This is a genomic window from Xanthomonas sp. NCPPB 3218 (assembly GCF_056725185.1).
The window spans coordinates 1,487,341-1,602,683 of record NZ_CM161516.1 but is presented as its reverse complement, the minus strand read 5'-3'; the positions used below and the strand labels follow the sequence as shown (position 1 = coordinate 1,602,683).

General features: G+C 66.7%; 101 protein-coding genes and 2 other RNA genes (1 of these 103 running past the window's edge). 48 read left to right on the top strand and 55 right to left on the bottom strand.

Going from position 1 to position 115,343, the window contains the following annotated elements; all coding sequences use genetic code 11:
* The 10 genes from AC1PLS_RS06970 to AC1PLS_RS06925 form a co-directional block, all read left to right on the top strand.
* Positions 1-297: the 3' portion of a DUF4345 family protein gene (locus AC1PLS_RS06970; protein WP_024940530.1), read on the top strand. Its footprint begins 72 nt before the window's first position; the window shows 297 of its 369 coding nt (coding positions 73-369); its start codon lies beyond the left edge, outside the window; its stop codon occupies positions 295-297.
* Positions 298-355: 58 nt separating this feature from the next.
* Positions 356-919, top strand: coding sequence for a sigma-70 family RNA polymerase sigma factor (locus AC1PLS_RS06965; RefSeq protein WP_024940529.1), 564 nt, complete (start codon positions 356-358; stop codon positions 917-919).
* Positions 916-1,758, top strand: a complete 843-nt coding sequence (locus tag AC1PLS_RS06960) for an anti-sigma factor (protein ID WP_184433995.1) — start codon at positions 916-918, stop codon at positions 1,756-1,758. Before AC1PLS_RS06965 ends, AC1PLS_RS06960 begins: the two co-directional genes overlap by 4 nt.
* Before the next feature lie 226 nt (positions 1,759-1,984).
* On the top strand, positions 1,985-2,983 hold the full coding sequence (locus AC1PLS_RS06955) for an acyl-CoA desaturase (RefSeq protein WP_024940527.1): 999 nt from the start codon (positions 1,985-1,987) through the stop codon (positions 2,981-2,983).
* On the top strand, positions 2,980-4,230 hold the full coding sequence (locus AC1PLS_RS06950) for an NAD(P)/FAD-dependent oxidoreductase (protein ID WP_184433993.1): 1,251 nt from the start codon (positions 2,980-2,982) through the stop codon (positions 4,228-4,230). The genes AC1PLS_RS06955 and AC1PLS_RS06950 overlap by 4 nt, the downstream gene beginning before the upstream one ends.
* Positions 4,230-5,135, top strand: a complete 906-nt coding sequence (locus AC1PLS_RS06945) for a DUF1365 domain-containing protein (protein ID WP_184434403.1) — start codon at positions 4,230-4,232, stop codon at positions 5,133-5,135. Before AC1PLS_RS06950 ends, AC1PLS_RS06945 begins: the two co-directional genes overlap by 1 nt.
* Positions 5,132-6,427 (top strand): SAM-dependent methyltransferase, encoded by a 1,296-nt coding sequence (locus tag AC1PLS_RS06940; RefSeq protein WP_184433991.1) that lies wholly within the window; start codon positions 5,132-5,134, stop codon positions 6,425-6,427. The genes AC1PLS_RS06945 and AC1PLS_RS06940 overlap by 4 nt, the downstream gene beginning before the upstream one ends.
* Entirely contained in the window at positions 6,424-6,969 is a 546-nt protein-coding gene (locus AC1PLS_RS06935; RefSeq protein ID WP_184433989.1) for a DUF2878 domain-containing protein, read from the top strand. Before AC1PLS_RS06940 ends, AC1PLS_RS06935 begins: the two co-directional genes overlap by 4 nt.
* On the top strand, positions 6,966-7,748 hold the full coding sequence (locus AC1PLS_RS06930; protein ID WP_024940522.1) for a DUF1295 domain-containing protein: 783 nt from the start codon (positions 6,966-6,968) through the stop codon (positions 7,746-7,748). The genes AC1PLS_RS06935 and AC1PLS_RS06930 overlap by 4 nt, the downstream gene beginning before the upstream one ends.
* Positions 7,749-7,765: 17 nt before the next feature.
* Entirely contained in the window at positions 7,766-8,836 is a 1,071-nt protein-coding gene (locus AC1PLS_RS06925; protein WP_039511565.1) for an SAM-dependent methyltransferase, read from the top strand.
* A gap of 228 nt (positions 8,837-9,064) precedes the next feature.
* Here the strand turns inward: AC1PLS_RS06925 and AC1PLS_RS06920 are convergent, their stop codons facing one another.
* Both AC1PLS_RS06920 and AC1PLS_RS06915 read right to left on the bottom strand, forming a co-directional pair.
* Positions 9,065-9,412 carry a RidA family protein gene (locus AC1PLS_RS06920; RefSeq protein WP_016903508.1) on the bottom strand — a complete coding sequence of 116 codons (348 nt, stop codon included), beginning with the start codon at positions 9,410-9,412 and terminating at the stop codon, positions 9,065-9,067.
* A gap of 11 nt (positions 9,413-9,423) precedes the next feature.
* On the bottom strand, positions 9,424-10,131 hold the full coding sequence (locus AC1PLS_RS06915) for a DUF998 domain-containing protein (RefSeq protein WP_481104298.1): 708 nt from the start codon (positions 10,129-10,131) through the stop codon (positions 9,424-9,426).
* A gap of 261 nt (positions 10,132-10,392) precedes the next feature.
* On the opposite strand from AC1PLS_RS06915, the gene mprF reads away from it, so the two are divergent.
* Positions 10,393-12,957 (top strand): bifunctional lysylphosphatidylglycerol flippase/synthetase MprF, encoded by a 2,565-nt coding sequence (gene mprF, locus AC1PLS_RS06910; protein WP_065031816.1) that lies wholly within the window; start codon positions 10,393-10,395, stop codon positions 12,955-12,957.
* A gap of 1,018 nt (positions 12,958-13,975) precedes the next feature.
* Here the strand turns inward: mprF and AC1PLS_RS06905 are convergent.
* From AC1PLS_RS06905 to AC1PLS_RS06875, 7 genes are all read right to left on the bottom strand, one after another.
* Complete coding sequence (locus AC1PLS_RS06905; protein ID WP_065032044.1) at positions 13,976-15,349, bottom strand: virulence factor; 1,374 nt, start codon at positions 15,347-15,349, stop codon at positions 13,976-13,978.
* 69 nt (positions 15,350-15,418) lie between these two features.
* Entirely contained in the window at positions 15,419-15,601 is a 183-nt protein-coding gene (locus AC1PLS_RS06900) for an oxidoreductase-like domain-containing protein (protein WP_024937992.1), read from the bottom strand.
* Between the two features lie 62 nt (positions 15,602-15,663).
* Entirely contained in the window at positions 15,664-16,272 is a 609-nt protein-coding gene (locus AC1PLS_RS06895; RefSeq protein WP_024937993.1) for an HD domain-containing protein, read from the bottom strand.
* 36 nt (positions 16,273-16,308) lie between these two features.
* The gene (locus tag AC1PLS_RS06890; RefSeq protein WP_104552946.1) at positions 16,309-16,911 is read right to left on the bottom strand and encodes a 2'-5' RNA ligase family protein; all 603 of its coding nucleotides are present in this window, start codon (positions 16,909-16,911) and stop codon (positions 16,309-16,311) included.
* A 256-nt stretch (positions 16,912-17,167) separates the two neighbouring features.
* Entirely contained in the window at positions 17,168-17,623 is a 456-nt protein-coding gene (locus AC1PLS_RS06885; protein WP_024937995.1) for a PA2169 family four-helix-bundle protein, read from the bottom strand.
* Positions 17,624-17,848: 225 nt separating this feature from the next.
* Complete coding sequence (locus AC1PLS_RS06880; protein WP_179464150.1) at positions 17,849-18,148, bottom strand: hypothetical protein; 300 nt, start codon at positions 18,146-18,148, stop codon at positions 17,849-17,851.
* A 42-nt stretch (positions 18,149-18,190) separates the two neighbouring features.
* On the bottom strand, positions 18,191-19,399 hold the full coding sequence (locus AC1PLS_RS06875; RefSeq protein WP_161961407.1) for an MFS transporter: 1,209 nt from the start codon (positions 19,397-19,399) through the stop codon (positions 18,191-18,193).
* Between the two features lie 246 nt (positions 19,400-19,645).
* Here AC1PLS_RS06875 and AC1PLS_RS06870 point away from each other — a divergent pair, with 246 nt between their 5' ends.
* From AC1PLS_RS06870 to AC1PLS_RS06855, 4 genes are all read left to right on the top strand, one after another.
* Positions 19,646-20,740: an alkene reductase gene (locus AC1PLS_RS06870; RefSeq protein ID WP_184431752.1), complete on the top strand. Its 1,095-nt coding sequence runs from the start codon at positions 19,646-19,648 to the stop codon at positions 20,738-20,740.
* Positions 20,741-20,801: 61 nt separating this feature from the next.
* Positions 20,802-20,877, top strand: a non-coding RNA gene (locus AC1PLS_RS06865) — sX9 sRNA.
* 378 nt (positions 20,878-21,255) lie between these two features.
* Complete coding sequence (locus AC1PLS_RS06860; RefSeq protein WP_104573824.1) at positions 21,256-22,311, top strand: L,D-transpeptidase; 1,056 nt, start codon at positions 21,256-21,258, stop codon at positions 22,309-22,311.
* A 224-nt stretch (positions 22,312-22,535) separates the two neighbouring features.
* Complete coding sequence (locus tag AC1PLS_RS06855; protein WP_184431756.1) at positions 22,536-23,333, top strand: hypothetical protein; 798 nt, start codon at positions 22,536-22,538, stop codon at positions 23,331-23,333.
* A gap of 117 nt (positions 23,334-23,450) precedes the next feature.
* Here the strand turns inward: AC1PLS_RS06855 and AC1PLS_RS06850 are convergent, their stop codons facing one another.
* Positions 23,451-23,786 (bottom strand): zinc ribbon domain-containing protein YjdM, encoded by a 336-nt coding sequence (locus tag AC1PLS_RS06850; RefSeq protein WP_065032046.1) that lies wholly within the window; start codon positions 23,784-23,786, stop codon positions 23,451-23,453.
* A gap of 97 nt (positions 23,787-23,883) precedes the next feature.
* Here AC1PLS_RS06850 and AC1PLS_RS06845 point away from each other — a divergent pair, with 97 nt between their 5' ends.
* The 4 genes from AC1PLS_RS06845 to AC1PLS_RS06830 all read left to right on the top strand — a co-directional run bounded on the left by AC1PLS_RS06845 (position 23,884) and on the right by AC1PLS_RS06830 (position 27,559).
* Positions 23,884-24,936, top strand: coding sequence for a cation diffusion facilitator family transporter (locus AC1PLS_RS06845; protein WP_184431758.1), 1,053 nt, complete (start codon positions 23,884-23,886; stop codon positions 24,934-24,936).
* Between the two features lie 273 nt (positions 24,937-25,209).
* A complete protein-coding gene (locus AC1PLS_RS06840; protein ID WP_039511537.1) occupies positions 25,210-25,683 on the top strand; it encodes an FKBP-type peptidyl-prolyl cis-trans isomerase in 474 nt (157 codons plus the stop codon).
* A 124-nt stretch (positions 25,684-25,807) separates the two neighbouring features.
* Positions 25,808-27,184, top strand: a complete 1,377-nt coding sequence (locus AC1PLS_RS06835) for an Hsp70 family protein (RefSeq protein WP_481104297.1) — start codon at positions 25,808-25,810, stop codon at positions 27,182-27,184.
* A gap of 189 nt (positions 27,185-27,373) precedes the next feature.
* Entirely contained in the window at positions 27,374-27,559 is a 186-nt protein-coding gene (locus tag AC1PLS_RS06830; protein WP_010366034.1) for a hypothetical protein, read from the top strand.
* A gap of 86 nt (positions 27,560-27,645) precedes the next feature.
* Here AC1PLS_RS06830 and AC1PLS_RS06825 read toward each other — a convergent pair whose 3' ends face one another.
* The 3 genes from AC1PLS_RS06825 to AC1PLS_RS06815 are packed head-to-tail and all read right to left on the bottom strand — an operon-like array spanning position 27,646 to position 29,659.
* Complete coding sequence (locus AC1PLS_RS06825) at positions 27,646-28,530, bottom strand: DUF4097 family beta strand repeat-containing protein (RefSeq protein WP_184431760.1); 885 nt, start codon at positions 28,528-28,530, stop codon at positions 27,646-27,648.
* A gap of 11 nt (positions 28,531-28,541) precedes the next feature.
* Entirely contained in the window at positions 28,542-29,075 is a 534-nt protein-coding gene (locus tag AC1PLS_RS06820) for a hypothetical protein (protein ID WP_102596388.1), read from the bottom strand.
* Positions 29,072-29,659 (bottom strand): RNA polymerase sigma factor, encoded by a 588-nt coding sequence (locus tag AC1PLS_RS06815; protein ID WP_065032051.1) that lies wholly within the window; start codon positions 29,657-29,659, stop codon positions 29,072-29,074. Before AC1PLS_RS06815 ends, AC1PLS_RS06820 begins: the two co-directional genes overlap by 4 nt.
* 131 nt (positions 29,660-29,790) lie before the next feature.
* Here AC1PLS_RS06815 and AC1PLS_RS06810 point away from each other — a divergent pair.
* The 3 genes from AC1PLS_RS06810 to AC1PLS_RS06800 all read left to right on the top strand — a co-directional run bounded on the left by AC1PLS_RS06810 (position 29,791) and on the right by AC1PLS_RS06800 (position 31,065).
* Positions 29,791-29,866: non-coding RNA, sX9 sRNA (locus AC1PLS_RS06810), on the top strand.
* A gap of 123 nt (positions 29,867-29,989) precedes the next feature.
* Positions 29,990-30,238, top strand: coding sequence for a hypothetical protein (locus AC1PLS_RS06805; RefSeq protein ID WP_102581103.1), 249 nt, complete (start codon positions 29,990-29,992; stop codon positions 30,236-30,238).
* A 233-nt stretch (positions 30,239-30,471) separates the two neighbouring features.
* On the top strand, positions 30,472-31,065 hold the full coding sequence (locus AC1PLS_RS06800) for a mechanosensitive ion channel family protein (RefSeq protein ID WP_024938006.1): 594 nt from the start codon (positions 30,472-30,474) through the stop codon (positions 31,063-31,065).
* 157 nt (positions 31,066-31,222) lie between these two features.
* Here the strand turns inward: AC1PLS_RS06800 and AC1PLS_RS06795 are convergent, their stop codons facing one another.
* Complete coding sequence (locus tag AC1PLS_RS06795) at positions 31,223-31,489, bottom strand: DksA/TraR family C4-type zinc finger protein (protein ID WP_024938007.1); 267 nt, start codon at positions 31,487-31,489, stop codon at positions 31,223-31,225.
* 131 nt (positions 31,490-31,620) lie between these two features.
* Here AC1PLS_RS06795 and AC1PLS_RS06790 point away from each other — a divergent pair, with 131 nt between their 5' ends.
* Positions 31,621-31,875 (top strand): DUF2789 domain-containing protein, encoded by a 255-nt coding sequence (locus AC1PLS_RS06790; protein ID WP_024938008.1) that lies wholly within the window; start codon positions 31,621-31,623, stop codon positions 31,873-31,875.
* Between the two features lie 173 nt (positions 31,876-32,048).
* On the opposite strand, the gene AC1PLS_RS06785 is transcribed toward AC1PLS_RS06790, so the two are convergent.
* On the bottom strand, positions 32,049-32,222 hold the full coding sequence (locus AC1PLS_RS06785) for a DUF1328 domain-containing protein (protein WP_003489471.1): 174 nt from the start codon (positions 32,220-32,222) through the stop codon (positions 32,049-32,051).
* 175 nt (positions 32,223-32,397) lie between these two features.
* Between AC1PLS_RS06785 and AC1PLS_RS06780 the strand changes: the two genes are divergently transcribed.
* The 3 genes from AC1PLS_RS06780 to AC1PLS_RS06770 all read left to right on the top strand — a co-directional run bounded on the left by AC1PLS_RS06780 (position 32,398) and on the right by AC1PLS_RS06770 (position 35,615).
* On the top strand, positions 32,398-32,925 hold the full coding sequence (locus AC1PLS_RS06780; RefSeq protein ID WP_039520180.1) for a M48 family metallopeptidase: 528 nt from the start codon (positions 32,398-32,400) through the stop codon (positions 32,923-32,925).
* A gap of 183 nt (positions 32,926-33,108) precedes the next feature.
* On the top strand, positions 33,109-34,359 hold the full coding sequence (locus tag AC1PLS_RS06775) for a 2OG-Fe(II) oxygenase (RefSeq protein WP_184431762.1): 1,251 nt from the start codon (positions 33,109-33,111) through the stop codon (positions 34,357-34,359).
* Between the two features lie 155 nt (positions 34,360-34,514).
* Positions 34,515-35,615 (top strand): Glu/Leu/Phe/Val dehydrogenase dimerization domain-containing protein, encoded by a 1,101-nt coding sequence (locus AC1PLS_RS06770; protein WP_102581102.1) that lies wholly within the window; start codon positions 34,515-34,517, stop codon positions 35,613-35,615.
* Between the two features lie 55 nt (positions 35,616-35,670).
* On the opposite strand, the gene AC1PLS_RS06765 is transcribed toward AC1PLS_RS06770, so the two are convergent.
* Complete coding sequence (locus tag AC1PLS_RS06765) at positions 35,671-38,526, bottom strand: S8 family serine peptidase (RefSeq protein ID WP_481104296.1); 2,856 nt, start codon at positions 38,524-38,526, stop codon at positions 35,671-35,673.
* A gap of 185 nt (positions 38,527-38,711) precedes the next feature.
* On the opposite strand from AC1PLS_RS06765, the gene AC1PLS_RS06760 reads away from it, so the two are divergent.
* The 11 genes from AC1PLS_RS06760 (at position 38,712) to pdeM (ending at position 50,029) form a co-directional block, all read left to right on the top strand.
* Entirely contained in the window at positions 38,712-39,887 is a 1,176-nt protein-coding gene (locus AC1PLS_RS06760; RefSeq protein WP_024938012.1) for a thiolase family protein, read from the top strand.
* Positions 39,888-40,009: 122 nt separating this feature from the next.
* On the top strand, positions 40,010-40,351 hold the full coding sequence (locus AC1PLS_RS06755) for a hypothetical protein (RefSeq protein WP_016904096.1): 342 nt from the start codon (positions 40,010-40,012) through the stop codon (positions 40,349-40,351).
* Positions 40,352-40,590: 239 nt separating this feature from the next.
* Positions 40,591-40,917: an XAC1346 family secretion chaperone gene (locus AC1PLS_RS06750; RefSeq protein ID WP_016904095.1), complete on the top strand. Its 327-nt coding sequence runs from the start codon at positions 40,591-40,593 to the stop codon at positions 40,915-40,917.
* A 116-nt stretch (positions 40,918-41,033) separates the two neighbouring features.
* On the top strand, positions 41,034-42,743 hold the full coding sequence (locus tag AC1PLS_RS06745; RefSeq protein ID WP_046342119.1) for a diguanylate cyclase: 1,710 nt from the start codon (positions 41,034-41,036) through the stop codon (positions 42,741-42,743).
* A 96-nt stretch (positions 42,744-42,839) separates the two neighbouring features.
* A complete protein-coding gene (locus tag AC1PLS_RS06740) occupies positions 42,840-43,397 on the top strand; it encodes a bactofilin family protein (RefSeq protein ID WP_481104295.1) in 558 nt (185 codons plus the stop codon).
* Positions 43,394-43,759 carry a hypothetical protein gene (locus tag AC1PLS_RS06735; RefSeq protein WP_016903723.1) on the top strand — a complete coding sequence of 122 codons (366 nt, stop codon included), beginning with the start codon at positions 43,394-43,396 and terminating at the stop codon, positions 43,757-43,759. The genes AC1PLS_RS06740 and AC1PLS_RS06735 overlap by 4 nt, the downstream gene beginning before the upstream one ends.
* Positions 43,760-44,064: 305 nt before the next feature.
* Positions 44,065-45,075, top strand: a complete 1,011-nt coding sequence (locus AC1PLS_RS06730; protein WP_046342116.1) for a ligase-associated DNA damage response exonuclease — start codon at positions 44,065-44,067, stop codon at positions 45,073-45,075.
* Complete coding sequence (locus AC1PLS_RS06725; RefSeq protein ID WP_039528398.1) at positions 45,072-45,305, top strand: hypothetical protein; 234 nt, start codon at positions 45,072-45,074, stop codon at positions 45,303-45,305. Before AC1PLS_RS06730 ends, AC1PLS_RS06725 begins: the two co-directional genes overlap by 4 nt.
* Positions 45,302-46,906, top strand: coding sequence for an ATP-dependent DNA ligase (locus tag AC1PLS_RS06720; RefSeq protein WP_481104294.1), 1,605 nt, complete (start codon positions 45,302-45,304; stop codon positions 46,904-46,906). Before AC1PLS_RS06725 ends, AC1PLS_RS06720 begins: the two co-directional genes overlap by 4 nt.
* Positions 46,903-49,395, top strand: a complete 2,493-nt coding sequence (locus AC1PLS_RS06715) for a ligase-associated DNA damage response DEXH box helicase (RefSeq protein ID WP_481104293.1) — start codon at positions 46,903-46,905, stop codon at positions 49,393-49,395. The genes AC1PLS_RS06720 and AC1PLS_RS06715 overlap by 4 nt, the downstream gene beginning before the upstream one ends.
* Complete coding sequence (pdeM, locus tag AC1PLS_RS06710; protein ID WP_039528406.1) at positions 49,385-50,029, top strand: ligase-associated DNA damage response endonuclease PdeM; 645 nt, start codon at positions 49,385-49,387, stop codon at positions 50,027-50,029. The genes AC1PLS_RS06715 and pdeM overlap by 11 nt, the downstream gene beginning before the upstream one ends.
* Positions 50,030-50,062: 33 nt before the next feature.
* Here the strand turns inward: pdeM and AC1PLS_RS06705 are convergent, their stop codons facing one another.
* From AC1PLS_RS06705 to rlmD, 10 genes are all read right to left on the bottom strand, one after another.
* The gene (locus AC1PLS_RS06705) at positions 50,063-51,328 is read right to left on the bottom strand and encodes an FAD-dependent oxidoreductase (RefSeq protein ID WP_184431772.1); all 1,266 of its coding nucleotides are present in this window, start codon (positions 51,326-51,328) and stop codon (positions 50,063-50,065) included.
* A gap of 94 nt (positions 51,329-51,422) precedes the next feature.
* A complete protein-coding gene (cspE, locus tag AC1PLS_RS06700; RefSeq protein ID WP_003488188.1) occupies positions 51,423-51,629 on the bottom strand; it encodes a transcription antiterminator/RNA stability regulator CspE in 207 nt (68 codons plus the stop codon).
* A gap of 87 nt (positions 51,630-51,716) precedes the next feature.
* Positions 51,717-52,469, bottom strand: a complete 753-nt coding sequence (locus AC1PLS_RS06695; protein ID WP_184431774.1) for an S-methyl-5'-thioinosine phosphorylase — start codon at positions 52,467-52,469, stop codon at positions 51,717-51,719.
* 86 nt (positions 52,470-52,555) lie between these two features.
* Positions 52,556-53,110 (bottom strand): hypoxanthine-guanine phosphoribosyltransferase, encoded by a 555-nt coding sequence (locus AC1PLS_RS06690; protein ID WP_016903731.1) that lies wholly within the window; start codon positions 53,108-53,110, stop codon positions 52,556-52,558.
* Positions 53,110-54,114, bottom strand: a complete 1,005-nt coding sequence (nagZ, locus tag AC1PLS_RS06685; protein ID WP_024938024.1) for a beta-N-acetylhexosaminidase — start codon at positions 54,112-54,114, stop codon at positions 53,110-53,112. The genes AC1PLS_RS06690 and nagZ overlap by 1 nt, the downstream gene beginning before the upstream one ends.
* 139 nt (positions 54,115-54,253) lie before the next feature.
* Complete coding sequence (locus AC1PLS_RS06680; protein WP_184379874.1) at positions 54,254-55,831, bottom strand: cryptochrome/photolyase family protein; 1,578 nt, start codon at positions 55,829-55,831, stop codon at positions 54,254-54,256.
* Positions 55,832-56,014: 183 nt separating this feature from the next.
* The gene (locus AC1PLS_RS06675) at positions 56,015-57,031 is read right to left on the bottom strand and encodes an NAD(P)/FAD-dependent oxidoreductase (RefSeq protein ID WP_184379872.1); all 1,017 of its coding nucleotides are present in this window, start codon (positions 57,029-57,031) and stop codon (positions 56,015-56,017) included.
* Positions 57,032-57,070: 39 nt separating this feature from the next.
* Positions 57,071-57,754, bottom strand: a complete 684-nt coding sequence (locus AC1PLS_RS06670) for a DsbA family oxidoreductase (protein WP_184379870.1) — start codon at positions 57,752-57,754, stop codon at positions 57,071-57,073.
* Positions 57,755-57,904: 150 nt separating this feature from the next.
* A complete protein-coding gene (locus tag AC1PLS_RS06665) occupies positions 57,905-58,402 on the bottom strand; it encodes a CYTH domain-containing protein (protein WP_102581090.1) in 498 nt (165 codons plus the stop codon).
* Between the two features lie 110 nt (positions 58,403-58,512).
* Positions 58,513-59,847: a 23S rRNA (uracil(1939)-C(5))-methyltransferase RlmD gene (gene rlmD / locus AC1PLS_RS06660; protein WP_184379868.1), complete on the bottom strand. Its 1,335-nt coding sequence runs from the start codon at positions 59,845-59,847 to the stop codon at positions 58,513-58,515.
* Positions 59,848-60,004: 157 nt separating this feature from the next.
* Between rlmD and AC1PLS_RS06655 the strand changes: the two genes are divergently transcribed.
* A complete protein-coding gene (locus AC1PLS_RS06655) occupies positions 60,005-60,727 on the top strand; it encodes a response regulator (protein WP_046342105.1) in 723 nt (240 codons plus the stop codon).
* A 149-nt stretch (positions 60,728-60,876) separates the two neighbouring features.
* Here the strand turns inward: AC1PLS_RS06655 and recO are convergent, their stop codons facing one another.
* The 9 genes from recO to rpoE all read right to left on the bottom strand — a co-directional run bounded on the left by recO (position 60,877) and on the right by rpoE (position 69,891).
* Positions 60,877-61,599 (bottom strand): DNA repair protein RecO, encoded by a 723-nt coding sequence (gene recO, locus AC1PLS_RS06650; protein WP_024938031.1) that lies wholly within the window; start codon positions 61,597-61,599, stop codon positions 60,877-60,879.
* A 251-nt stretch (positions 61,600-61,850) separates the two neighbouring features.
* Positions 61,851-62,750: a GTPase Era gene (era, locus tag AC1PLS_RS06645; protein WP_024938032.1), complete on the bottom strand. Its 900-nt coding sequence runs from the start codon at positions 62,748-62,750 to the stop codon at positions 61,851-61,853.
* On the bottom strand, positions 62,747-63,427 hold the full coding sequence (rnc, locus tag AC1PLS_RS06640; protein WP_039511552.1) for a ribonuclease III: 681 nt from the start codon (positions 63,425-63,427) through the stop codon (positions 62,747-62,749). Before rnc ends, era begins: the two co-directional genes overlap by 4 nt.
* Positions 63,417-63,824 (bottom strand): DUF4845 domain-containing protein, encoded by a 408-nt coding sequence (locus tag AC1PLS_RS06635; RefSeq protein ID WP_024938034.1) that lies wholly within the window; start codon positions 63,822-63,824, stop codon positions 63,417-63,419. The genes rnc and AC1PLS_RS06635 overlap by 11 nt, the downstream gene beginning before the upstream one ends.
* Entirely contained in the window at positions 63,824-64,624 is an 801-nt protein-coding gene (lepB, locus tag AC1PLS_RS06630) for a signal peptidase I (RefSeq protein ID WP_011036465.1), read from the bottom strand. Before lepB ends, AC1PLS_RS06635 begins: the two co-directional genes overlap by 1 nt.
* A gap of 104 nt (positions 64,625-64,728) precedes the next feature.
* Positions 64,729-66,519 (bottom strand): translation elongation factor 4, encoded by a 1,791-nt coding sequence (gene lepA, locus AC1PLS_RS06625; RefSeq protein WP_024938035.1) that lies wholly within the window; start codon positions 66,517-66,519, stop codon positions 64,729-64,731.
* A 183-nt stretch (positions 66,520-66,702) separates the two neighbouring features.
* Entirely contained in the window at positions 66,703-68,274 is a 1,572-nt protein-coding gene (locus tag AC1PLS_RS06620) for a DegQ family serine endoprotease (protein WP_184431776.1), read from the bottom strand.
* 109 nt (positions 68,275-68,383) lie between these two features.
* Positions 68,384-69,274 (bottom strand): sigma-E factor negative regulatory protein, encoded by an 891-nt coding sequence (locus tag AC1PLS_RS06615; RefSeq protein WP_184431778.1) that lies wholly within the window; start codon positions 69,272-69,274, stop codon positions 68,384-68,386.
* Positions 69,271-69,891 carry an RNA polymerase sigma factor RpoE gene (gene rpoE, locus AC1PLS_RS06610; RefSeq protein WP_046342100.1) on the bottom strand — a complete coding sequence of 207 codons (621 nt, stop codon included), beginning with the start codon at positions 69,889-69,891 and terminating at the stop codon, positions 69,271-69,273. Before rpoE ends, AC1PLS_RS06615 begins: the two co-directional genes overlap by 4 nt.
* A gap of 235 nt (positions 69,892-70,126) precedes the next feature.
* On the opposite strand from rpoE, the gene AC1PLS_RS06605 reads away from it, so the two are divergent.
* Positions 70,127-72,208 (top strand): 3-hydroxyacyl-CoA dehydrogenase NAD-binding domain-containing protein, encoded by a 2,082-nt coding sequence (locus AC1PLS_RS06605; RefSeq protein WP_481104292.1) that lies wholly within the window; start codon positions 70,127-70,129, stop codon positions 72,206-72,208.
* Positions 72,209-72,378: 170 nt separating this feature from the next.
* On the opposite strand, the gene AC1PLS_RS06600 is transcribed toward AC1PLS_RS06605, so the two are convergent.
* From AC1PLS_RS06600 to AC1PLS_RS06590, 3 genes are all read right to left on the bottom strand, one after another.
* Positions 72,379-75,231, bottom strand: a complete 2,853-nt coding sequence (locus AC1PLS_RS06600) for a TonB-dependent receptor (RefSeq protein WP_184431782.1) — start codon at positions 75,229-75,231, stop codon at positions 72,379-72,381.
* Between the two features lie 381 nt (positions 75,232-75,612).
* The gene (locus AC1PLS_RS06595; RefSeq protein WP_184379860.1) at positions 75,613-77,196 is read right to left on the bottom strand and encodes a tetratricopeptide repeat-containing sulfotransferase family protein; all 1,584 of its coding nucleotides are present in this window, start codon (positions 77,194-77,196) and stop codon (positions 75,613-75,615) included.
* Positions 77,197-77,236: 40 nt separating this feature from the next.
* Positions 77,237-77,695 carry a hypothetical protein gene (locus AC1PLS_RS06590; protein WP_167709872.1) on the bottom strand — a complete coding sequence of 153 codons (459 nt, stop codon included), beginning with the start codon at positions 77,693-77,695 and terminating at the stop codon, positions 77,237-77,239.
* A gap of 161 nt (positions 77,696-77,856) precedes the next feature.
* Here AC1PLS_RS06590 and AC1PLS_RS06585 point away from each other — a divergent pair, with 161 nt between their 5' ends.
* Positions 77,857-79,359, top strand: a complete 1,503-nt coding sequence (locus tag AC1PLS_RS06585; protein WP_184379856.1) for a tetratricopeptide repeat-containing sulfotransferase family protein — start codon at positions 77,857-77,859, stop codon at positions 79,357-79,359.
* A gap of 23 nt (positions 79,360-79,382) precedes the next feature.
* On the opposite strand, the gene AC1PLS_RS06580 is transcribed toward AC1PLS_RS06585, so the two are convergent.
* From AC1PLS_RS06580 to AC1PLS_RS06550, 7 genes are all read right to left on the bottom strand, one after another.
* Positions 79,383-80,666: an aspartyl/asparaginyl beta-hydroxylase domain-containing protein gene (locus AC1PLS_RS06580; protein ID WP_481104291.1), complete on the bottom strand. Its 1,284-nt coding sequence runs from the start codon at positions 80,664-80,666 to the stop codon at positions 79,383-79,385.
* 171 nt (positions 80,667-80,837) lie between these two features.
* Positions 80,838-81,803, bottom strand: coding sequence for a cation diffusion facilitator family transporter (locus AC1PLS_RS06575; RefSeq protein WP_046342095.1), 966 nt, complete (start codon positions 81,801-81,803; stop codon positions 80,838-80,840).
* Positions 81,804-82,783: 980 nt separating this feature from the next.
* Positions 82,784-83,686: a 3-hydroxyisobutyrate dehydrogenase gene (mmsB, locus tag AC1PLS_RS06570; protein ID WP_184380481.1), complete on the bottom strand. Its 903-nt coding sequence runs from the start codon at positions 83,684-83,686 to the stop codon at positions 82,784-82,786.
* Between the two features lie 156 nt (positions 83,687-83,842).
* A complete protein-coding gene (locus AC1PLS_RS06565; RefSeq protein WP_184379852.1) occupies positions 83,843-85,030 on the bottom strand; it encodes an enoyl-CoA hydratase/isomerase family protein in 1,188 nt (395 codons plus the stop codon).
* The gene (locus tag AC1PLS_RS06560; RefSeq protein ID WP_016903185.1) at positions 85,015-85,812 is read right to left on the bottom strand and encodes an enoyl-CoA hydratase; all 798 of its coding nucleotides are present in this window, start codon (positions 85,810-85,812) and stop codon (positions 85,015-85,017) included. The genes AC1PLS_RS06565 and AC1PLS_RS06560 overlap by 16 nt, the downstream gene beginning before the upstream one ends.
* Positions 85,809-86,990, bottom strand: a complete 1,182-nt coding sequence (locus AC1PLS_RS06555) for an acyl-CoA dehydrogenase family protein (protein WP_039520097.1) — start codon at positions 86,988-86,990, stop codon at positions 85,809-85,811. Before AC1PLS_RS06555 ends, AC1PLS_RS06560 begins: the two co-directional genes overlap by 4 nt.
* A gap of 10 nt (positions 86,991-87,000) precedes the next feature.
* Entirely contained in the window at positions 87,001-88,506 is a 1,506-nt protein-coding gene (locus tag AC1PLS_RS06550) for a CoA-acylating methylmalonate-semialdehyde dehydrogenase (protein WP_065031849.1), read from the bottom strand.
* A gap of 123 nt (positions 88,507-88,629) precedes the next feature.
* On the opposite strand from AC1PLS_RS06550, the gene AC1PLS_RS06545 reads away from it, so the two are divergent.
* From AC1PLS_RS06545 to galA, 4 genes are all read left to right on the top strand, one after another.
* Entirely contained in the window at positions 88,630-90,015 is a 1,386-nt protein-coding gene (locus AC1PLS_RS06545) for a short-chain fatty acyl-CoA regulator family protein (protein WP_046342092.1), read from the top strand.
* 362 nt (positions 90,016-90,377) lie between these two features.
* A complete protein-coding gene (locus AC1PLS_RS06540) occupies positions 90,378-93,068 on the top strand; it encodes a TonB-dependent receptor (protein ID WP_184431785.1) in 2,691 nt (896 codons plus the stop codon).
* Positions 93,069-93,230: 162 nt separating this feature from the next.
* Positions 93,231-94,430, top strand: coding sequence for a glycoside hydrolase family 53 protein (locus AC1PLS_RS06535; protein WP_054590935.1), 1,200 nt, complete (start codon positions 93,231-93,233; stop codon positions 94,428-94,430).
* Complete coding sequence (gene galA / locus AC1PLS_RS06530; protein ID WP_481104290.1) at positions 94,427-96,994, top strand: beta-galactosidase GalA; 2,568 nt, start codon at positions 94,427-94,429, stop codon at positions 96,992-96,994. Before AC1PLS_RS06535 ends, galA begins: the two co-directional genes overlap by 4 nt.
* A 196-nt stretch (positions 96,995-97,190) precedes the next feature.
* Here galA and AC1PLS_RS06525 read toward each other — a convergent pair whose 3' ends face one another.
* Positions 97,191-97,496, bottom strand: a complete 306-nt coding sequence (locus AC1PLS_RS06525) for a hypothetical protein (RefSeq protein WP_016903192.1) — start codon at positions 97,494-97,496, stop codon at positions 97,191-97,193.
* A 212-nt stretch (positions 97,497-97,708) separates the two neighbouring features.
* Positions 97,709-99,634: an alpha-L-fucosidase gene (locus tag AC1PLS_RS06520; RefSeq protein ID WP_102256848.1), complete on the bottom strand. Its 1,926-nt coding sequence runs from the start codon at positions 99,632-99,634 to the stop codon at positions 97,709-97,711.
* Between the two features lie 879 nt (positions 99,635-100,513).
* Here AC1PLS_RS06520 and mutS point away from each other — a divergent pair.
* From mutS to katG, 3 genes are all read left to right on the top strand, one after another.
* Positions 100,514-103,069, top strand: coding sequence for a DNA mismatch repair protein MutS (mutS, locus tag AC1PLS_RS06515; RefSeq protein WP_326520793.1), 2,556 nt, complete (start codon positions 100,514-100,516; stop codon positions 103,067-103,069).
* 301 nt (positions 103,070-103,370) lie between these two features.
* On the top strand, positions 103,371-103,982 hold the full coding sequence (locus tag AC1PLS_RS06510; protein ID WP_016903195.1) for a DUF937 domain-containing protein: 612 nt from the start codon (positions 103,371-103,373) through the stop codon (positions 103,980-103,982).
* Between the two features lie 362 nt (positions 103,983-104,344).
* A complete protein-coding gene (gene katG, locus AC1PLS_RS06505; RefSeq protein ID WP_184431791.1) occupies positions 104,345-106,591 on the top strand; it encodes a catalase/peroxidase HPI in 2,247 nt (748 codons plus the stop codon).
* A gap of 382 nt (positions 106,592-106,973) precedes the next feature.
* Here katG and AC1PLS_RS06500 read toward each other — a convergent pair whose 3' ends face one another.
* A complete protein-coding gene (locus AC1PLS_RS06500) occupies positions 106,974-107,381 on the bottom strand; it encodes an RNA-binding S4 domain-containing protein (RefSeq protein ID WP_039528472.1) in 408 nt (135 codons plus the stop codon).
* Between the two features lie 314 nt (positions 107,382-107,695).
* Here AC1PLS_RS06500 and AC1PLS_RS06495 point away from each other — a divergent pair, with 314 nt between their 5' ends.
* The gene (locus tag AC1PLS_RS06495) at positions 107,696-109,171 is read left to right on the top strand and encodes an MATE family efflux transporter (protein ID WP_039810029.1); all 1,476 of its coding nucleotides are present in this window, start codon (positions 107,696-107,698) and stop codon (positions 109,169-109,171) included.
* Positions 109,172-109,489: 318 nt separating this feature from the next.
* Here the strand turns inward: AC1PLS_RS06495 and rplS are convergent, their stop codons facing one another.
* The 7 genes from rplS to ffh all read right to left on the bottom strand — a co-directional run bounded on the left by rplS (position 109,490) and on the right by ffh (position 115,105).
* Positions 109,490-109,897: a 50S ribosomal protein L19 gene (gene rplS, locus AC1PLS_RS06490; RefSeq protein ID WP_005989873.1), complete on the bottom strand. Its 408-nt coding sequence runs from the start codon at positions 109,895-109,897 to the stop codon at positions 109,490-109,492.
* A 145-nt stretch (positions 109,898-110,042) separates the two neighbouring features.
* A complete protein-coding gene (trmD, locus tag AC1PLS_RS06485) occupies positions 110,043-110,801 on the bottom strand; it encodes a tRNA (guanosine(37)-N1)-methyltransferase TrmD (RefSeq protein ID WP_039520068.1) in 759 nt (252 codons plus the stop codon).
* Between the two features lie 61 nt (positions 110,802-110,862).
* Positions 110,863-111,375 carry a ribosome maturation factor RimM gene (gene rimM / locus AC1PLS_RS06480; RefSeq protein WP_167762893.1) on the bottom strand — a complete coding sequence of 171 codons (513 nt, stop codon included), beginning with the start codon at positions 111,373-111,375 and terminating at the stop codon, positions 110,863-110,865.
* A 44-nt stretch (positions 111,376-111,419) separates the two neighbouring features.
* Positions 111,420-111,680: a 30S ribosomal protein S16 gene (rpsP, locus tag AC1PLS_RS06475; protein WP_011036396.1), complete on the bottom strand. Its 261-nt coding sequence runs from the start codon at positions 111,678-111,680 to the stop codon at positions 111,420-111,422.
* Positions 111,681-111,777: 97 nt separating this feature from the next.
* Entirely contained in the window at positions 111,778-112,575 is a 798-nt protein-coding gene (locus AC1PLS_RS06470) for an aminotransferase class IV family protein (protein WP_184431793.1), read from the bottom strand.
* A complete protein-coding gene (locus AC1PLS_RS06465) occupies positions 112,566-113,636 on the bottom strand; it encodes an NAD(P)H-dependent flavin oxidoreductase (RefSeq protein ID WP_184431795.1) in 1,071 nt (356 codons plus the stop codon). Before AC1PLS_RS06465 ends, AC1PLS_RS06470 begins: the two co-directional genes overlap by 10 nt.
* 92 nt (positions 113,637-113,728) lie before the next feature.
* Positions 113,729-115,105: a signal recognition particle protein gene (gene ffh, locus AC1PLS_RS06460; protein WP_016901489.1), complete on the bottom strand. Its 1,377-nt coding sequence runs from the start codon at positions 115,103-115,105 to the stop codon at positions 113,729-113,731.
* Positions 115,106-115,343 lie beyond the last annotated feature (238 nt).

The window sequence follows — 115,343 nt, the reverse complement described above, 5'->3', positions numbered from 1 at the left end:
GCCAAGACCGCCAATGCCGTGGGTTACACCCAGCTCTCGCCGGCCGGGCAATCGGAATACCTGGTCATCTATGGCGGCCTGCAGCTGGGCATGGCGTTCCTGTTCGGCTACTTCGCCTGGATCGATCAACCGCGCACCGGCCTGCTGGTCGCACTCGCGTTCTACGTGCCGATCGTGCTGTTCCGCAGCGTCTCGCTGGCGCGCCTGTGGCCGGTCTCCGCACCCACGGTGGCATTGGCAGGCGTCGAGATCCTGCTGCTGCTCGCGGCAGTGCTGCTGTGGTTTCAGCGCAAGTGAAGGACAGCGTCAGCACAGTCCGGTAGCATCGCCCCCACCTCAGACAACGCCCGACCGCATGAGTGCCATCCCTGGCCACGACGACGATGAAACCGGACGACTGCTGACCGCAACCGCGGGCGGCGACCGGCATGCCTTCGAAGCGCTGTACCGGCAGACCTCGCCGAAACTGTTCGGGGTCTGCCTGCGCATGATCCCGCAACGTGCCGAAGCCGAAGAGGTGCTGCAGGACGTGTTCACGCTGATCTGGCACAAGGCCGGGCAGTTCGATCCCGCCCGTGCACGCGGGCTCACCTGGCTGGCGATGATCGCGCGCAACAAGGCCATCGATCATCTGCGCGCCAATGCACCGCAACGCCGCAACGTGGCGCTGGACGATGCCGGCGAACTGCGCGCCGGCGATGCCTCGCCGCTGGAGCGCACCGAGCGCGCCAGCACGCGTCGCCGCATCGACCATTGCCTGGCCGAGCTGGAGCCCCCGCGCAGCGAATTGATCCGCACCGCGTTCTTCGATGGCATTACCTATGAAGAGCTCGCCGCGCGCACCGACACACCGATCGGCACGGTCAAGAGCTGGATCCGCCGCGGCCTGGCCAAACTCAAGGCATGTCTGGAACGATGAGCACGCCCTTTCCCATTGACCAGGAACCGCCGCGCGACGTGCTGGCCGGCGAATACGTGCTGGGCCTGCTCAGTGCCGACCAGCGCCTGGCTGCCGAACAACGCGTCGCCACCGACGGCCAGTTCGCCCAGGCGGTGACGCAGTGGCAGGAACATCTGGCGCCGTTGCTGGACGAGATCGCCGCAGTGACGCCGCCCGGCCAGGTCTGGGCACGCATCCGCCAGACGCTGGGCTTCGATACGCCGTTGCATGCGGTGGCCTCCGCGCCATCGGCAGCGCCGCCGTCAGGCACGCCAAAGCCAGCGGTGTGGAACAGCGTGCGGTTCTGGCGCTGGGCAAGCGCCGCTGGCCTGGCCACTGCCGCGGTCTGCGTGCTGGCGCTGCTGAACCTGCGCACGCCGCCGGCAGCGGTGCAGCCGCCGCCGGGCACCGGCCCGGTGGTACAGACACCGGTGACGCCGCCTGCAACCACCACCGCGCCGGCGACCGGCATCGCGATGACCTCCACGCTGGCCACCGAAGACGGCCGTCCGGGCTATGTCGCCTTGATGGATGCCGACAAGCACACCATCACGGTGACGCCGCTGGATCGCACCGCCACCGCCGACAAGGTGCCCGAGCTGTGGCTGATCACGCCGGACGGCAAGGCCCATTCGATGGGTACCTTCGACGACCAGCGGGCACGCCGCGCGCAGATTCCCGATCAGCTGATGCCCATGCTCAGCAACGAGGCCATCCTGGCGGTCACGCTGGAGCCGCCAGGCGGCGCACCGGGCGGCATTGCCACCGGGACCGTGGTGGCCAAGGGCGGCATCAGCACACTGGCAATGGCGCCCTGATCCGGCGCGCCTGACGCCGCCTGCGACCACGTCGCAGGCGGCGGCCTCCAGGCAACAGCCTCATCCGCCTCGACCCTGGCGTGCGCCGTTGAATGTGTGCGCAATTGCGCGATTCGTTCGCACCGGCACGCCAACTGTGCGCACGCATGCGACGATCAAACCGGCTGGTGCATCTGTTTGCCGGCGGCGTCCGTAAAGGGTCACGACTACACACGGAGAACCACGCGTGCCGAGTACTGGCTTTGACCCACATGCCGCGCCGCCGCAGCCTGCCGACACCCGCCGTCGCGGGTGGCTCGCAGCACGCACCGGCAGCCTGCGTCGTTGGGTGGATTCGCAAACCGACGAGCCGCTGGACGAAGCACGCGCAGACCGCATCGACTGGCTGCGCGCCCTGCCCTTCATCGCGCTGCACCTGGCCTGCCTGGCGGTGTTCTGGGTCGGTGCGTCCTGGTTCGCGGTCGGCATGGCGGTGGCCTTGTACGCGCTACGCATGTTCGCGCTGACCGGGTTCTATCACCGTTATTTCTCGCACCGCGCGTTCAAGACCTCGCGCGTGCTGCAGTTCCTGTTCGCGGCCATCGGCGCCACCTGCGTGCAGCGCGGGCCGCTGTGGTGGGCCGCGCATCATCGCAACCATCACCGCCATACCGACACCGGCCGCGATCCGCATTCGCCGGCGCAGCACGGCTTCTGGTGGAGCCACACCGGCTGGTTCCTGACCCCGCGCAACTTCCGCACCGATTGGGAGGTCATCCCCGACCTGCGTCGCTTTGCCGAGCTGCGCTTTTTGGACCGCTTCGACATCGTGATGCCGGTGCTGCTGGCGATCGGGCTGTACCTGCTCGGCGACTGGCTGGCGGTTGCCGCGCCCGCGTTGAAGACCAACGGTGCGCAGCTGCTGGTGTGGGGCTTTGTGATCTCCACCGTGGCCTTGTTCCATGCCACCTTCACCATCAATTCGCTGGCGCACCGCTTCGGCAGCCGGCGCTTCGACACCCGCGACGACAGCCGCAACAACTGGCTGCTGGCGCTGCTCACCTTCGGCGAAGGCTGGCACAACAACCACCACTTCTTTCCCGGCTCGGCGCGCCAGGGCCTGCGCTGGTGGGAGTACGACGTCACCTGGTACGGGCTCACCGCGATGTCGTGGGTGGGCCTGGTGTGGGACCTCAAGCCGATGCCGAAATCGCTCACCCAACGTGCCGAGCGGGTGAGCCGATGAGCGAGGGCAGGATTGCCGTGGTCGGCAGCGGAATCGCCGGCCTGGGCGCAGCGTGGCTGTTGTCGCGCCGCTACGAGGTCAGCTTGTTCGAGGCCGCCGATTATCTGGGCGGGCACACGCATACACACGACATCCAGCTGGACGGCCAGCGCTATGCGGTGGACAGCGGCTTCATCGTGTTCAACCCGCAGCACTATCCGCTGCTCACGCGCATGTTCGCCGAGCTCGACGTGGCCGCGCAGCCGACCACGATGAGCTTCTCGGTGCACGATGCGCGCAGCGGGCTCGAATACAACGCCGGCAGCCTGGGCGGGCTGTTTTGCCAGCGCAGCAACCTGCTCAGCCCGCGCTTCTGGGGCATGCTGGCCGACCTGCGCCGCTTCTACCGGCAGGCACCGGCGGTGCTGCACAGCGAGGAGCGCTTAAGCACGCTGGGCGCGTATCTGCAGCGGCATGGGTACTCGGACGCGTTTCGCGACCAGCATCTGGTGCCGATGGCCTCGGCGTTGTGGTCATCGCCCTCGCAACGCATCCTCGAATTCCCGATGGGCCAGCTGATCGGCTTCATGGCCAATCACCACATGCTGCAGCTCAGCGGGCGTCCGCAATGGCAGGTGGTGCGCGGCGGCTCCAACAGCTACGTGCGTGCGCTGCGTCGGCGCTGGCAGGTGCTCGAGCGCCTGTCCACGCCGGTGCATGCGATCCGGCGCGCGCCCAACGGCGTGGTGCTCAGCTCCCTGCGTGGCGAGGAGCACTTCGACAACGTTGTGCTGGCCTGCCATGCCGACGATGCCCTGGCCTTGCTCAGCGATGCCACAGCGGCCGAGCAGCAGATCCTGGGCGGCATCACCTACCAGGACAACGACACCGTCCTGCACACCGACGCCAGCGTGCTGCCGCGCGACCGCCGCGCCTGGGCAGCGTGGAATGCGCATGTGCCGGCCGACCCGCAGGCGCCGTGCACGGTCAGTTACTGGATGAACGCCCTGCAGTCGATCAAAGCGCCGCAGCCGTTCATCGTCAGTCTCAATCGCGACCACGACATCGCTCCGGACAAGGTGCTGCGGCGCATGCGCTACCGCCACCCGGTACAGAACGCCGCCGCGCTCGCCGCGCAGACGCGTAAGGCCGAGATCCAGGGCCTGCAGCACACCTGGTTTGCCGGCGCGGCATGGGGCTTCGGCTTCCATGAGGACGGCCTGCGCAGCGGCGTGGACGTGGCCCGTGGCCTGGGAGTGGACTGGTGATGCAGCTGCTGCGCGAAGCCAGCCCCGATGCGGTGCCGCTGCCTCCGGGCGAGGACAGCGGTGCCGGCAGCGTGGCGGGCACACTGCGCAGCGCGATCTACACCGGCTGGGTGCGGCACCGTCGGTTTGCGCCCAGAGCGCTGGCGTTCCGCTACCGGCTGTTCCTGATGTACCTGGATCTGTCCGAGCTCGATGCGGTGTTTGCCCGCCGTTGGCTGTGGTCGGTGGGGCGCGCCAACCTGGCGCAGTTCCGGCGCAGCGATTATCTCGGCGACCCACAGGTTCCGCTGGACCAGGCCGTGCGCGATTGCGTGCAGACCCAGACCGGCGAGCGCCCCGATGGCGCGATCCGCCTGCTCACGCATCTGCGCTACTTCGGCCATGTGTTCAATCCGGTCAGCTTCTACTACTGCTTCGATCGCCACGGTGGCCTGCGCTGGATCGTTGCAGAAATCACCAATACGCCCTGGCAGCAGCGCCACACCTACGTGCTGCCGGTCGCGCAGGCGCGCACGCATCGCGACGTGCATGCCTGGCGCTTCGACAAGCGCTTTCACGTCTCGCCGTTCATGGGCATGCAGCATCAGTACGACTGGCGTTTCAGCGTGCCGGATGCGCAATTGCGCGTGCATATGCAGGTGCTGGATGCACCCGGCGGCGATACGCCGGCCGCTGATCCTGACGCCGGTGGCGCAGGCAGCGAGCGCGGCACGCGCCGCTTCGATGCCACCCTGGTCCTGCAACGCCAGCCGCTCAACGCACGCACCCTGGCGCGCACGCTGCTGGCCTACCCCTTGATGACCGTGCAGGTGGTGCTAGCCATCCACTGGCAGGCCCTGCGCCTGTGGCTGCGCGGCAACCCCGTCCACGATCACCCTCATCCGCCTGTGCGAGAACCCCGATGAACGCCACGTCCCTGCCCGACACCGCTGCGCCGCGCGCGGCCTCCTGGACGGACCGCCTGTTGCGCAAGCGCCTGCTGGCCACGCTCGGCGAGCTGCGCGATGGACAGTTGCAGCTGCACGAAGCCGATGGCGTCACCACCCTCGGCAACGCCAGTGGTGCGGATGCGCTGCAGATGCAGTTGCGCGTCATCGACCCCGGCTTCTATCGCCAGGCCGCGCTCAATGGCAGCGTCGGTGCCGGCGAGTCGTACATGGACGGGCAATGGCAATGCGACGATCTGGTCGCATTGATGCGCCTGCTGCTGCGCAATCGCGAGCGCCTGGATGCGATGGAGACCGGCACCGCGCGGCTGGGCGGCTGGGCAATGCGCAGCCTGCATGCGTTCGCACGCAATACCCGCAGCGGAAGCCGGCGCAACATCGCCGCGCATTACGATCTGGGCAACCCGTTGTTCCGCCTGTTCCTGGACGAGAATCTGATGTATTCCTCGGCGATCTTCGTCGAGGGCGAAGAAGCCCAGGGCGAGGCCGCACTGGAGCGCGCAGCCACACGCAAGCTCGAACGCATCTGCCAGAAGCTGCGGCTCGGCCCGCAACACCATGTGGTGGAAATCGGCACCGGCTGGGGCGGCTTTGCGCTGCACGCCGCACGCGAGCATGGCTGCCGCGTCACCACCACCACCATCTCGCGCGAGCAGTTCGAACTGGCGACCCAGCGCATCGCCGCAGCCGGCCTGAGCGACCGGGTCAGCGTGTTGCTGCGCGACTACCGCGATCTGGACGGCCGCTACGACCGGGTGGTGTCGATCGAGATGATCGAGGCGATCGGCCATCAGTATCTGGACACCTATTTCGCCAAGGTGGGCAGCCTGCTGGCCGACGGTGGCGAGGCGCTGATCCAGGCCATCACCATCGAAGACCATCGCTATGCGCAGGCGTTGCGCTCGGTGGACTTCATCAAGCGGCACATCTTCCCCGGCAGCTTCATTCCGTCGGTGGCGGCGATGACCGGTGCGATCGCACGCGCCAGCGACCTGCGCCTGTTCAACCTGGAAGACATCGGGCCGAGCTATGCGTTGACGCTGCGCGCCTGGCGGCAGCGCTTCATGGCGCAGCTGCCGCAGGTGCGCGCGCTCGGCTATGACGAGCGTTTCATCCGCATGTGGGAGTTCTATCTGGCCTATTGCGAAGCCGGTTTCCTGGAACGCTCGATCGGCGATGTGCATCTATGGCTGAGCAAGCCGGGCGCACGCCCGCCGCAGTTCGTGCCCGGCCTTCCCGTTGACGCATGAAGCAGCTCGGCAACTATCTGGGCCTGCAGGTGCTGTGGCTGGTGGCCGTCAGCGCCGCTGCGCACGCGCGCATCTGGCCCACCCTGCTGGTGCTGGCGCTGTTCGCGCTGTATCAGCTGTGGCCGTCGCGGCGTGCGCCGGGCGATCTGCAATTGCTGGTCGCCGCGCTGTCGCTGGGCTTGCTGCTGGATACCACGCTGGCCGCCGCAGGCTGGGTGCGTTATGCCGCGCCGTGGCCGGGCACCTCGCTGGCGCCGGCCTGGATCCTGGCGTTGTGGCTGGGCTTTGCGCTCACGCTCAATCATTCGCTGGCGTCGGTGATGCAGCGGCCTTGGCTGGCGGTGCTGCTGGGCGCGATCTTCGGGCCGTTTTCGTACTGGTTGGCGCAACGCAGCTGGCAGGCGGTGCACTTCCAGCCGCCGCAGCTGCATGCGGCGGTCGCGGTCGGCATCGGCTGGGGCGTGGCCTGCGGTCTGTTGTCGCTGTATGCACGCCGCCTCGCGCGACCATCGCCTGAACACCTGAGGGGAGAACTGCAATGAATGCCTGGCCGCTGCTGCATGTGGGCGTGTTTGCGAGCGTGGTGATGGTGATCGGCTGGCTGTGGCAACGCCGCAGCGGCAATGCCGGCCCGGTCGACGTGCTGTGGGCCGCGTGCCTGGCGGTGGCGGCGCCGTATTGCGCGTGGATGTCCGATGGCGCGCTGCTGCCGCGCGTGCTGGTCGGCGTGCTCGGCGGTGTCTGGGGCGCGCGCCTGGCGTTGCATCTGGGCGTGCGCGTGTTCGGCGACCCGCACGAAGATGGCCGTTATCGCGCCCTGCGCGAGCACTGGAACGGCGACCAACGCAAATTCCTGGGCTTCTTCCTGGCGCAGGCGGTGGTCGTGGTGCTGTTTTGTGTGCCGTTTCTGGCCGCTGCCAGCAACCCGACTCCGGCCTGGAGCGTGTGGAGCACGCTGGCGATTGCGGTGTGGTTGATCGCGGTCGGTGGCGAAGCCCTGGCCGACCGGCAACTGTCTGCGCACAAGGCCAACCCGGCCAATCGTGGCGTCACCTGCCGCAGCGGCTTGTGGCGGTATTCGCGCCATCCCAATTACTTCTTCGAGTTCGTGCACTGGTTCGCCTATCTGGCGCTGGCCGTCGGTGCCGGGCCGTGGCCGCTTGCCCTGGCTGCGCTGGGGCCGGTGGTGATGTTCGTATTCCTGTATCGCTTTACCGGCATTCCCTACACCGAGCAGCAGGCGCTGCGCTCGCGTGGTGAGGACTACGCGCAATACCAGCGCAGCACCAGCGCGTTTTTCCCACTTCCCCCTTCGTCCTGAGTCGCCTGGAGAGTCGTATGTCCACTGTCACCATCCCGCCCTCCTCGCTGCCCGAAGAATCCTTCGCCACCCGGCTGGCCGAATCCGGCGTGCTCCCCGACGCCGCACTGCGTTACGGCATCCGCCGGCTGTGTGCGCAACGTCTGCGCGATGAGCGTACCGGCGGTGCCGACGCCAGCGGCGAACGCCAACGCGCCTTTATCGACAGCCTGCGTGCCAGCGCCATCGCGATCGAAACCGATGCCGCCAATCGCCAGCACTACGAATTGCCGCCGCAGTTCTTCACCCTGTGCCTGGGCCGCCGGCTCAAGTACAGCAGCTGCTACTGGGACGCCACCACGCCGGATCTGGATGCGGCCGAAGAACGCATGCTGGCGCTGTACGGCGAGCGCGCCGAACTGGCCGATGGCCAACGCATTCTGGAACTGGGCTGCGGTTGGGGCTCGCTGACCTTGTGGATGGCCGAGCGCTATCCCGGCGCCACCATCACCGCGGTGTCCAACTCGCGTCCGCAGCGCGCGCACATCCTGGAGCAGTGCCGGGTGCGCGGATTGAGCAACGTGCAGGTCATCACCGCCGACGTCAACGCGCTGGCGCTGCCGCCGGGCAACTTCGACCGCGTGGTGTCGGTGGAGATGTTCGAGCACATGCGCAACTACCGCGAGCTGCTGGCGCGTGTGGGCAGCTGGCTGGCGCCAGGCGGCAAGCTGTTCGTGCACATCTTCTGTCACCGCGACCTGGCCTACCCGTTCGAAGTGGCCGGCGAAGACAACTGGATGGGACGGCATTTCTTCACCGGCGGGCTGATGCCGGCGGCCGATACCCTGCTGCATTTCCAGCAGGACGTGGTCATCGAACAGCGCTGGGTGCTGTCGGGCGAGCATTACGAAAAAACCGCCAACGCCTGGCTGGAAAACCAGGACCGCCACCGCGAGCAGATCATGCCGCTACTGCGGCAGACCTATGGCGACGATGCGCAGCGCTGGTGGCAGCGCTGGCGAATGTTCTGGCTGGCCTGCGCCGAGCTGTTCGGTTACGACCAGGGCCGCGAATGGGGCGTGGCGCATTACCGCTTCGTCAAACGCTGATTACGCACGCGCGCGCATCGAAACGACGAGGCGGCCCGCGTGAGTGAAGCGCGACATGTCGGCGTTCCACTCATCGAGTGCGCCGACAAGCGCGCTGGCGATCCTGCCAAGCAAACGTGTGAGCGGTTCTTCGCCACTGTCGTCCACCAACGCTGCGCTGCATGTCCGAGCGCATGCGCGCAGATGACGCGACGTCGGCGCGCGATCGAGCCGCGCGCCGTGCTGCGATCAGCTCGCCGCAGCGGTGATCACGATTTCCACCTTCCATTCCGGCCGCGCCAGTCTGGCTTCGACCGTGGCCCGCGCCGGGGTGAAGCCGTGCGGCACCCATTCGTCCCAGGCCTTGTTCATGCCGTCGAAATCGGCGATGTCGGCCAGGAAGATTTCCGCGCGCAGAATCTTGGTCTTATCGCTGGCCGCCTGCGCGAGCAACTTGTCGATTTCACCCAGCACCTGGCGGGTCTGCCCGGTGATGTCTTGGCTGGTGTCTTCGGCAATCTGGCCGGCCAGGTAGCACACGCCGCCATGGACGGTCATTTCCGACATCCGCGGACCCGCATCGAATCGCTGCAGCATTTTCAGACTTCCTACGGTTGATTGACCCGGGCATTGTCCCGCGAATGCGGCAAACGTGCAGCCCCGGCGCGCACGTGCTGCGCCAACCACGCCCCGACCCGCACCATCCAGGCCACGATCAACACGATGGCGCTCTTCTGGCTGATGCCCAACGGCGCGCCGGTGACCGTGACGTGGAACAGCAACACCGCAAATGCGCACAGCCCCAGGCCGAACGCGGTGGCGAAGTGGCGTTGCCACATCCGGTCGCGGCGGAAGTACCAGGACTGCAGCAATACCGCCGCGATCACGCACAGAAACGTCATGTCGGCCGAGAGCAGGTGCACCGGCACGGCCGCGTCGGGCGCGAGCTCCGGCATCCAGCTATCGCCGATCGACACCATGCACAGGCCCACCGCCGCCGCCCAGAACAGCCCCACCACGGCGCGGCTGCGCGCGGGCGGTGCAAGTGCCGCATGCAGGCCCAGCGCCATCCACGCCATCGCCGCAGCCAGCACGCAATAGGCCGTGCGCAGCAGCAGGCCGTAGGCACCGTGCAGATACGCGCTCAGCTGTGCGTCGATCCAGTCCAGATCGCCGCGCAGCCATTGCAGCAGCAGGATCAAGGCGATGAAGGCCAGGCCCATGCAGGCGGCGACTGCGCCGGCCTGTCCGGCCCAGCGTGGCGGGCAGGCCGACCCGGGTGGCATCACAGTGCCGCTGTTGTGTTGATCTTCCATCAGCAGCCTGTCTGTGTTGCAACGGTCATCGTGTCCATGTCGGTCTCGTGCGGCACGCGGGCGCGGCGATGCCCTATGATGCGCGCGGCCGTCCTGAGCCGACACCTGTCGGCGCGACCGAACCCTGCGTTCACCTCATTCGGCATCCGTGCGATCACCCTGCATGTACCTTGACACCGACCGTCCCATGCAGAGCAACCGCCCGCGCGGCACGCACCGTGCATGTGCCCTTCTTCCCCTTCAGCAGATCCCGTTTCCCTCATGACGGATACCTCCGTGTCTTCCCAAGCGCCGGCCAGCGGGTGGCGCCGCGCCTTGCCGGTGATCATCAGCCTGGCAATCCTGGCAATGGCGCTGCACGCGCTGTCGGGGCAATTCACCGACCATGGCTATCGGCAGATCCGCCAGGCCTTCCGCGCCCTGGGTGCCGGCCAGATCGCGCTCACCCTGTTGCTGGGCTTGAGCAGCTACGCCTGCCTGGTGGGCTTTGACTGGGTCGGGCTCAAGCGCACCGGCAAGCGGCTGCATCCGGCGCGCGTGGGCATCACCGCCTTCATGGCGCATGCGGTGGGGCAGACGCTGGGCTTTGCCGCCCTGACCGGCGGCGCGGTCCGCCTGCGCGGCTATGGCAGCGTCGGGCTGACCCTGGCCGAGATCGGCCAGGTGGTGCTGATGAGCACGCTGGGCTTCGTCTTCGGCGCCTGGGTGTTGCTTGGCCTGGCGCTGCTGCTGGAACCGGAAGCGGCTGCGCGTGCCTTGCCGATCACCGCAGAAGGCATCCGCATCGCCGGTATCGCCTTGCTGGTCGGCTACGTCGCGATGCTGGGGCTGGTCGGCAGACAGGGCCGCGAATTCGGGATCCGCAGTCATCGCTTCTGGCTGCCCGACCGCACCACGGTCCTGGGCGTGACCGCGCTGAGCGTGGTCGAGCTGGGCCTGGCCGCCGCCGCGTTCTACGTGCTGCTGCCGCCGGACCCGGGTACCGGCTACTTCGGGTTTATCGGCATCTGGCTGGTGGCGGTGGTCGCCGGGCTGATCTCCACGGTGCCGGCCGGCCTGGGCGTGTTCGAGTGGAGCCTGCTCAAGCTGCTGCCGCATGTCACCCCGGCCGCGGTGCTGGCCGCCGCGCTGGCCTACCGGGTCACCTACTACATCGTGCCGCTGCTGATCTCGGTGGCGATGGCGGCAGCCTCCGGCCTGGGCGCACCGGTGCGTGCCAGCGCCAGCACCGCACGCACGGTATGGAAGGCCTTGCGCCCGTGGTTGCCGCAGATCCTGGCGTTGGCGGTGTTTGCAGTGGGTGCCGCGCTGGTCATCGACGGCACCTTGCCCACTCCGCGCGCGCGCCAGGAAGTGGCGCCGCTGCCGCTGATCGAAACCTCGCACCTGCTGGTCAGCCTGGGCGGCATGGTGCTGCTGCTGATCGGCCAGGGCCTGCAACGCCGCAGCCATGCGGCCTGGGTGCTGGCGCTGGGCGTGTGCATCCTGCTGCCGCCGCTGTCGCTGTTGCGCGGCAGCCATATCTCGGTGTCGTTGTCGGCGGCACTGGCCGCAGTGGCGCTGTGGGCGGCACGCCGCGAGTTCTACCGCCAGGGCGCGCTGCTGGACGAAGCCTGGTCGTGGCGCTGGCTGAGCAACCTCGGCCTGGTGCTGGTGGCCACGTTCTGGCTGCTGTTCTTCGTCTACAGCCACGTCGAATACAGCAACGACCTGTGGTGGGAATTCGCCACCTCGGCCAACGCGCCACGCGCGCTGCGCGCGGCGCTGATCCTGTGCGTGGGCGTGATCGTGTTCGGCATGGCGCGCCTGCTGCGTGGCGGCCGCCGCCCGATGCCGTCCGCCGATGCGCAGACCCTGCAGACGCTGGCGCCGATCCTGGCCATCAGCACCGACACCCAAGCCTGCCTGGCGCTGACCGGCGACAAGGCCTTCCTGCTCGACGAGCAGGGCCGCGGGTTTGTGATGATGCAGCGTTACGGTGGCTCGCTGATCTCGATGGGCGACCCGGTCGGCCCGCCGGAGGTCGCGCGCGCCCTGATCTGGCGCTTCCGCGAGGAGGCCGACCATATGGGCCTGCGCCCGGTGTTCTACCAGGTCGGCGAAAAATACTGGCAGACCTACCTCGACATGGGCCTGACCCTGGTCAAACTCGGCGAAGAGGCGATCGTGCCGCTGGAAGGCTTCACCCTGGAAGGCCGCGACCGCGCCGATCTGCGCCAGGCCTGGAACCGCGGCAAGCGCGGCGGCCTGACCTTCCGCATGCTGCAACCCGAACAGGTGGACGCGGTACTGCCGCGCCTGTCCGAAGTGTCCGAGCAATGGCTGGAAGAAAAGTCCGGCGAAGAAAAAGGCTTCTCGCTGGGCAGCTTCGATGCGGACTATCTGCGCCGCTTCCCGGTGGCCGTGGCCGAGGCGGAAGGCGAAATCGTGGCCTTCGCCAATGTGTGGTGGGCGCCGGCCGGCGGCGAGTTGTCGGTGGACCTGATGCGGCACAGCGCGCAGGCACCCAAGGGCACGATGGATTTCCTGTTCATCGAGCTGTTCTTGTGGGGGCAAGCCAACGGCTATACGCGCTTCTCGCTTGGCATGGCGCCGTTGTCGGGCCTGGCCGAGCATCGCCTGGCCGGCCGCTGGAATCGCTTCGCCAGCCTGGTCGCACGTCATGGCGAGCGCTTCTATGGCTTCAGCGGCCTGCGCCGCTTCAAGTCGAAGTTCGCCCCGACCTGGCGCCCGCGCTATCTGGTCGCGCCCGGTGGCATGCATCTGCCGGCGGCGCTGCTGGATGTCACCCGATTGATCTCGGCGGATCCGGGCCGGCAGGAGTAAGGCCGCTCGATACCTGCGGTTTTACGCGCGCGAGTGCTTCAGGCTGCTGAGTGCGCTCGCACGCGTGCTTGAATGCATTGCTTGCCGATCAGCAGTGGCAATGCTGGGAGCGCGGTGCCGCGTCCGGGGGCGGGACCGTGTGGCGACATGGATGTCGCCACCGAGCCTCCAGGGATGGATTCACGGCGTGTCCCGACACTGGATGCGGCGCCGCGCCGCCGACCAGCTCCGCACACCGATCAATCTGTGCAGAACATCTATCTTTTACGCGCGAATGCTTCGGTCTGCTGCGGGCGCTTGCACGCGTACCGGTGTGGGACACGCCGCAAGTACGTCCATGTAGGCTCTGTCGCGGCATCCATGCCGCTCAAGGTCCCACACCGGCACGCGCGCAAGCACCACCGGTTGTTGTCGGTTGCGGAAAGAAATGCGAAGGGCCTGTTGGCGCTGCAGATCCTTCGGAACGTCACCACTTTTTGGCGACATGACAGCAGGTAAATGGCTTACCGATTACATCGGCCACGAAGTCCGCAGGCATCAGCACGTGCTTGAAGCACTGCTTGCCGATCAGCAGTGGCAACGCTGGGAGCGTGGTGCCGCGTCCGGGGGCGGGACCGTGTGGCGACATGGATGTCGCCACCGAGCCTGCATGGATGGATTCACGGCGTATCCCGACACCGGATGCGGCGCCGCGCCGCCGACCGACTCCGTACACCGATCGATCTTGCGCACGGCATCTGGGGGTTCCACGCGAATGCTTCGGTCTACTGCGGGCGCTTGCACGCGTACCGGCATGGGACACGCCGCAAGTACGTCCATGTAGGCTCTGGCGCGGCATCCATGCCGCTCAAGGTCCCACGCCGGCACCCGCGCAAGCACCACCGGTTGTTGTCGGTTGCTGAAAGAAAAGCAGAGGGCCTGCCGGACTGCAGGGGACCGAACCGAACGGTGACAACCAGGTTGTTGACCTGGTTCGGCCTGGAGTTGGGCCGAACCAGGTCAGACATGCCGCGCTCGCTTACGGCTTCGACAGCGCGTGCAGCTGCTCCATGATCACCTTGGCCAGGGTCGCGTAATCGCCCTTGAAGTGGTGATCACCCGGCAGCGCGACCCGCTTGGCGGCCTGTGCCGGCAGGCTTGGGCAGAGCGCGTCCTGATCGTCCTGGCCGTAGATGCACACGGTGGTGCCGGCGGGCAGCCGCTGCACTTCCGGCGCGATCGGCAGGCCTTCGTCGTCCGAGCCCAGCCAGTTGCTGACGTGGAATTCGTAATCGGCCAGCTTGCCCACCGACAACAGCGCGGTCATGCGCAGGTTCTGCTTGGTCTGCGCCGGCAGCTTGTTGATCGCGGCCGGCAACACGTCCGCGCCCTGCGAGAAGCCGATCAGCACCACCCGCTGACGTTGCCAGCGCTGCGCATAGAAACGCGCGATGCGATCCAGATCGGTGGCAAAGCCCTGCGGTGTGCGCTCGGTCCAGAAGTAACGCAGCGAATCCAGTCCGACCACCGGGATGCCCTGCGCGGCCAGGGCATCGGCCACCTCTTCGTCCAGACCTGCCCAGCCACCGTCGCCGGAGACGAAGATCACGAAGGTGTCGTCGTCGCTGTCGCCATCGGGCTTGGCCGGCAGCTCCACTACCGGCAGGTCTTCCAGCCCGCCCGGCGGTGGCGGCAGCGCCACGCCCTTCTGCTCGCCCAGCGAACGTGCCGCTGCGCGCAGGCCCGGCAGAATGTCGCCCCGCGCCGAACGCGTGAACGTGCGCGCCTGCGGCACCTGCTTGAGGAAGCCGTCTTCGGCCGCGGCCGGGCAACGCTTGTCCTGGCTGCCGGCAAGCACCCAGGGAATCTGCAGCGGCACCGGAAGCAGGGTGTTGCTGCCCGGGCGCACGCCCGGCTGGCAGATCGCCTGATCGGACACCGTCGCCGGGCAGAGCCCGTCGGTCAGCACGCCGGCCAGCACATGCGGCTTGGCTTGCGCCGCGATCGCATAGGCCAGCGCAGCCCCCTCGCCGTCGCCGACCAGCAGCGGCAGGCGGTAGGTGGGGATGTGGTAGAAGGCCTGCACGTAGCGCGAGAAATTTTCCACATCGCCGACCGAGAACGCGCAGGTACCGCCGGCCTTGCGCAGCACCGCGTAAAGATGCGCGGTATCGACCATCGCCACCATCGCGCCATCGGCGCGCAGGCTTTCCGCCTGGGTCTGGCGCTTGACGTTGTTGCCGGTGCCGGTCAGCCAGATCACCACGCGCTGCGGCTCGCCCTTGGGCATCAGCACCGGCACCTGCTCGAAGCGGCCGTGGCTCACTGGCTGCGTGGTCTGCGCAGCCGCCATGCCCGATAGCGTCAACACCGCCGCGCCGCAGAGCGCGCTCCACATCTCAAGTCGTCGCATGTCGCACCATCAGGAAAAGTGGTTCAAAGATAATCGCTCCAGGCGGCCACGCGAAGCGCGGCGCTTCGCTTATCGCGCATGTGCTCGCTGGCGATCTTCCCAGGCGGCCAAGGCCTGCCGGTAGCGCGCCAGGTCGTCCGCGTACAGATCGTGCACGCACAACGGGCAACCGCTTTCGCAGCACTCGTTGGGCGCAGGCGGCTCGGGTGGCTGCGGGCGTGGATCGTGATCGGAAGCTGCGCGGTCGTGCATGCGCGCATTGTAGCGTGCGCCGTGGCTGCGCCTGGATGAACCACGGCGCGCAGCGTGCCAGGTCAGCGCCCCAGTCGCCGGCGCAGATTGGCCCGCGCCGCGGCGTCGCAGCGCGCATGGAAGTAGTCGCTCAGGAAGATGCGCGGACGCTCGAGCAGGCCGGCCAGAAAGCGCCTGCGGTTGAGCCGGAACAGCAGGCTGGGGACATGCCCGCGGTACTCGGCGGCAATGCCCTCGTCATACGCATCGAACACCGCTGCCGGTGCGGCCAGGATCGCCATGTCGCAGTCCAGGAACAACGCCGCCTCGGCGTCCACATCCGCTGGCTGCAGTTGTCCGTGGCGTGCGGTGAGCAGAATCAGGCGCTGCACGCGCTGCAGATCCACCGATGCCTGCGGCCACCAGCGCGGGATGCAGTCCACCGCCCAGTTGGCGGATTCCGCCTCGTTGTCGCTGCGCCCGGGCTGATACACCGCATCGTGAAACAGTACCGCCAGCCAGACCTCGACCGGCTGCTGCCAACCCGGCCCGGCGGCGACCTCGGCGTAGTGCTGCAGCAGCGCACGCACATGGCCGAAGTGGTGATAGGCGCGCGGTGGCGTGGCATAGGCCTGTTCGAGCGCGGCCAGGTGCTCGGGCTGCAGTGGCAGTGGTGTGGTGGTGGCATCCATGCACGCAGGCTACCGCTGTACGCATCTGCCTGCACATCAGCGCAGCGCCCACTGCCCTTCGATCTGGTAACGCGACTGGCCCAGGAAGCTGCGCACCAGCGCGAACTCGCGCACCGTCCACGCCAGCGCATCGCAGCGCCGTTGCGGCAATGACTGGTTGCAATACAGCAGCGTCATATGCGGCGTGTACTGCGCGTCGCCGGCAATGCCCGCATGCGCCAGCTGCCGGCCCAGCGCGCCCTGCAGCTCGTACAGCCCGCGCACCTTGTCTTCGCCACGCAACACGCATGGCAGCTGCGAGCGCCGGCCGCCGAAGGTGCCGACCCGATCGAACTCCACCTCGAACGCGTCCAACACCACGCGCTCGGCTGCCTGACTGGCGCGGCTCACCAGCGAAGGCGGCAAGCCGCCAGCGTAATCGCCCAGATGATGCAGGGTCACATGCAAGCGCTCGCGCGCCAGCGGCTTGCCATCGACATGACCATTGTGCAGCAGCCCATCGGCGATCGCCGCAGCGCGTTGACCGGTGGCCGCATCGGCCATCACCGCAAAGAACAGGCGCTCGGTGGTCTTCTCCTCACCGAGGCCGAGCGACAACTGCGCCTCGGCCGAGGACAGGTACAGGAACTGCTGTTGCATGGGCTGATTCCACGACCGCGTACGCGGACCTGCCGGGAAGAAGGGCGGCGGATACTAGCAGACCAGATGCATGCGTGACACGCATTCAATGCCAATGCAAAAACGTGGAACGCGTGCAATGCGTGGAACAACAACCGCGCAGCATTGACCACTCGCGACACAAAAAGAAACGGGCAGCTTGCGCTGCCCGTTTCCGCCTTTATCGGTTCACTCCGCAAGCTGCATCACCTGGATGCGCCTGGGTCACGCACGCAGCTTACGCGGCGTTCTTCATCGCATGCTTGCGGTTACGCATCACGTCGTGACATGCGCGCACTTCCGGCAACAGACGCAGTGCGGCGTCGCGTGCGGCGGCCGGGGTATCCTGGTCGGCGATGGTTTCGTCGAACGCCTTCAACAGGCGATCTTCGGACTCTTCCAGCTCGGCGACGTAGCCGTACTTGGTATCGCCCAGCGTAGCGCGCACCTTGCCGTAGAACTGCTGCATGCTGCCGACCATGGTGCCGCTGGTTTCCGGCTTGCCACCGACCGATGCAACCACACTGCTCAGATTGCTGACGATGTCGGACTTCACGCCGGCGATGCGGCGGAACAGCGTTGCAAGTTCCGCATCGCCCACCTTGGCAGCCGCTTCTTCGTAGAAGTCCTTGCCGTCGCGGGAAATGGCGATGAGGTCGTTGAGGCTATGCTCGGTCTTGCTCTGAATGCTCATGTGTCGCTCCTGGTTGCGATAGGCCAGCGCTGCGCGGTTGGTGGATGCGTCTGCGCTGGCTTTCGGGGATGAGGCAATCGATGTGCTGATTGCATGCCTTGGCGTTGTGTACGGCCTTAGCTTGGCGGGACACACATAATCGACATGTGAGTGATGTGGTGATTGTCCTCACGCGATCATGCAGGCAATGAATGGCGATTCATCGATGCCAAGAGCAGGTCAAACCTACCTTGGCTGCCGGCTCGCCCACATATTGTCGACCAAGTTGGGATAGGGGCGACCGGCCTCCTCGGCGCGCTGCTTGGCAGCGGCTTTTTGGCTTGCGGTCAGCGGCGTGGAGGCGGATTTACCCTTGGGCTTGCCGCGCTTCCAGGGCGGTGGCGTGTGTTCGGTCATGGCGCTGTACGGTCCGCTTGCAGTGGAGCATGCAGTCTCGACGTGCGCTCGTGAGTTGGCCGTGGATATGGCCTTGCGTCCTGCAGTGACCAACGTCGCGGCCAGCACGCCATCTGCCAGCTCTGCCACTCATCACTCCAACTGCAGCAGGCAGTGCAGGCCGGCAGCGCCTCAGCAGCTCGCCAGCGACGCGCGCTGGCGGCGCTCCTGCCAGACCGCCAGCGCATACACCAGCAAGCCGCCCAGCGCAGTGGCCGCGCCCACGTAGCCGGTTGAGGTCCAGCCCCACCCGGCGGTGATCGCCATACCGCCCAGCCACGGGCCCAGCGCATTGGCGGTATTGAACGCGGCATGGTTGGACGCCGCTGCCAGGGTCTGCGCCTCCGCGGCCACATCCATCAGGCGCGTCTGCAGCGCAGGTGCCAGTGCGCCCATGGTGCCGACCGCCACGATGGACACAAACACCCACAGGCCCGACTGCGCAGCCAACGGAAAGGTCAGCATCACCACCACCGACCACACCAGCAATACCGGCACCGCGCGGAACTGCATGCGGTCGAACAGCCAGCCGCCCAGGATGCTGCCGAGCACGCCGCCGACCCCGAACGCCACCATCGCCAGCGGGATCCGCGCCGGCTCCACGCCGGTCACCGCGGTCAGGGTGGGCGCCAGATAACTGAAGACGCAGAACATGCCGGAAAAACCCACCGCGCCGATCGCCAGGGCCAGCCATACCTGCGGCTGATTGAACGCGCGCAGCTCACGCAGCGGCTGTTGCCGCGGCTCGTCCGGCGCGGGCGGCAGGCGCGCCGCCACTGCCGCAACCGTGCACAGCGCAAGCACCGACACCGCCGCGTAGGCCCACCGCCAACTCACGATCTGACCCAGCCAGGTCGCCAACGGATTGCCGACCAGCAAGGCAATGCTCAGGCCCAGCAATACCCGGCCCACCGCAGTGGCGCGTTGGTTGGGCGGGCTGATCGACGCGGCCACCAATGAAGCAACGCCGAAGTACGCGCCATGCGGCAAACCAGCGATGAAACGGCACAGCAACATCGTGTGATAGCTCGGCGCCAAGGCGCTGGCGAGATTGCCCAGCGCGTAGAACACCATCAGCAGCAGCAACAATGTGCGCCGCGGCCAGCGTGCGCCAATGATCGCCAGCAACGGCGCACCGACCACCACACCCAGCGCATAGGCGCTGATCACGTGGCCGACCTGCGGCTCGCTGATCTGCAGGCCCTGCGCAATCTGGGTCATCAGGCCCATGGTGGAGAATTCGCTGATGCCGATCGCAAAGCCGCCCATCGCCAACGCAAACAGGATCAGCACGTAGTCGCGCCGTGATACGGGCGGCGTCGAAAGATCGGTATCGGACATGCCCGACTCCAGGATGACGGGGCAGCGTATTATTGTGCAACGCAGCAATCAACGGAAGCGCGGCGCCTGCTGCGATTCAGCGCCAGGCCCCGGCACGTCACGGTCTGGCCGCTCTCGACGCGCCAGGAGACGCAGTGTCCTATCGCTATCGCTCGAATCGGCGCTGCTACGCCACCATCGCTAGGGGGCACTCGCGATCGGCGCGGTGTCGCGCCTGGCGCGTGATCCACACCCAATTGGTTGCTGATGTCCAAATCCACCGAGTCCCCGTTGTTTTCCGCCGTGCGCCTGGGCGCACTGGATCTTGCCAACCGCGTGATCATGGCGCCGCTGACGCGCAATCGCGCCGCCGCCGGGCAGGTGCCCTCGCCGCTCGCCGCCGAGTACTACGGCCAACGCGCCAGTGCCGGGCTGATCGTGGCCGAAGGCACGCAGATCAGCCCGCTGGGTCAGGGCTACCTGGATACGCCCGGCATCCACACCGCCGAGCAGGTCCAGGGCTGGCGTGCGGTCACCGATGAAGTGCATCGCCGTGGCGGCAAGATCGTGCTGCAGCTGTGGCATGTGGGCCGCGTCTCGCACACCAGCGTGCTGCCGCCGGGCGAATCGCCGGTGGCGCCCAGCGCCATCCGCGCCGAAGGCAAGACCTACACCAAGGACGGCTTCCAAGATGTCTCCGAGCCGCGCGCGCTGGCGCTGGACGAAATCCCCGCCCTGATCGAGGACTACCGCATCGCCGCGCGCAACGCCATCGATGCCGGCTTCGACGGCGTGGAAGTGCATGCGGCCAACGGCTACCTGCTCGACCAGTTCCTGCGTGACGGCTCCAACCAGCGCACCGATGCGTACGGCGGCGACATCGAAAATCGCACCCGCCTGCTGACCGAAGTGGTGCAGGCGATCGCCGACGAGATCGGCGCCGAACGCACCGGTGTTCGGCTGTCGCCGGTCACGCCGGTGTACGGCATGCATGACTCCGATCCGCAGCCGCTGTTTGAACGTGCGGTGGAGCGTCTCAACCTGATCGGCGGGCTGGCCTTCGTGCACGTGATCGAAGGCGCAACCGGCGGTGCGCGCGACAACGTCGCCTTCGACTATGCCGCGCTGCGCGCAAAGTTCGACGGCGCCTGGATCGCCAACAACAGCTACGACAAGGCGCTGTCCGACCACGCCATCCACAGCGGTTACGCCGATGCGATCGCCTTTGGCCGGCCGTTCATCGCCAACCCGGATCTGGTGCGTCGCCTGCGCGAGAACGCCCCGTTGGCCGAGCTCGACCAGGCCACCCTGTACGGCGGTGGTGCCAAGGGCTACACCGACTACCCCGCCCTGCCGAACTGAGCGCGGCTGCAAGACGCCTGCGCTCACCGCCAGGCAGGCGCGACCGATGTCCGGAATCGGGATGTACCACGCGTACATTCCGGTTGCTGCGCGCCGTCCGCACCCACCTGACGCCTGCTAGCTCCGTTTTGTCAGCCGCACCAGGTCGGGCCGACACAGCGGCTGCGCTCGGCATCAAGCGAGCGCAGCTGCCGTATCGGATCGGCCGGCCCGCACGCGCACGTTGGACCTAAGCACGTCGCCGGCCCGGCGTCTCGTGCAAGCGCGATACGCATCCCTTGCCCGATCGCCGTCGCAATGCGGCGGCCCTCGTGCATCTACCAAGACAATCGTTGAACCGGCGCGCAAGGCCAGGCGCTTGTGCGTGTGTTGCGCCTTGGGCTCGGCAAATACGCAAATGCATACACAGCACGTCCCTCGCAATGTCGGGAGCTTCGCAACGTAGCCATCCCGGTAGCAACCACATGACGCGTACACCCTGCCCCGCTAGGATCGTGCCGACACTGCTCTCTGGAATGCCGATGCGGCCCCTGCTCACTGCCATTGTTTTTTGCACGCTGCTGGTCTGCGGGCCAGCGCTTGCGGTGCCGTTCTGGGGCGCGCGCCAGTCTAGCCCTGCCGAAACGGCGCCGGCCGACCTCAAGCCGGGCGAATGGATCTGGGGCGGCGTCAGCAAGGGCTGGGGGCCGATGGCGGTGATTGTCAGCCTCACCGAGCAACGCGCGTATGCGTACCGCAACGGCATCCTGATCGGCGTTTCCACCATCAGCTCCGGCAAGCCCGGGCATGAGACACCGACCGGTGTGTTCACCATCCTGCAGAAGGACAAGGACCACCGCTCCAACCTCTACAACGCCGCGCCCATGCCCTATCAGCAACGCCTGACCTGGGACGGCGTGGCCCTGCACGCAGGCGGCCTGCCCGGTTATCCGGAATCGCATGGCTGCGTGCATCTGCCGTCGGAATTCGCGCGGCTGCTGTTCGACAATTCCAACATGGGCATGGTGGTGGTGGTCGCGCAGGCCGGTGTGGATGCGGACGCGGTGGTGCATCCCCGCGCGCTCAGCCCGATCGACCCGGCCACCGGTGCGCAGCGGGCATTGCTGCCGCTGCCCAACGGCCAGAGCTTTGCATGGCAGCCGGCGCTGGCACCCACCGGCCCGATCTCGATGCTGGTCAGCAGCAGCGATCAGCAACTGGTGGTGTATCGCAACGGCGTGGAAATCGGACGCGCGCAAGTGGCATTGCGCGCGCAGACCGGCGCCGCGCCGCTGGGCACGCAGGCGTTCATCGTCGGCCAGGGCTTCCTGCCTGGCGAAGTGCCCGGCTTGCCCGGTCAACGCATGCCCAACTGGATGCGCATCGGCATCCCGGGCAGCAGCGCCGCGGCAGGACAGCCGCTGGATGCCGACACCATCGCGCGGCTGCAGGTGCCGCCGGCATTCCTGGCCGGCCTGCTGCCGCTGCTGACGCCTGGTGTGGTGCTGGTGGCCACCGACCAACGCATCCTTCCCGAAACCACCGGCGGTAAGCTGCAGGTACTGGATTCGGACCCGCCCGAAGCACCCTGAGCACGAACAGCGCCGCGTCAACGCAGTGGCGAGTTGCAAACTGCGCGTGAGGTCGTGCGCGCACATGCGTGCAGCCCAGCATCGGCATGCACTCGTATGCGCTGGCGGTGCCGAGCGCTGGCGGCCCGCCCAGTGTTGTTGAGCCCCGCGACCCGACGCGCGTTGCTGCGATTGTCAGCGCGACCTGCTTGGCAGATGATGCGGACATCCCCTCATTGCCAAGGATGTGCGTGATGCGTTTACTCACCGCGGTTCTGCTCGGCAGCACGCTAGTCGGTTACGCGTCCTCCACCGCAGCGGCCGAGCCGCTGCGCCCTGCCGCACCGAACGCCGAGTGCCTGGATGCGCGCAAGGTGACGGAGCTGCATCAAGCCGATCCGCGCACGCTGGCAGTGGCCGAACAAGGCGGACGGCTGTTCCGCATCAGCCTGGCGCAGGACTGCCCGCAACTGGCCGCACAAGCCGATGCAAGCCTGCTGGCGGCGCACGGCTGGGTCTGCAACGGTGCGCCGGCATACGTGCGCTCGGGCCAGCAGCACTGCGCGGTCAGCCAGATCGCCACGTTGAATGCGCGCGAATACGCCAGTGCGGCACGGCAACGCGACAGCGGCATCCCGACCCTGGACGGGGTCAGCGTGCGCGAAGCGCGCCGGCGCAATTTCGCCGGTTCCTCCAGCTACTGCTTCAATCCCAGTATGCTGCGCTCGTGGTCGGAGGACGGCCAGGGCCTGGTGGTGGAAGTCTCTCCACGTCACCCCGGCACGCATCGCCACTACCGCGTCGAACTGATGGACAGCTGCCGCGAACTCAGTGGCGCGCCGCCGATCCGCTTCGTCTCCGGCATGGGCCTGAATGCGATCTGCGGCAATCCCGGCGACAAGGTCGATGTGCTCGACGAAATGGCACTTGCCGGCGCGGCTGCCGGATCCGGCCAGCAGGGCGACCTGAGCACCACGCGTGGCGGCCTGGCCGCGCGGATGCGCCAGAGTTGCACGGTGGCGGCGGTGTATCCGCGCGATTGAGCACGCCGCAACGCAGGAGCGCGCTTGCGTGCGATGAGGCGGTCTCGATACCGCCTCATCGCGCGCAAGCGCGCTCCTGCACACGCTGCGGGCGGTGTTGCTGCTTCCGCACTCGGCTCACGCCTTGCGCAGGAAACAGGTCTTCAGCACCAGGCCCTTGATCTTTTCCGAATTGCCTTCGATGTGCTCGGCATCGTCCTCGACCAGGCGGATGTTGCGGATCAGCGTGCCCTGCTTGAGCGGAATCGACGAGCCCTTGACCTTCAGGTCCTTGATCACCGTCACCGTGTCGCCGGCCTGCAGCAAGTTGCCGTTGCTGTCGCGCACCACCGTCGCAGTCGCGGCGGACTCGCCCACACTCCATTCGAAGCCGCAGTCTGCGCAAATCAGCATCGCGCCATCGGCATAGGTATTGTCCAGGCCACATTGCGGGCAGGCGGGAACGGAAGACATGCGATTCCTAGGTTCAAAACGGGCGTGGATTGTAGCGCCCCGGCCGCGCGATCACGTCTCCGGCACGGCGCCGGCGCGATAGTGCGGCGCTTGTCGAATGCCCTGCAGGTCGCACGTGCCCAACCCATCGCTTCCCCAAGCCCCCGGCGCTGCGCCAGGATCCACCGCGCCTGCCGCTGGCGAACCGGGCGCGGCTAAGAAAACCGGCTCGCATCTGGTCGTCTACGTCGCGCTGGCCGGCAACCTTGCCATCGCGATCGCAAAATTCATCGCCGCAGGCATTTCGGGCAGCTCGGCGATGCTCAGCGAAGGCGTGCACTCGCTGGTGGACACCGTCAACGAAGTGTTGCTGCTGTACGGCCTGCGCCGCGCCGCGCAGGCCCCCTCGCCGACCCATCCGTTCGGCTACGGACGTGAGCTGTATTTCTGGAGTTTCATCGTCGCGCTGCTGGTCTTCGCCATGGGCGCAGGCGTGTCGCTGTACGAGGGCATCGTGCATCTGCGCAATCCCGAGCCGGCCAAGAGCCATCTGCTCGCTTACATCGTGCTCGGTGTGTCGATCGTGTTCGAAGGCATTTCCTGGGTGGTGGCGCTGCGCGAATTCCGCGCCAAGAAGGGCCGCATGGGCTATTTCCAGGCATTCCGGCAGAGCAAGGATCCCAGCACGTTCACCGTGCTGCTCGAAGATAGCGCCGCCTTGATCGGCCTGTTCATGGCGGTACTGGGCCTGGCCGGCGCGCAGCTGCTGGACATGCCCGAACTCGATGGCATCGCCTCGATCGGCATCGCCTGTGTGCTGGCCTTCACCGCATTCCTGTTGGCGCGCGAAACCAAGGGCCTGCTGATCGGCGAACCCGCGCATGCGCACGTCACCGAATCGCTGCTGCGCATTGCCGCCAGCGATGCGGATGTGCGCGCCGCCAACGGCGTATTGACCATGCAGATGGGCCCGAACCAGGTGGTCGCCGCGTTGAGCGCCGAGTTCGAAGACAGCCGCACCACGCCACAGATCGAAGCCTGCGTCGGGCGCATCGAAGCGGCCGCCAAGCGGCAGCACCCCGAGCTCACCGCGCTGTTCATCAAGCCGCAGACGCCGGAAACCTGGCACGCGCGCCGCGCCCAGATCGAACGTGGGACCGAGAAGGATTAGCGCACGGCAGGCCGTGGAATGCGTGCATCGCCACGCGGCCAAACGCCGCACGTGACGCGCATCAATCGGCTCATCTTCGCACCGACGCATCGCGCAGGACGCAGTTGCATCGCAGCGGTGACATCGTCACCACCAAGCTGATCCTCGCCCTAACCGCAGCCCCGGCTGCGGTTGCATCATCCGGGTCGATTGCCTACGGTAGGCGGGCACCACCTCTTGGCGTCGTGAGTCAGCCGACGCATCCCACTCGATCACAAGTCATGGAGGTTTCCGATGGAAATCAGCCAGGGTCGCGTTGCGACCATTCATTACACCCTTTCCGACGACAGCGGCCAGGTCCTGGACCGTTCGACGCCGGACGCGCCATTGAGCTACCTGCACGGTGCCGGCAACATCGTGCCCGGCCTGGAACAGGCGCTGGACGGCAAGCGCGTCGGCGAGACACTCACTGCCGATGTCGTGCCCGAACAGGGCTATGGCCCGCGCCATGAGCAGTTGATCCAGCAGGTACCGCGTGAGGCATTCCCGACCGATGTCGAGGTCGTGCCGGGTGTGCAGTTCGAGGCGCGCACCCAGCAGGGCCCGGTGCTGGTCACCGTCACCGAGGTGGGCCCGGAGCAGGTCACCGTCGACGGCAACCATCCGCTGGCCGGGCAGACCCTGCATTTCGCGGTCGAAGTCATCGAGGTGCGCGAAGCCACCACCGAAGAACTAAACGAAGGCCAGGTCGCCAGCGTCGCGGCCTGATCGGGTGTGCCGCGTGCCTGTGGGCATGCGGCAGTTCGGCTGCTGCGACGTCCGAACGCAGCGCGACGGGCGTCGCCGGCAGCAGAAGTAGTAAAGTGCGCGGCCCGCTCACAGGCCCGCTTGCATGAAACTCGGCATCGACTTCGGTACCAGCAACTCCGCCGCTGCGGCGATCGTCGATGGCCAGGTGGTTCCGGTGCGCTTCGGCGAGGCCCTGCAGTTCCGCACCACGGTGTATTTCCCCGAGACCATGCGCGACCCGGACGATTTCAGCCTGACCCCGGCGCTGGAATACGAGGTCGAACGGCTGATCGACTCCGGCCGTCGCGACGCCGCCGCGGCCGGCCGCACGTCCAGCACCGACAGCCTGCGTCGTGATGCGATCCGCATCGTACGCCGCCAGTGGATGGAAGAGCAGGTGCGCGAACCGCGCAGTTCCGCCGCCCTGCTGCAGAACGCGGTCTACGGCGACGAAGCGCTGGATGCGTATTTCCTGGAAGGCGAAGGCAGCCTGGTGCAGAGCCCCAAATCGATGCTGGGCTACAACCTGCATCCGCGTGCACGCCAGACCATCACCGGCATTGCCACGCATGTGCTGGAACACATCCGGCTCACCGCATCGCGCCAGTTCGACATCAACATCCGCAGCGCCACGCTGGGCCGCCCAGTGCAGTTCCGCAGTTCCATCGGCGAGGCCGGCAACGCGCAGGCGCTGGACATTCTGCAGACCGCCGCCATCGCCGCCGGCTTCGACAGCGTGGATTTCCTCGAAGAACCCGCAGCGGCCGCGATGCATTACCACGTCAGCCATGACAGCCGTCACGACACCGTGGTGGTGGACATCGGCGGCGGCACCACCGACATCGCCCATGCCAGCGTCGGCGGCAGCGCCGCGCCGCAGGTGCACCGCGCCTGGGGCATCGCGCGCGGCGGTACCGATATCGATCTGGCGCTGAGTCTGGCCGCCTACATGCCGCTGTTCGGCCGCGGCATCACCCGCGTGCCCACCCACCATTACGTGGAAGCGGCGATGGTGCAGGACATGACCCGCCAGCGCGAATTCCGCCTGCACAAGTACCAGGACGTCCCCGCCCCGTTCGACAAGCGCCTGCAGGCGCTGCAGGACACCGGCAACACCGCGCGCCTGTACCGCGGCGTGGAAGCCTGCAAGATCGCGCTCAGCGAGCGCGACCGGCACCAGGCCGGGCTGGACTTCATCGAACGCGGGCTGGAAGTAGAGGTGCAGGCCAGCGCGCTGGTTGCGTCCGCTTCCAGCTACCTGGGCGAACTGGAAGGCCTGCTTGCACAGGCCCGTGCCGACCTGGACGCGCCGCCGGCCACGCTGTTCCTCACCGGCGGCATGTCGCGTGCCGGCTATATCCGCGACACGGTGGCTGCCGCGTTCCCGGAATCGCGCCTGGTGCAGGGCGATCCGTCCTTCGGCGTGGTGCAGGGCCTGGCCTGGGCGGCGGCCCGCCAGGCCCGTCCGTCGGACGGTTAAGGCAACGCGGGCGCCCATCCGTTACAATGCACGGTTGCTGCATACCGCTTAGCCGGCTTGTCAGCAAGGCACGCTTGCCGTGCCGCCGCGATTGCGCACCGAACGCGACCGCACCTCTCGACACCGCTTCCGCGCGCGCCACCCTAGCCGCACGCGGTGTCATCGCACTTCCCCGCTACAGGAGGCCACATGGCACGTCCCGCGACCAAGCAGAAATCCCAGCCCAGCATCGCTCGCAGCGAAGGCAAGTCGCAGCCGCTCAGTCGTGAGCGCATCGCTGCCGACATCGCCGCGTTCCGCAAGACCGGCGGCCGGATCGAAGTGCTCACCACCAACTTCGGCCCTGCGCGTAACGATGGCGACAAGATCGCCTAAGCGTCACCCCCCGCAAGCCGAAGCGTTGTACCGACGTGCCACCGCAAGGTGGCACGTTCGTTTCCGGCCACAGTTGGCGCAGCCGCTCAGTTGCCGTAATCGATGCGCACCGAGCCGGAATGCGACTCGAGTTTGATGTCGCCATTGCCGGCCCCCAGCCGGGTTCTCAGGCTCTTGCCCGGGCCGTACTCCGGCCGCTCCACCTGCCCGGCCACCGAACGGATGTCGCCGCTGAACACCTCCACCTGCAGCGCTGCCGACACGTTGCGCGGCACGCCCAGGCTGATGGTGCCACTGACGCTCTCTGCAGCGATGCTGCCGCCCGGCGCCAGACCGGCCACCGTCAGCGCCGTTGCGCCGGACACGCTCTCGGCGCGCAGCTGCGATACCTGCCCCGCGCCGACCCGGATCTGGCCGGAAACGGACTCGACCGACACTACGCCGCTGGCGCCGGCCGGCGCGTCGACCTGCCCGCTGACCGTGCCCAGGCTCAGCCTTGCGCTGGCCACCGTGCTGCGCAGCGCGCCGCTGACGGTTTCCAGTTGCGCTTCCCTGGCGCGTCCGGCTGCGACCACGTTGCCGCTGACCGACTTGAGCTGCAACCGCGCCAGATCGACCTGATCGACATCCACCGAGGCACTCACCGCCTCCACCTCCAGCAGCGCCGCGCGCGGAACCCGCAGCTCCAGTTGGGCCCCCCTGCTGTTGCGGTTGTTACGCGGGTAGATCACCTCGAACTGCAGCCGGTCCGGGCTTTCATCCACCTCCAGGCGCTGCCCTTCGCCCAGGGTGCCGGTCAGCGCCACGTCGTCGCGGTCCCAGCCGCGCACGCGGATCTGCCCGGCGATGTTGTCCAGCTCCACGCGCCCGCCGCGCGTCAGCGGATGGCTCTGCTTCACGGTGGTCTGCGCTGCCGCCGGCAGTGCGCAAAACGCAACCAGCAACAACACAGATAGATGGGCGTAACGCATGGGCATGCTCCTCAGCTTGGAAAGGACGTCTCGCCCTGCGAGGCGAGACGGGTCAGTTGCAGGCGCTTGGCATAGGTGCGTTGCAGCTGCGACAACAGGAATGCAGAGCGCGGACTCTGCGCGATGGCGTGGTGGATGGCCTGCGCACTCTGGTCCAGCTCGGCCAGCGCCGGGCGCAGATCGGCCGGCACCTGCTGCACCGGCACTGCATCGATGGCCTGCTGGTACTGCCCGGCCATTGCCTGTGCCTGCGCCACCAGGCCAGGGCGCGCCGACGCTGGCGCTGGCGCCTGGGTCGAGCGATCGAGCCCTGGCACGATCGCCACCACGGCCAGCGCAGCAGCAAGCGCCACACCGAACGCGGGCCAGGCCCAGGCACGCTGGCGGCGCGGCTGCAGCGCAACCACGTTGGTGTGCGGCGTCAGTGCGGGCGCGATGCGCTCCCAGAGCTGTGCCGGTGGCTGACGTTGCTGCGGCAACGCACGCAGACGCGCGGACAACGCGGCGTCATCGGTTGCGTGCGGATCAAGCGGATCGTGATTCATGCAATGTCTCCCAGCCGCACGCGCAGCAGGCCGCGCGCGCGATGCAGTTGCGCCTTGGAACTGCCGACCGCCATCTGCAGTTCGTCGGCAATTTCCTGATGTTTCCAGCCTTCGATGTCGTGCAACACCAGCACCGCGCGTGCGCGCGGGGGCAGCGTCTCCAGCGCGCGCTCCAGATCCATCTGGGTGGCCTGGCAGGTTGCGGCACCTGGAATGGCGGCGAGGATCTCGCCATCGGCATCGTCCACCATCTGATCGCCCGCAGCCGAACGCGCACGCAGCTCCATCAGGGCCGTATTGACGGCCAGCCGGTGCAGCCAGGTGCCCAGCGCGCTCTGGAAGCGGAATTGCGGCAAGGCCTTCCACGCGGCAATGAAGGTCTCCTGCAGCACATCGTCGGCACGTGCCGCATTGCCGCCGCACAGACGCCACACCACCGCATACAGACGCGGCGCATGACGGCGATAGATGGCCTCGTAGGCGGTGCGATCGCCGCCTGCAGCGGCACGCGCCAGCGCCGCATCGTCGCGTCCGGCCGGACCGTCACAAGCTGAGGCATCGATGGGCATGGAGGTGTCGAGCATATCCACTTCGATGCGCTGGGCAGCACAAAGGTTTAAACCGCGCCCAGGTTTTTTTTGAGCACGGTTCCAGTCGCGACCGACCAGCCTACTGCGCCGCCGCCCGGCGGGCGCGGCCGGTGGTCGGAATCGGCATGGCCCCGTCGTGCCACTTCGGTTCCGAGCGTGCGGTCCTTACCCACCTGACGACTGCTCGCTTCCTTTTTTGCCGTTCTAAACCCTTTCGCCGTTCGCCGCATCCAAGCCTGCGATGGCGCAATCCTGCGCCGCATCGTTTGCCGGGAGCATGGCCGTTGGCCGCTCCAGGCGCAGGCCCCCTGATCGGACGTTGCCATGCCACATGTTCTCGGAATACTGCTGAGCCTGTGCTCCACCCAGTGCCCGGCCCCGCTGCCGATGGATGCAGTGCAGCTCACGCTGACGCCTGCGCGCCTGCAGGCCTGCCTGCTGCACCTGCCGTCGACGCGGCTGTCATGCATCGAGCTGAGTTCACCGGCGCACTGGTTGCCGGTGCGCGGCGCCGAGCAGCTGTGGCGGCGCGTTGTCGCGTTGTCCGCGCATGGCGGCAGTTCAACGCGTTGACCGGTTGCAGCGTCATCGTGGCGTTCGGTCGCTGCTGCATCGCCGTGTTGGCCTCCATCGATGCGCATGGCAGCGAACGCCCCGGCCACGTACAGCTGAGATGCGGCACTCCATCGCAGCATCCTTGACTCAAGCTCGCTGCCGCCACCGCTGAGCGCGCGTTCACCCCGCGCACCGGCTGCGCAATGACGCCCCCGTTACAATGGGCGGTCTCTGTGAACCTGCACGATCCGATGTCCGCGTCCGACGCTTTGCCCACCATGATCCGTAGCCTGCTGCCGCACTGGAATCCGCAGTGGCTGACCGTGGCAGTGCTGACGGTTCAGATCGTGCTGATCCTCGCCGTTGCCGCGCTGGTTCGGTTGCTGCTGCGGCAAGTGCTGCGCCGCCTGTGTACGCGCTACAGCCTGCCGGCGGAAATGATGATCGGCATCCGTCGCGTGGGCAGCTTCGTCATCTCCGTCACCGCGGTGCTGACGGTACTGAACGTGCTGGGCGTCTCCAGCGGCACCTTGTGGACCGCGTTCACCGGATTCGCGGCGGTCGGTGCCGTGGCGTTCTTCGCGGCATGGAGCGTGCTGTCCAATATCTTCTGCACCTTCCTGATCATCACCACGCGCCCGTTCCGCCTGCACGACCACATCGAGCTGCTGGAAGGCGGCGACAAGCCCGGCCTGAAGGGCCGGGTGATCGACATCAACGTCATTTACACGACCCTGGAAGAAACCGGCGATCACGCCGGGAGCGTGCTGCAGGTTCCCAACAGTCTGTTCTTCCAGCGCACCACGCGCCGTTGGCGCGAGACCAGCCACTTCAACGCCAGCTGAGGGCGTCTGGCAGGACGTAGCGAGCCGTTATCGGGTGACTCGGTCGGCGCGTCGCAAGGACACGGAATACGAATGTCGCATGTAGGCCCAAGCGATGGCCGCGGCCGCCTGGCGGCAAGCGCAGTCGTTTGCCGGTTGGCCTGAAGCCGCGTGGCAATCAACGCAGCTGGCTGTCCTTGCTGCCCCGACGGTTGTAGCCCCCTTGCGCCGCCTGCTCCTGGTCATGCGCCTGCTGACAATTCACGCACAGGTGCACGCCCGGTACTGCCTTGCGGCGCGCCTCGGGGATGGGCGCATCGCACTCCTCGCAGTGAGTCAGGCTGGGGCCCTGATGCAGCTGGCTCCGCGCGCGCTTGATCGCATCCTCGACGGTCGCATCGATCTGGTCCTGCACCGCCCCATCACCTGCCCATCCGGTCGCCATGTTCGCCTCGGCTTGTCTGCTCAGAACTCAAATATGGGCATGCGCCCAGGCAAATCCAAGCCGGACGTGCACAGCGCGCTCAAATCAGGTGCTTTAGCATCCGCCCATTCGCACTCTTCGAGGAAGTCGCAATGGAACAACACGTCCACCCGTTCTCCGAATTATTCGCCCAGTTGGGCCTGCCGTCGGATGAGGTCAGCATCCGCAGCTTCATCGACGAACACTCTCCGCTGCCAGGCGACATGCGCCTGGAGGAAGCGCCCTTCTGGACACCGGCGCAGGCGCAGCTGCTGCGTGAAGAGCGCCTCGACGATGCCGACTGGATCGTGACCATCGATCAACTCAATATCGCCTTGCACACCACTGCCGAAGACACTGGCGTCTGATCCGCGCAAGAACGCAGCGAGTGTCCTGCGCTAGACCTCGCTCGCGGCCGGTTTGTCGTTTTGTTGATTGATTAGCTTGCAGGAATAAAAAAAGGAGCGGCCACTGGCCGCTCCTTTGCACTCCGGGCGATGTAGCCGGCATGCGAACCGCATACCGATGCACGCCTCGGGCGTCAGGTCACCTTTTTGGCGATCGTCATGCCAAGCACGAACAGCACGATGGCGATGATGATGCCGGCCCAGAACAGGAACTTGGCAATCCCCATTGCAGCGCCCGCCATGCCGCCAAACCCGAGCGCACCGGCAATCAGTCCGATGATGGCGAAAATAATGGCCCACTTGATCATGTTTGTTGTCTCCTCATCCGGCACGGTGCCGTGTTCAGTCGTGTGCTTGCGCGGTCGTGCCGCAAAACATGCGCTGCACGCTACGCATCCGGATGTGCCGCATTCGTGAATACGCCTGACACATGACGCCACATTCGCGGATGCAGATTCGCCAGCAGCGCCTGCATCGGCGATCATGCGCAGCTCGCAGCAATCGATTGGCATGGACACTCTTCGCTATCTCGCCGGCTACCCGCCCGCCGTCCTGGATCAGGTGCGCGAGCTGATCGCGCAGGACAAGCTCGCCCTGGTGCTGGCACGCCGCTACCCGGATCGCCACAGCATCCGCACCGACCGGCAGTTGTACGACTACGTCAAGGCCATGAAGGAGCGCTACATGCGCTCCTCGCCCACCCTGCACAAGGCGCTCTACGACAACCATCTGCAGGTGGTGAAGCACGCGCTTGGCACGCATACGGCGATCTCGCGCGTCCACGGCAGCCGGCTCAAGGCCAGCCGCGAGATCCGCATCGCCTCGATCTTTCGCGATGCGCCCGAACCGTTCCTGCAGATGATCGTCGCCCACGAGCTGGCGCATCTGAAGGAGGCCGATCACAACAAGGCCTTCTACCAGCTGTGCAACCACATGAGCCCGGACTACCACCAACTGGAGTTCGACCTGCGCCTGTATCTGACCCACCTGGCGCTGTCCACGGACGCCTGATCGCGCACCGGCTAGACGAGGCAGCCCATCGCTGCGACCACCGGTCCATGGCCACCGGTCGCCCGCCGGGGACGCACGACCTGCATTGATCTCGGCGAGACCGCCATCGACCTACGCGGGCCGCAGCGGCGCCCGCCTGGGATCAGGCACGACAGGGTTGCCGGCCTCTCCTAGAATGCCTCCATGCAGGCACCGTCCCTCCAGCAGCTCACCCAGGCCGCACAGACCGCCCAACCCGCGGCAATGACGGCGCTGGCACATGCATTGGTGCGTACCGGGCAGCCCGAGCAGGCGCTGGCGTGGTACACGCGTAGTGCGGCCGCAGGCGATGCCGGCGCGCAGATCGAAGCCGGCCGCATGCTGGCCTACGGTGTGGGTTGCGAGGTGGACCTGGCCCGTGCGCAGGAGCACTGGCAACACGCCGAGCGCCAGGATGTTGCGGCAGCGCGCTATCTGTTGGCGACCGTGGCCATCACCGACGCCCCGTTGATGCTCGACACACAGGCGCAATCCCGCTTGCATGCAGCGGCCGCAGCCAACTACCCGCCTGCGCTGCGCGCGCTGGCCATCCAGCACGGCCGGATCGATCACCCCGCGCAGCAACGCAGCTGCGTTGCCTTGCTGGAGCGCGCCGCCGCAGCCGGTGACGCACTGGCTGCCGCGCTACTGGCCGAGCGCCTGCTACGTGGCGAAGGCGTCCGGCCGCAACCCGACGCCGCGGCGCAGCTGCTGCGGCAATTGCAGCCGCTGGGTATCGCCGCGGCGCCTGCCGTGCAGATCACACCGCCAGATCCGCTCGTCGACGATCCGCGCATCCGTTTCGCTGCCCGACATGTCGCAACGCGCCGCCACGATGCGCCCATGATCGAAGAAGTCTGCGGCGTGCTGTCTGCCGACGAGTGCCGCCTGTTGATGTTGCTGGCGCGGCCGCATCTGCGCGCCTCCGAGGTGGTCGACCCCGACGATGCGCGCACGCGCCGCGCGCCGATCCGCACCAGCCGCGGCGCCACCCTGGACCCCATCCTCGAAGACTTTGCCGCGCGTGCGGCACAGGCGCGCGTGGCGGCCTGCGCGCAGCTGCCGCTGACCCATGCCGAAGCGCTGTCGGTGCTGTGCTACGCGCCGGGTGAGCAGTACCGCGCGCATCGCGACTACTTGCCGCCCGGCACGATCGCCGCCGACCGCCCCACTGCCGGCAATCGCCTGCGCACCGCCTGTGTCTACCTCAACAACGTCGAGGCGGGGGGCGATACCGACTTCCCGGTCGCGGGCGTACGCGTGCGCCCACGTGCCGGGTCGGTGGTGTGCTTCGACAATCTGCATGCCGATGGCCGCCCCGACCCCGACTCGCTGCACGCCGGCCTGCCGGTCAGCGCAGGGAGCAAATGGCTGGGAACGCTGTGGTTCCGGCAGCAGCGCTATCGGCATTGGTGAACAGATTCATACACTAGCCCCCGCCGACGTGGTTTAAAATGTTGCAGCGCGACGTGATCGGACAGGGTCTGCAGACGTCGCGTTTTTGTTTCCCATTGCACGGGTTCCGGCCCGGCCTCAGGGAAGGCACATCACGCAGCCCCGCGGAGCCTTCGATGCTTTTCGAAACCCTCGACACCACCGGCCACGAGCAGGTGATTTTCTGTCACAACCGCGACGCCGGCCTGAAAGCGATCATCGCGTTGCACAGCACCCGTCTCGGGCCCGCGCTGGGTGGCGTGCGCATGCGCCCCTACCCCAACAGCGAGGCGGCGCTGGACGATGCGCTGCGGCTCAGCCGCACCATGACCTACAAGAACGCGTTGGCGGGATTGAATGTCGGCGGCGGCAAAGCGGTGATCATCGGCGACCCAAAGAGTGACAAGAGCGAGGCGCTGTTCCGCGCATTCGGCCGTTTTGTCGACACCCTGGGCGGGCGCTACATCACCTCCGAAGATGTCGGCACCGACGTCAACGACATGGAACAGATCTACCTGGAGAGCGAGTACGTCACCGGCGTGCACCAGGTGCATCGCGGCTCCGGCGACCCGGCCCCGTTCACCGCCTACGGTGCGTTGCAGGCGTTGATGGCCTCGCTCAATCGCAGGCTCGGCCACGAGGAAGTCGGCAAGACCAGCATCGCGATCCAGGGCCTGGGCCACATCGGCATGGAGCTGGTGAAGCTGCTCAAGGAACGCGGCGCCAAACTCTATGTGGCCGATCTGAACCCGGCGCTGGTGGATCGCGCGGTGGCCGAATACGGTGCCGAAGCGGTCAGCATCGAGGAGATCTACCAGGTGCCGGCCGATGTATTCGCACCCTGCGCGCTGGAAGGGGCAATCAACGAAGACACGTTGCCGCGATTGAAGGCCAAGATCATCTGCGGCACTGCCAACAACCAGCTCGCCAGCGCCGCCATCGGCGAAGAGCTGCACAGGCGCGGCATCCTGTATGCGCCCGATTACGTGGTCAATGCCGGTGGCGTAATGAACGTGTCGCTGGAGATCGACGGCTACAACCGCGAACGTGCGATGCGCCTGATCCGCAGCATCTATCACAACCTGGAAAAGGTCTTCGACCTGTCTTCCCGCTTGGGCGTCGCGCCGCAGCAGGCGGCCGACCAGATTGCCGAGGCGCGTATCGAGGCGATCAGCAAACTCAAACTGCCGCTGGGCCGCACCGCACCGCGCTTCCTGCACAAGCTGCGCGGTGAGTGACCCACCTGTCCAGGCATCTTGCCTGGACAGATGAATCACCGATCAGGCGCGCCGATCAGAAATCGGCGCTGTAACGCAGGCTCAGCGCACGATCGTCCTCACGCTCGCCCACCCGCTGGTCGTAGCCGAAGCGCAACTGGCTCTGCGGCCCCAACGGCGCGGCCGCGGTGATGCCGAACAGACCACCCGAGCGCGCCGGCTGCATGCCGCGCAACGGCGCCCATGCGTTCACGCCGATGAAGCTGGCATCCAGCGTCAGGCCGTCGCTGCTCAACGCCTGCTGCCATTCGGCATAACCGCCGAGCTGCACGCCGCGCCAGCGATAGGACGAACGCACGCCGGCCAGCACCTGGGTGCGCGAGGAGGTGCTGGCATCGGCACGCAAGCCGAAGCCGTCGCCACCGCTTTCGCGGAATCCCTCGCTGCGCAGACGCACATAATCCAGCCCCATGTAGGGCGTCAGGCTGGCGCGCGCGCCACCCAGGCGATACCCGGTTTCCAGGTTGCCGCTGAGGTAACTGCCGCTGTAGTCGCTGAAGGCACTGCTGCGGTCTTCGCCCAACTGCAGGCTGCGCTCGATCTGCCGGTTGACGTTGCCGAAACCCAACTGACTCAGCGTGTACGCAGACCCCAGCGTGGTACCCCAGTACAACTGCCCCTGCACCTGCCGATCGCGCCCGCGTGCACCGTCCAGATCGCCCAGGCTGTTGGAGCGCGTTTCGCCGAAGGCAAAGCCAGTGACTGCGCCCGACGCCAGGCGCAGGTCGTTGCCCATCATCCAGCCGGAGGTGGCGAATCCCGCAGTGGTCACGCCACCCTCGCCCGGCCCACCGAGCGCACGTTGCCAGACGCCCAGCATGCGCGGCTGCTGCGACAAGCCGTCGAAATGCGAGGCCAACGCACGCCGCCCCAGATCGATGGTGTCGAAGGTCATCGCTGCCGACTCGGCATGCGCGCGGCCGGACAGACTGCGCAGCGAATCGGCGGCAGCCTTGGCATCCGGCGATTGCTGCAACGCCGCTGCGGCGCGGATGAACCCGCTGCTGATGCCGCCAGTGCCCTGCAGTTGCTGCGCATCCACTTGCTGGAACGCCTGCTCGACGCGGATTGCCGAATCCATCGCTGCCGTGCCGGTCATACCCAGCGTGGCGGCGACGGCGGTGACATTCAAGCTGCGCAAGGCAAGGTAAGCCGTATTGCTGTCGTACGTCAGCGAGGCATCCAGGAAGGTCACGGCCGCGCCGCGGCTGAGCGTGTCGAACGTGCCCTGCAATCCGCTGCTGGCCTGCAACAGCGTGTAGGTCGCGTTGTCGACCACGTAATCGCGGCGGCCGAGCACTTGCAGATCACCTGCAATCGTCGCGGTCCCGGTCACGTTCACCCGGTCGCCCACGTTCAAGGCAAGGCGACCGTTGCTGGCCTGCGTGTAGTTGCCCGCGATCGACAGCGTCGCACTGTTGACCTGCAGGGTGCCGGCGTTATCGACGCGTCCGCCGATCCTGCCCGCACCGATCAACGTCGCACCATTGGCGATGCCAACGCGCGCACTCTGCAGACTGGCCGTCTGCAAGGTGCCGCCCAGTACCTGGGTGTCGCCGTTGAACGTATTGGCGCCACTGCTCAACACCAGCGTACCGGTGCCGCGTTTGGTCAGGCCACCCGTGCCACTGATGTCGTTGGCCCAGGTGGAACGCAAGGTGTTGACGGTGACATCCACCGTGCCCCAATCAAAGCGCGCCGGCCCCAACACTGCCTTGCCGACATTGAGCAGGCCGTAGCCGAAGGTCGGGTCGATGCCGGCCGCACCCAGATCGGTGGCCGTTCCCAATAGCGTCTGCCGCACCAGATCGTTGCTGAAGTACGGAAACGCCTGCCACACCAGCGCAGCCGCACCGGAGACCAATGGCGCCGCAAACGAGGTGCCGCTGCCGTAGAAGTAGCGGATATTGCTGGCGGTCGCATCGGGGTCGAGGAACATCGAGGTGCCCGGCGCCACCAGGCAATAGCGCATCGCCACGCCACAGGCATTGGAGTACGAGGCCAGCTGCGTGGGATTGGCGGTATCCAGCGCAGCGACGACCAGCCAGCCGCGTTCCAGATCGGCGGCCGGCAGCGTGCCGTTCGGGCCCAGCTGGCTGGGCAGCGCGGCGGTATCGGAGGGTTGCGCTCGCGATTCGTTACCCGACGCGAACACCACCAACCCATCGTTGCCGATGACGAACGGCCGGTATTCCTGCGCAATCTGGTTGGTCACCGCCGGGTCGTTCCAATACAGCCCGCCCCAGGAATTGTTCATGATGCGCACGCCGGCGCTGATCAGATCGGCATGCACCGGACCCAGGCCAAGCGGGCCATCGACCTCGTTGCCCTGACCGCTGCCGTCATCGTCCGGCGCTTCGTCGCTGATAATGCGTGCCGACACCAGGCCGGCGCCGCTGGCGATGCCGCCCGGCCACTGGCCCACTGCGCGCCCGGCTGCCAGCTGCGCGACCACCGTGCCGTGGCCCACCACATCGCCCGCAGCGACATTGTTGGTACGCGGATCCACATAGATGAAGCTGTTGCTGACCCGCCCCTGCAAGGCCGGATGATTGGAATTGATGCCGGTATCGATCACGCCGATGCGATAGCCCGCACCGGTGAACCCCAACGCCTGCGCAGCGCGTGCGTTGGTCAGCGCCAGATGCGCGTCGAATGCGGGTTCCGGGGTCGTCGGCGGTGCCACCACCGGCGGCGGAGGTGGTGGCGGTGGCGGTGAAGTCGGCGGCGGTGGCGGCGGTGGCGACGTCGGTGGCGGTGCCGTCGGTGTACTCGGACGGATACCACCGCCCCCACCACCGCCCCCACACGCGGTCAACGCCACGGCCAACGCCGAGGCCAGGACAGTCCTGGCGACGTCTGTCTTGTTCATTTGATGCTCTCCCCGAACCCATTCCATGGATAGGGCCCAATCCCGGGCCCGAACGCCGTCTTTATACTGCATCCTCACACGGCTGTCGCAGCTGATTGCGTAGCGAATGTTGCAGCGCCGGGGGCGTGCTGGCGCGAACCGAGCATGAGGCAGATAATCGTTTCACTTTAAACGGTATCTCCTTTATGTCCGACATCGTCATCGTTGCTGCCAAACGCACTGCCATCGGCTCGTTCCTTGGTCAATTCAACGGTGTGCCGGCGCCGACGCTCGCCGCCACTGCGATCCGCGGCGCACTGGCGCAGTCCGGCGTCGCGCCGGCCGACATTTCAGAAGTCATCGTTGGCTGCGTCCTGCCGGCCAACCTGGGCCAGGCGCCCGCACGTCAGGCGGCGATTGCCGCAGGCATCCCCACCTCCACCGGCGCCACCACCATCAACAAGGTGTGCGGCTCGGGCATGAAGGCGATCATGTTCGGACACGATCTGATCAAGGCAGGCTCGGCCAGCATCGTGGTCGCCGGCGGCATGGAGTCGATGAGCAACGCGCCGCATCTGCTGCCCAATTCGCGCACCGGCAACCGCTACGGCAACTTCCAGGCGGTCGACCACATGGCCTGGGATGGGCTGACCAACCCTTACGACGGCCAGGCGATGGGCGTGTTCGGCGAGGCCACCGCCGAGAAGTTCGGTTTCAGCCGCGCCGATCAGGATGCGTTTGCGATCGCCTCGGTCGAACGCGCGCAGGCTGCCCAGCGCAGCGGCGCGTTCGCCGATGAAATCGTTCCGGTCACCGTGGCCACACGCAAGGGCGAGGTGGTCGTCGACAGCGACGAGCAGCCGGCCAAATCCGACATCGCCAAGATCCCGACCCTGAAGCCGGCCTTCAAGAAGGACGGCAGCGTCACCGCCGCCAGCTCGTCGAGTATCTCCGATGGCGCGGCGATCACCGTGCTGATGGGCGCAGACGAGGCGCAGCGGCGTGGCATCGCACCGTTGGCGCGCATCGTGGGGCATGTCACCCACTCGCAGGAACCTGAGTGGTTCACCACTGCGCCGGTCGCTGCCATCCAGAAGTTGATCGGCAAGATCGGCTGGCAACTGGATGAGGTGGATCTGTTCGAAATCAACGAAGCATTCGCCGTGGTGGCGATGACGCCGATCGCCGAGCTGGGCATTTCGCACGACAAGGTCAACGTCAACGGCGGTGCCTGCGCTTTGGGCCATCCGATCGGCGCATCCGGTGCCCGCCTGGTGGTGACATTGGTGAATGCGTTGCGCACGCGCGGTGGCAAGCGCGGAATCGCGACCCTGTGCATCGGTGGCGGCGAGGCGACTGCCATCGCTATCGAATTGATTTAATTGTTTTTAACGGCGATTTTGCAAAACTGAATGCGCGCACGCTTGACACTGGTCTTTGGACCGTCATCATGTCGGGGGCGCGCAATAGCGCGTTGCCTAATCTAACGACGAGGATTGAAACAATGACCATTAACAAGCTGCTGATCGCAATGGCTCTGGGCCTGGCCCTGACCGCTTGCTCGAAGCCGGAACAGGCTCAGGACGCTGCTGCTTCGGCTAACGAAGCTGCTGCCGACGCTCAGACCGCTGCTGACCAGGCTGCTGCCTCGGGCTCGCAGTCGGCTGACGCCGCTCAGGCTGCTGCCAACACCGCCGCTGCTTCGGCTGACACCGCTGCTGACGCTGCCCAGGCTGCTTCCGGCGCCGCCACCGACGCTGCTGCTGAGCAGGCTGCCGACGCTGCCAAGACGGCTGAAAACACCGCCGAAGCTGCTAAGGACACCGCCGAAGAAGCCAAGAAGTAATCACTTCTTAGCTTCAAGCGAGTTCGGAAAAAGCCGCTGGTTTCCAGCGGCTTTTTCTTTGCCCGCGATTTATAGGCGCCTGGCCAGCGTTGCCGTTCCTGCACCGGAGCGGCTCCCTGTCGCGACGTGCACGGTGCATGCCGCCCGTTGGCTGAATGGCCGGCCGCGCATTGACGCCGGCTGCATCGGCCCGTGCATAAGCTCGCTCTTCCAACACCGGAACAGGAACAGGACCACCCATGAAGACGATCCGCATGCTGTCGCTGAGCGCCATCGCCGCTCTCACCCTCGCCGCTTGCCAGGGCCCTGACGCCGAGCAGGCGCAACGCGATGCTGCCTCCGCTGCCAAGCACGCCGCAGCCGCGACCGAACAAGCTGCCGATCGCGCCGCCGTGCAGGCCAAGGCCGCCACCGCCGATGCACGCGTGGCTGCACGCGAACTGGCCGCCGATGCGAGCCGCGCAACTGCCAATGCCGCAGACGCCACTGCCGACAAGACCCGCGAGATGGCCAACAAGGCCGAGCAGAACGCCGACAAGCACGACGCCGAACATCCGCAGCATTGATTGACCGTGTGACCGTATCAGCAGTTTGCGAACGCGCCGGCCAAATTGGGCCGGCGCGCTTGTTTCCCGCCAACGGCGACCTCGTGTTGTCGAGGCTGGCAGGCTAGCATTCGTCCATGCCCTCCTCTTTTACTGCGCGCCGCCGCAACCAGCTGGCGCTGGCGTTCTCTGCCCTGATCTTCATCGCCATCGGTATCGGCATCTTTGTCGGTGCCCGTCGCTCGTTGGCCGATGCAGCACTCGTCTCGCATACGCATGAAGTGATCGGCCGGGTCGACGAGATCCAGGCGCGCGTGCTGGACGCCGAATCGGCGCAGCGCGGCTTTCTGCTCACCGGCAACGATGCCTATCTGCTCGACTATCAGACCAGCGTCGAGCGCCTGCCGATCCTGCTCGATAACCTGCGCCGCCTGATTGCCGACAATCCCGACCAGGTGCAGCACCTGGACACCTTGCAGCGACTGGTGGAAACGCGCCTGCAGCAGATCCAGCACGTGCTCGACGTGTACGCGCAGCAGGGCCTGGAGCCGGCCCGCGCGGGCATCCGGCAGACCGCCTTCCGCACCACCAGCGCGATCCGCGAGCAGGCGCTGACCATGGTGCAACGCGAGCAGGAGCTGCTGACCCAGCGCGCCGAAAGCAGCCGACAAAGTGCGGCCTTGCTGCTGGTGCTGGCACTGGCCGGCATCCCGTTCGGGCTGGCGGTGGTCGGTACCGTCTATGCCTTGCTGATGCGCGAACTGCGGCATCGCTCGCAGGCCGAGAAACTGGCAGCGCAGGCCAATCGCGAGTTGGGCGACAGCGTCGTTGCGCTGCAACGCAGTACCGCCGATCTCAATCTGCTCAGCCGCTATACCGGGCTGTTGCAAAGCTGCATCAGCGCAGAAGAGGCGCTGATGGTGAGCAGCCGCACCCTCGCCAGCCTGCTGCCGGGCGTTGCCGGAAGCGTGTATCTGCTGCGTGCCTCGCAGGATCGCGCCGAGGCGATCAGCCATTGGGGCGAGCCGCTGGTGCACAGCGCGCCACATCTACTGCCTGAAGAGTGCTGGGCGCTGCGCCGTGGACAACCGCACATCGTCGACGACCTGGGCCGGGATGCGCTGTGCGCGCATATCGGTACGCCCAAGCCCGGCAGCGCCGTCACCACCGCATGCCTGCCGATGTCCGCGCAAGGCACCCAGCTCGGCTTCCTGTTCCTGTCTTCGCCGGGTCCGGGGCCGATGCCCCGCCTGGAAATCGCCGAGGCGGCCGCCGAACAGCTGTCGCTGGCGTTGAGCAATCTGCGCCTGCGCGAATCGCTGCGCCGGCAGTCGATTCGCGACCCGCTGACCGGGCTGTACAACCGCCGCTATCTGGAAGAATCGCTCAGCCACGAACTGGCGCGCTGCGCACGCCGCGGCCTGCCGTTGTCGGTGCTGATGCTGGACGTGGACCACTTCAAGCAATTCAACGACAGCCAGGGCCACGCCGGCGGCGATCTGCTGCTGGCGGCGCTGGGCGAGTTGCTGCTGACCCGGCTGCGTGCCGAAGACGTCGCCTGCCGCTACGGCGGCGAAGAGTTCACGGTCATTCTTCCCGAGGCCGATGGCGTCGAGGCGCTGCGCGTGGCCGAGGACATTCGCGGCCACATCGCGGCCCTGGCAGTCAGCGACGGCCCACGCTCGTTGCCGCGGGTGACGGCCTCGATCGGTGTGGCCAGCTTCCCGGTCGATGGCGAACTGGGGGCCAGCCTGATCCAGAAGGCCGATGCGGCCCTGTATGTCGCCAAGCACGGCGGTCGTAACCGGGTCGAGCGGCATGGCGCCGCCACGCCCGCAGTGGACTGAGCACGCGCGCCATCGGTGCTGGTTTGCGTAACCCGTCACACAAAAGATCGGTCCGCGCGGCGATAGTCGGTTTTGACCCCCGAGCGAGACAGTCCGATGTCGATGTGGCGCGATCAAGGTCCCAACAAGAAAGACGGCGTTCCCGCAGCCCCTGAGGTCCCGGCTGCCGATGGACGGCTGTTCACTGCCGAGGCCAGCCCGGCACCCCCGGTGCCCGCCGCCGCGCCACCGAGCGCCGCACCCGCCGCGGCCACACCGCAGCGCCAGGGCGAGGCCAAGGAATCGCTGATCGCCGCCGACATCAGTATCGAAGGCAAGATCGAGGGCGCCGGTCACGTGCGTCTGGCCGGCCGCTTCAAGGGCGATGTCAACGTCAAAGGCGATCTCACCATCGAGCGCGGCGCCAAGCTCAACGGCGGCGTGCGCGCCAACAAGGTGATCATCGCCGGAGAGCTGGAGGGCAATATCGAATCGGCCTCGCAGGTGGAGCTGCAGACCTCCGGCGTGCTGGTCGGCGACGTCAAGGCCGGCAGCCTGACCGTGGCCTCGGGTGCGCGCATGCGCGGCCAGGCCGATTTCGGCTGGGGCGAGGACACTGGCAAACCGGTCGTTGCGGCCAAGCCGGTCGTCAGCGGAGATAGCGACGCCACATGAGTGCGCCCCGCCCGGGCACGCCCGGTGCCACGCGCAGCTGCCCGCATTGCAAGGCGACGATCCTGGAAAGCGCCAGCGTCTGCCCTGCGTGCAAGCACCACCTGCGCTTCGACTCGGCGGCGGCGCAGCACGCACAGCCGGCACCGATCGTACCGCTCAAGGTCGACGGCACCATTCGCCATCCCGCCGATGGCGACCCATGGGAATACACCGTGGTGGTGGTGGTGCGTAACGGCAAGGGCGAGGAGATTCGGCGCCAAGTCGTGGATGTCGGCGCAATGCAGGGCGGCGAGGAGCGCGGCTTCACGCTGGCGGTGGAGGCGACTGCGGTGCGTTCGCCTGGACGGCGGTCGCGGCATTAGCGGTTGGGGCGGGGAATCGGGAGTCGGGAATCGCGGCGGATGATGCGGGCCAGCGCCTGCGTGGGTGTTCGATTTCCGAGTCTTGACTGATTATTCCGATGCGCAATGGTGCGAGCTGGCGGCGGGCGTGCTGCATTGACGGACAGCTCATGCCACGCCAGGCGCTTGCTCGAGTCGATGGCCTTGCCTTGATCGCGCACTGGCTCGACTAGCGATTGCGATCTGCAAGCCTTGCCGCAGTGGTGCGTCGATGCGTGCCATTCCCATTCTCAGGATCTGCACACCGGCTTGGCCAGAGTTGCCGCATGCGCAACGGCAACGGACAACTTGGCGATCTGGTGGTGCTTGGCCCCGAAGGCCTGTATTGCCCGCAGGGCGACTTCCATATCGATCCCTGGCGGCCGGTGCCACGTGCGGTGATCACGCATGGGCATGGCGACCACGCACGCAGCGGCATGGGCGAATACCACTGCACGCACGAGAGCTTGCCGATCCTGCAGTGGCGCCTGGGCGAGCAGGTCTATCACACGCATGCCGACGGCGAAGCCTTCGAACTGGGACGCGCGCGGGTGTCGTTGCATCCGGCCGGGCATGTGCTCGGCTCGGCGCAGGTGCGCATCGAGGTGGATGGCGAAGTCTGGGTTGCATCGGGCGACTACAAGCGCCAGCACGATCCCACCTGCAAACCGTTCGAAGTGGTGCCGTGCGACACCTTCATCACCGAAGCGACCTTTGGGCTGCCAGTGTATCGCTGGCCGGATACCGCCGATGTCGCGGCCGATATCGTCGCCTGGCGCCACGAATGCGCCGAGCGCGGCGAGGCCGCCATTCTGTATTGCTATGCCTTGGGCAAGGCGCAACGCGTATTGGCGGAATTGCGCGCCTGGGATACGCAACCGGCCTTGCTGCATGGCGCGATCGCGGTGGGCGTGGAGGTGTATCGCCAGGCCGGCATCCCGATGCTAGACACTCAACCGGTCAGCGACCATGCGCGTGGCGCCGACTACGCCGGGCAACTGGTCCTGGCGCCGCCATCGGCGGCCGGCAGCGCCTGGATCCGTCGCTTCCGGCATGCGCAACAGGGTTTCGCATCGGGCTGGATGCGCATTCGCGGCAATCGCCGTCGGCGCAATTACGACCGCGGTTTTGTGGTGTCCGATCATGCCGACTGGCCGGACCTGCTGCGCACCATCGAAGACACCGGCGCACGGCGGGTGATCGCCACCCACGGCAACACCGATGCCCTGATTCAGCACCTGCTGGAACGCGGCGTGGCTGCCGAAGCCTTCCGTACCGATTTCGGAGCCGAGGAATGAACCCCCTGCCTGCACGTCGTTATGCGCGCGCGCGCCCACGGATCCGCTTGACCGGCGCACTCGCGTTCCGTCGCCACGCATTGGCATTTCGCGTGCACCGCGCATTGCCGGCGGCGGTGATCGGGCCGCCACGGCCTTACCGGCGCCCGCGCTGTCTGGGCGCATTCACGCGGCGCGCGCTGGAACTGCGTGCTGCCGACAACCGCACCAAGCTGCAGGGCCCGGCGTGAAGCGATTTGCCGCGTTGTACCGCACCCTGGATCGCAGCACCGGCACGCTCGACAAGCGTGCGGCCCTGGTCGCGTATTTCCGCAGTGCGCCGCCGTTCGATGCGGCGTGGGCGCTGTACCTGCTGGCCGGTGGCAAGGTAGCCAGCACGCGCATGCGCATCGCCAGCAGCGGCGAACTGCGCGAATGGATCACCGACACCGCCGGCATCGCCGACTGGCTGGTGGCCGACAGCTACGACCATGTCGGCGATCTGGCCGAAACCCTCGCCTTGTTGCTGGACGACCCGATCACCGAGGCGGCCGATCTGCCGCTGGCCGAGTGGATCGAACAGCGGTTGCTGCCGATCGCCAACCAGGACGTGGAAGTGCGCAAGGCCTGCATCGTGCAGGCGTGGCGCAGCCTGGCCTTCGACGAGCGCCTGGTGTTCAACAAACTGCTCACCGGCGCCCTGCGCGTGGGGGTGTCGCAGCGACTGGTGCAGCAGGCGCTGGCGGAGATGTCCGGGATAGAGATCGCGCGCATTGCACAGCGCATGCTCGGCAGCTGGCGGCCGCATCCGGGCTATCTGGCCACTCTGCTGACCGCCGAGGAACTGCCCGGCGATCGCCAGCAGCCCTACCCGTTCTTTCTCGCCTCGCCACTCGAAGCCGAGGTCGAAACGCTGGGCGCGGTCGATGACTGGTTGCTGGAATGGAAGTGGGACGGCATTCGCCTGCAGCTGATCCGGCGCGCTGGCGAAGCGGCGTTGTGGTCGCGTGGCGAGGAACGCCTGGATGGCCGTTTCCCGGAGATCGAACAGGCCGCGCTGCAGTTGCCCGACGGCACGGTCATCGATGGCGAGCTGCTGGCCTGGCAACCGGAGCAGCCCTTGCCGATGCCGTTCACCGCCTTGCAGACGCGCATCCAGCGGCTCAAGCCCGGGCCGAAGACATTGGCGGCGGCGCCGGCGCGCGTGGTCGCTTACGACTTGCTAGAACTCGATGGCGAGGATTTGCGCGAGCGCCCCTTGCAGGAGCGTCGCGCATTGCTGGAAGGCGTGCTGAGCACGCTCGCCGACCCGCGCATCGTCGCCTCGCCGCTGGTGCGGGTCGGTGACTGGCAGGCGGCCGCGCAGCTGCGACTGGATGCGCGCGAGCGCGGCGTGGAAGGGTTGATGCTCAAGCGCGCCAGCTCCAGCTACCAGTCCGGCCGCCGCCGCGGCGACTGGTGGAAGTGGAAGATCGACCCGCTCACCATCGATGCGGTGCTGCTGTACGCTCAGGCCGGCCATGGCCGCCGCAGCACGCTGTACACCGACTACACCTTCGGGCTGTGGCACGAGGGCCAGCTGGTGCCGATCGCAAAGGCCTACTCGGGGCTGGACGACAAGGAGATCCTGCAGCTGGATCGCTGGATCCGCGCCAATACCACCGAACGCTTCGGCCCGGTGCGTGCGGTCACCGCGCACCATGTCTTCGAACTGGGGTTCGAAGCGGTCAACCGCAGCGCGCGGCACAAGTCCGGCATTGCGGTGCGTTTCCCGCGCATCCTGCGCTGGCGACAGGACAAGCCGATGCGCGAGGCCGATCACCTAAGCAGCCTGCAGGCGCTGGCACGGTGAGTGCTGCGGCGCAGACGCGCGGCACGCCCTTGCAGCAATGGCGTGCCTGGTTCGCGCAGCGCGGTTGGGCGCCGTTGCCGTTTCAACGCGATGTGTGGAAGCGCTATCTCGCGGGCGAGTCCGGCTTGCTGCATACCCCCACCGGCAGCGGCAAGACACTGGCAGCCTTCGGCGGGCCGCTGCTGGAGGCCTTGTCCACGCGTGGACGCAAGCCGGCGAGCAAGCCCGCCACGGCCGCGCGACGCCAGCAGCAACGCACGCTGCAGGTGCTGTGGATCACGCCCCTGCGCGCACTCGCCGCCGATACCGCACGCGCGCTGCGCGAGCCGGTGGAGGCCCTGGGGCTGGATTGGCAGGTGGGCCTGCGTACCGGCGACGCCAGCGCGCGCGACAAGCGGCTGGCGCGCAGCGGCAAGCTCGATGTGCTGGTCACCACGCCCGAATCGCTGGCCTTGCTGTTGTCGTATCCCGACACCGCACCGCAGCTGTCGGCGCTGCGCTGCGTGATCGTCGACGAATGGCATGAGCTGCTCGGCAACAAGCGTGGCGTGCTGCTGCAACTGTGCCTGGCGCGGCTGCGCGGCTGGGCGCCGCAGCTGCGCATCTGGGGCCTGTCGGCAACGCTGGGCAACCTGACGCAGGCGCGCGACGTGCTGTTGCCACATCGCCCCGATGCCGCGCTGGTGTCGGGCGTCAAACCCCGCGCGATGACTCTGGAGACGCTGCTGCCCGACAGCGGCGAGCGCTTTCCGTGGGCCGGGCATCTGGGTCTGGCGCAGCTGGCGCGCGTATTGCAGAAGATCATGCAGCAGCGCACCAGCCTGGTGTTCACCAATACGCGCGCCCAGGCCGAGTTGTGGCATCAGGCCTTGAGTGCGGTGTGGCCGGATGATCTGGCCACGCTCGCGCTGCATCACGGCTCGCTGGACCCCTCCTTGCGCGCGGCGGCCGAACAAGGCCTGCGCGACGGCAGCCTGCGTTGCGTGGTTGCCACCTCCAGCCTGGATCTGGGCGTGGACTTCCCGGCCGTCGATCAGGTGCTGCAGGTCGGCAGTCCCAAGGGCATTGCACGCCTGCTGCAACGTGCCGGCCGCGCGCGCCACCGTCCGGGCGAATCCGGGCATGTGGTGTGCGTGCCCTCGCATGCGCTGGAACTGGTGGAATACGCCGCTGCGCGGCGCGCCATCGTGCATGGCCAGATCGAGGCGCGGCCGCCACCGCGCCTGTCGCTGGACGTGTTGGCGCAGCATTGCGTGACCCTGGCATTGGGCGGCGGTTTTCAGGCCGATGCCTTGTTTGAGCAGGTGCGCGGCACCGATGCGTTTGCGGCACTGGATCACGCCACCTGGCAGGCGGTGCTGGACTTCATCGTGCAGGGCGGCAGCGCGCTGGCGCATTACCCCGATTTCCACAAGGTCGTGCGCGACGAAGAAGGCGTGTACCGGGTCATCGACCGGCGCGTCGCGCTGCGGCACCGCCTGTCCATCGGCACGATCACCAGCGACGGCAGCGTGCGCGTGCAGTTCCTACGCGGCGGCCGCCTGGGCGCGGTGGAAGAGCAGTTCGTCGGCCGCCTGCGCCGTGGCGATCGTTTTCAGTTTGCCGGCCGTTTGCTGGAGCTGGTGCGGCTGGAAGACATGACCGCCTACGTGCGCGTGGCCAAGGGTGGCAGCGGCGTGGTGCCCAAATGGATGGGCGGGCGCATGCCGTTGTCGTCGGCCCTGGGGCGCGAGGTCGAAGCGGTGTTTGCCGATCCCAGCGACGCGCCGGAAATGCAGGCGCTGGCGCCGTTGCTGCGCCTGCAGGCCTCGCTGTCCTCGCTGCCCGGGCCGGACCATTTGGTGGTGGAAAGCATCAAGGCGCGCGATGGCCGGCACGTATTCGTGTATCCGTTCGCCGGCCGCCAGGTCAACGAAGGGCTGGCCGCGTTGCTGGCAGCGCGCTGGGGCAGGCGTCAGCGCAATACCTTCAGTTTTGCTGCCAACGATTACGGATTCGTGCTGTCACCGGCGCAGGATGTGGAACTCGATGCAAACGTCCTGCAGGCGCTGCTGTCGCCGGAGGGGCTGTTCGCCGATCTGCGCGACAGCCTCAACCTGGGCGAACTGGCACGCCGCCAGTTCCGCGAGATCGCGCGCGTGGCCGGCTTGCTGTCGCCATCGCTGCCCGGCCGTGCACCACGCAGCCTGCGGCAGCTGCAGGCCTCCAGCGGATTGCTGTACGACGTATTGCAACGTTTCGATCCCGATCACCTGCTGCTTGCCCAGGCCGAGCGCGAAGTGTTCGAAGGCCAGCTCGAACTGGCGCGGCTTGCGCATGCACTGGAAGATTGCGCGCGGCGCGAACTGCGCCTGTGCAAACCGCGCAGCCTCACCCCATTGTCGTTTCCGCTATGGGCCGAACGCGTGCGCGGCCAACTGAGTACCGAAGACTGGAAGGCCCGCGTGTTGCGCGCTGCCGAACAACTGGAGCGTAAACATGGGCGATAGCGTGCAGTTGCAGCTTGCTGGCGAAACAGTGGAACTGCTCGGCGAACGCGCGCTGTATCGACCGGCGCAACGCGCCTTGCTGATCGCCGACCTGCATCTGGGCAAGGCCGATGTGTTCCGTCGCGCCGGCATCGGAATGCCGGCCGGCGGCACCGCGCACGATCTGGAGCGGCTGGATGCGCTGCTGCAACAGCGCACGGTGGACGCGTTATGGATCCTCGGCGACCTGCTGCACGGCCCCGTACCGCGCGCGGCCTGGCATCGCCGCTGGAGCGCATGGCGCGAGCGCCATTGCGCGTTGCGCGTGATCGCCATCCGCGGCAATCACGACCGCGCATTGGCGGGCGCCGACCTGCATATCGAAGCGGCCGGCGAACAGGTCGAAGATGGTCCCTTCGTGCTGCGCCACGATCCGCTGCCGCATCCAACCGGGCATGTGCTGTGCGGGCACCTGCATCCGCTGGCCGCGCTGCCCGGCATGTCGCGCCGCTGGCCGGCGTTCTGGTTGCGCGAGCGCGTCACCATCCTGCCGGCGTTCTCGCATTTCACCGCGGGCATCGTGCCAACGCTGGTCGAAGGTGAGCGCCTGGTCGCCTGCGTGGAAGACGATGCGCTGGCATTGCCGGTGCGTTAGCGGGCGCAACACTACCTGGGGCCGGCGCTTCTTCTAAGCGGCCGCTTCGGCCTTGTCGACGGCAACACGCGGCACCGGTTGCGCCAACGCGTCCACAAAGTCCGGCGCCAGTGCCAGCTTGCCGAACCAGCCGTGCTGGGTGCCGCTGAGCACCCGCAACATATGCCCGCGTCCGCCGGGCACGCGTCCCATCGGGCGCAGCAGCAGATCGCGCCCGTGCGCCCAGAGATCGCGCTCGGACTGGAACAGCGGCGTCAGCCAACGGCTCCAGCGGTGATAGATCGCCACATGCGCCTGGCGCTCGCGCTGATAGTGCTGCAAGGCCGCATCCAGATCGGCGCCGACCCGCAAGGCATCGCGCAGCGCCAACGCATCCAGCAGCGCCATGTTGACGCCCTGCCCCAGCTGCGGACTCATCGCATGCGCGGCATCGCCGGCCAGCACGAAGCGGCCGCGATGCCAGCGTGTCACCACCGCGTCGCGATAACTCGCACGCGCCAATGCGCCATGCACTTGCACGGTCTCCAGACGCGCATGTGCATCCGGCCACATCTGCGCAATCTCCTGCCGCCATGCGGCAATGCCGCGCTGTTCCCACGCGGCAAAATCGCTGCACGGCAGGCTCCAGAAAAAACTCAGCCGCGGGGTGGCGTCGTCCGGGCGCGTACCCACCGGCAGCAGGCCGATCATCTTGCGCGCGCCGATATAGCGCTGGCGCAACTCATCGACGAACGGCCAGTCGTCGCGTGGCAGCAGGCACCACAACGCACCCCACGGATACACCCGATCCAGCCGCGTGCCCTGCGCCTGCGCGCGCAAGCTCGACGCAGAACCATCGGCGGCGATGATCAGATCGTAGGGGCCATGCCAGTGCCCGCGCTGGTCCTGCACGCGCGCGCCGTCGTGATCGATCGCGGTGATCCGGGTATCCACATGCAGCTGCGCGTGCTCCGGCCAGGCCTCGCGCAACAGCGTAAACAAGGCGCCGCGCTGCATCCCCAGGCCCATCAGCCGCGCATCCAGATCGCGGTACTGCATGTCCATCACCGCGCGTCCGCACGGCGTTTCGCCATACAGCCGGCGCACCGGTGCGCCATGCGCGAGCGCCTGTGGCAGCAGGCCCATCTTCCACAGCACCTGCAACCCGCTGGGCTGCAGCAGGAAGCCCGCTCCCACCGGCCCTGGCGTGGCGGCACGTTCGAACACGTCCAGCCGGTGGCCGTCGGCGCCCAGCAGCACCGCCAGTGCCTGCCCCGCCGTTCCATAACCCACTACCGCAATGCGCAATGCTCGCTGCATGTCCTTCGCTCCCTGGACGGCACCGACCCCGCATGGGCCGATGCAAAAAAAACCCCGCCGTGGCGGGGTTCTTCAACCGCACAATCGAGTCACATCACTCGACCGGCGTGATGTTCGAAGCCTGGGCACCCTTGGGGCCCTGGGTCACGTCATAACTGACGCGCTGGCCTTCCTGCAGGCTGCGGAAGCCCTTGGAGTTGATCGCGGAGAAGTGCGCGAAGACATCGGCGCTGCCGTCCTCCGGTGAGATGAAGCCAAATCCCTTGGCGTCGTTGAACCACTTGACGGTACCGTTCGGCATGGTGATGCGAGACCTTTGCAATAATTAATGGGTGGTGTACGGCGATGCGTACGCGCCGAGTATGCAAAGCTTATGCCCCGATGACAATCACCCGCGTGCAAGTTCGCCGATCAGCTCCGGCAATCCGGACGAGGCGGCATCGACGTTGGCCAACACCTCCGCCATGGTGATTTCCTGCGCGTCGCCACAGCCGGCCGCCCAGTTGGCCACGATCGCCAAACATGCATATTCCAGGCCTTTTTCGCGTGCCAGAGCCGCTTCGGGCATGCCGGTCATGCCGACCAGATCGCAGCCGTCGCGACGCATCCGGGCGATCTCTGCAATCGTTTCCAGTCGCGGTCCCTGGGTTGCGCCGTAACATCCGCCGGCGACCATCGTGACGCCGGTCACCTTGGCGGCGGCGATGACCTTGCTGCGGAACATCGGCGAATACGGATGGCCGAAATCCACGTGCTGCACCTCGCTGCCCGACTCCTCACAGAAGGTGGACACGCGGCCCCAGGTGTAATCGATCAGCTGATCCGGGCACGCCAGCACGCGTGGGCCGAACTGCTCGGTGATGCCGCCGACGGTATTGAGCGCCAGCACCCGCGCAGCACCGATTTGCTGCAGCGCAGCGATGTTTGCGCGGTAATTCACCTTGTGCGGCGGCAGCGAATGGCCTTCGCCATGACGCGCCAGGAATGCCACGCGGTGGCCCAGCAACATGCCCACGCGGATCGGGCCGGAGGGCGCGCCATACGGTGTTTCGATGTCGTGCGTCTGCACCTGATCCAGCTGTGCGAGCTTGTAGACGCCGGTGCCGCCGATGACGGCCAATGCGATGGAAGTGGAGGACACAAGCAACCTCTGCAACGAAGGACAGAATGGTGACGCGCAGCCCTGCGCGCCGGGCTGCCCGCAGCGACGCGGGCAAACTGGGGCAGTTACTGCTTCATCGCGTAGATGGCGGGAATGCCGCGCAGCTGCTCGTTGACGTCCATGCCGAAGCCGAACACGTAACGGTCTGCCACTTCCACGCCGACGTAGTCGGCGGCCACACCAGGCACGCAACGGTCGTGACGCTTGACGGTCAACACCGCCACGCGCACGTCGGTGGCGCCCTGCTCCAGGCACCACTGGCGCACGCCCTGCAGCGTGTAGCCCTCGTCGAGGATGTCGTCGACCAGGATCACCCGGCGACCGAACAGCGCAGTGGCCGGACGGTGCTTCCACACCAGCTCGCCGCCGGTGGTTTCGCCGCGGTAACGGGTGGCATGCAGGTAATCGAACTGCAGGTCCTGGCCGCGTGCGCCCAGCTCCAGCGCCAGCTGCCCGGAGAACGGCAACGCGCCGTGCATGATGGTGAGATATACCGGCACTTCGCCGGCATAGTCGCGCGCGATCGCGTCGGCAATGCTGGCGACAGCCGCATCGATGGCAGGGCGGTCGACCAGCAGATCGGCTTGGGCCAGGGCCTGGGAAATGGTGAGCGTGGACATCAGGCAGTTGTTCCGAAAGAGGCGGAAAGGGGAGTGGTGAATGAGGCGTCGGAGCCGGCGAGCAGGCCATCCCAGCCCAGCGCGCCGCGGCCGATCAGGCCGATCAATGCTGCGGTGTTGAGGCTGCGGCCCTGCACGGCCTGCAGCGATTCGTCGACCAGTTCCGGGTGGCAGACCAGCACCACGTCGCAACCGGCATCCAGATGCGCATGCACCCGGCCGGCCACGCCGCCGGCGCTGAACGAGGCAGCCATGCCGATGTCGTCGGAGAACACCACGCCGCGAAAGCCCAGTTGCCCGCGCAGGATCTGCTCGATCCAGCGCGGCGAATAGCCGGCCGGTTCCGGGGCGACCTGCGGGTAGACCACGTGCGCCATCATCACCGCGTCGGCACCGGCCTCGATGCCGGCCATAAACGGCAGCAGATCTTCGGCCAACAGGACCTCCAGCGGACGCGGGTCGCTGGCATGGTCGACGTGGGTGTCTTCCAGCACGGTGCCGTGGCCGGGGAAATGCTTGAGCGTGGCGGCCATGCCGGCGCCGTGCAGCGCCTGCACATAGGCGCGGGTGAAGCTGGCCACGATCTGCGGATCGTCGCTGAAGGCACGATCGCCGATGGCGCGGTTGCCGCGGCCCAGATCCACCACCGGTGCGAAGCTCAGGTCCACGCCGCTGGCACGCACTTCGCTGGCCATCAGCTGCGCATGCGCGCGCGCGGCGGCGAGCGCGGCCTCGGGGTCCTGCGCGTACTGCGCGCCGAAGCTCTGCAGCGGCGCCAGGGCGCTGTAGCCGTCGCGAAAGCGCTGTACGCGCCCGCCTTCCTGGTCCACGCAGATCAGCACCGGGCGCGGTGCGGCCGCGCGGATGGACGCAGACAGCTCGGCCACCTGCGTGCGCGAGGCGAAGTTGCGCTTGAACAGCACCACGCCGGCGACCGCGTCGTGCTGCAGCCAGTCGCGTTCCTGTGCGCTGAGTTCGGTACCGGCAACGCCGATCAGAAGCATGTTGGGGGACTCCCGGGCCAGGCGCCACGTTGGCGCAGCGCGGCATTGTCGCAGATGCGCGTTGCAGCGTCAGATCGCGCATTCAGGCAGGCCCGTGTCTCGGGCCGTCTCGGCCCGGTCGCTGCCCTTCGGCTGCAGCTCAAAGCACCTCCAGATTCGCCCGCCAGTGCGCGGCCTGCGCCTGCACCTGCTCCAGTACCTCCGGTGCCATGGCGTCGAGCTGCCGGTAGGGCAGCGCCAGGCGCTCGTTGGCGCCCAGCAGCGTGCGCTGCCGCGCCAGGAAATCCCAGTACAGCGCGTTGTACGGACAGGCCTGCGGGCCCACCCGCACCTTGCGCTGATAGCGGCAGCCACCGCAGTAATCGCTCATGCGGTCGATGTAGGCCGCGCCGCTGATGTACGGCTTGCTGCCGAGCAGGCCGCCGTCGGCGAACTGGCTCATGCCGACCGTATTGGGCAGCTCCACCCACTCGAACGCATCGATGTAGATGCCCAGGTACCAGCGATGCAGGGCCTGCGGGTCCAGCCCTGCCAGCAGCGCGAAATTGCCGATCACCATCAGCCGCTGGATATGGTGCGCATGCGCGTTGGCCAGCGAATTGCCGATCGCATCGGCCAGGCAGCGCATGCCGATCTGCCCGTCCCAGAACCAGTGCGGCAGCGGCGCATGCTGGTCGAGCCGATTGGACAGCGCGTAACCGGGCATCTGCGACCAATACACGCCGCGCACGTATTCGCGCCAGCCCAGGATCTGACGGATGAAGCCTTCCACCGATGCCAGCGGCGCATGCCCGTCATGCAGGGCCGCCTCCGCGCGTGCGATCACCTCGCGCGGATGCAGCAGCTTGACGTTGAGCGCGAACGACAGCAGCGAATGGAACAGCCGCGGGCTGCGCGTGCTCATCGCATCCTCGTAGCGACCGAAGTGCGGCAACGCATGCGTCATGAAGGCATCCAGGTGCTGCAAGGCTTCGTCGCGGTCCAGCGGCCACGGCAGCGCATCGGCATTCGGCGCGCCGAAGCTACGGACCCCGGCTGCCTCAATGACGCTCCACAGCGCGCGGTGATCGTGCGCGGCGCGCCACTCCTGCGGCGCGGGCGGATCGCCTGGCCATGGCGCACGGTTGTCGTGATCGAAATTCCAGCGCCCGCCTTCCGGCTCGCCTGCGGCATCGAGCAGGATCCGGTGGCGACGGCGCATCTTTCGATAGAACACTTCCATGCGCCATTGGCCGCCAGCGCGAAAACACCCGGCCACCTCATCGCGCTCGGTCAGGAAGTGTTCGCTGTCGACCATGCGCGTGGCGAACGGCTGCCGCGCGCACCAGTGCTGCAATGCTTCGTCCAGCCGCCATTCGTCCGGCGCCTGATACTCCAGCTGGCTGGCGCGGTAATGCGCCATCAACGCGTCCAGATTGGCGGGAATCGATTGCCGATTACTGGGATTGTCGATGGCCACATAACGCACCCGATGACCGGCCTGCCGCAGACGCGCGGCAAACGCACGCATCGCCGCGAAGATCGCCAGGATCTTCTGCGCGTGGTGCAGCACGTAGTCGGTTTCCTCGCGCACTTCCATCAGCACGTAGACCACGCCCGCATCGGTGGCATCGAACCAGCTGTGTTGCGGGTTGAGCTGATCGCCCAGGACCAGGCGCAGCGTGTGTGCGGCTGGCTGCGGGTGACGCTCGGCTGCGGTCGCCTCAGGATTGCTCATCTATGCCGGACGCGTGCACGCGCACAAAGCGTCGCAACGATCGAGGTCGCACGCGCGCGCACTGCATAGCGGCACGTGGTCTGTCATGCCTGCGCGGCCCGTTTGCGTTGGCGAACGGCCTGGCGTGCAGACGCGCTCTGCATCGACACGCCAGCGCATATCTCCGCCGCGCATGCCACCGCATCACTCCTGCCCACTGCAGGCGGCATCGCCGGCACACACACGCGCAGCCAAGGCCACACCGCTTTGCCAGGCCCCTTCGACCTTGCCACCGGCCAACCAGTCGCCGCAGATGCCGATGCTCAGCGGCGCATCCCAGGCACAGCCGATCTGCAAGGCAGGCTCAGTGCTGGCCACCGTCCAGCGATACGCATCGCAGGACTGCGGCAGGGGCAGGCCAAGCGCGGCCAACGCGGGCAACACGCGGGCAGTCACCGTTTCAGGCGTTGCGTCCAGATGCGCCCGACTCCAGTCGGCAGTGGCATGCAGCAGCCAGGTTTCCACGCCATCCCTGCCCGGCTTGCTGGCGTTGCGTGCCACCCAGCGCAACGGGCCGGCGTTGACGAACAATGCGTCGTACCCGGGGTCGACCGGCATGTCGAAACGCAGCACCACCGCCCAGGCCGGCTGCATCCGTGCGTTGGCGGCCGTCGTCGCCAGCGTGGGCGCGCTGTCCGCCAGCAATGCAGCTGCAAGCGGTGCCGGTACCGCCAGCAGCACGGTGTCGAAGCGGCAGTTGCGTGTCGTTCCGTCTTCTGTCACCTCCAGTTGCCAGGTGTCGCCACTGCGCTGCAGCGATCGCACAGAGCTGCCCAACCGAACATTCAGGGACGCCGCCAGCGCACGCGCCGGTGCGCCCATGTCCGGCACCCCGACAAAGCGCGTCAACCCGCCCTGCGACGTACGCAGGTGGGTGCCATCCCAACTGGCGACGCGCGCAGGCCAGATCGCCGCGTCACCGCGCGCAATCCATGCATCCACCACTGCGGCAAACGCCGGGTCGCGGGCGGTGAAATACTGCGCGCCGTGATCGCACTGCCAGCCAGCGCCGCCACAGCTGCGCATGCGTCCGCCGGGCAGGTCGCCCTGCTCGAACAACGTCACAGCCAATCCCGAAGCCTGCAGCCGTTGCGCGCAGGCAAGCCCGGCCAGCCCGGCGCCGATCACCGCAACCGTCCTCGATGGGATGGGCCGCGTCATCTCGTCAGCGGCAGGCCGTTGCCACACGCCGCCGGCCGATCACACCGCGCAGCCATCCGGCCCGCAGGCATCGGGACCACCGATTGGCGCCGATTCAGCCGCCAGCTGCAGCAGTGCCTGCGCAAAGCTCTCCGGCGGCTGCGCGCCCTGGATCAGGCTGCGTCCATCGATGACGAAACTGGGCACCGCACGGATTCCCAGCGCAACGGCCTGCGCCAGTTGCGCTTGCACGGCAACGACGCCTTCGTCGGAGTCCAGCAGCGCGCGCACGCGGGCCTCGTCCAGACCGCCGGCGGCCCCGGCAGTCACCAGCGTTGCGGTCGCGCCGACGTCTTGGCCTTCGGCAAAATGCGCATGGAACAAGGCTTCGATCACGGCCTGGACATCGCCCTCGCGGCTGGCCAGCCAGATCAGCCGATGCGCGCGCAACGTGCTGACCTGCACCTGCCCACGCCCGAAATCGAACGGCAGGCCTTCGGCGCGCGCAGTGGCCTGGGTCTGCTCCAGCATCTGCTCCACGCGCGCGGCACCGCCGAACTTTTGCGCCAGCGCATCACGCAGCGGGGTCGGCTCCAGGCCAGCATCGGGGTCCAGCTGAAACGCGTGGTAATGGATGTCCAGCGCCGGTGCCTGCGCACCGAGTGCGGCCACCGCCTGCTCGAAACGGCGCTTGCCGATCCAGCACCAGGGGCAGACCACGTCAGACCAGATATCGATGCGCATGGGCGGGGATTGGAGATTCGTCATTGGGGACTCGCAAAGCATAAACCCAATACCAAGGCAGGGACTGGGGGGGCGCAACGCAATCAGCCCCAACTCCGACGCATCGCGTTAGCTTTTACGAATCCCGAATGCCCAATCCCGAATCCCGACCTACAAATCCCCGCTCCAGTGCTTGAACGGGTGCGAGGCCAGCGCCAGGTTGTAATAGCGCACATCGTCGGTGACTTCGGCGCCGATCCACTCGGGTTTGGCGAAGGCCTCGTCGGCATCGCCGAGTTCGATTTCGGCCACCACCAGCCCGGCGTTGTCGCCGAGGAATTCGTCCACTTCCCACACATGCCCCTGGTACTGGACCAGGTGCCGGCGCTTGTCGATCAGACCGCCGACACACAGCGCCAGCAGCGCACGCGCCTCGACCACCGGAATCGGGTATTCGAACTCCTGCCGGGTATGCCCCACCTCACGCGATTTCAGATTGAGAAACGCGCTCTCGCCCTGGATGCGCACCCGCACCGATGCGTTCTGCGCACCGCTGCGCAGCGCCGCCTGGTCGTTGATATAGCCCTGCGCCATCGGGATCACCGCATGCGCGGCGCTGCGCCAGCCCTCGCCGGTGACCAGGAATTTGCGTTCGATTTCGATGGGCATGGGATTTTGGGGATTAGAGATTCGGGATTGGGGATTGGGGATTGGTCACAGCGGCTAACTGGCGGGCTTAGGGAATGCGCTCCTGCGAATCACCAATGCCCAATCCCCAATCACCGCCTCTCGAACACCGCGATGCTCTCCACATGCGCGGTATGCGGAAACATGTCCATCGCGCCAGCGGCCTTGAGCGTGAAGCCCTGCTCGTTGACCAGGTAGCCGGCGTCGCGTGCCAGCGAGCCGGGGTGGCAGCTCACATAGACGATGCGCTCGAACTTTTTCAGCGGCAGCTGCTGCAGCACTTCCAGCGCGCCCGAGCGCGGCGGGTCCAGCAGCAGCTTGTCGAAGCCCTGCCGCATCCACGCCGCGTTGCGCTGGTCCTGGGTCAGGTCGGCCGCATGGAACTGCGCATTGGCCAGACCATTGCGCTGCGCGTTGTCCCTGGCGCGCGCCACCAGCCCGGCATCGCCCTCCACGCCGACCACTTCGCGCACACCGCGCGCCAGCGGCAGGGTGAAATTGCCCAGCCCGCAGAACAGATCCAGCACGCGGTCGTCCGGCCCGGCGTCGAGCAGCGCCAGCGCATGCGCGATCATCTTCTGGTTGAGCGAGGCGTTGACCTGGATGAAATCCAGCGGCCGGAACGCCAGCTCCACATCCCACTGCGGCAGGCGGAACGACAGCGGCACCTCCTGCGGCCATAGCGGATGCACGCTCTCCACGCCACCGGGCTGCAGGAAGATCGCAAAGCCGTGCGCCTGCGCGAATGCGGTCAGCGCCTGCAGGTCGCGCTCGCTGAGCGCCTGCAGATGGCGGATGGTCAACACCACCGCCTCATCGCCGGCAATGAATTCGATCTGCGGGATATCGCGCTTGCCGTCCAGGCCTTCGACCAACGCCGCCAACTGCGGAATGTTCTCGCCGATCTGCGGGATCACCGTGTAGCAGACCGACAGATCGGCCACGAAGCGCGGATCCAGCTCGCGAAAGCCCACCAGGGTCTTGTCCTTCTTTTCGACGCGACGGACCGAAAAGCGGCCCTTGCGCCGATAGCCCCAGGTATCGCCGACCAGTGCCGGCAGCACCGCCTGCGGTGTGACGTGGCCGATGCGCTCCAGGTTGTCCATCAGCACGCGCTGCTTGGCAACGATCTGCTGCGACTCGTCCAGATGCTGCAGCACGCAGCCGGCGCAGACCCCAAAATGCGGGCAGCGCGGGGTCACCCGCTGCGGCGATGCCTCCAGCACCTCCACTGTCCTGGCCTCGTCGAAATGCCGGCTGCGCGCGGTGGGTTCGGCCCGCACCAGCTCACCGGGCAAGGCGCCACTGATGAAGGTGACCTTGCCGCCCTCGCCATCGCGGCGGGCCACACCGCGCCCGTCGTGGCTGAGGTCGGTGATCGCGGTCTGGAACGGAGTACGGTCGAAGCGGTTTCGGGTTCTGGCCACGTGGCGACGAGCTGCGGGCAAAAAGGGTGCGTATTGTCGCAGATGCGACCGATCCCGGCCGCTTCGCGCGGTGGAACAATTGTCGTGCCCCGCAAACACAGGCACACTTCCGCTGCACGCGGCTGCTAGGACGCGGCATCGCTGACAAGGAGGCAGCATGAACATGGCGACACGCCAGGAACCCCAACCACGCCTCTTGCTGGTAGAGGACGACCCGATCAGCCGTGGCTTTCTGCAGGCGGTGCTGGAAGGTCTTCCCGCCCATGTGGATTGTGCAGACTCGCTGTCGTCGGCACTGGACCGTGCGCGCGCGCGTCGCCACGACCTGTGGCTGATCGACGTCAATCTTCCCGATGGCACCGGCAGCGGCCTGCTGCGCGCACTGCGCCTGCTGCACCCGGACGTGCCTGCACTGGCCCATACCGCAGACACCACCACGGCCATGCAACGCAGCCTGCAGTCCGATGGTTTTCTGGAATTGCTGGTGAAGCCGCTGACCTCCGAGCGCCTGCTGCAGGCGGTGCGTCGTGGGCTGGCGCGCGGCCGCTACAGCGTGGCGCCGGTGGGCGTGGTCGACATTGCCGCCAGCGATTGGGACGAAGCGGCCGCGCTCAGCGCGCTCAACGGCCAGCAACACCATCTCAACGCGCTGCGCGAATTGTTCCTGGCCGAGTTGCCGGGCACCCGCGACGCGGTGGATTCGGCCTTGCAGGTCAGCGACGATCAGGCACTGCGCAGCCATCTGCATCGGCTGCAGGCCAGCTGCGGTTTTGTCGGCGCAGCACGGCTTGCCGGCGCAGTGCGCCTGCTGCGCGGCGACCCGCACTCCAGCACGGCGCAGACCCAGTTCCATGCGGCGGTGGCTGCACTGCTGCACTGAAGGAGGACTGCAGCGCTGTCCCTGGGCCCGGCGCAGCGTTGGCGATCGGAACTGGTGACATTGAGCACCATGCATGACGATGGTTCCGCATGGAGTTCAACGCGCATCCGGCGACTGCTCGCAAGACTGGTAGACCTGCCTTGCGACCCTCAACGCCGCCGCGCCAGATCCTCGAGCATCTCCCAGGATTTGAGCCCGCGTCCACTCAGGTGATGCAGCAGCACGCCCCGCATGCTGCGACGCAGGCCCGGCATGTCGTCGGCCGCCGGCATGACGTCCTGGCCCAATGCCAGCAGCGCCGCACCGGTGACGGTGTCGCGCCGGTCCTGCGCCATCGCCTCGCTCAGTACGCGCAGCGCGCCCTCCTGCGGATCGAGCCGGTAACGCGCCGCCGGGTCGATCGGCTGGCCGTCGCGGTCGTGCTGCAGATCGAACGCAAAGCCCAGGCCATCGAGCACATCGCGCTCGAACTGGCGCAGCCCCCAGGCCAGCGGCAGGCCGGATGCCAGATGCGCACGCGCCTGCGCATAGCAATCGAACAACTCTGGCACCGGGTCGTTGCGCGGCGCCAGGCGCAGCAGCAGTTCACTGATGTAGAAGCCGGCCAGCATGGATTCGCCCGCCAGGCGGGGGGCGGTGTCCAGCGCCTCGGCCTGACGCAGCTGGGCCAGTTCGCCGCGTTGCACCGCAGTGAACTGGATCAACTGCAGTGGCTGCAGCGCGGCCCGCAAGGCCTGCTTGCGAGGCCCGTGCACCCCGCGCGCCAACAGCCCGACCCGGCCATGCTGCTCGGTCAGCACTTCCACCAGCAGGCTGGTCTCGCGCCAGGCCCGCACATGCAGGATGAAACCGCGTTCGTGTTCGATCAGCATGGTCTGTTATGCGGCAGGGGGCGCGATTGCAGGACACAAGAGCGGCCAGCAGCGATGACCGCCGTGAGCCGCTGCCGGCAGCGCAGCTGGTCGCAGCCGTCGACGGCAGCCGCCGCAATGGCCAGGCGCGATCCGGTGCATCGGGACATCGCTTGCATCGCAGCCCCATGTCCGTGCCGGTGCCGGCGACCGCATCGACAGGCTGTCAGCACGTTATCAGCACTGCACTGGCACTGGCGCCAGCCAGGGCCTCACTCGTATCCGAACGCCTTCAATGCCGCTTCGTCGTCCGACCAGCCTTCGCGCACGCGCACCCAGGTCTCCAGGAATACCTTGGCCCCGAACAGGCGCTCCATCTGCAGGCGCGCCTTGCCGCCGATGTCCTTCAGGCGGGTACCGCCCTTGCCGATCACGATCGCCTTCTGGCCTTCGCGCTCGACCCAGATCACCGCGCCGATGCGCAGCAGCGCGCCATCTTCGGCAAAGCGTTCGATCTCCACCGTGGTGGCATACGGCAGTTCTTCGCCGAGCTGACGCATCAACTGCTCACGCACCAGTTCTCCGGCCAGAAAGCGCTGGCTGCGGTCGGTGATCTCGTCCTCGCCGAACATCGCTTCGGCCTCCGGCACCAGCTTGAGCAGGTCGCCGACCAGCGCCTCCAGGCCCTTGCGCTTGAGCGCCGACACCGGATGCACCGCAGCGAAGGTGCGGCCTTCGCTGACCTGGGCCAGGAACGGGAACAGCGCGGTCTTGTCCTTGAGCCGGTCGACCTTGTTGACCACCAGCACCACCGGCACTCCGGCGTCGCTCAGGACCTTGAAGGCCAGGGTGTCTTCGTCGTCCCAGCGGCCGGCTTCGATCACCAGCACTGCCGCGTCCACGCCTTCCAGCGAGCCGCGCGCGGCGCGGTTCATCACCCGGTTCATGGCGCGCTTCTGCTCGCGATGCAGTCCGGGCGTGTCGACCAGCACCAGCTGCCCTTCGGGAAAGGTGGCAATGCCCAGCAACCGATGGCGCGTGGTCTGCGGCCGGTTGGACACGATGCTGACCTTGGCGCCGACCAGGGCGTTGGTCAGGGTGGACTTGCCGACATTGGGCCGGCCGATCACCGCAACGCTGCCGCTACGGTGGGGGGAAGAGGTTTCGCTCACGTGTTGGAATCCAGTTGTGCGATGACAAGGGTGGCCGCCTGTTGCTCGGCGAGGCGACGCGAGCTGCCCTGGCCTTCGGCGCGGGCGACGGGCTGTTCCAGGATGCAGGCGACGTGGAACTGCTTGGCATGTTCGTCGCCGCTTTCGCTGATCAGCGCGTAGGTGGGCAACGGCAGCTGCCGCGCCTGCAGCCATTCCTGCAGCCGGGTCTTGGGGTCTTTCTCTGCCTTGCCCACCGGCAGCGCCGCCAGCGAGGGCTCGAACCACGGCAGCACCACCGCGCGGCAGCGTTCGAAGCCGCAGTCCAGATAGATCGCCGCGACGATCGCCTCGACCGCGTCGGCCAGGATCGAATCACGTCGATGGCCGCCGGATTTCAGCTCGCCCGGCCCCAGCGTCAGCCGCTCGCCCAGATTGAGGGTGCGGCCGATCACCGCCAGCGCCCCCTCGCGTACGAGTTCGGCACGCGCGCGGGTCAATGCACCTTCGTCGGCCTTGGGCCAGCGCTGGTAAAGCGCCTCGGCGACCAGCAGGTTGACGATGCCGTCGCCGAGAAATTCCAGTCGTTCGTTATGTGGTGTCCCGGCGCTGCGGTGTCGCAGCGCCTGGGCGAGCAATCCCGGATCGGCAAACGCATGCCCGATCGGATCGCCGCGCTGGAAAGTCCTATTCGCCACCACGTCCCGTCATGTCCTGGGACGTCTCGAATTTACCGACGACATCCAGATTGCCGATCAATTCGCGGCGAACTTCGTAGTTAACCTTCATGCGCCAGCCACCATCGACGCGCTCGAACTTGACGTCCTCTTTCTTGACGTTTTCCGAGTAGTTGATGTACAGCCGACGAAAGAACAGATCCTGCAACTTGGACGGATCCATGTTGGCGCTGTCGGGTTCCTTGGCCAGGCCTTTCATGGCCGTGCGTACCGAATAGTATTCCTGGTACATCGGAAACAGCTTCATTCCGATATACAGCGCGAACCCCACCACCGCCAGCACCACCACGAACGACGTCAACGTCATACCGCTCTGCTTGCGCTTCATTGTGCTTCCCCCGGCACGCCGTGCGTGCATTACTGGATTCCGGTCCCGATCCGCGACGGATCGAAACTCCCCTTGCAGAACCACCCTTCGCAATTGAGCCAAATCAGGAACGCCTTGCCGCGCAGGTTGGCTTCCGGCAGGAAGTGCGTCTGGGTCCAGAACCGGCTGTCTTCGCTGTTGTCGCGATTATCCCCCATCACGAAATAGCTGTCCGCCGGCACGGTCCAGTCACCCTGCCCGGCCGGCATGTTGCGATCGACCCACTCCAGCACCGTGTGGGTGCGGCCCGGCAAATCCTCGACCAGCAAGGTGGTGCCGGTCATCTCGGCGCCCTTGCCCTTGCCGATGTATTCGCCCTTGACCGTGTAGCGCATCGGCTTGTCGTTGATGTACAGCGTATCGCCGTGGAAGCCGATCTTGTCGCCCGGCAGACCCACCACGCGCTTGATCCAGTTCTGGTCCGGCGCATGCGGCGGCTTGAACACCACCACGTCGCCACGCTTGGGCTCGCCGGTCGGGATGAACTTGGTATTGGTGATCGGCAGACGGAAACCGTAAGCGAACTTGTTGACCAGGATGAAATCGCCGATCAGCAGATTGGGCATCATCGAACTGGACGGAATCTTGTACGGCTCGGCCACGAAGCTGCGCAGGATCAACACCACTGCCAGCACCGGAAAGAAGGCGCGCGAGTAGTCGATGATGGCCGGCTCGCTGTCCAGCAGACCGGCGCGTGCCGCGCGGCGCTTGGCCAGGAACAGCTTGTCCAGCAGCCAGATGAAGCCGGTGCCCAGCGTCAACACAACCAGGGCGATTTCAAACCATTTCATTGATGTTCCTTCGGAACGGGATTTGGGATTGGAGATTGGGGATTCGCAAAAGCACGGGGCTGGCAAGTCGTTGCCAATCCCCAATCACGACTCCCGAATCCCTGCTACTTATCCATCTGCAAGACAGCCAGGAAGGCCTCCTGCGGAATCTCCACGCGGCCGACCTGCTTCATGCGCTTCTTGCCTTCTTTTTGCTTTTCGAGCAGCTTCTTCTTGCGCGAAACGTCGCCACCATAGCACTTGGCCAACACGTTCTTGCGCATCGCCTTGACCGTGGAGCGCGAGATGATTTGCGAGCCCACGGCGGCCTGGATCGCCACGTCGAACATCTGCCGCGGGATCAGATCCTTCATCTTTTCGCACAGTTCGCGGCCGCGCCGGTCGGCGTAGCTGCGGTGCACGATGATCGACAGCGCATCGACCTTGTCGCCATTGATCAGCGTATCCACGCGCACGAACGGGCCGGCATCGAAACGCAGGAAGTGGTAATCCAGCGAGGCGTAACCGCGCGAGACCGACTTGAGCTTGTCGAAGAAATCCAGCACCACTTCGGCCATCGGCAACTCGTAGCTGATCTGCACCTGGCTGCCCAGGTAGTTGATGCCGATCTGGGTGCCGCGCTTTTCCTCGCACAAGGTGATGATGTTGCCGACGTAATCGGGCGGGGTGAGGATGTTGGCGCGGATGATCGGCTCGCGGATCTCTTCCACGTTATTGAGCGGCGGCAGCTTGGATGGATTGTCCATCGGGATGATGCTGCCGTCGGTCTTGAGCACCTCGTAGACCACGGTCGGCGCGGTCGAGATCAGGTTGAGGTTGTACTCGCGCTCCAGCCGCTCCTGCACGATCTCCATGTGCAGCATACCCAGGAAGCCGCAGCGGAAGCCAAAGCCCATCGCTTCGGAGCTTTCCGGCTCGAAGCGCAGCGCCGCATCGTTCAGGCGCAGCTTGTCCAGCGCCTCGCGCAGATCCGGGTAATCCTCCGCATCGACCGGAAACAGGCCGGCGAACACGCGCGGCTGCATTTCCTGGAAACCGGGCAGCGCATGCGGCGCCGGGTCGGCCGCCAGGGTCAGCGTGTCGCCGACCGGTGCGCCGTGCACGTCCTTGATCGAGGCGTTGATCCAGCCCACTTCGCCCGCGCCCAGCGCGGCGAGCTCCTTGCGCTTGGGCGTGAACACGCCGACCTTGTCGACCAGATGAGTACGGCCGGTGGACATCACCAGGATCTTGCTGCCCGGCTTGATCTCGCCCTGCATCACGCGCACCAGCGACACCACGCCCAGGTAGTTGTCGAACCAGGAGTCGATGATCAGCGCCTGCAGCTTGTCGGTGTCGCGTGGCTTGGGCGGCGGAATCCGCTGCACGATCGCTTCCAGCACCAGATCGATGTTCAGACCGGTCTTGGCGCTGACCGCAACCGCGTCTTCGGCGTCGATGCCGATCACCGCTTCGATCTCGGCCTTGGCCCGCTCGATGTCGGCGGTCGGCAGGTCGATCTTGTTGAGCACCGGCACCACTTCCAGGCCCTGCTCCACCGCGGTGTAGCAGTTGGCGACCGACTGCGCTTCCACGCCCTGGGCCGCATCCACCACCAGCAGCGCGCCTTCGCAGGCGGCCAGCGAGCGGCTGACTTCATAGGAGAAGTCCACATGCCCGGGGGTGTCGATGAAGTTCAGGTGGTAGACCTGCCCGTCCTTGGCCGTATACGGCAAGGACACCGACTGCGCCTTGATGGTGATGCCGCGTTCGCGCTCGATCGGGTTGGAGTCCAGGACCTGGGCCTCCATCTCGCGCGCCTGCAGGCCGCCGCACAGCTGGATGATCCGGTCGGCCAGGGTGGATTTACCGTGGTCGACGTGGGCAATGATGGAGAAGTTGCGGATATTCCGCATTGAATCAGAGGACATTGAGGTGGGCGCCGGCGGTGCCGTCGTCAGGGTAACGCAGCATTATCGCACGCTTTGGAGCCGGGATTTGGGAGTGGGGATTGGGGATTCGAAAAGGCAGAACAAGAGCAGGCACCCGCGAACAGGAGCCTGCTTTTGCCAATCCCGAATCACCAATCCCGGCTTCCGTTAGCCGCCGGCCTTCAAGGCCACATAGCTGGTCGCCTTGCCGTCAGTGACCAGCAGCATGACCACGTCGCCCTTCTTGTAGCTGGACAGGGCGCGGTTGAGGTCGGCGACGCTGCCGACCTTGGTGCGGCCGACGCGGGCGATGACCAGGCCCGGCGACAGCGGCGGTTGGGTGCTGCGTGCTGCCGCGCCGGTCACCGAGGCGATGCGCACTCCCTCGCCGGCCTCCAGGCCCAGGCGGCTGCGCTCGGCAGCGGTGAGATCGGCGACCTGAAGGCCGAGCAGTTCCACGCTGGCCGGGGCGCTGGGCTTGGCGTCTTCGGCCGCGGTACGCGGGGCGGCGTTGCCGGCGGGGTTGTCCAGCGTCGTCAGGGTGACGGCCACCTTGCGCGGCTTGCCATCACGCAACACGTCCAGGTTAACCTTGGTGCCCGGCGCCATCAGCCCGATCATCGGCGGCAGATCGCTGGCGACATCGATCGGCTTGCCGTTGACGGCGCGGATCACATCGCCCACCTCGATTCCGGCCTTGGCGGCTGGGCTGCCGGGCGGAATGTCGTTGACCAGCGCGCCGCGCGTATCCGGCAGGCCCAGGCCCTGCGCCTTGAGCGAGTCGATCGGGCCGACCGCCACGCCCAGCATGCCGCGGCTCACATGGCCGGTGGCCTTGATCTGCTCGGCAGCGCTGAAGGCCAGGTCGATCGGGATCGCAAAACTGATGCCCATGTAGCCGCCCGACGCGGAGAAGATTTGCGAATTGATGCCGACCACCTCGCCGCGCGTGTTGAGCAAGGGGCCGCCGGAGTTGCCCTGGTTGATTGCCACGTCGGTCTGGATAAAGGGCACGTAGCGCTGGTCCGCATACGGATTGCTGCGCCCGGTGGCACTGACGATGCCGGCGGTGACCGAGTGATCCAGACCGAACGGCGAGCCGATCGCCACCACCCACTGGCCCGGCTTGAGCGTGTTGGAATCGCCCAGGCGTACCGTCGGCAGGCCCTTGGCCTCGATCTTGAGCAGCGCCACGTCGAACTGCTCGTCGCTGCCGACCACCTTGGCCTTGAACTCGCGGCGGTCGGTCAGCTTGACGGTGACCTCGCTGGCGCCATCGACCACATGGTGATTGGTCAGCACATAGCCGTCGGCGGAAATGATGAAGCCCGAGCCCATCGACTTGCCGGCGATGCCGCCATCGTCATCGCCGCCCTGGCCCGGCCCCTGCCGCGGCCCGCCCGGCATCTGGAAATCCGGCCCGAAGAAGCGGCGGAAGAATTCCGGCATCTGCTCGTCGCCGGGCATCGCGCCGCCGTCCTGCCCACCGCGCCGCTGGCGCGCCATGGCGTCCTTGCGGGTGATGGTGGTTTCGATATTGACCACACCCGGGCCGACCTGCTCGACCAGATTGGTGAAGTCCGGCAAGCCGGCCACCAGCTGCGGAGCCGGGGTGGCGCTGCGGTTGGCGGCAATCGGAACAACATCCTTGGCCGTGGGCGCGGACTGCTGCGCGCAGGCGGCCAGCGGCAGGGTCATGGCGATCAGGCCGAACATCTGGGTGCGAATGCGATGGTTCATCAGGTTGCCTCCGATGGCAGGGCGACAGGGGCCAAAGCCCCTGCCACTGCAGGGGTCCGGCACGATAACGGGAGGGAGGGCGCCGAACGGATGAAGATCGGCGGCGACATCAATCCTGCGGCGGCTGCACCGGCAGCGGCCGGTTGGGCGCGGGGCTGGCAACACCCTGCGGCGCAGGCTCGAACGGATAGAACGCGGTGCCCTGTCCGCCTTGGCGGAAGCTGGCATTGAGCGGACTTTCACCGGCACCGGACAGCGCCGCGCGCGGCCATGGGCGTGCCTGCAAGGTGGTATCCGGATGCGTGAACGGATTCGATGGCGACACCGCACCGGCCGTGGCCGTCGTCGAAGCAGGAGCAGCGGACGCCAGCATGCGGGTCGGCACCTGCTGCTGACGCGCGGCGACGCTGCGGGCGACCTGCTGGTTGCGCGTGGCCGCGCCACGGCGCGTGGATGCCAGCGCGGCGGCCGGCACCGCTGCGGCCAGCGCGGCCACCTCATCGGGAGCGGCCGGGCCGGGCTCGGCCGGACCCTTTGGTGCTGCGGGCGTGGCGGGGGCCGGCGTGGCCGCCGGCAGCTGCGCTGTCGTGGCGAACACCGGGACCTGCTCGGCCGGCGGTACGGTCTCGGGCAGGCGCTCGCGCGCCATGAACAGGGCAATCGCCGCGACCGATGCTGCAATCGCTGCGCCACCACCCCAGCGCCAGCGCGTGGCCGCGCGCGTGGCTGGCTGCGCCTGCGGCACCGGCTCGTCGGCAATGGCGCTGCGCACGCGCGCGGCAAAATCCAGCGGTGCCGGCGCGCTGGCCGCACCGCGCAGCACATCGCCGCACAGCTGCCAACGCTCGTGGCAGCCGGCCAGTTCCTCGTCGTGGGCCAGGCGGCGCAGCAGGAAGCGCGACTCGTCGGCGCTCAATTCGCCATCCACCAGCGCAGACAGCTGCTGACGGTAGTGACGCTCGAACTTGTCGGTGGTGGACATGGCAGGGTTATGGCTCATACACGGTGTCGCTCACGGGTGGCGCTTTCGGTCTCCAACAGAGGCCGCAGCTCGATGTCGATGGCCTCGCGCGCCCGGAAGATGCGCGAGCGCACCGTTCCGATCGGGCAATCCATCTTTCGCGCGATTTCGTCGTAGCTCAGCCCTTCCACCTCGCGCAGGGTGATGGCCGACCGAAGTTCTTCCGGCAGGGCTTGGACCGCACGCATCACCGTTTGTTCCAGCTCCTGTCGCATCAATTCGCGCTCCGGAGTGTCGGTATCGCGCAGGCGGGTGGCACCATCGAACTGTTCGGCATCGCTGATCTCGATATCGTCGGTGGGCGGGCGGCGGTTGTGCGCAACCAGATGGTTCTTGGCAGTGTTGACGGCAATGCGGTGCAACCAGGTATAGAACTGGGAGTCGCCACGGAAACTGTTGATCGCGCGGTAGGCGCGCACAAACGTATCCTGGGCCACGTCCTGGCACTCGCTCCAGTCGGCGATGTAGCGCCCGATCAACGCAACGATGCGGTGCTGGTATTTGCGCACCAGCACATCGAACGCTGCGCTCTCGCCGCGCTGCACACGCCGGACCAGTTCCAGGTCCAGCTCCTGAGGTATATCGACTTCGGCCATGTCGGGCCGCACTCCTGTCAGCCCACCGAAGTCGGGCAATGAGACAACCAATGAAAAGAAAAGTTCATACCGACCCGGACGATCGTCACGCATCAGACTAGCTGCACCGATGCGCCACTGGCGACGCCTCGCACGAGGCGCGCGCCGCCCTGCCGACAGGTATGGGTATTTGACGTGAAGGAAACAACCTCTGGATGATAACGACCTTTCCTTATATCTCCGGACGGCCAGACGCATGCTTCCAGGTTTCGACGGGCTCCGATTCAGCCATTGGCAGGCCGACCTGCGCGAGGACGGCGTGGTCGTGCTCAGCCTTGATCGTCAGGGCGCACCGGTCAACGCGTTTTCGCAGGAGGTGCTGCTCGAACTGGGCGCGCTGGTCGAACGTCTGGCGCTGGACCCGCCCAAGGGCGTGGTGCTGCGCTCGGGCAAGCCCAACGGCTTCATCGCCGGCGCCGACCTGAAGGAATTCCAGGAGTTCGACCGCAAGGGCACCGTCAACGATGCGATCCATCGTGGCCAGAGCGTCTTCCAGAAGCTGGCCGAACTGCCCTGCCCCACGGTGGCGGCGATCCACGGCTTCTGCATGGGCGGCGGCACCGAGATTGCGCTGGCCTGCCGGTATCGCGTGGCCTCCGACGATGCCGGCACGCGCATCGGCCTGCCGGAAACCAAGCTCGGCATCTTCCCCGGCTGGGGCGGCAGCGCCCGCTTGCCGCGCCTGATCGGTGCGCCGGCGGCGATGGACCTGATGCTGACCGGTCGCACCGTCGCGGCCAAGGCCGCACGCGCGATGGGCTTGGTCGACAAGGTCGCCGCGCCCGCGGTGCTGGTCGATGTCGCCGCCGCGCTGGCGCTTACCGGCAGCAAACGCCCGTTCAAGCAGCGCGCCACCGCGTGGGCCACCAATACCTTGCTCGCGCGCAAGCTGCTGGCGCCACAGATGCGCAAGCAGGTCGCACGCAAGGCGCGCAAGGAGCATTACCCGGCGCCCTACGCCCTGATCAACGTGTGGGAACGCGCCGGCGGCAGCGGCATCCAGGCGCGCCTGGCGGCCGAGCGCAAGGCGGTGGTCAAGCTCGCCAGCACGCCGACCGCGCGCAACCTGATCCGCATCTTCTTTCTCACCGAGCGCCTGAAGGCACTGGGCGGCAAGGATGCCGGCGCTGAGGCGCTGGCTCCGATCCGCCATGTGCATGTGGTCGGCGCCGGCGTGATGGGCGGCGATATCGCGGCCTGTGCGGCGTACAAGGGCTTCGAGGTGACGCTGCAGGATCGCGAGCAGCGCTTCATCGATACGGCGCTGGGCCGCGGCGCCGAGTTGTTCGCCAAGCGCGTCAAGGACGAGGCCAAGCGGCCGGCGGTGGCGGCGCGCCTGCGTGGCGACCTGGCCGGCGCGGGCGTGGCGCAGGCGGACCTGGTGATCGAAGCGATCATCGAGAACCCGCAGGCCAAGCGCGAGCTGTATCAGTCCATCGAGCCGCAGCTCAAGCCAGATGCCTTGCTGACCACCAACACCTCGTCGATTCCGTTGACCGAGCTCCGCGGGCATATCCAGCGCCCGTCGCAGTTTGCCGGCCTGCACTACTTCAATCCGGTATCGATGATGCCGCTGGTGGAAATCGTGCAGCACGACGGGCTGGATCCGGCCAACGTCGCGCGCCTGGCGGCATTCTGCAAGGCGCTGGACAAGTTCCCGGTACCGGTGGCCGGCACCCCGGGCTTCCTGGTCAATCGCGTGCTGTTCCCGTATCTGCTCGAAGCGGCCACCGCCTATGCCGAAGGCGTACCGGGCCCGGTGCTGGACAAGGCCGCGGTGAAGTTCGGCATGCCGATGGGGCCGATCGAACTGATCGACACGGTGGGGCTGGACGTTGCCGCCGGCGTGGGCGCGGAGCTCGCACCGTTCCTGCACCTGCCGATTCCGGCGGCGCTGGCCACTGTAGAGCCGGGCAAGCGCGGCAAGAAGGACGGCCAGGGCCTGTACAAGTGGGAGAACGGGCGCGCGGTCAAGCCCGAGGTCGCCAGCGGCTACGAGGCGCCGGCAGACCTGGAAGATCGCCTGATCCTGCCGCTGCTCAACGAAGCCGTCGCCTGCCTGCACGACGGCGTGGTGGCCGATGCGGACCTGCTCGACGCCGGCGTGATCTTCGGCACCGGCTTTGCCCCGTTCCGCGGTGGCCCGATCCAGCACATCCGCAGTGTCGGCGCCGACGCCTTGCTGGCACGTCTGCAGGCACTGCAGGCGCGCTATGGCGAGCGTTTCGCGCCGCGCCCGGGCTGGCAGTCGCCGTTGCTGCGTGAACCGGTGGAGTGAACCGTCGACGCTGTCTTCGACGTCGATCAGACACGCAAGCGGGGGGCGATCGGCGACTGGGGTGATCCGCAGGTTGCAGCGCGGCGAGCCATCGACACACGCTGTCACAGGCAACAAACAACAACGGCGAGCCAAGGCTCGCCGTTGTTTTTACCAGCTTGCAACGTGCCTCAGAAACGCAGACCCACACTGGTGAAGAAGTAACGACCTGCCTGGTCGTAACCGGCGAGCGAGTTGCCGTTGAAGGTCAGGCTGCCGCCCACCAGCGGCGGCTCCTTGTCGGCGATGTTGTTGATGCCCAAGGTCCAGGTGACGTAATCGCCCAACTGCATCGATCCGGACAGGTCGAAGTAGTTGTATGCCGACACCTTGTTGTCCTGGTTCACCAGGCGTACGTCGGTTGTGCCACGGGTGCCGTCGGTGTTCTGGTAATCCAGCTCCCCGATATAGCGCCAGCGCAGCCCGACGGTGTAGCGATCGAAGCTGTAGCGCGTGCTCAGCACATGCCGCCATTCGGCACTGTTGCAGGCCACGTTGACCACGCCCGCGCAGTCGTAGGTCACTTCCTGCACACCCGGAACCGGCTCGTACTCCTGCTTGATGGCGTAGCTGCCCATCATCGAGGCGGTCAGGCGCCCGGGGCCGACGCTCCAGGCATACGATGCGGTCAGATCCACGCCCTGGAAATGCAGCGAACCAAAATTATCCTGAGAATTGAGGATCAGACCGGACACGTCCGGGTCGCTACCGCGGAACAGATCGCCCGTGGTGGCATTGCGGCGCACGCGGCTGCAGATATCCGCATTACCGGTCACGCCGCATGCGGTAAGGATGTTGGACGAGCCGATGCTGCGGATCGCGTCGTCGATCTTGATGTCGTAGTAATCCACGCTCAGATCGAGCCCCTTGATCGGGCTGGCGGCAAAACCGACGGTCCAGGTGTTGGCCGTTTCCGGCTGCAATGTCGTATTGCCGCCGCCGATTTCGTTGTACTGGCCGGCCGGGTTGGCTGCAACGCGGCCGTATTGCGCCGCCGTCACACCGGTGTTGGCGCACTGGGCCTGGGTGAAGACCGGATTGGCACCGGCGCACGGGTCGCTACCGCTCCATAGCCCGATCGTATTTTCGTTATACAGCTCGGTCACGTTCGGAGCGCGGATCGCACGGTTCCAGCCGGCGCGCAGGTGGTATTTGCCATCGACGAATGTTGCACCCAGACCGGCCTTGTAGGTACTCACGCCACCGGAGGTGTCGTAGTCCGAATAGCGATAGCCAAGCTGCATGTCGAGGTGATCCAGGCTACCGGCCTGCGCCACCAGCGGCACCGCGCCTTCGAGGAACAGTTCCTTGACGCCGATGTCGCCGGACACATTGGAGGTCGGGCCACCCAGGCCGGTGAAGTTGCCGGTCTGCATGTTGCTGTCGGCCACCCGCTTGAAGGTTTCGGTACGCGTCTCGACACCGCCGACCAGACTGATCGGGTTATCGCCGGCCCACGGCAGGCTGTAGCCGAAATTGCCGGTCACATAGGCGTTGAACACGCGCATCGAGGTTTCGTAGTTGACGATACCCACGCCCTGCAACGCCTCTGCCTCTGCTGCGGTGACACTGTCGGTCCACACGCTGTAGGGCACGCAGCCATCGAACGAACCAGGCTGGCAGCCCAGCAGTGCATCGCGGACACGCGTGGTCACGAAGTCGTTCCTGTTTTCCGACTTGGTGGTGCTGCGGTTGTAGGTGAACGAGGCGTCGTACGACCAGTTGTCGTTGATGTCTCCCTGGGCGCCGGTGGTGATGCTGAAACTGTTGGTATCCGAGTCGGTGATGCGCGGGCCACCTTCGACGTTGCGCTTGGCCACGTAGACGGTGAACTCGTCGTCGGTGATGCCCACATCGTTGCACAGGCTGCCGATCACCGAGGTGGCGCAGTTGACGTTGAGGTCGGTGAAAAACGCACCCGACGGCGCGATCTGGGTCGAACTCTTGCGGTTGACGAACAAGGTTTCGAGATAGGGCTTGAAGTGCTCGTTGACCTCGTACTTGATGTTGGTGCCGGCCGTGTAGCGCGTGTCCGGACGCTGGTAGTAATTCAACGGCGCGAAGTTGTAGAGGTTCGGGGATGCGACTTGCGACCAGGTGCCGCCGGCTGAAGGCTGCACGTAGAACGCGCCAGCCGACGGAGCGACGACATAGAAGTTGGCCGGATCTGCGGTGGCAGAGCCGCCGCAGGCGGTGCCGCGGTTGCTCAATGCGCATGCGGAGTAATCGCGCTGGCCCTGCAGCAGTGGATCGTTTTCGCGCCAGGTGGCCCATGCGGTGGCATGCCCCGCCTCGCCGAAGCTGCCGCCGATGGCCAGGTCTACATTGCGGGAGATGCCGTCGAAACCGGAGTTTCCAGTCGGATAATCGTAACCGGCGTCGTCCATCAGGCCGCGCATCAAGGTGTTGCCGTTGTCGTGCTGGTAGGCGTTGTAGCCCATGTCGACACTGACACCTTCGAACTCGTCGTCGAGCACGAAATTGACCACGCCGGCGACGGCATCGGAGCCGTACACCGCCGAGGCGCCGCCGGTCAGGATGTCCACGCGGCGCACCAGCGCTGCCGGAATGATGCTGATGTCCGGACTCTCGCCGATGCCTTTGGGAATGCGCCTGCCGTTGACCAGGGTCAAGGTGCGCTGCGCGCCCAATCCACGCAGATCGACGGTCGCATATCCCTGCGAGCCATTGTTGGCGAAGTTGTCGAAGCTCGCCGAGAGCTGCGGGTACTGGTTGATCAGATCTTCGACCTTGGTCGAGCCGGTGTACTGGAATTCCTCCTTGTTGATCTCTGCCACCGGACTGGAGGCAGTCATCGTCTGGCTCTTGATGCGCGTACCGGTGACACTGATCGCGTCCAGGCTCTTGAGTTCCGTCGAGGGCTGCTCCTGCGCCATCACGGTTCCCGACAGGGCAAATGCGGCAGCGCCAACCGTGAGCGATACCCGGATGGCGTCGCGCAGCTTGGTGGTCTTCAATCTCATCTCTCTCTCCGAGAAGTTCGAACGGGTGAGCGCGACGCACTGCATCGGCATCTGAGGCAATGCCGGCACGTGCTGCGACGTTGTTGGCAAGCGCATCAAACTGCGCTTCCACACTGGCGAACGGCCGGACGAAAGAGCGCCCGAAAAAACGTTGCCAACCCGATGTTAAGACCACGTTGAGGAGAATTAAAGCGCCATTCAGAAATGCTCCGAATCGGTGCGACGAATCCCCAAAACAGTGCGGAAGTCAGGCAAAAGTGGCCCTTTGCCGCCGGTGTCTGATGTAGGGCTCGATGCCGCCACGTGTGTTCGCTCGTCGCTCGCGAGCCGGCGGCGCGCTCACTCGAAGGACTGGACCGGTTGATCGGCCAGCGCCAATCGCTACACCACTTCGGTGCCGGGCACGATCACGCCAGCTGCCTGAAGTCGCCTCACCAAGGGCAGCAGTCCGTCCAGATGCCGGCGAGAGCTATGCACCGAGCGTTGGTGGACATCGCCGCGCACCTGCGCCGCGCTCGCGGTCACGAACGGCACATGCTCCAGTTCGGCGATGGTGTCGCTGCGCGCCAGCCCGCACCAGCTCAGCACCCGCGTGATCTGCTGGTCGGTGTCGCGCACCAACTCTTCGTAGTGCACGTTGAGAATGGCGCCGGGCAGCACCGCATGCCAGTGCCGCATGGTCTGCTGGTAGGCCAGGTAGTAATCCGCGAGCTCATCGAGCGCGTATGAGAACGGATAGGCGTTGTAGAACAAGGTCTTGTACATCGCATAACAGGTGTCCAGCGGATCGCGCACCAGATGGATGATGCGTGCGCGTGGCAGCGCGGCGGCAATCATGCCGCAATACAGGTAATTGACCGGCATCTTGTCGATGAACACCGGATGGTCGTGCACCAGCTCACGGGCACCGCGCAGATACTCCTGCCCAAGCGCCGCGAAATGGATCTGCAGCGATGCCTGGGCCGCGGTCAGTTCGGGATTGGTCGACAGTACGCCGGAGGTCGCACTGCCGAGCAGCGCACCGAAATCCATCAGCTCCCCGGCCGAGCGTGCACCGCCGCGCTGGATCAGCAGGCGCTCCAGCAAAGTGGTGCCGGAGCGTGGCAAACCGACGATGAAGATCGCCCCCTCGCCCGCATGACCGGGCTGCAGTGCGCGCAAGGCAGCCGGGTCGTACGCCTCGCGCACCTGGGCGATATGCGCACACTCGGCAGCAACGTCGTATTGCAAAGTCTTGCGCTTGCAGGCCGCTGCTGCGGTCAATGTCTCGAACGACTCCGCATGCTGGCCCAGGTCCTCCAGCTCCTTGCTCAAAGCGTACAGACCGGCCGCTCGTGCGGATGGTTCCGACAGCGTGGTCAAGCGGTGACGCAGATCGTCCAGATGGTTGTGCTGCCCGGTCTGACGCCGGAGCGTGGCGCGCAGGTACAAGGCATCGCCCGTGCCGGGCGCCAGTTGCAATAGCCGCTCCAGGGTGCGCTCAGCCGCATCGAATTCACCGCCAAAGAACTGCATGGTGGCGAGGTCGTACAGCAAGCCGGGCTGTTCTCCCAGCAATGTCATCGCATGCCGGTACGCATCACGGGCGGCCGCCACCTCGTGGCAGCCGCTGTACAGCGCCCCGATCCGCCACCATGCAGCGCCGTCGGCGGCCGCCAACGCCTGCGCCTGGCCGGCGACAAGCCGGGCCTCGCGTCGGCGACGCAGCTGCAGCAGCAAGCTGCCGTACTTGATCAACAGCGGGAGCGGTGACGTTGCAACCGCGGCTGCCTGTGCGATGCGGTCGGCTGCGGCCTGCGGATCGCCGTTGGCCAACCGGGCTTCGCTGGCAAGCTCCAGCAGATGCGCATTGCCAGGCTGCTCTGCGCAGGCGCGGTCGGCGAAAACAGCTGCCTCGGCATAACGTCCCTGACGCAGCAGTTGATACCCGTTGTGCAACAGTGCGCGCAGCTGTCTCTCAGTCATTCGTTCTCTTCTGTTTGTTGCGATGCCGTCGTTGGTCTGGCTAGTCGATACGGCGGGCGCGTAGCGCCACACCGGCAGCGGTGACCAGCATGTAGCTTCCCATTGCGGCCTTGCGGATCACCACGACCTCGCCCTCGACCAGCGGCCCGCGGCTGGTCGCTTCTGTCAGCGCCCAGCGCTGGCGACTGTCCAGCGACACGATACGCGTGCCGTCTGGCTGATACGCCACTGCAAGCACCTTCGCGGTGAGTTGCGCAGGCGCTGACTGCTGCGCGCCTGTCGCTGCCGAGGCCTGTTGGCTGCTGCGGCCGAATGCCCTGACTGCCCTGTCCGCCTCCGCCGCCCGCACCGCCTGCGTTGGCGGGAAGCTGGCGTCATAGCAAGCCAGCCGCGGCAAGGGATCGAGTACTGCGGCGCAGCGATGCGTCGGCACGTCCTGCGCCGATGCCGCCCAGGCCCAACTCAACACCGTCAGCCCCCACACCACTCGCTTGTGCATGCGCGCATCTTCACTCGTCGATTGCAGCAGAGCATACAAGGCAAGCGGCGAACGCAGGAAAGACCGCTCATCACCGTCCGGCCGCGGGGCGATTGAACGCACCGCTGGCGCCGCCTAAGCTGCAGCTCTCCCACCCGCTGCAAGAATGCCTGGAAAACGCCTTGGACCCGTCCTTGCAGCACGCCGCACGCTTACTGCAACAAGGCCATCTGGCGCAGGCGATCGCCGCCTATCGCCGCATCCTGCAGGCGCAGCCCCGCTGCGCCGATGCCTGGTACAACCTGGGATATCTGCTGCGCCAGACCGGCGAGGCATCCGCCGCACTGGACGCTTATGCGCAGGCATTGCAGCACGGTGCCGCGCTGCCGGAGCAAATCCATCTCAATCGCGCCGCGTTGCTGAGCGACCATCTACATCAGGAGGCGGCAGCGCTGAAGGAACTTGATCTGGCACTGCAGTGCCGGCCGGACTACGCCCCGGCCTTGCTCAATCTGGGCAACCTGCAGGAAGAGCTGGGCGCACGCGACCAGGCGGTCGCCGCCTATCGCCGACTGCTCGCCAGTCCTCCTGTCGATGCCCAGACACGGGCGCTGCAGCTGCAAGCCACCGCACGCCTGCTGCACCTGGATCCTCCCACGCATGCGCAGGACACACGCCTGCTTGCACTTGCGCAGGCAGGCTCGGTCGCGGGGCAGGATCCTGCGTTGACGGCCACGCTGCTGCATGCACTGGCCCATGCTTACGACCGCCTCGGCCTGCACAGCCAGGCATTCGCTGCGGCCAGTGCCGCCAACCGGCATGGCCATGCACATGCGCGGCGCTACGACCCGATCCGCACACAGCAGCAGTTCGACAGCATCGCTGCGGTATTTGCCGATGCAAGCGACGCGCCCCAGCCACCGCCCATGGATGCTGTCGGCGACGCGGTGCCGGCACTGTTTATCTGCGGCATGTTCCGCTCCGGCTCCACCTTGATCGAACAGGCCTTGTCGCGCCACTCCTGCATCGTCGCCGGGGGCGAACTGGATGCGCTGCCGCGACTGGTTGCACAGTCGCTGTCGCCATTCCCGCAAGCCGCGCAGCATCTGTCCTCGCACACGCTGGCGCAGCTGGCCGCGGCCTATCGTCAACGCGTGGCTGCGGCCATTCCCCGGCATGCGCAACTGCGTTACATCACCGACAAGCGCCCCGACAACTTTCTACTGATCGGGCTGATCAAGCAGCTGTTTCCGGCGGCCAGGATCGTGCACACACGTCGTCACCCGCTGGACAACGGGCTGTCGATCTTCATGCAGCAGCTCAATCCACAACGCTTTGACTATGCGGGCCGGCTGGAGGACATCGGGCATTTCTATGCCGCCTACCAGCGACTGATGGCACATTGGCTGTCGCTGTATCCGGACAGCATCCACACGTTCGACTACGACGCCTTTGTCGCCGCGCCGGAAACCAGCCTGCGCGCACTGCTGGACTTTTTGCAGTTGCCCTGGGAACCGGATTGCCTGGATTTCCACAAGGCGCCTGGAGCCGTCAGGACAGCCAGCTACTGGCAGGTGCGCCAACCCCTGCATGGCGATGCGTCCGGACGCTGGAAACCCTACGCGACCCAGCTCGCGCCGCTGCGCGACACACTTGCCCGGTTTGGCATCACGCCTGCGGACTGAACCGGCCGACTACCGGCACCACCTCACCCCGCACGGTGGTGGGCAATCGCCGTCTCCATGGCATTGACCATCTGCCGCTCCTCCTGGCTCAGCAGCGGGTTCCAGACATCGAAGATCAGCACCGCACGCAGCTGCGCGCTCGCGTTGCGCGCCTCATGCTCGATCGAGTCGTCGAACACCAGCACCTTGCCGACCTCCCACTGCCGCCAGTCGTAACCGACCCGGAAGCTGCAGCCCTCCGGCACGATCAACGGAAGATGCGCCACCAGACGTGCGTTGGTCTCGCCGTGGTGCGGCGGAATGACCGTCTGCGGCGCAAGCACCGAAAATATCGCGTTGGGGCACACGCCGTCGATCTGCGCCGCATCGACCAATGCCAACGCAGCGGCGGTTGCCGGGCACTGCCGCAGATGTTCATCCACCGGCTGTCCATGTGCCCACAGCGGATAGGAACTCCATGCTGGCGAATGGTTGAGGTCCTTCCACTGATTGACCGGCTGGTCCGGCGCGTAGGCGATGTACGGCGCAAAGCCGCCCTTGTCCTCGTGCATGACGGCGCGCAGTTCCTGCGCGATCGCCGCCGTGTGACGCTGTACTGCAGCGATCCAGGGAAACGCGTCCGGCGGGTGAAACGGCAGGGCTGGCAGTCGCGGGATGTACAAGCGGTTGGATTGGGAATGGAACGGGCGACTGCGCCCGCATGCGATCGCGGCCGCTTCCGCCCAGCGTCCTGCGAGCGCGGCGTTCACGGCGATGCCAGGAGCGTCCAGGACGGCGCGCAATTGCGCTTCCAGCTCAAGCGTGTCCTGCTCCACCGCCTGCGTGGCAAGGGCCAGCTTGCGACGCAACACCGCAGGCCATTGCGGCTCCGGCGGCGCGACCTTCAGCGCATCGCGATAGACACCGGCGGCGGCGCGCGGACGGCCGCGCGCCTGCAGGAATGCGGCCTTTGCCAGCAGCCCGGGCAGAAAGTACGCATCCAGCGCCAACGCCGCGCTGATGGCCTGCCATTCGCCATCCACATCGCCTTGCGCCTGCTTCACCACCGCAATGGTCAGCACGATCATCGGATCGCCCGGGCTGCTTGCGCGTGCGCCTGCCAGGTACTCCAGCGCCGCCGTTGCATCGCCGCGCTGGTAGGCGTGCACGCCCAGGCTGTACAAGGCCTGCGGGTGCGTCGGCGCCAACTGGCGCACCTGTGTCCACAATTGCTCGGCCTGTTGCCATTGCCCGGCCGATGCTGCCGCGCCCGCCTCGGCGATCAGCGCGGCGATGCGTTCGTTGCGTTGTTCGATCTGTACCGCCATCGCGCCGCCGGCCTCGCAGTCTTCCCCGGCTCGATCATACGGCCTGGGAGGCAGCCAGGAAGCAGGACGGCTCTTTCCTCGATCGGACAGGCTGGCCTGACTGGGTCCTGCTCCAGGCAACGCCATGCCGCCGCCAGTCGGGGAACAAGCCCACTGGCGGCGTGGTCCGCGTCAGTGCGCGTGGCCGCCGTGCGAGTGCGCGTGACCACGGTGATCGTCATGCGCGGCGCCTTGCGCGGCCGGGGCCGCGCCACACGGCTCGGTGCCGCAGTCGCCACTCTCCACCTGCAAGGTGACGTGGGTGATTTCGAAACGCGCGTGCAGCAGCTCGGCGAGGGCGTCGCGCAGGCGGTCGCGGTCGGTGGTTTCGCTGACCACCACGTGTGCGGTGAGTGCGGGCGTGCTGGAGGCCAGTGCCCAGACATGCAGGTCGTGCACGTCTTCGACGCCGGGGTAGCTGGTCAGCGCCTGCTGCACCTGCGGCAGATCGATGCCTTTGGGGACGCCTTCCAGCAGCACGTTGATCGCTTCGCGCAGCAACACCCAGGTGCGCGGCAACACCCACAGGCCGATCAGCACGGCCAGCACCGGGTCGATCCATTGCCAGCCGGTCCAGCGGATCAGCAACGCGCCGATGATCACCGCCACCGAGCCAAGCATGTCGCTCCAGACCTCCAGATAGGCCCCCTTGACGTTGAGGCTCTCGCCGCTGCCGGCGTGCAGCAGCTTCATGGCGATCAGATTGATCACCAGGCCGAAGCCGGCGATCAGCAGCATGCCGCTGGAGGAAATATCCTGCGGTGCGCGGAAGCGCTGCGCGGCCTCCCAGAGAATGTAGGCGCCGACTGCGAACAACAGCGCGCCGTTTGCCAGCGCGCCGAGCGCTTCCAGCCGCACATAGCCATAGGTGCGGCGCGCATCGGCAGGACGACGGCTCAGGCGCACGGCAAGCAGGGCGATCATCAGGCCGACGGTGTCGGTGGCCATATGTGCGGCGTCGGACAGCAGCGCCAGGCTGTTGGTGATGAACGCACCGATGACTTCCGCCAGCAGGAACGTGGCGGTCAGTCCCAGCGCCCACCACAACGGTGTCTCGTGGCGGATGTCGCTGGGTGCGTGGTTGTGGTCGTGTCCCATGGATGCGGTGGCCTCGTGCAATGCGCGCACCTTAGGCGCACGCGATGGCGGAGACTATTACACCCGGGCGCGATGACATCACATCACGCGAGCGCGGCGCTGCACCTTTGCCCAGGGCGGGTAGCGACTTGGAGCGGCCAACAGAACCTCTCGAACGCCGCAGCGATAGCGACAACGCGTCGGCCACCCGCGCTGTCGTTAGCGGGTGGAGTGATGTCGTATTGGCAGTGACGTTGCTCGATAGAAAGAAGCCGATCAGACCGCACCTCGTCGGACGGCTGCGCTGCATGTGCTGCATGCACCGCCTGCCCCTGCTTGCAACCGTGCGTACCGACCATCGTGACTGGTCCTTGCTCGCCCACCGTCGCGGGACCTTACGCGGCATGGATGCCGCGTAAGCGCCTACAAGGACGTACTTGCGGCGTGTCCCGCGATGGTGGGCGGGCAAGGGCCCTGCAGCAAAACCACAGCGTCGAGTGCGCGGTGCCCTCACCGCGTCAGACAGTTTGCTGGCTGTGTTATTGAAAAAAAGCTGCACACCGATCAACTCGACTGGTCCTTGCCCGCCCACCGTCGCGGGACCTTACGCGGCATGGATGCCGCGTAAGCGCCTACAGGGACGTACTTGCGGCGTGTCCCGCGAGGGTGGGCGGGCAAGGGCCCTGCAGCAAAACCACAGCGTCGAGTGCGCGGTGCCCTCACCGCGTCAGACAGTTTGCTGGCTGTGTTATTGAAAAAAACATGCACACCGATCAACTCGACTGGTCCTTGCCCGCCCACCGTCGCGGGACCTTACGCGGCATGGATGCCGCGTAAGAGCCTACATGGACGTACTTGCGGCGTGTCCTGCGAGGGTGGGCGGGCAAGGGCCCTGCAGCCAAGCCGCAGATCATTCGCTCTACCGCCGATGCCCCCAGTTCGATCAACTCTCCAGACGGATGCGAAGTGCCACTCCGACTACGCCTCCCTGTCAGCCGCTCTCAAACCTTGGCCACCAGCTTGATCACGCTGGAGAAATCCAGCGCACCGTTACCGGCCTGGCTGTTCATCGCGTACAGATTGCGCGCAAGCTCGCCGAGCGGAATCGACACGCCCGCCTGCACTGCGGATTCGGCGACCAGCCCCAGGTCCTTGAGCATCAGATCGTTGCCGAAGCCGCCGCTGTAACCGCGCGATGCCGGCGCGCTGGGCAACACGCCCGGCCACGGATTGCACACTTCGGTGGCCCAGCTGCGCCCGGTGCTGACCGCCATCATCTGCGACAGCACCGCCGGGTCCAGCCCCTGCGCAACGCCGAGCGCCAGCGCCTCGCCGGTGGCGGCCATGATCACGCCCAGCGCCATGTTGTTGCACAGTTTGGCGACCTGGCCGGCGCCGTTGTCGCCAACGTGGAAGATGTTCTTGCCCATTGCCTGCAACACCGGCCGCGCGCGCTCCAATACCTGCGCGGCGCCGCCGACGATAAACGTCAGGCTGCCTGCCGCCGCACCCGCCGTGCCGCCGGAGACCGGCGCATCCAGCACCGCCAGGCCACGCGCCTGCGCCTCGGCGGCGAGCTTGCGTGCGCTGGCGGGTGCGATGGTGCTGCAATCGATCACCAGGGCGCCTTCGGGAATCTGCGCCAGAATCCCGGCCTCGCCCAGGTACAGCGCTTCCACATGGCGGCTGGCCGGCAACATCGAGATCACGATCTCGGCGTCGGCCAGGGTGTCGTGTGCGGAGCTGGCGGCATGGGCGCCGGCAGCGACTGCCGCGTCCAGCGCAGCGGGCACCAGATCGAACACCCGCAGCTGGTGCCCGGCGTTGCTCAGGTTGGCGGCCATCGGCCCGCCCATATTGCCCAGGCCGATAAAAGCGATCTTGCTCATGGTGTGGTTTTCCAGGGTTGGGCGGCCATCACCAACTGGCGCGGCCGTTGAATGGTGTGCCCGGCCGCAGCGCAGCGCGGCAAACGGGCGCAGTGGCGTCCCTCGGTCCTGCACTGCGGATGCTGCTCAGCGCCCGCATCCGCCGACCGTTTGCACTCCCGTGTCAGCGACTCAACCTGCACCAAGATCGGCAAGCGGATGCCGTGCAGGCGGCCAGGGCGATTGCAGGAATGCCGCCGCCCATTGCGCATCGGCCTGTTCGAGCGCGGCAGGCTGCCACTGCGGCGTGCGGTCCTTGTCGATCAACAGCGCGCGAATGCCTTCGGCGAAATCTCCATGCGCGGCGGCATGCAGCGCCACTACGTACTCGGTGCGAAAGGTGTCGGCCAGCGTGCCGGTGCCCGGGTGACGTTGCAGCTCCCAGGCCAGGCGCGCCGAGCCGGGGGCGCCGGCGGCCAGCGTTGCACGCGCGGCCTGCAGCCAGGCATCTTCGCTTTGCAGTGCCAGGATTGCGGCGACTGCCTCCTGCAGCGTCTGGCCTGCCACCAATTGCACGATCAGCGCCGCATGCACCTGCAGCGGGCCCGGCTCCAGCGGTTGCGCAATCCCGTGCAGGAATGCGCCGAGCTGGGCGCGATCCTCATCCGCATCGCCTGTCCAGGCATGCGCGTCCAGGGCATCCAGCACTGCCGCATATTGCGCATGCTCCAGGCGCACATCCGCAAGCCCGGCATAAATGGCATCGCTGGCGTCCAGCGGCGCGCCGGTCAGTGCCAGGAACAATCCGGCGCCGTGCGGCACGCGGCGCAACAACCAGCTGCCACCCACGTCGGGAAACAGGCCGACACTGATCTCCGGCATCGCCAGCCGCGAGCGCTCGGTGACCACGCGATGGCTGGCGCCGGACATCAGGCCGATGCCGCCGCCCATGACGATGCCGTGGCCCCAGCACAGCAGCGGCTTCGGGTAGGTGTGGATGCGATGGTCGAGCCGATATTCCTCTTCGAAGAACGCAGCGGCGTGCGCGTTGCCCTGCGGTTGCGCGCGACGTTGCTGCGCATCCGGCACCGCCTCGCGATGCGCGCGCATGCTCTGGTACAGACCATGCAGATCGCCACCCGCGCAGAACGCCTTCTCGCCTGCGCCATGCAGCACCACGCAGGCAATCTGGGTATCGTCGGCCCAGATGCGCAACTGTGCATCCAGCAGGCGCGTCATCTGCAGGGACAGGCCGTTGAGCGTCCTGGGCGCATTCAAGGTGGCGATACCGATGCGATGCCCGTCGGCGCAATCGCGTTGTTCGAACAGCACCGGGGCTTCTTCGGGAAGGCTCACATCCAGCATCAGCCATTGCTCCACTGCGGTGCGCGCTTCTCGAGAAAGGCCGCCACTCCCTCGGCCTGATCCGCCTGCTCGAACAGGTCGACGAAGGCTTCGCGCTCTGCCACCAGCGCGGCGGCATGCGTGCCGTGGCGGGTGGACTGCACCAGGCGCTTGCACGCTGCAACGCTGGCCGGACTCTGCTTGCCGGCGCGCTGTGCCCAGGCAATGGCCAGGGCGCGCGACTCGCCCGTGCCCACCACCTCTTCCACCAGGCCGATGCGGTGCGCGGTGGCGGCATCCAGACGCTCGCCGAGCAGGATCATGCGCTTGGCCCAGCCCTCGCCGACCAGGCGCGGCAGGTTCTGGGTGCCGCCGGCGCACGGCAACAAGCCGACGCTGGCTTCCGGCAAGGCCAGCTGCGCGTGCTGCTCGGCAATGCGCAGGTCGCAGGCCAGCGCGCACTCCAGGCCACCGCCCATCGCATAGCCGTTGATGGCGGCGATCGACACGCCGCGAAACGCGCTCAAGGCTTCGAAAGCTTCGCCGAAGCGGCGCGCGGCCTCCCGTGCAGCAGCCTTGTCGCCATCGGCAAACTGCTTGAGATCGGCGCCGGCACTGAAGAACTTCTCGCCGTCGCCAGTGATCACCAGCGCGTAGATGCTGCGGTCCGCATCCAGCGCGCGGACCAGATCGCGCAAGGCTGCAAGACTGTGCACGGTCCAGGTGTTGGCCGGCGGATTGCGCAAGGTGACGATGGCGACATGGCCGTCGCGTTCGACATGTAAACCGGTATGCGTGCGTGTTGCCCAATCGCTCATCGCAATTCCTCCTCGCCGTTGAGCAGGTGGCGCGCAATGATCATGCGCATCACCTCGTTGGTGCCTTCCAGGATGCGGTGCACGCGGCTGTCGCGCAGCAGCCGCTCGATCGGATACTCGCGGATATAGCCGTAGCCGCCGTGGATCTGCAAGGCATCGTCGCAGATCGCAAAGCCGGCGTCGGTGGCGAAGCGCTTGGCCATCGCGCACCACACGGTGGCATCGTGGCTGCCGGCATCGAGCTTGCGCGCAGCGGTGTGCACCATCTGCCGCGCGGCCACCAGTTGCGTGGCCATGTCGGCCAGTTTGAATTGCAGCGCCTGGAAATCGGCGAGCTTCTTGCCGAACTGCCGGCGCTCGCCCATGTAGCGGCGGGCGGCATCCAGCGCGCCTTGCGCCGCTCCCAACGAGCAGGCGGCGATATTGATGCGGCCGCCATCCAGTGCCTTCATCGCCATCTTGAAACCTTCGCCTTCCTTGCCCAGCAGATTGCCGGCCGGAATGCGCACGTTCTCGAAGCTCACCCCGCGCGTGGGCTGGCTGTTCCAGCCCATTTTCTCTTCCTTGCGGCCGTAGCTGATGCCGGGCGCATCGGCGGGCACCACGAAGGCGCTGATGCCGCGCGCGCCGTCGTCGCCGGTGCGGGCCATCACCACCAGCACATCGGTGGCGCCCGCGCCGGAAATGAAGGCCTTGCTGCCGTTGAGCAGATAGCTGTCGCCGTCGCGCTGTGCACGCGTCTTGAGCGAGGCCGCGTCCGAGCCGGCACCCGGCTCGGTGAGGCAATACGAACCCAGCTTGGCGCCGCTGGTCATCGCCTCGCCCCACTGCGCGCGCACCGCGTCGTTGCCGTAGCTGGCGATCAACCAGGTGGCCATGTTGTGGATGCTGATGAACGCCGAGGTGGATGGATCGACCGTGGCGAGTTCCTCGAACACCACCGCGGCATCGAGCCGGCGCATGCCCAGGCCGCCCACGCCCTCATCGGTGTACAGCCCGCAGAACCCCAGCTCGGCCGCCTTGGCGATCGCCTCGCGCGGGAAGTGGCTTTCCGCATCCCAGTGCGCGGCGTGCGGTGCGAGTTCCTTGTCGGCAAAGTCGCGCGCGGCAGCGCGGAAGGCTTCCTGCTCGTCATTCAAATCGGCTGTATTGGCGTGTAGCTGGATGGCTGCATTCATGGCGATCGTGTCACTTGAGGGAGATGGTGGTGTTGACGCCGTGGCCCAGCGTTTCGTCGTCGAACCAGCGCGCGGTCACGGTCTTGGTCTGGGTGTAGAACATCACCACCTGCTTGCCGTACGGGCCCAGGTCGCCGAGCTTGGAGGCACGCGACCCGGTGAACGAGAACAGCGGCACCGGCACCGGGATCGGCACGTTGATGCCGACCTGGCCCACGTCGATGTCTTCCTGAAAACGCCGCGCCGCCGCACCGGACTGGGTGAACAAGGCGGTGCCATTGCCATTGGGGTTGGCATTGACCAGGGCGATGGCCTCGTCCAGCGTGGCCGCCTCCAGGATCACCAGCACCGGGCCGAAGATTTCCTCGTCGTAGATGCGCATGCCCGGCCTCACGCCGGAGAAGATCGTCGGGCCGACGAAGTTGCCCTGCTCGAAGCCCGGCACACTGGGCGCGCGCCCATCCAGTTCCAGTGTGGCGCCCTGCTCGACGCCGGAGGCGATCAAGCCTTCCACACGCTCGCGCGCCGCGCAGGAGATCAGCGGCCCGACCTCGGTGCCCGGCGCATTGCCCGCGCCCAGGGTCAGGCCCCTGGCCTTGGCCACCAGCGCCGGAATCCATTGCCGCGCCTCGCCCACCAGCACCAGCGTGGACGCGGCCATGCAGCGTTGGCCAGCCGCACCGAAGGCGGCGCCGACCATCGCATTGAGCGTCTGTTCCTGATTGGCGTCCGGCAGCACCACGGCATGGTTCTTCGCGCCCATCATGCATTGCACGCGCTTACCTGCCAGCGAGGCGCGTCGATAGACGTGCGTGCCGACCCGGGTCGACCCGACAAACGACAGCGCCTTGATATCCGGGTGGTCGCACAACGCGTTGACCACGTCTTCGCCGCCGTGCACGACATTGAGCACGCCCTTGGGAATGCCCGCCTCCAGCGCCAATTCCACCAGCCGCATGGTCACCATCGGGTCCTGCTCGGAGGGCTTGAGCACGAAGGTGTTGCCGGTGGCGATGGCCATCGGAAACATCCACAACGGAATCATTGCCGGGAAGTTGAACGGGGTGATGCCCGCGCACACGCCCAGCGGTTGCAGCAGGCTATAGGTGTCCACGCCGTTGGCGACGTTGTTGGCCAACTCGCCCAACTGCAGGTTGCCGATCGCCGCGGCGTGTTCCACCACTTCCAGCCCGCGGAACACATCGCCTTCGGCATCGGCCAGGGTCTTGCCCTGCTCGGCGCTGAGCAGCGCGGCCAGCTCGGGCATGTGTTCGCGGATCAGCTGCTGGTACTTGAGGAAGATGCGCGCACGCGTGCCGATCGGGGTCTTGCGCCAGCTCACGAAGGCCTGGCTGGCCGCCGCCACCGCCGCGGCCACTTCGCCAGTGGTGGCGAACGGCACCTGTGCCAGCACCGACTGATCGGCCGGGTTGACCACGTCCTGCCAGTGGGTGCTGGCGGAGGTGACGAACTGGCCGTCGATCAACAGGGAAACGCGCGGGACGGAATCACTCATTGCAGGGTCGCTCGCATAAGGTCGCTACGGATGCTTCGCATTGTTCGCACCGGGACCTGGCATTCCCAGCCCGAGACTGCTTAATCGCGCTAAGCTGCCGCCACTATTTTGCGAATATTGCGAATGCCGCAGTCGTCCCTCCCGCTCCGCCACCAGCTCGGCCTGCGCCTGCAGCGGCTGCGCCAGCGCCACGGCCTGACCCAGGCGGAGCTGGCGCGCCGGCTCGGGCTGTCGCCGAGCTACCTCAACCAGATCGAGCGCAACCAGCGCCCCCTGACCCTGGCAATCCAGCAGCGGCTCAAGGCCACCCTGGGCGATCTGGACGGCCTGCTCGACCTGGACGACCCGGCCGCGCTGGTCGAGCCACTGGACGAATCGCTGCGCAGCCTGGGCCACAGCCTCTCGGCCGCCGAGCTGCGCGTGCTCACCGGCAACCTGCCGCAGGTGGCCCAGGCCCTGCTAGACCTGCACCGCGCCCACCAGCACCTGCTCGAGCGCACCGCCGCACTGGAAATACAGATCGGCGCCGACCACGCCGCACTGCCCTCGCTGTCGCCGGGCGAGCAGGTGCGCGATTACTTCAATCGCGCGCACAACTATCTGCCGGAACTGGATGAGCGCGCCGAGGCGCTGTATGCCGAACTCGGCCTGACCTCGGACAACCTGCCGCTGCGGCTGCGCCAACGCCTGGCCGATCGCCACGGCCTGCTGGTGCAGGACGCGCCCGATCTGCACAGCGACAAGCGCAGTGTGGATACGCAGGCGCGCGTGCTGTGGCTGCCCGCGCATCTGCGCCCTGGCCAGCAGGCCTTCCAGATGGCCGCGCAACTGGCCTTGCTGGAATGCGCGCCCTTGCTCGACGCACGCATCGCCGACGCCGGCTTCGAAGATGCCGAGCGTATCGCGTTGTCACGGATCGGGCTGTCGAACTATTTCGCCGGCGCGCTGGTGATGCCGTATGGCCAATTCCTGCGCAGCGCCCAACGCTCGCGCTACGACATCGAATGGCTGGCCGATCGCTTCGGCGTCGGCTTCGAGGCGGTCTGCCACCGGCTCAGCACCTTGCAGCGGCGCGGTGCGGCCGGGCTGCCGATCTTCTTCATGCGGGTCGATCGTGCCGGCAACGTGTCCAAGCGCCACTCGGCCACAGATTTCCACTTCTCGCATGTCGGCGGCGCCTGCCCGCTGTGGATCGTCTACGAGGCCTTCAACCAGCCCGACCGCATCCTGACCCAGATCGCGCGCATGCCCGATGGCCGGCGCTACTTCTGGCTGGCGCGCCAGGTCAGCAGCGGCGCGCCCGGCTACGGCCGCCCGCGCAAGACCTTCGCGTTGGCGATGGGCTGCGACCTGCGCCATGCCGATCAACTGGTGTATGCGCGCGGCTGGGATCTGGACGCGGTGGACGATGCGGTGCCGATCGGCCCCGGCTGCCTGACCTGCGAACGCAACGACTGCATGCAGCGCGCCTTTCCGGCATTGCCCCGGTTATCTGCCCACCCGCGCTAGTGCAGAACCCTGGTCCGTCGCGCCGACCAGGCAACCTTGGTCCGCGGTACAGGCCACGCACACCGCAACTGTGACCGGGCAGACGCTACCGCTGCACTGCAGCATTCCAACGCGAGATAGCTCCCGCAAAATGCTTCATTGGAATGGAATGACTTGCGCTTCTACCCTGAAGCGGACACATGCAGGACAGGGGGACGTCAAGGCGATCGACCATCGTCGCAGCGTCACGCAAGCGATCAATCAGCTCCACACCGCAGCAACCGCCATGCCCGCGTTGGACACGCCAACGCGCAGCCGCGCCACAGCGCCGCACCAGCGGCCACTATTTCATTCGGTAACTTTGTCCTGGGAGGGATCAAATGATGCCCGTTCACCACACCGGCCACCCGGCCAGCCGGCGCATGCGCCTGCGCCGCACCCCCGTGCGCGACGTTCTCTGCACCACCATCGCCTGCGTGCTGGCCACCGCGTTCAGTGCGCACGCACAGGACAGCGCGCCTGCCGCGCCGCCGGCCACTGATGCCACCACCACGGCTGCGCCGCCGGTCACGCTCGACAACATCACCGTGATCGGCCAGCGCGCCAGCCTGAATCAGGCGGTGCAGGCCAAGCAGATGTCCGATCACGTTATGGAAGTGATCTCCGCCGACAACATGGGCCAGATGCCCAATGTCACCGTCGCCGAAGCGCTGGTGCGCCTGCCCGGCGTCAACGGCACCCGCGACCGCGGCAACGAGAGCCTGGCGACCGTGCGTGGCCTTGGCCCGCGCATGACCATGGGCACCGTCAACGGGCGCGAAATCGCCTCCTCCGAGCCCAATCGCGCCGTGCGCTGGGAAGTGTTTCCCACCGAGATCGTCTCCACCGTCAAGGTCTACAAGACCCAGTCGGCGGACCTGGTCGCCGGCGGCCTTGCCGCGACGGTGGACATCTCCACCATCAGCCCGCTGGACTACACCGGCCCGGGCTTTGTCGGCACCGCCGGCCCGGTGTTCTACGACCACGCCAAGGACGTGGACGGCTATTCCCCGTGGGGCAGCCGCTTCGGTGCCAGCTGGGTGCACCAGATTAACGACAACCTCGCGGTTGCGCTGGGTGCCACCTACCAGAAACAGAAGAACTCCAACTCCTCGATCGGCAGCTGGGGCTATACCGATGCCACCACCTCGCGCGATGTGGACGGCGACGGCCGCGTGGACCCGACCCCGTGGGGCGCGGCCGACCAGCTCAAGCTGACCGAGCAGACCCGCACCGGTGCGATGGGCACCGTGCAATGGCGCTCGGGCAACTTCGAGTTGAAGTTCGACGGCCTGTATTCGCGTATCGAGATCGACGAGGACCAGTTGCAGAACTGGTTCAACGGCCTGGCCTACAGCACCTTCTCGACCGGCGCCAATCCGTACACCACGCCGGGCTCGTCCTACACCATCGTCGATGGCGACGTGGTGGCGGGCACGCTGGCCAACTCGAACCTGCAGGTCGACCATGTGGTCAGCCACTACAACGAGGTCAAGACGCTCACCGCCGGCGGCCTCAACGCCAAGTGGAGCGGCGATGTGTGGACGCTGGGCAGTGACCTGTCGTTCTCGCAGGCCAAGCGCGACAACACCTGGCAGGCGGTGCGCTTCGGCAGCAACCCGGACACCGTCTCGTTCGATTTCCGCCGCAGCGTCACCCCCACCATCAGCACCAGCTCGGACACGCCCGAGTGGGGCATTGCCGGCCAGACCGAGCCGCAGGGGCTGCGCGACAAGATCGCCGCGCTGGCGCTCAACGCCAGCCGCCCGGTCGATGCCGCGGCGTTCACCTCGCTGGAATTCGGCGCACGCGCCGCGCGCCGCGAGAAGCAGAACCGCCGCTTCATCAGCAACCAGTCCGGTTACGACCAACCGATCTCGGCGTACCAGCGCCTGATCTATCCGGTCACCATGCCGGACTTGAACGTGCCCACGCTGACCGGCGGCAACATGGATGCCATCGCCCAGATCGGCTTCGGCGGTTTCGACCCGGCCACGCTCGACGAGCAGTTGCTCGACCACTGGAACGTCAAGGAAGACGTGCGCGAAGCCTTCGCCAAGGCGGTGTTCAGCTCGCAGCTGTTCGGCACCGATGTCACCGGCAATATCGGCGTGCGCCTGGTCAACACCAAGACCACCAGCGACGGCTTCGATTCGGTCGGCACCACCGTGCAGGCCAGCAGCGACAGCAAGGAATATACCGACGTGTTGCCCAGTGCCACCGTCAACTTCCTGATCGACGATCAACGCATCCTGCGCTTTGCGGTGGCCAAGGTCATCGCACGTCCGCCACTGGACGAGTTGCGCACCGGCCGGCGCCTGGACGACCCCAACGTCACCGTCGGCCAACTCACCGGCAGCGGCGGCAACCCGCAGTTGGATCCATTCAAGGCCACCCAGGTCGACCTGTCCTACGAGTGGTACTTCCACAAGGAAGCGCTGGCGGCGATTGCGGTGTATCGCAAGGAAGTGGATTCCAGCATCGGCTACCGCACCGACCGCGAAGTGATCAACGGCCTGGATTACCTGGTCAGCGCGCCGTTCAATGGCGGCGGCGGGCATATCAACGGTGTGGAACTCACCTTCCAGACGCCGTTCTACTTCATCCCGCACATGGAAAACTTCGGCGTCTACTCCAACTTCTCGCTGGTCGATTCCAACCTCAAGGAATTCTCGCCGGAAGACAACCCGCTGCCGCTGAGCGGGCTGGCACGCAAGACCGGCACCTTCGACCTGTGGTACAGCAACGGCAGCTTCGAGGCGCGCGTGGGTTACAAGTACCACAGCCCCTACACCGTGGTGTACGGCTGGAATGCGGCGCGGCTGGCACGGCTGCAGAGCGAAGGCACGGTGGATCTGAGCCTGAACTGGCAGTACAGCAAGCAGCTCGGTTTCCGCTTCCAGGCCGGCAACCTCACCAACGAACCGCTGCGCGCCTACACCGACAACAAGCCCAACCGTCTGGCCAACCAGGACGACGGCGGCTATCAGGTGTTCGGCCGTCGCTACGCGCTGGAAGCGACCTACAAGTTCTAAAGCACCGCTGACACCGCTGTTGCACGCCTGCTCCACCACTGCGCGCGGTGTGCGCAATCGCCTACGTCACTGACGTTGTGATTGCGCGCACCGCCCGCACGACGGCACCGCCGCATGCGGCAGGCTGTCACCCGCTCCGCGTTTCATCTGTCGAGGAATTGCATGCGCTCCACACGCCGCCTCTGGACGCCCGCGCTGCTCGCGCTGGCCATCTCCACCTTCGCACACGCCGCCCCGGCCCCCGCCACGCTGTATCTGGGCGCGGACCTGTCCTACGTCAACGAGATGGAGGAATGCGGTGTGCAATACCGCGAGAACGGCGTGGTCAAGGACCCGTTCGAACTGTTCCATGCGCACGGCGCCAATCTGGTGCGCGTGCGGTTGTGGAACGATGCCCGCTGGACCCGCTACAGCGACCTGTCCGACGTCAAGAAGACCATCGCACGCGCACGCGCGCAAGGCATGCAGGTGCTGCTGGACCTGCACTATTCCGACGACTGGGCCGACGGCGAAAAACAGCTGATTCCCAAGGCCTGGGCCAGCATCACCGATACCGATGAACTGGCACGCACGCTGTACGGCTTCACCTATGACACGCTCAGCGCGCTCGACCGTGCCGGCCTGATGCCGGAGCTGGTGCAGGTGGGCAACGAAAGCAATTCCGATCTGATGGACAGCAAGCCGTGGGACAAAAAGCGCCCCATCGACTGGCAGCGCAACGCCAAGCTGTTCAACGCCGGCATCAAGGCGGTACGCGACATCGGCGCACGCTCGGCGATCAAGCCGCGGGTGATGCTGCATATCGCCCAGCCAGAGAATGTGGAACCGTGGTTTGCCGCCGCGACCAAGGCCGGCGTCACCGACTACGATCTGATCGGCATCAGCTACTACCGCAAGTGGTCGACCCAGTCGATGGCCGAGCTGGGCAAGACCATCAAGCGCCTGCGCGGCCGCTTTGATGCCGACGTGGTGGTGGTGGAAACCGCCTATCCGTGGACGCTGGACTCCGGCGACACCTCGCACAATCTGCTCGGCCAAGACTCGCTGATTCCCGGCTACCCGGCCACGCCGCAGGGCCAGTTCCGCTACATGGTCGACCTCACCCAGCTGGTGATCGACACCGGCGGCGCCGGCGTCGTGTACTGGGAGCCGGCATGGACCAGCAGCAGCTGCAAGACACGCTGGGGCACCGGCTCGTCGTGGGAAAACGCCAGCTTCTTCGACTTCAAGCACGCCAATGAAGTGCTGCCGGCGATCGACTTCATGCGCCACCCGTATACCGGCGTACCTGCAACGACAAGCAAGCCTGCTGCGGGCACACAAGGCAACGCTGCGGATACCGACAAGAGGACCCAGCCATGACCGGCATCAATCGCCGCGAACTGCTGCGCGGCATGCTCGCCAGCGGCGTAAGCGCCGCACTTCCGGTCGGTACGGCCGGTGCGTTGCTGCCCAGCATTGCCGCTGCAGCACCAGCTGCAGGTAATACCGCCACGCCGCCTGCCGCGTTTGGCGATGCAGCCCTGGCACCGCGCGAACGGCTGCTGTTCGACTTCGGCTGGCGCTTCCATCTGGGCCATGCCAGCGACCCATCGCGCGACTTCGAGTTCGGCACCTTCCAGCGCAGCTTCGCCAAGGCCGGCAAGGACACCGCAACCGCCGCGCAACTCGCCTTCGACGACAGTGGCTGGGAACTGCTGGATCTGCCGCACGACTGGGCCGTCACCCTGCCCTTCCAACAGGAACCGATCTCGGCCACCATCACCGAGGAAGATCCGGCCGCCGCACACGGCTACAAGCCGCTGGGCACGAGCTTTCCGGAGACCAGCGTCGGCTGGTATCGCCGCGTGCTGCAAATTCCCGCAGACGATCTGGGCAAGCGCATCAGCCTGGTGTTCGACGGCGTGTTCCGCGACTGCATCGTGTTCTGCAATGGCCACATCGTCGGGCGCAATGCCAGCGGCTATTGCGGCTTCGAGGTCGACCTCAGCGAGGTGCTCGACTACGGCAAGCCCAACCTGATCGCGGTGCGCGTGGACGCCACGCTGGGCGAAGGCTGGTTCTACGAAGGCGCCGGCATCTATCGCCATCTGTGGTTGCACAAGACCGACCCGCTGCATCTGCCGCAGGACGGCGTGTTCGTGCGCAGCACGCTGCAAGGCACCACCGCCACCGCGCAGCTCTCCACCGAGGTGCGCAACGACGGCAGCACCCCGCGCCAGTGCACGGTGCAGGCGCGCGTGACCGCGCCGGATGGACGCGTCGTCGCACAGGCAGCCAGTACCGCGGTCACCGTTGCACCCGGCCAGGTGCACCTCGTCGAACAGACCCTGCCGCTCGGCGAAGCGGCGCTATGGTCGATCGACACCCCGCAGCTCTACCGCCTGACCACCAGCGTGCACAGCGACGGCAAGGCGGTCGATGCGCTGGTCACGCCGTTCGGCGTGCGCACGGCCGTCTTCGATCCACAACGCGGCTTCCTGTTGAACGGCACGCCGCTCAAGCTGCACGGCACCAACAACCACCAGGACCATGCCGGCGTCGGCACCGCCATCCCCGACAGCCTGCACGAATGGCGCCTGCGCCAGCTCAAATCGATGGGCTGCAACGCGTACCGCAGCTCGCACAATCCGGCCACACCCGAACTGCTCGCGCTGTGCGACCGGCTCGGCATGTTCGTGATCGAGGAAACCCGCCGCATGTCCACCGACCCCGAAGCCATGGGTGAACTGGAGACGATGGTGCGGCGCGGACGCAATCATCCCAGCGTGATCCTGTGGTCGCTCGGCAACGAAGAACCGCAGCAGGTCACCGAGCGCGGCGCGCGCATCGTCAGCCGCATGCAGCAACGCGTACGCCAGCTCGATCCCACCCGCCCCACAACCTTCGCCATGGACAAGGGCTTTGGCGATGGCGTTGGCCAGGTCGTGGATGTGGTCGGTTTCAACTACCGCACCAGCCAGATGGATGGCTTCCACGCGCAATATCCGCACATTCCGATCTACGGTAGCGAAACCGGCAGCACGGTGTCGGTGCGCGGCAACTACCGGCGCGACGACGCGCGCGGCTACACCCGCGCCTACGACACCGATCACCCGTGGTGGGCCAGCACCGCCGAAGCCTGGTGGAGCTATGTCGCGCAGCGCCCGTATATCGCTGGCGGCTTTATCTGGACCGGCTTCGATTACCGCGGCGAACCCACGCCCTATAACCGCTGGCCGAATGTCGCCTCGCAGTTCGGCGTGCTCGACAGCTGCGGGTTTCCCAAGGACAACTACTGGTATTACCGCGCGCAATGGACCAGTGAACCGGTGCTGCATCTGTTCCCGCACTGGAACTGGGACGGCCTACTGCAGCCCGATGACAAGGGCCGCGTCCAGGTCTGGTGCCACAGCAATCTCGAAGCGGTGGAACTGCTGGTCAACGGCGTCAGCCAGGGCCTGCAGCAGGTGCCGGCCTACGGCCATGTCGAATGGCGCGTGGCCTACGCACCGGGCATGATCGAGGCACGCGGCTATCGCGGCGGCAACCTGGTGCTCAGCGAACGCCGCGAGACGGCCGGCAAGCCGGCAGCGATCCGCCTGAGCTGCGACCGCAATGCAGTGCGCGCCGATGCCGAAGACGTGGCGGTGGTCAAGGTGGAGATCGTCGATGCGCAGGGCCGCCTGGTGCCGACCGCCGACAACCTGGTGCAGTTCGCGCTGCGCGGCCCTGCGCGGTTGATCGGCGTGGGCAACGGCGACCCCGCCAGCCATGAGGACGACAAGGCGCCGCAACGCAAGGCCTTCAATGGACTGTGTGCGGCCCTGCTGCAGAGCACGCGCAGCGCCGGCAGCATCGTCTTGCAGGCCACCGCACCCGGCCTTGCCGCTGCCACCCTGCGCCTGGATGCCGACAAGGCCAAACCGCGCGCATCGGTGGCCTGACGCAGGCCGTAGCAGCGGCTGCAGTGATCACCAACGACCAGATTGGCACCACCTGAGCGCGCCGCAATGCCGGGAGCCATGACCGGCTCCCGGCACAGTCAGTCGCCTGCGCCTGCGTGCGCAAGCGACAGGCAGTGGTCACACCCGCCCGGCCCACCGCCGCTAGGTCGCGCGACTGGACCGCTGGCGGGCGGGTTCAGGCATCCGTGCTCCCTGCATCCGGCGCACGCGGAAAGTAGCGGCTGAGCTTTTCTTCCCACGCCTGGAACTGCTCAAGCGTGTAGGCATCCATCGGCCGTGGATCGGCGGCGACCGCCTTTTTCTGCGCCACATACGCGATGCGCTGGGACGACAGCTCGTCCCACGCCTTGCGCAGCATCACCGGATCGGGATGCGAGACCATCATCGCCTCCAGCAGCGTGGCCTGCGCCACGCGTGCGGCCAGCAGGTCGCTGAGCGCCTCGGTCACGGCCTGCATCCACTCTTGCTGTTTCTGTTCCATACCCAACCGGTCGCTTGTCCCATGCGCCGCGCACCATAGCGCGCCATCCGGAACGGCGGTGTGCAAGCACGGTTCAAGATTCAGGTCACCGCGTGATGCGAACACATGATTGCTCTCTCCATCGCTTCGCCTGACCCATCTCATGCCGGCAACACTGCATCACCGCAACGATGTGCTCCCGCGCGGCGCGTGGCGGCGCGGGAGCGCAAGCCTCATCGCAAGCGCGAGAACGCACCGATACCCGCGATCGCCAACCGATCGGCGGGCACCGCCGTCTCCGCGAACGACAGCCGCAGGTAGCGGATCTGGCGGACCTCGGGGAAATTCAGGCGCTGGGTCGAGAGCGCATAGGCGATATTGGACAGCTCGCCGGCGCCAGCCGGCTGCCAGTGCTGCCCATCTTCGCTGGTTTCAGCGCGATAGCCTTTAGGCGGCGCCGCACCGTTCATCACCGTGCGCGAGGGCGTGAGGCTGAAGCCGGCAACCTGACGCAGCGCACCAAGGTCGATGGTCGCCTGTACGGGATGGCCCTGCGTGGGAGCGGGCGTGATCCAGATCGTGCTGGCATCGTCGTCGAGCAACGCGTCCGCCCCCGGCGCGCTGGCCTCGACGATTCGCCAGCCGGCGGTGGACAGCACGTCTGGTGCGTTCGCGGTCGGCCGCGCGACCGGCACTGGCGCAACGGCGCGGAACAGCGCGAATTCGCTAATCGCCGGGCACACCGGCGCCTCCAGCACGACCAGGCGCACCCGGCGTGCGGCGATCGGGCGGTCCAGCCGCACGATGCGCTGTGCACCGATGCACTGCGCTTCGGCCAGCCGCCGCCATTGCCCATCGACCTCGGCTTCGACCGCGAAGCGGGTGACGCGCACGCCCAGCGGCAGATACTCGCGCAGCCGGATCAGATCGAAGCTGTGCACCGCCGACAACTCCAGCGTCAGCGTCGGCGTGGTGACCTCGTTCGGCGTGGACCAGTAGCTGTCCGGCTGGCGGTCGAGGACGCGCGCCGGCTCGAACCCGGGGCCGCGCGATGCGCTGGCACTGGCCCTGGCACCCTTGGCCAGATCGATGGCGAAGCTGGCGCGGATCGCGTCGCCAAAACTCTGCAGCACCGCCACATCGTGGTCGGGGATGCGGCCGCGTCGATCGGGCGGAAGATTGAGGTTCATGTTGGTGCCGCGCGCGACCGAGGTGTCGAAATAGCGCACCAGGTTCTCCGGGCTGCGCACCTTGCCGTCTTCATCGGCATGGTAGAACCAGCCAGGGCGGATCGAGGTGTTGGTTTCGGCCGGCCACCACAGCGCCCCACCGCGCACGCCGGAATTGCCGTTTTCCTGGGTATACGGGGCATTGGGCATGGTTGGCCAGCTCGGATCGCCGGCGATACCGTCCTCGTTGCCGCCCCAGCGGATATCGGCGCCGAGCGGATCGAAGGTGCAGGCCATCGGCTGGTGCCGATGCACCAGCTCGATCATCCGTGGCCAGTTGTAGTAAGCGGGCGCATCGATCTTGCGCGACTCGCGCGCTCCACCGTAGTAGCCGTCGCCGCCATTGGCGCCGTCGAACCAGAACTCGAACAGGTCGCCATAGCCTGTGCAGAGTTCGACGATCTGCTTGCGGAAATAGTCGAGATAGCCGGGACGCCCATACTCGGCATGATTGCGATCCCAGGGGGACAGGTAGATGCCGAACGCCAGGCCAGCGCGTCGACACGCCGCTGCCATCTCGCCGACGATGTCACCCTTGCCATTCTTGTAGGGCGAGTTCCGGATGCAATGCTCGGTCAGGCGCGTCGGCCAAAGACAAAACCCATCGTGATGCTTGGCCGTGAAAATGAGCCCTTTCAGATTGCCGGCCTTGGCAGCAGCAACAATCTGATCGGCTGAAAAATCGCTGGGATCGAATCTGCGCGGATCCTCGTCGCCGTAGCCCCATTCCTTGTCGGTGAAGGTGTTCATCGCAAAATGCACGAAAGCGTATTGCTCCCACCGATGCCAGCGCAGCTGTCGCGCGCTGGGCACCGCACCCCACGGCGCGGGGCTGCTGGCGCGTGATGTTTGCGCGATGCGGGCTGCCGAGGCACTGAAGCTGGCGGCGGCCACCACACCCGTGGCAAGAAAGGTACGACGATCGATCATTAGCGCCTCCGACTTTGCACAAGTTTCGATCTTAGCTTTTCCCAAGGCGAAAGAGTCCCAAAACAACAGGCGGTTCGTGCAATGCGCCGCTCGCACGCGAGCCTTTGCGCGGCGAGCGCCGAACAGCGTGCCAAGCAAGCCGGGCATGCGTCGTTTGACGGCTGATGGCCGCGCCGCACGCTGCGTTGTGGGTGCTCGCATGGCTGCATCTTGCGTACGCGAAGCGCATTCCGCGAACAGAACGGACAATGGCTGACCGACGACAACCAACAAGGACCGCACGACAGCGTCGGCGTGCCAACACCTGCCAAGTTTTGGCATCAACATTGACCGTAGAGGTCTCATCTTGGCTGGTACTGACTTGCGGCAAGTCCACAGGTCATGATGTAGCGGCACGTGCCCGAGCTGACCGAGCCACACGCTCAGGGATCAGGCCGCCCAGCCGGCAGCCGTGCGCACTAGCGACGCTGTCGCAGATTCATCCGCGACAGCGCCGGTATGCGTTGAGCGATCCGGCAATGGACGTTTGAAGGCCCCGGCGCAACGGCCAATCGCCCACCGGGACCCAGGGCCGGCACGCTCTCGACCGCCAGCGCAAGGATTTGTCGGTGGGTGGGCTTAAACTTGCGTCCGCGCCGACGTGAGGCGGCTCCTGGATCCGTCGCAACATCCTGTGCCATTCCAACGCTTCGTCCGTTTCGTCGCAACATCGATTGATCTCGTTTGGAGGGTCGTCGCAACAGCCTCGCAACAAATCACCGTTACTCGCCGCTGGCGACCCTGATTGACCGCCACATCCCGGAAGAACATTTCTTGCAAAGCACTGATACAAAAGAAAAAACCAAGAACGCCAACGGGGCTGTAGAGCACACCCCGCTGATGAAGCAATTCTTCGCCGCCAAGTCGGACTACCCCGACCTGCTGCTGTTCTTCCGCATGGGCGATTTCTACGAGCTGTTCTACGACGATGCGCGCAAGGCTGCGCGGCTGCTCGACATCACCCTGACCCAGCGCGGCAGCTCCGGCGGTGCGCCGATCCCGATGGCCGGCGTGCCGGTGCATGCCTACGAGGGCTATCTGGCGCGGCTGGTGGCGTTGGGCGAGTCGGTGGCGATCTGCGAGCAGATCGGCGACCCGGCGCTGGCCAAGGGCCTGGTCGAGCGCAAGGTGGTGCGCATCGTCACCCCGGGGACGGTCACCGACGAGGCGCTGCTGGACGAGCGCCGCGACACCTTGCTGATGGCGATCTCGCGCAGCAAGCAAGGCTACGGCCTGGCCTGGGCCGATCTGGCCGGCGGGCGCTTTCTGGTCAATGAAGTAGACAGCGTGGACGCGCTTGAAGCGGAAATCGCACGCCTGGAACCGGCCGAGCTGCTGGTGCCCGACGAAGACAACTGGCCGGAGTTCCTGCGTGGCCGCGTCGGCGTGCGGCGGCGGCCACCGTGGTTGTTCGACGCCGACAGCGGCCGGCGCCAGCTGCTGGCCTTCTTCAAGTTGCACGACCTGTCCGGCTTCGGCATCGACGACAAGCCCTGCGCTACGGCCGCCGCTGGCGCGCTGCTGGGCTATGTCGAGGAAACCCAGAAACAGCGGCTGCCGCATCTGACCTCCATCGCGATGGAAGTGGCCAGCGAGGCGATCTCGATGAACGCGGCCACGCGCCGGCATCTGGAGCTGGACACGCGCGTCGATGGCGACACCCGCAACACCTTGCTCGGGGTGCTGGATAGCACGGTCACGCCGATGGGCGGGCGCCTGCTGCGGCGTTGGCTGCACCGCCCGCTGCGCCTGCGCGAGGTGCTGGTGCAGCGCCACCACGCGGTCGGCACGCTGATCGACAGCGGCGCCGATGCCGACGTGCGCGAGGCCTTCCGCGCGCTGGGCGATCTGGAACGCATCCTCACCCGCGTGGCGCTGCGCTCGGCGCGCCCGCGCGATTTTTCCACCTTGCGCGATGGCCTGGCGCTGTTGCCGAAGGTGCGCGCGATCCTCGCACCGCTGGATTCGCCGCGCCTGCAGACGCTGCATGCCGAACTCGGCGAGCACGATGCCACCGCGCATCTGTTGATCAGCGCGGTGGCGGAACAACCGCCGCTCAAGCTCAGCGACGGTGGCGTGATCGCCACCGGCTACGACGCCGATCTGGATGAGTTGCGCCGGCTGTCCACCAATGCCGATCAATTCCTGATCGACCTGGAACAGCGCGAACGCGCCAGCAGCGGCATCGCCACGCTCAAGGTCGGCTACAACCGCGTGCATGGCTATTACATCGAGATCAGCAAGGGCCAGGCCGAGAAGGCTCCGCTGCACTACAGCCGCCGGCAGACGCTGACCAACGCCGAGCGCTACATCACCGAAGAACTCAAGAGCTTCGAGGACAAGGTGCTGTCGGCGCGCGAGCGCTCGTTGTCGCGCGAAAAACTGCTGTACGAAGGCCTGCTCGATGCACTCGGCAGCGAGCTGGAAGGTCTCAAGCGTTGCGCGAGTGCATTGAGCGAACTGGATGTGCTGGCCGCCTTCGCCGAGCGCGCGCAGGCGCTGGACTGGGCGCAGCCGGAACTGGACAGTGCCCCCTGCCTGCGTATCGAACGCGGCCGCCACCCGGTGGTGGAAGCGGTGCGCGACCAGCCGTTCGAACCCAACGATCTGGAGCTGCATGCCGACCGCCGCATGCTGGTCATCACCGGCCCGAACATGGGCGGTAAATCGACCTACATGCGCCAGAACGCCCTGATCGTGCTGCTGGCGCACATCGGCAGCTATGTGCCGGCCAGCCGCGCGGTGATCGGGCCGATCGACCGCATCCTCACCCGCATCGGCGCGGGCGACGATCTGGCGCGCGGGCAGTCAACCTTCATGGTGGAAATGGCCGAAACCAGCTACATCCTGCATCACGCCACGCCGCAATCGCTGGTGCTGATGGACGAGATCGGCCGCGGCACCTCCACCTACGATGGCCTGGCGCTGGCCGATGCCGTCGCTCGCCACCTGGCGCATACCAATCGCTGCTACACGCTGTTCGCCACGCATTACTTCGAGCTCACCGCGCTGGCCGACGAGTCGCATGCCGGCGGTGCCAGCGGCATCGCCAACGTGCATCTGGACGCGGTCGAACACGGCGAGCGCCTGGTGTTCATGCATGCGGTCAAGGACGGCCCGGCCAATCGCAGCTTCGGCCTGCAGGTGGCCGCGCTCGCCGGCTTGCCCAAGGCCGCCGTGACCCAGGCGCGTCATCGCCTGGCCGAACTGGAACAGCGCGGCGGCGAAAGCCATGTCGCACAGATGGCGCCGGCCGCATTGGACGCCCCGCAACAGTTCGGCCTGTTCACCGCGCCCTCGTCCGCTGCGCAGGAAGCGCTGCAGGCGCTGGACCCGGACGAACTCACGCCCAAGCAGGCGCTGGAAGCCTTGTATCGGTTGAAGGCGTTGCTTTGAGGGCGGGGATTGGGGAGTCGGGATTTGGGATTCGTAATAGCGCAGCTTGCTGCGCTTACGGATCTGTTACGGCGACAAGGTTGGTTGGTCGTTTGAATGCTGGTTTTTAGGTTCGTCACGGTGTAGCTGCATGACTGATGCTTGCGGGGCCTGATAATCCATTGCTGTTGCAGGTTTGCGTGGTTGCTTGAATGCTGCGCTGCGATAACGCTGCATCGCGCGGTGACGTGCAGCGCGCGGATTGCTCTGCTGCCGCGACGGGCGCACGCTGCGGCAACGTTTTGTCCAACCGGAGACACCCATGACCACGTCCGCCTCGTTGACCGATCAACTCGCCGCGCAGTTGCAAGGCCCGCAGTTGCAGCAGCTCGCCAGCCGGCTCGGCATTGCGCCCGAGCAGGCGCAATCGGCGGTGCAGACCGCGCTGCCGCTGTTGATGGGCGCCCTGGGCCGTAACAGCCAGCAGGCCGGCGGCACCGATGCGTTGCTGGGTGCCTTGCAGCGCGATCATGCCAGCAGCCCGGACATCGGCAGCCTGCTCGGTGCGCTGCTCGGCGGCTCGGCCAGCGGTGCGCAAGGCAATGGTGCCGGCATCGTGGGGCATCTGTTCGGCGACAGGGCGCCGCAGGCTGCCGCCGGTCTGGGCCAGGCCACCGGCCTGGAAACCGGCAAGGCCAATCAACTGCTGCAGTTGCTGGCTCCCATCGTGATGGCCTATCTGGCTAAGCGCTTCCTCGGCGGCAATGCCGCTGCCAGCAGCCAGCTCGGCCCGGCCCTGGCGCAGGAACAGCAGCGCGCCAGCAGCACCGGGGTCAACGGCTTGCTGGGCAGCGTGCTGGATCAGGACGGCGACGGAAAGCTTGGACTGGGCGATGTCATGAAGCTCGGCGGCAGCCTGTTCGGCAAGCGCTGAGATCGCAGGCAAAGGTCGGTTCGGCACCGGCGTGCCATCCATAGCGTCTCGCTATCGATATGGTTGAATAATTCGAATTCCCCAACCGATCGATGCTGCTTATCGTGTGCGCACGCCACCACGATGAGTCCGCCTGATGCGTCTGTCTGCCAGTCACAGTCTTCATATCGACCTATACCGGCGCCTGCAGGCAGGCGCTAGCATCGGCACACCCGGCGACCATTCTCGATAACCCCACGGCCGCATCTGCGCCTTCGATCGATGACCACCGCTGACGCATTGCCCACCTTTTTGATTCCACCAGCACGTGTCCGCAGTTTCGACACACAGCTCCCCAAGTGCTCACGCACACAGGTATTGCCATGACAACCGAAGCAAAGTGCCCTTTCAATCACGTCGTCGTCGGTACCGGAACCACCAACCGCGATTGGTGGCCCAAGCAGTTGCGCGTGGACCTGCTCAGCCAGCATTCGAGCAAGTCCAACCCGCTGGGCCAGACCTTCAATTATGCCGAGGCGTTCAAGCGCATCGATCTGGCCGCACTCAAGCAAGAACTGCGCGCGCTGATGACCGACTCGCAGGACTGGTGGCCGGCCGACTTCGGCCATTACGGGCCGCTGTTCGTGCGCATGGCCTGGCATAGCGCCGGCACCTACCGCATCGGCGACGGGCGTGGCGGCGGCGGTCGCGGCCAGCAGCGCTTCGCACCGCTCAATAGCTGGCCGGACAATGTCAGCCTGGACAAGGCGCGCCGCCTGCTGTGGCCGATCAAGCAGAAGTACGGTCAGGCGATCTCCTGGGCCGACCTGATGATCCTCACCGGCAACGTCGCGCTGGAAAGCATGGGCTTCAAGACCTTCGGCTTTGCCGGTGGCCGCGAAGACACCTGGGAACCGGATCAGGACCTGTACTGGGGCCGCGAAACCAAGTGGCTGGGTGGCGACGAGCGCTACTCGCGCGGTTCGCCCGGCGTGGACGAAGCGCACGGCGTGCTGGTGAAGGACGACGACAGCGAAGTGCCGCACACCCGCGATTTGGAGAACCCGCTGGCCGCCGTGCAGATGGGCCTGATCTACGTCAATCCGGAAGGCCCGGACGGCAAGCCCGACCCGGTCGCCGCCGCGCGCGACATCCGCGACACCTTCGCACGCATGGCGATGAACGACGAAGAGACCGTGGCGCTGATCGCCGGCGGCCACACTTTCGGCAAGACCCACGGCGCCGGCCCGGCCGACAACGTTGGTGCCGAGCCGGAAGCCGGCGAGCTGGAGAGCCAGGGCCTGGGCTGGCACAACCGCTACGGCAGCGGCAAGGGTGCCGACACCATCACCAGCGGCCTCGAAGTCACCTGGACCACCACCCCGGCGCAGTGGAGCAACGACTTCTTCGACCATCTGTTCAAGTTCGAGTGGGAACTGAGCAAGAGCCCGGCCGGCGCGCACCAGTGGGTGGCCAAGAATGCCGACGCCATCATTCCCGACGCGCACGATGCAGCGAAGAAGCATCGGCCGACCATGCTGACCACCGATCTGGCGCTGCGTTTCGACCCGGCCTATGAGGCCATCTCGCGTCGCTTCCACCAACACCCCGACCAGTTCGCCGACGCGTTCGCCCGGGCCTGGTTCAAGCTCACCCACCGCGACATGGGCCCGCGCTCGCGTTACCTGGGGACCGAGGTGCCGAGCGAAGAACTGCTGTGGCAGGACCCGGTGCCGGCCGTCGACCACCCGCTGGTCGATGCGCAGGACGCCGCCGCCCTCAAGCAGACCATCCTCGATTCCGGCCTGAGCGTGGCGCAGCTGGTGTCCACCGCGTGGGCATCGGCATCGACCTTCCGCGGCTCGGACAAGCGTGGCGGCGCCAACGGCGCACGCATCCGTCTGGCACCGCAGAAGGATTGGCAGGCCAACCAGCCCGCGCAGCTTGCACAGGTGCTGGGCACGCTGGAGCGCATCCGGGCCGACTTCAACGGCGCGCAGGCGGGCGGCAAGCAGATCTCGCTGGCCGACCTGATCGTGCTGGCCGGTAATGCCGCGGTCGAACATGCCGCACAGGCCGCTGGTCACAGCGTCACCGTGCCGTTCGCACCCGGCCGCACCGATGCCTCGCAGGAGCAGACCGATGTCGAATCGTTCGCGGTGCTGGAACCGGTGGCCGATGGCTTCCGCAACTACGCCAAGCAGCGCTATGCGGTGCCCGCTGAGGCGCTGTTGATCGACAAGGCACAGCTGCTGACGCTGACCGCGCCCGAGTTGACCGTGCTGGTCGGCGGCCTGCGCGTGCTCGGCGCCAATGTCGGCGACTCCAGCCATGGCGTGTTCACCACCCGCCCCGGCGTGCTGAGCAACGACTTCTTCGCCAACCTGCTCGACATGCGCACCGAGTGGAAAGCCACCTCCGAATCGAAGGAGGTCTACGAAGGCCGCGACCGCAGCACCGGTGAAGCCAAATGGACCGGCACGCGCGTGGATCTGGTGTTCGGCTCCAACTCGATCCTGCGTGCGGTGGCCGAGGTCTATGCCAGTGCCGACGCACAGGAGAAGTTCGTCCAGGACTTCGTCGCCGCCTGGACCAAGGTGATGCAGCTGGATCGTTTCGATCTGGCGTGAGTGGCAAGGCGCACGCCATCGTGCGTGCGCTTCCAACTCTCTGTTGAACTGCACGCAAGAGACCGACTCGGCACGGAAGACGTCGGTGGAGCGGCGGGTCTGCGGCTTGGCTGCAAGGCCCTTGCCCGCCCACCATCGCGGGACACGCCGCAAGTACGTTCTTGTAGGCTGTTACGCGGCATCCATGCCGCGTAAGGTCCCGCGACGGTGAGCGGGCAAGGACCCGTCGAGATGGTCGGTGTGCCTGGTTGAGAGCAGAGCATCACGAACGGCGCTTCCCCCGCGATGGAGAAGCGCCGTTTTTATTGATTGAACAACATGACGGATGCCAAGGCGTTTCTTGTTTCCGTCAGTCGATTCGCAGCGAATAGCCCGCGCAGTGCTACAACGCGTCGATATCGCCCAGCGCGTTGATCAGCCGGCGTGCGCGCTTGTCCGGCTTGCCCTCGGGTGCGCGATAGCCGGTACGTTCGGCGGCGCGCTGCAGCCGCCATTGCGCCCGCGCCTCGCGTGAGGCATCGCTTTCCACGTACAGCGTCTGTGCGACCGGAGCCGGGCCGCGCACATCGCTCAGCGCGGCAACGGTGACTTCGAAGATTTCGCCGCCACGGTCGATGCGCAACTGCTCGCCGCTGCGCAGCGTGCGCGAGGGCTTGGGCCGCTGGCCGGCGACGTCCACCTTGCCGTTGTCCACCGCCGTCTTGGCCAGGCTGCGCGTCTTGAAGAAGCGCGCCGCCCACAGCCAGACATCCAGCCTGACCGTCGTCGCTTGTTCCACCAGTTGAGTCATCGCGTTGTGCTTGCCGTCGATCCAATGGGCTGCGGGCCGCTGCCGTGATCGCCACTGTATCGGCGCGTCGCAACGGGCTGCGTTGAGCGGGAAATATCTGGGCAAGCCCGCTGTAACTCAAGCGTCGCCGCCGTCCAAGTACAGCCTTCCTTCCACACGCTGGCTGACTCATACAGACTGGTCCGCACAGCGTGCTCCGTGTCATCGGCCTGGCGGCTTCACGCTCCTGCGGCGGTTAGTACTTGCCTGGCGACAGCACGCCTCACACCTGCCAATGCTAGTGTTCGCAGCTTCCGCACCACGGCGCGCCTGCGATGCCCAAATCCGCTGTCCTGACCGAAGGCCCGATCGGCAAGAATCTGCTGCTGTTTGCGATGCCGATCCTTGCCGGGAACATCGCGCAATCGCTCAATGGCTCGATCAACGCGATCTGGGTGGGCCGCTACCTCGGCGAGGCGGCGCTGACTGCGGCGGCCAATGCCAACAGCATCATGTTCTTCCTGATCGGCTCGGTGTTCGGCATCGGCATGGCTTCGACCATCCTGATCGGCCAGGCGATGGGCGCGCGCGACATCGCGCAGGCGCGCAAGGTCATGGGCACCAGTGCCAGTTTCTTCGGCGGGCTGTCGGCACTGATCGCGGTGCTGGGCTGGTTTCTGGCCCCGCATCTGTTGACCGCCATGGGCACGCCACCCGCATCGCAGACACTGGCCGAGGAGTACCTGCGGGTGATCTTCCTGGCGATGCCGCTGATCTATGTGTTTGCGTTTCTGTCGGCGGCACTGCGCGGTACCGGCGATGCCCGCACGCCGTTCCGCTTCTTGCTGGTGTCGGTGGTGCTGGACATCGTGTTCAACCCGCTGCTGATCTTCGGCCTGGGCCCGTTCCCGGCGCTGGGCATCGCCGGCGCGGCCTGGGCCACGTTGCTGGCGCAGGCGGTGGCACTGGGCGGTTTGCTGCTGTATCTGCGCAGCAAACGCCATGTGCTGTGGCTGGGCCGCGCCGATCTGCACCTGTTCCGCATCGCGCCGACCATCCTGCGCGCGCTCATCGTCAAAGGCGTGCCGATGGGCCTGCAGATGGTGCTGATTTCGCTGGCCATGATCGCGATGATGACGCTGGTCAACGGCTTCGGTACCGACACCGCAGCCGCCTACGGCGCCGCGTTGCAGCTGTGGACCTATGTGCAGATGCCGGCGATGGCGCTGGGCGCGGCGTGTTCGACGATGGCCGCGCAGAACGTGGGCGCGGGATTGTGGACACGCGTGGATGCGACCGCACGCACCGGCATCGCGGCCAACTTCCTGATGACCGGCGTGCTGATCGGGCTGCTGATCGTGTTCGATCGCTGGACGCTGGCGCTGTTCCTGCCGACCGACAGCCCGACACTGGAGGTCGCGCGGCATCTCAACCACATCGGAATCTGGTCGTTCCTGCTGTTCGGCGTGAGCTTTGTGGTTTCCGGCGTGGTGCGGGCCACCGGTGCGGTGATCCCGCCGCTGCTGATCCTGGCATTCGGTCTGTGGGGCGTGCGCGTGCCGCTGGCAAACGCCTTGATTCCGCATCTGGGAGCCGATGGCATCTGGTGGAGTCTTCCGATCAGTTCGCTGTGTTCGATGCTGCTGTCGCTGGCGTATTACCGCTGGGGCGGCTGGCGCAAGGCACGCATGCTGACCACGCCGGCAGATCCTGCCGAACTGGCCGCCGCCGCAGAAGTGCCGGCACATCCGGCCTCGCCGGTCGCCGATACCGCGCCGATCGCAGGCGCGCCACAGCCCCGCCGGCACTGACATCGGCTGGCACCAGGCGGCACGCTGCCACACCGGCCGACATCACGCGAAAGCAGGAGCCAGACGCTGTATTGAAATGATCAAGACAGCGCGCAGGGATTTCTTGAGTGATCGGCCCAGCCGACCGACGCCACCGCTCGCCGAGTGGCGACGAAAGACATTCCGCCCCACTGCGCAGCAGCCGCGCTCATGTGTAAACCGATGAGCATCGCGTACGCACAACCGGCGAATCCCCAATCCCGATTCCCCAATCCCCACAACGCAAACGGCCGCCCGAAGGCGGCCGTCTGGCAACAGCAGGACCAGCCTGCCAGTGACTTACTCAGCCTTGGCAGCAGCCTGGCGAGCGGCCTTAGCCTGTGCAGCGGCGGCCAGATCTTCCTTGATGCGGGCAGCCTTGCCTTCCAGACCACGCAGGTAGTACAGCTTGCCGGCGCGCACCTTACCGCGACGCTTCACTTCGACCGAGTCGATGATGGCGCTGTGGGTCTGGAACACGCGCTCGACGCCGAAGCCGTGCGAGATCTTGCGCACGGTGAACGCGGAGTTCAGGCCGGCGTTCTTGGTACCGATCACGACGCCCTCATAGGCCTGCACGCGCTCGCGGTTGCCTTCCTTCACCTTGACGTTCACCACGACGGTGTCGCCCTGGTTGAACTCGGGAAGCTTGCGCTGAATCTGGGCGGCTTCGAAGTCAGCCAGGATGGTCTTGTTGAGTTTGCTCATGATGGGCACCGCGTGTCTGGTGATATTGGACCGGCAGTCGCCGCACGGCGATTGCTCGAGGTTCGTAGGAGGGCCAGACGCAAGGCTGGCCAGCAAGCCGCATATTGTACCCCAATCGATAATGCAAGAGCTAGGGGTGGAGCCCTTATTTCTCGTCGCCCGGGGCGAGTTCGCGGCGAAACTCGTCCAGCAGACGGCGATCGTTCTTGTCCAACCCGGCTTCATCGAGCAAGTCCGGGCGACGCAACCAGGTCCGGCCCAGCGACTGCTGCCGACGCCAGCGCGCAATTGCAGCGTGATTGCCCGAGCGCAATACCTCCGGCACATCGCCCCAGTCATGGGTCGATGGATGGCTGTAGTGCGGGCAGTCGAGCAGGCCTTGCGGGCCTTCGAAACTGTCCTGGGCTGCGGATTCGGCGTCGTTCAACACACCCTCCTGCAACCGCGTCACCACATCCACCAGCACCGCCGCGCCAAGCTCGCCACCGGACAACACGTAGTCGCCGATGGAGATTTCCATATCCACCGCCTGCGCCAGAAAGCGCTCGTCCACGCCTTCGTAGCGCCCGCACAGCAACACCATGCGTGGCAACTGCGCCAGCTCGCGAGCGAGCGGCTGGGTGAGCGGCCGCCCCTGCGGGCTGAGATAGATCACCGGCGCCGGACGCGCGTCTGCCGCTTGCACCGCGTCCAGGCAGGCCCGCAACGGCTCGATCAACATCACCATGCCGGGCCCGCCACCGAACGGACGATCGTCCACCCGGCGGTAATTGCCCTGCGCATGCTCGCGCGGATTCCAGCCCTGCAATTCCAGCAAGCCACGCTCCTGCGCCCGCCCGACCACACCGAACGCCGCGCATTGCGCGATGAACTCGGGGAACAGGCTGATGACGTCGATGCGCACTGGGGAATCGGAAGTGGGAATGGGGAAAGCAATAGCGGAGCGGCGCGATGCGCCATTCCGGTCAGAAATCCGGATCCCAGTCCACCACGATCAGGTTGGCTTCGAAGTCGACCGACTTGACGAAATCCGGCAGCACGAACGGCACCAGCCGCTCACGATCGCCGCGCACCACCATCACGTCGTTGGAGCCGGTGGAAAACAGGTGCGACACCGTGCCGAGCTTGACGCCTTCGACGGTTTCCACCTGCAGCTCTTCCAGATCTACCCAATAATACTCATCGGGCTTGGGCGGCGGCAGCACGCTGCGCGCGACGTAAATCTCGGTTCCGTGCATGGCCTCGACGGTGTCGCGGTCGGTGACGTCGGGGAATACCGCAATCAGATTCTTGCCCTGATCGCGCCCACGTACGCCGCTCACGACCGATTCCTGCCCCGAGGGCGTCCGCACGACCCACGGCTGATACCGGAAGATCGCACTGCGCGGCTCGGTCCAGGATTCGAGCTTGAGCTCGCCCTTGACACCAAAAGCGCCGACAATCCTGCCTAACAGGATGCGGCGCTCGGTCGGCTTCATCTGCGTCGACTCTGGGCCAGGCGCTGGCGCCCGGCCCTCCAGGATCAGGCCGCAGCGGCCTGGGACTTGGATGCTTCGCGATACAGGTTGCGCACCTTGTCGGTCAGCTGAGCGCCCTGGCCGACCCAATGGTCGACGCGAGCAACGTCCAGCACGACGCGCGGTTCTGCGCCCTGCGCAACCGGGTTGTAGTAACCCAGACGCTCGATGTTGCGGCCGTCGCGCGCGCTGCGCACGTCGGTCACGATGATGTGGTAGAACGGACGCTTCTTGGCGCCGCCGCGGGTCAGTCGAATCTTGACCATGGTGTCGTTTTCCTGAGTTGCCCAGTCGCCAGAGTGGCGCGGTAAGCCGGCGATTATAGCGGGCTCCGGCGGCGAAGCCAAGTCACCCCGGAATCGTTCAGATCCCCTGCCAGGCCTGGGTCTGCAGGGCCTGCTCCAGCAATGGCAGCTGCGCGGCCTGCGCCGGCCACGCCGCCGCGCCGGCTTGCACGATCGCCTGCTGGCCGCGCGCGTTGCAGCTGAAGGCGCCATCGAAGCCGCCCAGCTCGCTCAGCACGACCGGGCGAAACTCCTGCTGGATACCGAGCGTCTGCAGGCCGGCCTGCAGCAGACGCTGCTGGGTGCCGGGCAGCGCCGGCCCTTGCGGCCACACCACCCTGCCCTGCTGCCACACGCCCAGATTCCAGAAGGCGCCCTCCAGCAGATGCGCCTGCGCGTCGATCAGCAATGCGTCGTCGTAACCGGCCGCCATGGCCTGGCGACGCAGATGCAGCAGCGCGAAGGTGCCGACATGCTTGTGCCGGGGTTGCTCGCGCACATGACGGACCGGCTGCACGCGCAACGCGGTAGCTGGCATCCGGGCTGCGGGCGCGATGGAGATCAGCACATCGAGCGCAAGCTGGCGCAATGGATCGCGCAGGTCGAAATCCTGCGCAAACACGGTGATGCGCACGCTGGCGTCTTCGCAGTTCGCAGCCGACAACGCAGCGCGCAACTGGGCGCGCAGGGATGCCTCATCGATCGATGCACCGAACAGGGCAGCACCGTCGTATTGCAGCCGCTGCAGATGCAGGTCCAGCCCGCGTACCGCACCGCCGCGCACCTGCAGGGTGGTGAAGTGGCCGTAATTGACCAATGCGGCCGCGCCCAACTGCTGCGCTGTCGCCACTGCGCCGTTGCAGAAGATCAGCGGCACAACAGCGCCTGTGCTTCAGCCCACCACTGGGTTAGCAATTGCGCGGCAGGCTGGGCAGGTGCCATCCAGGCCGATTGCCCGGCCCAGGCCTGCATGGCATCCAGGCGGTTGTCGCGCGCGGCGGCCTGACGCATCGGTGCGGTCAGCGCGCGCTGCACCGGATACGGCGCCGGCACTGGCGCCTCGGCGGCAATGGCAGCACGCACATAGGGCGTGGCGAGCGCACGCCCCAGCCGGCCGGAAAATGCACGGGTCGGCTGGGTCTGTTCCGGCTCGGCCTGGGCCAGGGCGTCGGCCCAGGCACTGGGCAGCGCCGCCTCGGGCGTGCGCAGCAGGCCGGTACCGATCTGCACGGCGCTCGCGCCCAGCGTCAGCGCCGCGGCAATGCCGCGCGCATCGGCGATGCCGCCTGCAGCGATCACCGGAAGATCCAGGTGATCAACCAATCGTGGCAACAAGGCGAACAACCCGGTCATCTGCCGCTCGGCGCGAGCGGCGTCGAATGCACCGCGATGCCCACCGGCCTCGGCGCCCTGCGCAACCACCGCATCGGCACCTGCCGCCTGGGCCGCACGCGCTTCGTCCAGCGTGGTGGCGCAGGCAAACCAGGCGATGCCGGCGCTTTTCAGCCGCGCAACCTGATCGGGCCGAAACACGCCCATGATCGATGAGGCGACGGCGGGCCGTGCGGCGAGCAAGGCGTCGAACTGGGCATCGAAGTCGGCCGGTGTTGCGTCGCCCGCATCCTCGGGAACCGGCGGCCCCCACTGCGACACAAACGCACGCACGCGCGCCTCTGCCGCGGCGTCGCGCACAGGGGCCGGATCGGGAATCCACAGATTGACCTGGGCAGGCCCGGCGCTCGCGCCGCGAAACGCCGCCATCCACGCCACGATGTCCTGCGGTTGCGACAGCACCGCACCCATCGCGCCCATGCCGCCGGCCTCGGCAACCGCCGCCGACAACGGCACCGGGCAGGCGCCGGCCATGGGGCTGAGCAGGATGGGAAGGCCTAAACCAAAACGCTGCTGGAAGGCGTCGATCTGCGAAAACGAACCCATCGTGCGCGGCCTGAAGTGATGACGCGTCATGCGCGAGTTCAACGCCACGCGTGCCTGTCGAAGGACTTACCGCGCGCGTCGCCGATTGAAACTCAACGGAACGGCATGCCGCCGCGGCCGCCCATGGCGCCCATCATGCCCTTCATGTTGCGCATCAGGCCCTTCATGCCACCGCCGGCCAGCTTGCCCATCATCTTTTCCATCTGCTGATACTGCTTCATCAGCTTGTTGACGTCGGCCGGCTGCATGCCCGAGCCGCGGGCGATGCGGGCGCGGCGCGAGCCGTTGAGCAGGGCCGGGTTGCGGCGCTCCTTCTTGGTCATCGAATTGATGATCGCGATCATGCGCGGCACTTCCTTGCCGGTGACCTGCTGCTTGACGTTGTCCGGGATCTGGCCCATGCCCGGCAGCTTATCCATCAGCCCATGGATGCCGCCCATGTTCTGCATCTGCTCAAGCTGTTCCTTCATGTCGTTGAGGTCGAACTTCTTGCCCTTGGCGACCTTGGCGGCAAGCTTGGCGGCCTTTTCCTGGTCGACGCTGTGCTCGACCTGTTCCACCAGCGACAGCACATCGCCCATGTCCAGGATGCGGCTGGCGACGCGGTCGGGATGGAACACGTCCAGGCCGTCGGTCTTTTCGCCGGTACCGACGAACTTGATCGGCTTGCCGGTGATGTAGCGCACGCTCAGCGCGGCGCCGCCACGGGCGTCGCCGTCGGTCTTGGTCAGCACCACGCCGGTCAGCGGCAGCGCCTCACCGAAGGCCTTGGCGGTGTTGGCCGCGTCCTGGCCGGTCATCGCATCGACCACGAACAGGGTTTCGGTCGGGTTGACCGCGGCGTGCAGCGCCTTGATCTCCTCCATCATCGCCGCATCGATGGCCAGGCGGCCGGCGGTATCGACCAGCAGCACGTCGGCGAACGACTTGCGCGCATCGCTGATGGCGGCGCGCACGATGTCGACCGGCTTCTGCGAGGCGTCGGACGGGAAGAACAACACGCCGACCTGCTCGGCCAGGGTCTTGAGCTGCTCGATCGCGGCCGGACGGTAGACGTCGGCCGAGACCACCATGACCTTCTTCTTGCGCTTTTCCTTCAGGTGCTTGGCGAGCTTGCCGACCGTGGTGGTCTTGCCCGCGCCCTGCAGGCCGGCCATCAGGATGATCGCCGGCGCCGGCACGTTGAGGTTGAGGTCGGTGGCGGCCGCGCCCATCACGGCGGTCAGCTCGTCGCGAACGATCTTGATCAGCGCCTGGCCCGGGGTCAGCGACTTGAGCACTTCCTGACCGACCGCGCGCACCTTGATGCGCTCGATCAGCGCCTGCACCACCGGCAGCGCCACGTCGGCTTCGAGCAACGCGATGCGCACTTCACGGGTGGCTTCGCGGATGTTCTCCTCGGTCAGGCGGCCGCGGCCGCGCAGGCGCTCCATGGTGCCGGAGAGACGTTGGGTAAGGGACTCGAACATGCGCAAGGGACCGCGTGAGGGGAAACGGGCGTCGATTATAGCGGCACCGGCCAGCCGGCCGCCCCGGCGGCCGCCAGCGCCCGACCGGCAAAGCCAGATCAGCGAGCAGCCTCACCAACGCGCACGGCCAACCAGCGCAGCAGCGCCAGGACAGGAACGGCAACTGCGGTGCCAGCAGGTAGCCCCTGCCCGCTCGCGCTCCGCCCCCAGCACGCCAGCCCACCTCCAGCCCCGCAGC

Coding starts and splice junctions, on each gene's coding strand:
- AC1PLS_RS06665 (WP_102581090.1), bottom strand. CDS start 58,402: ATGCCCATCGAAATCGAACGCAAATTCCTGGTCACCGGCGAGGGCTGG.
- AC1PLS_RS06500 (WP_039528472.1), bottom strand. CDS start 107,381: ATGACTCAACTGGTGGAACAAGCGACGACGGTCAGGCTGGATGTCTGG.
- AC1PLS_RS06850 (WP_065032046.1), bottom strand. CDS start 23,786: ATGTCTTCCGTTCCCGCCTGCCCGCAATGTGGCCTGGACAATACCTAT.
- AC1PLS_RS06875 (WP_161961407.1), bottom strand. CDS start 19,399: ATGTCCGATACCGATCTTTCGACGCCGCCCGTATCACGGCGCGACTAC.
- AC1PLS_RS06575 (WP_046342095.1), bottom strand. CDS start 81,803: ATGGGACACGACCACAACCACGCACCCAGCGACATCCGCCACGAGACA.
- AC1PLS_RS06675 (WP_184379872.1), bottom strand. CDS start 57,031: ATGACGCGGCCCATCCCATCGAGGACGGTTGCGGTGATCGGCGCCGGG.
- AC1PLS_RS06895 (WP_024937993.1), bottom strand. CDS start 16,272: ATGGATGCCACCACCACACCACTGCCACTGCAGCCCGAGCACCTGGCC.
- mutS (WP_326520793.1), top strand. CDS start 100,514: ATGAAGCAATTCTTCGCCGCCAAGTCGGACTACCCCGACCTGCTGCTG.
- AC1PLS_RS06495 (WP_039810029.1), top strand. CDS start 107,696: ATGCCCAAATCCGCTGTCCTGACCGAAGGCCCGATCGGCAAGAATCTG.
- AC1PLS_RS06545 (WP_046342092.1), top strand. CDS start 88,630: ATGCCGCAGTCGTCCCTCCCGCTCCGCCACCAGCTCGGCCTGCGCCTG.
- AC1PLS_RS06960 (WP_184433995.1), top strand. CDS start 916: ATGAGCACGCCCTTTCCCATTGACCAGGAACCGCCGCGCGACGTGCTG.
- AC1PLS_RS06925 (WP_039511565.1), top strand. CDS start 7,766: ATGTCCACTGTCACCATCCCGCCCTCCTCGCTGCCCGAAGAATCCTTC.
- AC1PLS_RS06780 (WP_039520180.1), top strand. CDS start 32,398: ATGCGCAGCTCGCAGCAATCGATTGGCATGGACACTCTTCGCTATCTC.
- AC1PLS_RS06465 (WP_184431795.1), bottom strand. CDS start 113,636: ATGGGTTCGTTTTCGCAGATCGACGCCTTCCAGCAGCGTTTTGGTTTA.
- AC1PLS_RS06790 (WP_024938008.1), top strand. CDS start 31,621: ATGGAACAACACGTCCACCCGTTCTCCGAATTATTCGCCCAGTTGGGC.
- AC1PLS_RS06615 (WP_184431778.1), bottom strand. CDS start 69,274: ATGAGCCATAACCCTGCCATGTCCACCACCGACAAGTTCGAGCGTCAC.
- AC1PLS_RS06840 (WP_039511537.1), top strand. CDS start 25,210: ATGGAAATCAGCCAGGGTCGCGTTGCGACCATTCATTACACCCTTTCC.
- AC1PLS_RS06785 (WP_003489471.1), bottom strand. CDS start 32,222: ATGATCAAGTGGGCCATTATTTTCGCCATCATCGGACTGATTGCCGGT.
- AC1PLS_RS06815 (WP_065032051.1), bottom strand. CDS start 29,659: ATGCTCGACACCTCCATGCCCATCGATGCCTCAGCTTGTGACGGTCCG.
- AC1PLS_RS06965 (WP_024940529.1), top strand. CDS start 356: ATGAGTGCCATCCCTGGCCACGACGACGATGAAACCGGACGACTGCTG.
- AC1PLS_RS06520 (WP_102256848.1), bottom strand. CDS start 99,634: ATGATCGATCGTCGTACCTTTCTTGCCACGGGTGTGGTGGCCGCCGCC.
- AC1PLS_RS06670 (WP_184379870.1), bottom strand. CDS start 57,754: ATGCGCATCGATATCTGGTCTGACGTGGTCTGCCCCTGGTGCTGGATC.
- AC1PLS_RS06620 (WP_184431776.1), bottom strand. CDS start 68,274: ATGAACCATCGCATTCGCACCCAGATGTTCGGCCTGATCGCCATGACC.
- lepA (WP_024938035.1), bottom strand. CDS start 66,519: ATGCGGAATATCCGCAACTTCTCCATCATTGCCCACGTCGACCACGGT.
- AC1PLS_RS06550 (WP_065031849.1), bottom strand. CDS start 88,506: ATGAGTGATTCCGTCCCGCGCGTTTCCCTGTTGATCGACGGCCAGTTC.
- rpoE (WP_046342100.1), bottom strand. CDS start 69,891: ATGGCCGAAGTCGATATACCTCAGGAGCTGGACCTGGAACTGGTCCGG.
- AC1PLS_RS06775 (WP_184431762.1), top strand. CDS start 33,109: ATGCAGGCACCGTCCCTCCAGCAGCTCACCCAGGCCGCACAGACCGCC.
- AC1PLS_RS06830 (WP_010366034.1), top strand. CDS start 27,374: ATGGCACGTCCCGCGACCAAGCAGAAATCCCAGCCCAGCATCGCTCGC.
- AC1PLS_RS06595 (WP_184379860.1), bottom strand. CDS start 77,196: ATGACTGAGAGACAGCTGCGCGCACTGTTGCACAACGGGTATCAACTG.
- AC1PLS_RS06800 (WP_024938006.1), top strand. CDS start 30,472: ATGTCCGCGTCCGACGCTTTGCCCACCATGATCCGTAGCCTGCTGCCG.
- nagZ (WP_024938024.1), bottom strand. CDS start 54,114: ATGCTTCTGATCGGCGTTGCCGGTACCGAACTCAGCGCACAGGAACGC.
- AC1PLS_RS06600 (WP_184431782.1), bottom strand. CDS start 75,231: ATGAGATTGAAGACCACCAAGCTGCGCGACGCCATCCGGGTATCGCTC.
- AC1PLS_RS06885 (WP_024937995.1), bottom strand. CDS start 17,623: ATGAGCATTCAGAGCAAGACCGAGCATAGCCTCAACGACCTCATCGCC.
- AC1PLS_RS06920 (WP_016903508.1), bottom strand. CDS start 9,412: ATGCTGCAGCGATTCGATGCGGGTCCGCGGATGTCGGAAATGACCGTC.
- mprF (WP_065031816.1), top strand. CDS start 10,393: ATGACGGATACCTCCGTGTCTTCCCAAGCGCCGGCCAGCGGGTGGCGC.
- AC1PLS_RS06820 (WP_102596388.1), bottom strand. CDS start 29,075: ATGAATCACGATCCGCTTGATCCGCACGCAACCGATGACGCCGCGTTG.
- cspE (WP_003488188.1), bottom strand. CDS start 51,629: ATGCCGAACGGTACCGTCAAGTGGTTCAACGACGCCAAGGGATTTGGC.
- AC1PLS_RS06795 (WP_024938007.1), bottom strand. CDS start 31,489: ATGGCGACCGGATGGGCAGGTGATGGGGCGGTGCAGGACCAGATCGAT.
- recO (WP_024938031.1), bottom strand. CDS start 61,599: ATGCTGATCGAACACGAACGCGGTTTCATCCTGCATGTGCGGGCCTGG.
- AC1PLS_RS06805 (WP_102581103.1), top strand. CDS start 29,990: ATGCCACATGTTCTCGGAATACTGCTGAGCCTGTGCTCCACCCAGTGC.
- AC1PLS_RS06765 (WP_481104296.1), bottom strand. CDS start 38,526: ATGAACAAGACAGACGTCGCCAGGACTGTCCTGGCCTCGGCGTTGGCC.
- AC1PLS_RS06535 (WP_054590935.1), top strand. CDS start 93,231: ATGCGCTCCACACGCCGCCTCTGGACGCCCGCGCTGCTCGCGCTGGCC.
- AC1PLS_RS06900 (WP_024937992.1), bottom strand. CDS start 15,601: ATGCACGACCGCGCAGCTTCCGATCACGATCCACGCCCGCAGCCACCC.
- AC1PLS_RS06890 (WP_104552946.1), bottom strand. CDS start 16,911: ATGCAACAGCAGTTCCTGTACCTGTCCTCGGCCGAGGCGCAGTTGTCG.
- AC1PLS_RS06935 (WP_184433989.1), top strand. CDS start 6,424: ATGAAGCAGCTCGGCAACTATCTGGGCCTGCAGGTGCTGTGGCTGGTG.
- AC1PLS_RS06860 (WP_104573824.1), top strand. CDS start 21,256: ATGCCGATGCGGCCCCTGCTCACTGCCATTGTTTTTTGCACGCTGCTG.
- AC1PLS_RS06745 (WP_046342119.1), top strand. CDS start 41,034: ATGCCCTCCTCTTTTACTGCGCGCCGCCGCAACCAGCTGGCGCTGGCG.
- AC1PLS_RS06590 (WP_167709872.1), bottom strand. CDS start 77,695: ATGCACAAGCGAGTGGTGTGGGGGCTGACGGTGTTGAGTTGGGCCTGG.
- AC1PLS_RS06680 (WP_184379874.1), bottom strand. CDS start 55,831: ATGAGCAATCCTGAGGCGACCGCAGCCGAGCGTCACCCGCAGCCAGCC.
- AC1PLS_RS06825 (WP_184431760.1), bottom strand. CDS start 28,530: ATGCGTTACGCCCATCTATCTGTGTTGTTGCTGGTTGCGTTTTGCGCA.
- AC1PLS_RS06930 (WP_024940522.1), top strand. CDS start 6,966: ATGAATGCCTGGCCGCTGCTGCATGTGGGCGTGTTTGCGAGCGTGGTG.
- AC1PLS_RS06845 (WP_184431758.1), top strand. CDS start 23,884: ATGCCCTGCAGGTCGCACGTGCCCAACCCATCGCTTCCCCAAGCCCCC.
- AC1PLS_RS06655 (WP_046342105.1), top strand. CDS start 60,005: ATGAACATGGCGACACGCCAGGAACCCCAACCACGCCTCTTGCTGGTA.
- AC1PLS_RS06950 (WP_184433993.1), top strand. CDS start 2,980: ATGAGCGAGGGCAGGATTGCCGTGGTCGGCAGCGGAATCGCCGGCCTG.
- ffh (WP_016901489.1), bottom strand. CDS start 115,105: ATGTTCGAGTCCCTTACCCAACGTCTCTCCGGCACCATGGAGCGCCTG.
- AC1PLS_RS06770 (WP_102581102.1), top strand. CDS start 34,515: ATGCTTTTCGAAACCCTCGACACCACCGGCCACGAGCAGGTGATTTTC.
- AC1PLS_RS06855 (WP_184431756.1), top strand. CDS start 22,536: ATGTGCGTGATGCGTTTACTCACCGCGGTTCTGCTCGGCAGCACGCTA.
- rplS (WP_005989873.1), bottom strand. CDS start 109,897: ATGAGCAAACTCAACAAGACCATCCTGGCTGACTTCGAAGCCGCCCAG.
- AC1PLS_RS06525 (WP_016903192.1), bottom strand. CDS start 97,496: ATGGAACAGAAACAGCAAGAGTGGATGCAGGCCGTGACCGAGGCGCTC.
- AC1PLS_RS06945 (WP_184434403.1), top strand. CDS start 4,230: ATGCAGCTGCTGCGCGAAGCCAGCCCCGATGCGGTGCCGCTGCCTCCG.
- AC1PLS_RS06870 (WP_184431752.1), top strand. CDS start 19,646: ATGTCCAAATCCACCGAGTCCCCGTTGTTTTCCGCCGTGCGCCTGGGC.
- AC1PLS_RS06560 (WP_016903185.1), bottom strand. CDS start 85,812: ATGAGCGATTGGGCAACACGCACGCATACCGGTTTACATGTCGAACGC.
- AC1PLS_RS06730 (WP_046342116.1), top strand. CDS start 44,065: ATGCGCAACGGCAACGGACAACTTGGCGATCTGGTGGTGCTTGGCCCC.
- AC1PLS_RS06735 (WP_016903723.1), top strand. CDS start 43,394: ATGAGTGCGCCCCGCCCGGGCACGCCCGGTGCCACGCGCAGCTGCCCG.
- katG (WP_184431791.1), top strand. CDS start 104,345: ATGACAACCGAAGCAAAGTGCCCTTTCAATCACGTCGTCGTCGGTACC.
- AC1PLS_RS06705 (WP_184431772.1), bottom strand. CDS start 51,328: ATGCAGCGAGCATTGCGCATTGCGGTAGTGGGTTATGGAACGGCGGGG.
- lepB (WP_011036465.1), bottom strand. CDS start 64,624: ATGAAATGGTTTGAAATCGCCCTGGTTGTGTTGACGCTGGGCACCGGC.
- pdeM (WP_039528406.1), top strand. CDS start 49,385: ATGGGCGATAGCGTGCAGTTGCAGCTTGCTGGCGAAACAGTGGAACTG.
- AC1PLS_RS06540 (WP_184431785.1), top strand. CDS start 90,378: ATGCCCGTTCACCACACCGGCCACCCGGCCAGCCGGCGCATGCGCCTG.
- AC1PLS_RS06905 (WP_065032044.1), bottom strand. CDS start 15,349: ATGCGACGACTTGAGATGTGGAGCGCGCTCTGCGGCGCGGCGGTGTTG.
- AC1PLS_RS06605 (WP_481104292.1), top strand. CDS start 70,127: ATGCTTCCAGGTTTCGACGGGCTCCGATTCAGCCATTGGCAGGCCGAC.
- AC1PLS_RS06755 (WP_016904096.1), top strand. CDS start 40,010: ATGACCATTAACAAGCTGCTGATCGCAATGGCTCTGGGCCTGGCCCTG.
- AC1PLS_RS06635 (WP_024938034.1), bottom strand. CDS start 63,824: ATGCACGCACGGCGTGCCGGGGGAAGCACAATGAAGCGCAAGCAGAGC.
- AC1PLS_RS06750 (WP_016904095.1), top strand. CDS start 40,591: ATGAAGACGATCCGCATGCTGTCGCTGAGCGCCATCGCCGCTCTCACC.
- rimM (WP_167762893.1), bottom strand. CDS start 111,375: ATGAAGCCGACCGAGCGCCGCATCCTGTTAGGCAGGATTGTCGGCGCT.
- AC1PLS_RS06835 (WP_481104297.1), top strand. CDS start 25,808: ATGAAACTCGGCATCGACTTCGGTACCAGCAACTCCGCCGCTGCGGCG.
- AC1PLS_RS06555 (WP_039520097.1), bottom strand. CDS start 86,990: ATGAATGCAGCCATCCAGCTACACGCCAATACAGCCGATTTGAATGAC.
- AC1PLS_RS06725 (WP_039528398.1), top strand. CDS start 45,072: ATGAACCCCCTGCCTGCACGTCGTTATGCGCGCGCGCGCCCACGGATC.
- galA (WP_481104290.1), top strand. CDS start 94,427: ATGACCGGCATCAATCGCCGCGAACTGCTGCGCGGCATGCTCGCCAGC.
- AC1PLS_RS06915 (WP_481104298.1), bottom strand. CDS start 10,131: ATGGAAGATCAACACAACAGCGGCACTGTGATGCCACCCGGGTCGGCC.
- rpsP (WP_011036396.1), bottom strand. CDS start 111,680: ATGGTCAAGATTCGACTGACCCGCGGCGGCGCCAAGAAGCGTCCGTTC.
- AC1PLS_RS06940 (WP_184433991.1), top strand. CDS start 5,132: ATGAACGCCACGTCCCTGCCCGACACCGCTGCGCCGCGCGCGGCCTCC.
- AC1PLS_RS06510 (WP_016903195.1), top strand. CDS start 103,371: ATGACCACGTCCGCCTCGTTGACCGATCAACTCGCCGCGCAGTTGCAA.
- AC1PLS_RS06690 (WP_016903731.1), bottom strand. CDS start 53,110: ATGTCCACGCTCACCATTTCCCAGGCCCTGGCCCAAGCCGATCTGCTG.
- AC1PLS_RS06580 (WP_481104291.1), bottom strand. CDS start 80,666: ATGGCGGTACAGATCGAACAACGCAACGAACGCATCGCCGCGCTGATC.
- AC1PLS_RS06760 (WP_024938012.1), top strand. CDS start 38,712: ATGTCCGACATCGTCATCGTTGCTGCCAAACGCACTGCCATCGGCTCG.
- AC1PLS_RS06740 (WP_481104295.1), top strand. CDS start 42,840: ATGTCGATGTGGCGCGATCAAGGTCCCAACAAGAAAGACGGCGTTCCC.